General features: G+C 63.3%; 109 protein-coding genes and 1 tRNA gene (1 of these 110 running past the window's edge). 43 read left to right on the plus strand and 67 right to left on the minus strand.

Features of this window, described 5'->3' with window-relative positions; all coding sequences use genetic code 11:
* Positions 1–207: 207 nt before the first annotated feature.
* Positions 208–867 carry a GntR family transcriptional regulator gene (locus ANI01nite_RS07420; RefSeq protein ID WP_141357099.1) on the plus strand — a complete coding sequence of 220 codons (660 nt, stop codon included), beginning with the start codon at positions 208–210 and terminating at the stop codon, positions 865–867.
* On the opposite strand, the gene ANI01nite_RS07425 is transcribed toward ANI01nite_RS07420, so the two are convergent.
* The 3 genes from ANI01nite_RS07425 to ANI01nite_RS07430 all read right to left on the minus strand — a co-directional run bounded on the left by ANI01nite_RS07425 (position 864) and on the right by ANI01nite_RS07430 (position 2,269).
* Positions 864–1,091 (minus strand): helix-turn-helix domain-containing protein, encoded by a 228-nt coding sequence (locus ANI01nite_RS07425; protein WP_141357101.1) that lies wholly within the window; start codon positions 1,089–1,091, stop codon positions 864–866. The two genes, ANI01nite_RS07420 and ANI01nite_RS07425, sit on opposite strands and share 4 nt — an antisense overlap.
* 21 nt (positions 1,092–1,112) lie before the next feature.
* Entirely contained in the window at positions 1,113–1,256 is a 144-nt protein-coding gene (locus ANI01nite_RS16670; RefSeq protein WP_158024710.1) for a hypothetical protein, read from the minus strand.
* Between the two features lie 596 nt (positions 1,257–1,852).
* A complete protein-coding gene (locus ANI01nite_RS07430; RefSeq protein WP_170214600.1) occupies positions 1,853–2,269 on the minus strand; it encodes a PucR family transcriptional regulator ligand-binding domain-containing protein in 417 nt (138 codons plus the stop codon).
* Between the two features lie 48 nt (positions 2,270–2,317).
* Here ANI01nite_RS07430 and ANI01nite_RS07435 point away from each other — a divergent pair, with 48 nt between their 5' ends.
* From ANI01nite_RS07435 to ANI01nite_RS07475, 9 genes are all read left to right on the plus strand, one after another.
* On the plus strand, positions 2,318–2,764 hold the full coding sequence (locus tag ANI01nite_RS07435; RefSeq protein ID WP_141357105.1) for a hypothetical protein: 447 nt from the start codon (positions 2,318–2,320) through the stop codon (positions 2,762–2,764).
* Positions 2,765–2,847: 83 nt separating this feature from the next.
* Positions 2,848–3,312 carry a nucleoside deaminase gene (locus ANI01nite_RS07440; RefSeq protein WP_141357107.1) on the plus strand — a complete coding sequence of 155 codons (465 nt, stop codon included), beginning with the start codon at positions 2,848–2,850 and terminating at the stop codon, positions 3,310–3,312.
* Positions 3,313–3,553: 241 nt separating this feature from the next.
* Complete coding sequence (locus ANI01nite_RS07445; RefSeq protein ID WP_066141492.1) at positions 3,554–4,348, plus strand: creatininase; 795 nt, start codon at positions 3,554–3,556, stop codon at positions 4,346–4,348.
* A 1-nt stretch (position 4,349) separates the two neighbouring features.
* Complete coding sequence (locus ANI01nite_RS07450; protein WP_141357109.1) at positions 4,350–6,077, plus strand: BCCT family transporter; 1,728 nt, start codon at positions 4,350–4,352, stop codon at positions 6,075–6,077.
* Positions 6,078–6,372: 295 nt separating this feature from the next.
* Positions 6,373–7,626: an aminopeptidase P family protein gene (locus tag ANI01nite_RS07455; protein ID WP_141357111.1), complete on the plus strand. Its 1,254-nt coding sequence runs from the start codon at positions 6,373–6,375 to the stop codon at positions 7,624–7,626.
* Between the two features lie 194 nt (positions 7,627–7,820).
* Entirely contained in the window at positions 7,821–9,173 is a 1,353-nt protein-coding gene (locus ANI01nite_RS07460; protein ID WP_141357113.1) for an MFS transporter, read from the plus strand.
* Between the two features lie 31 nt (positions 9,174–9,204).
* A complete protein-coding gene (locus tag ANI01nite_RS07465) occupies positions 9,205–9,978 on the plus strand; it encodes an IclR family transcriptional regulator (RefSeq protein ID WP_141357115.1) in 774 nt (257 codons plus the stop codon).
* Positions 9,979–9,980: 2 nt separating this feature from the next.
* The gene (locus tag ANI01nite_RS07470; protein ID WP_141357118.1) at positions 9,981–10,397 is read left to right on the plus strand and encodes a cupin domain-containing protein; all 417 of its coding nucleotides are present in this window, start codon (positions 9,981–9,983) and stop codon (positions 10,395–10,397) included.
* 57 nt (positions 10,398–10,454) lie between these two features.
* Positions 10,455–11,042: an NADPH-dependent FMN reductase gene (locus ANI01nite_RS07475; RefSeq protein WP_073707858.1), complete on the plus strand. Its 588-nt coding sequence runs from the start codon at positions 10,455–10,457 to the stop codon at positions 11,040–11,042.
* 16 nt (positions 11,043–11,058) lie between these two features.
* Here ANI01nite_RS07475 and ANI01nite_RS07480 read toward each other — a convergent pair whose 3' ends face one another.
* Positions 11,059–11,631 carry a dihydrofolate reductase family protein gene (locus ANI01nite_RS07480; protein ID WP_141357120.1) on the minus strand — a complete coding sequence of 191 codons (573 nt, stop codon included), beginning with the start codon at positions 11,629–11,631 and terminating at the stop codon, positions 11,059–11,061.
* A 129-nt stretch (positions 11,632–11,760) separates the two neighbouring features.
* Positions 11,761–11,836 (minus strand) — tRNA-Ala (locus tag ANI01nite_RS07485).
* A 188-nt stretch (positions 11,837–12,024) separates the two neighbouring features.
* On the opposite strand from ANI01nite_RS07485, the gene ANI01nite_RS07490 reads away from it, so the two are divergent.
* On the plus strand, positions 12,025–12,450 hold the full coding sequence (locus ANI01nite_RS07490) for a VOC family protein (RefSeq protein ID WP_141357122.1): 426 nt from the start codon (positions 12,025–12,027) through the stop codon (positions 12,448–12,450).
* A gap of 9 nt (positions 12,451–12,459) precedes the next feature.
* Here the strand turns inward: ANI01nite_RS07490 and ANI01nite_RS07495 are convergent, their stop codons facing one another.
* Positions 12,460–13,686, minus strand: coding sequence for an MFS transporter (locus tag ANI01nite_RS07495; protein WP_141357125.1), 1,227 nt, complete (start codon positions 13,684–13,686; stop codon positions 12,460–12,462).
* 145 nt (positions 13,687–13,831) lie between these two features.
* On the opposite strand from ANI01nite_RS07495, the gene ANI01nite_RS07500 reads away from it, so the two are divergent.
* Positions 13,832–14,773: an endonuclease/exonuclease/phosphatase family protein gene (locus ANI01nite_RS07500; RefSeq protein WP_038993717.1), complete on the plus strand. Its 942-nt coding sequence runs from the start codon at positions 13,832–13,834 to the stop codon at positions 14,771–14,773.
* Here ANI01nite_RS07500 and ANI01nite_RS07505 read toward each other — a convergent pair.
* A complete protein-coding gene (locus tag ANI01nite_RS07505; RefSeq protein WP_141357370.1) occupies positions 14,770–15,444 on the minus strand; it encodes an alpha-ketoglutarate-dependent dioxygenase AlkB family protein in 675 nt (224 codons plus the stop codon). The genes ANI01nite_RS07500 and ANI01nite_RS07505 overlap by 4 nt on opposite strands.
* 290 nt (positions 15,445–15,734) lie before the next feature.
* On the opposite strand from ANI01nite_RS07505, the gene cobA reads away from it, so the two are divergent.
* From cobA to ANI01nite_RS07525, 4 genes are all read left to right on the plus strand, one after another.
* Entirely contained in the window at positions 15,735–16,721 is a 987-nt protein-coding gene (cobA, locus tag ANI01nite_RS07510; protein WP_141357127.1) for a uroporphyrinogen-III C-methyltransferase, read from the plus strand.
* Complete coding sequence (locus ANI01nite_RS07515) at positions 16,721–17,821, plus strand: uroporphyrinogen-III synthase (protein WP_141357129.1); 1,101 nt, start codon at positions 16,721–16,723, stop codon at positions 17,819–17,821. Before cobA ends, ANI01nite_RS07515 begins: the two co-directional genes overlap by 1 nt.
* Before the next feature lie 46 nt (positions 17,822–17,867).
* On the plus strand, positions 17,868–18,776 hold the full coding sequence (locus ANI01nite_RS07520) for a carbohydrate kinase family protein (protein WP_170214601.1): 909 nt from the start codon (positions 17,868–17,870) through the stop codon (positions 18,774–18,776).
* A gap of 204 nt (positions 18,777–18,980) precedes the next feature.
* A complete protein-coding gene (locus ANI01nite_RS07525) occupies positions 18,981–19,754 on the plus strand; it encodes an IclR family transcriptional regulator (protein WP_073707852.1) in 774 nt (257 codons plus the stop codon).
* 7 nt (positions 19,755–19,761) lie between these two features.
* Here ANI01nite_RS07525 and ANI01nite_RS07530 read toward each other — a convergent pair whose 3' ends face one another.
* The 7 genes from ANI01nite_RS07530 to ANI01nite_RS07560 form a co-directional block, all read right to left on the minus strand.
* On the minus strand, positions 19,762–20,772 hold the full coding sequence (locus tag ANI01nite_RS07530) for a sugar phosphate isomerase/epimerase family protein (RefSeq protein WP_121867308.1): 1,011 nt from the start codon (positions 20,770–20,772) through the stop codon (positions 19,762–19,764).
* Positions 20,773–20,785: 13 nt separating this feature from the next.
* The gene (locus ANI01nite_RS07535; protein ID WP_141357133.1) at positions 20,786–21,892 is read right to left on the minus strand and encodes a Gfo/Idh/MocA family protein; all 1,107 of its coding nucleotides are present in this window, start codon (positions 21,890–21,892) and stop codon (positions 20,786–20,788) included.
* Positions 21,893–21,910: 18 nt separating this feature from the next.
* Positions 21,911–22,750: a carbohydrate ABC transporter permease gene (locus tag ANI01nite_RS07540; RefSeq protein WP_073707849.1), complete on the minus strand. Its 840-nt coding sequence runs from the start codon at positions 22,748–22,750 to the stop codon at positions 21,911–21,913.
* On the minus strand, positions 22,743–23,735 hold the full coding sequence (locus ANI01nite_RS07545) for a carbohydrate ABC transporter permease (RefSeq protein ID WP_121867309.1): 993 nt from the start codon (positions 23,733–23,735) through the stop codon (positions 22,743–22,745). The genes ANI01nite_RS07540 and ANI01nite_RS07545 overlap by 8 nt, the downstream gene beginning before the upstream one ends.
* Positions 23,736–23,831: 96 nt before the next feature.
* Entirely contained in the window at positions 23,832–25,184 is a 1,353-nt protein-coding gene (locus ANI01nite_RS07550) for an extracellular solute-binding protein (RefSeq protein ID WP_141357135.1), read from the minus strand.
* 44 nt (positions 25,185–25,228) lie between these two features.
* Positions 25,229–26,341 (minus strand): Gfo/Idh/MocA family protein, encoded by a 1,113-nt coding sequence (locus ANI01nite_RS07555; protein WP_073707873.1) that lies wholly within the window; start codon positions 26,339–26,341, stop codon positions 25,229–25,231.
* A gap of 5 nt (positions 26,342–26,346) precedes the next feature.
* Complete coding sequence (locus ANI01nite_RS07560) at positions 26,347–27,087, minus strand: sugar phosphate isomerase/epimerase family protein (protein WP_141357372.1); 741 nt, start codon at positions 27,085–27,087, stop codon at positions 26,347–26,349.
* A gap of 158 nt (positions 27,088–27,245) precedes the next feature.
* On the opposite strand from ANI01nite_RS07560, the gene ANI01nite_RS07565 reads away from it, so the two are divergent.
* Both ANI01nite_RS07565 and hutU read left to right on the plus strand, forming a co-directional pair.
* Positions 27,246–28,451: an ROK family transcriptional regulator gene (locus tag ANI01nite_RS07565; RefSeq protein ID WP_073707846.1), complete on the plus strand. Its 1,206-nt coding sequence runs from the start codon at positions 27,246–27,248 to the stop codon at positions 28,449–28,451.
* A 139-nt stretch (positions 28,452–28,590) separates the two neighbouring features.
* Positions 28,591–30,267: a urocanate hydratase gene (hutU, locus tag ANI01nite_RS07570; RefSeq protein WP_038990917.1), complete on the plus strand. Its 1,677-nt coding sequence runs from the start codon at positions 28,591–28,593 to the stop codon at positions 30,265–30,267.
* Positions 30,268–30,349: 82 nt separating this feature from the next.
* On the opposite strand, the gene ANI01nite_RS07575 is transcribed toward hutU, so the two are convergent.
* Positions 30,350–30,859 carry a Dps family protein gene (locus ANI01nite_RS07575; protein WP_038990915.1) on the minus strand — a complete coding sequence of 170 codons (510 nt, stop codon included), beginning with the start codon at positions 30,857–30,859 and terminating at the stop codon, positions 30,350–30,352.
* A gap of 1,040 nt (positions 30,860–31,899) precedes the next feature.
* On the opposite strand from ANI01nite_RS07575, the gene ANI01nite_RS07580 reads away from it, so the two are divergent.
* From ANI01nite_RS07580 to panD, 3 genes are all read left to right on the plus strand, one after another.
* Positions 31,900–32,451 (plus strand): DUF3060 domain-containing protein, encoded by a 552-nt coding sequence (locus ANI01nite_RS07580; RefSeq protein WP_141357137.1) that lies wholly within the window; start codon positions 31,900–31,902, stop codon positions 32,449–32,451.
* A gap of 179 nt (positions 32,452–32,630) precedes the next feature.
* Positions 32,631–34,172 (plus strand): histidine ammonia-lyase, encoded by a 1,542-nt coding sequence (gene hutH, locus ANI01nite_RS07585; protein ID WP_141357139.1) that lies wholly within the window; start codon positions 32,631–32,633, stop codon positions 34,170–34,172.
* Positions 34,173–34,282: 110 nt separating this feature from the next.
* On the plus strand, positions 34,283–34,705 hold the full coding sequence (gene panD / locus ANI01nite_RS07590) for an aspartate 1-decarboxylase (protein ID WP_141357141.1): 423 nt from the start codon (positions 34,283–34,285) through the stop codon (positions 34,703–34,705).
* A 7-nt stretch (positions 34,706–34,712) separates the two neighbouring features.
* On the opposite strand, the gene ANI01nite_RS07595 is transcribed toward panD, so the two are convergent.
* Both ANI01nite_RS07595 and ANI01nite_RS07600 read right to left on the minus strand, forming a co-directional pair.
* A complete protein-coding gene (locus ANI01nite_RS07595; protein WP_141357143.1) occupies positions 34,713–37,166 on the minus strand; it encodes an excinuclease ABC subunit UvrA in 2,454 nt (817 codons plus the stop codon).
* Between the two features lie 53 nt (positions 37,167–37,219).
* Complete coding sequence (locus ANI01nite_RS07600) at positions 37,220–37,585, minus strand: hypothetical protein (RefSeq protein ID WP_141357145.1); 366 nt, start codon at positions 37,583–37,585, stop codon at positions 37,220–37,222.
* A 168-nt stretch (positions 37,586–37,753) separates the two neighbouring features.
* On the opposite strand from ANI01nite_RS07600, the gene ANI01nite_RS07605 reads away from it, so the two are divergent.
* Entirely contained in the window at positions 37,754–38,239 is a 486-nt protein-coding gene (locus tag ANI01nite_RS07605; RefSeq protein WP_038990906.1) for a DUF6328 family protein, read from the plus strand.
* Here the strand turns inward: ANI01nite_RS07605 and ANI01nite_RS07610 are convergent.
* From ANI01nite_RS07610 to ANI01nite_RS07640, 7 genes are all read right to left on the minus strand, one after another.
* On the minus strand, positions 38,228–39,052 hold the full coding sequence (locus ANI01nite_RS07610; RefSeq protein ID WP_141357147.1) for an oxygenase MpaB family protein: 825 nt from the start codon (positions 39,050–39,052) through the stop codon (positions 38,228–38,230). The two genes, ANI01nite_RS07605 and ANI01nite_RS07610, sit on opposite strands and share 12 nt — an antisense overlap.
* A 78-nt stretch (positions 39,053–39,130) precedes the next feature.
* Positions 39,131–39,514, minus strand: coding sequence for a D-ribose pyranase (gene rbsD, locus ANI01nite_RS07615; RefSeq protein WP_141357149.1), 384 nt, complete (start codon positions 39,512–39,514; stop codon positions 39,131–39,133).
* Positions 39,515–39,550: 36 nt separating this feature from the next.
* The gene (locus ANI01nite_RS07620) at positions 39,551–40,474 is read right to left on the minus strand and encodes a ribokinase (RefSeq protein ID WP_141357151.1); all 924 of its coding nucleotides are present in this window, start codon (positions 40,472–40,474) and stop codon (positions 39,551–39,553) included.
* 75 nt (positions 40,475–40,549) lie between these two features.
* Positions 40,550–41,485: a substrate-binding domain-containing protein gene (locus ANI01nite_RS07625; RefSeq protein ID WP_141357153.1), complete on the minus strand. Its 936-nt coding sequence runs from the start codon at positions 41,483–41,485 to the stop codon at positions 40,550–40,552.
* A 51-nt stretch (positions 41,486–41,536) separates the two neighbouring features.
* Entirely contained in the window at positions 41,537–42,505 is a 969-nt protein-coding gene (locus tag ANI01nite_RS07630) for an ABC transporter permease (protein WP_038990903.1), read from the minus strand.
* Complete coding sequence (locus tag ANI01nite_RS07635) at positions 42,505–44,019, minus strand: sugar ABC transporter ATP-binding protein (protein ID WP_141357155.1); 1,515 nt, start codon at positions 44,017–44,019, stop codon at positions 42,505–42,507. Before ANI01nite_RS07635 ends, ANI01nite_RS07630 begins: the two co-directional genes overlap by 1 nt.
* A gap of 21 nt (positions 44,020–44,040) precedes the next feature.
* Positions 44,041–45,075 carry a LacI family DNA-binding transcriptional regulator gene (locus ANI01nite_RS07640; RefSeq protein WP_141357157.1) on the minus strand — a complete coding sequence of 345 codons (1,035 nt, stop codon included), beginning with the start codon at positions 45,073–45,075 and terminating at the stop codon, positions 44,041–44,043.
* Between the two features lie 238 nt (positions 45,076–45,313).
* On the opposite strand from ANI01nite_RS07640, the gene ANI01nite_RS07645 reads away from it, so the two are divergent.
* Both ANI01nite_RS07645 and ANI01nite_RS07650 read left to right on the plus strand, forming a co-directional pair.
* A complete protein-coding gene (locus ANI01nite_RS07645; RefSeq protein WP_038990933.1) occupies positions 45,314–45,994 on the plus strand; it encodes a metal-dependent transcriptional regulator in 681 nt (226 codons plus the stop codon).
* Between the two features lie 193 nt (positions 45,995–46,187).
* Positions 46,188–47,150, plus strand: coding sequence for an HNH endonuclease family protein (locus tag ANI01nite_RS07650; protein WP_141357159.1), 963 nt, complete (start codon positions 46,188–46,190; stop codon positions 47,148–47,150).
* A gap of 141 nt (positions 47,151–47,291) precedes the next feature.
* Here ANI01nite_RS07650 and ANI01nite_RS07655 read toward each other — a convergent pair whose 3' ends face one another.
* The 9 genes from ANI01nite_RS07655 to ANI01nite_RS07695 form a co-directional block, all read right to left on the minus strand.
* Entirely contained in the window at positions 47,292–48,140 is an 849-nt protein-coding gene (locus ANI01nite_RS07655) for an SGNH/GDSL hydrolase family protein (RefSeq protein ID WP_084083700.1), read from the minus strand.
* A gap of 248 nt (positions 48,141–48,388) precedes the next feature.
* Positions 48,389–49,264, minus strand: coding sequence for a metal ABC transporter permease (locus ANI01nite_RS07660; RefSeq protein ID WP_038990899.1), 876 nt, complete (start codon positions 49,262–49,264; stop codon positions 48,389–48,391).
* A complete protein-coding gene (locus tag ANI01nite_RS07665) occupies positions 49,261–50,016 on the minus strand; it encodes a metal ABC transporter ATP-binding protein (RefSeq protein ID WP_066141569.1) in 756 nt (251 codons plus the stop codon). The genes ANI01nite_RS07660 and ANI01nite_RS07665 overlap by 4 nt, the downstream gene beginning before the upstream one ends.
* Positions 50,013–50,969 (minus strand): metal ABC transporter substrate-binding protein, encoded by a 957-nt coding sequence (locus ANI01nite_RS07670; protein ID WP_052253693.1) that lies wholly within the window; start codon positions 50,967–50,969, stop codon positions 50,013–50,015. Before ANI01nite_RS07670 ends, ANI01nite_RS07665 begins: the two co-directional genes overlap by 4 nt.
* 112 nt (positions 50,970–51,081) lie before the next feature.
* Complete coding sequence (gene hutG, locus ANI01nite_RS07675) at positions 51,082–52,047, minus strand: formimidoylglutamase (protein WP_141357161.1); 966 nt, start codon at positions 52,045–52,047, stop codon at positions 51,082–51,084.
* Positions 52,048–52,126: 79 nt separating this feature from the next.
* On the minus strand, positions 52,127–54,082 hold the full coding sequence (locus tag ANI01nite_RS07680; protein ID WP_141357163.1) for an SH3 domain-containing protein: 1,956 nt from the start codon (positions 54,080–54,082) through the stop codon (positions 52,127–52,129).
* A 145-nt stretch (positions 54,083–54,227) separates the two neighbouring features.
* A complete protein-coding gene (locus tag ANI01nite_RS07685) occupies positions 54,228–54,881 on the minus strand; it encodes a peptidyl-tRNA hydrolase (protein WP_073707831.1) in 654 nt (217 codons plus the stop codon).
* Positions 54,882–54,951: 70 nt separating this feature from the next.
* Positions 54,952–55,299, minus strand: coding sequence for a cupin domain-containing protein (locus ANI01nite_RS07690; protein ID WP_141357165.1), 348 nt, complete (start codon positions 55,297–55,299; stop codon positions 54,952–54,954).
* A 512-nt stretch (positions 55,300–55,811) separates the two neighbouring features.
* Complete coding sequence (locus tag ANI01nite_RS07695; RefSeq protein ID WP_141357167.1) at positions 55,812–56,621, minus strand: hypothetical protein; 810 nt, start codon at positions 56,619–56,621, stop codon at positions 55,812–55,814.
* A 503-nt stretch (positions 56,622–57,124) separates the two neighbouring features.
* Here ANI01nite_RS07695 and ANI01nite_RS07700 point away from each other — a divergent pair.
* Positions 57,125–57,916, plus strand: coding sequence for a MerR family transcriptional regulator (locus ANI01nite_RS07700; protein WP_141357170.1), 792 nt, complete (start codon positions 57,125–57,127; stop codon positions 57,914–57,916).
* A gap of 47 nt (positions 57,917–57,963) precedes the next feature.
* Here ANI01nite_RS07700 and ANI01nite_RS07705 read toward each other — a convergent pair whose 3' ends face one another.
* Positions 57,964–58,170, minus strand: a complete 207-nt coding sequence (locus ANI01nite_RS07705; RefSeq protein ID WP_038993340.1) for a helix-turn-helix domain-containing protein — start codon at positions 58,168–58,170, stop codon at positions 57,964–57,966.
* A gap of 227 nt (positions 58,171–58,397) precedes the next feature.
* On the opposite strand from ANI01nite_RS07705, the gene ANI01nite_RS07710 reads away from it, so the two are divergent.
* A complete protein-coding gene (locus tag ANI01nite_RS07710; protein WP_038993339.1) occupies positions 58,398–58,880 on the plus strand; it encodes an Lrp/AsnC family transcriptional regulator in 483 nt (160 codons plus the stop codon).
* Positions 58,881–58,954: 74 nt separating this feature from the next.
* Here the strand turns inward: ANI01nite_RS07710 and ANI01nite_RS07715 are convergent, their stop codons facing one another.
* Both ANI01nite_RS07715 and ANI01nite_RS07720 read right to left on the minus strand, forming a co-directional pair.
* A complete protein-coding gene (locus tag ANI01nite_RS07715) occupies positions 58,955–60,109 on the minus strand; it encodes an MFS transporter (RefSeq protein ID WP_170214602.1) in 1,155 nt (384 codons plus the stop codon).
* A gap of 53 nt (positions 60,110–60,162) precedes the next feature.
* Positions 60,163–60,567 carry an arsenate-mycothiol transferase ArsC gene (locus tag ANI01nite_RS07720; protein WP_141357174.1) on the minus strand — a complete coding sequence of 135 codons (405 nt, stop codon included), beginning with the start codon at positions 60,565–60,567 and terminating at the stop codon, positions 60,163–60,165.
* 168 nt (positions 60,568–60,735) lie between these two features.
* On the opposite strand from ANI01nite_RS07720, the gene ANI01nite_RS07725 reads away from it, so the two are divergent.
* Complete coding sequence (locus ANI01nite_RS07725; protein ID WP_073707825.1) at positions 60,736–60,984, plus strand: hypothetical protein; 249 nt, start codon at positions 60,736–60,738, stop codon at positions 60,982–60,984.
* A gap of 123 nt (positions 60,985–61,107) precedes the next feature.
* On the opposite strand, the gene ANI01nite_RS07730 is transcribed toward ANI01nite_RS07725, so the two are convergent.
* From ANI01nite_RS07730 to ANI01nite_RS07740, 3 genes are all read right to left on the minus strand, one after another.
* Positions 61,108–62,631 (minus strand): APC family permease, encoded by a 1,524-nt coding sequence (locus tag ANI01nite_RS07730; protein ID WP_073707824.1) that lies wholly within the window; start codon positions 62,629–62,631, stop codon positions 61,108–61,110.
* A gap of 153 nt (positions 62,632–62,784) precedes the next feature.
* The gene (locus ANI01nite_RS07735; protein ID WP_141357176.1) at positions 62,785–63,657 is read right to left on the minus strand and encodes a universal stress protein; all 873 of its coding nucleotides are present in this window, start codon (positions 63,655–63,657) and stop codon (positions 62,785–62,787) included.
* A 3-nt stretch (positions 63,658–63,660) separates the two neighbouring features.
* Positions 63,661–65,088: a flavin monoamine oxidase family protein gene (locus tag ANI01nite_RS07740; protein ID WP_141357178.1), complete on the minus strand. Its 1,428-nt coding sequence runs from the start codon at positions 65,086–65,088 to the stop codon at positions 63,661–63,663.
* Positions 65,089–65,193: 105 nt separating this feature from the next.
* Between ANI01nite_RS07740 and ANI01nite_RS07745 the strand changes: the two genes are divergently transcribed.
* Positions 65,194–65,841, plus strand: a complete 648-nt coding sequence (locus tag ANI01nite_RS07745; protein ID WP_141357180.1) for a TetR/AcrR family transcriptional regulator — start codon at positions 65,194–65,196, stop codon at positions 65,839–65,841.
* A 2-nt stretch (positions 65,842–65,843) separates the two neighbouring features.
* The gene (locus ANI01nite_RS07750; RefSeq protein ID WP_141357182.1) at positions 65,844–66,053 is read left to right on the plus strand and encodes a LapA family protein; all 210 of its coding nucleotides are present in this window, start codon (positions 65,844–65,846) and stop codon (positions 66,051–66,053) included.
* A gap of 92 nt (positions 66,054–66,145) precedes the next feature.
* Here the strand turns inward: ANI01nite_RS07750 and manA are convergent, their stop codons facing one another.
* The 6 genes from manA to ANI01nite_RS07780 are packed head-to-tail and all read right to left on the minus strand — an operon-like array spanning position 66,146 to position 74,073.
* Positions 66,146–67,351, minus strand: coding sequence for a mannose-6-phosphate isomerase, class I (manA, locus tag ANI01nite_RS07755; protein ID WP_255314457.1), 1,206 nt, complete (start codon positions 67,349–67,351; stop codon positions 66,146–66,148).
* Positions 67,351–68,349, minus strand: a complete 999-nt coding sequence (locus ANI01nite_RS07760) for an N-acetylglucosamine kinase (protein ID WP_255314458.1) — start codon at positions 68,347–68,349, stop codon at positions 67,351–67,353. Before ANI01nite_RS07760 ends, manA begins: the two co-directional genes overlap by 1 nt.
* 14 nt (positions 68,350–68,363) lie before the next feature.
* Positions 68,364–70,847 (minus strand): glycoside hydrolase family 2 protein, encoded by a 2,484-nt coding sequence (locus tag ANI01nite_RS07765; RefSeq protein WP_141357186.1) that lies wholly within the window; start codon positions 70,845–70,847, stop codon positions 68,364–68,366.
* 57 nt (positions 70,848–70,904) lie between these two features.
* Complete coding sequence (locus ANI01nite_RS07770) at positions 70,905–71,723, minus strand: carbohydrate ABC transporter permease (protein WP_141357188.1); 819 nt, start codon at positions 71,721–71,723, stop codon at positions 70,905–70,907.
* Positions 71,720–72,691 carry a carbohydrate ABC transporter permease gene (locus ANI01nite_RS07775; protein WP_141357190.1) on the minus strand — a complete coding sequence of 324 codons (972 nt, stop codon included), beginning with the start codon at positions 72,689–72,691 and terminating at the stop codon, positions 71,720–71,722. Before ANI01nite_RS07775 ends, ANI01nite_RS07770 begins: the two co-directional genes overlap by 4 nt.
* A 59-nt stretch (positions 72,692–72,750) precedes the next feature.
* Complete coding sequence (locus ANI01nite_RS07780; RefSeq protein ID WP_141357192.1) at positions 72,751–74,073, minus strand: ABC transporter substrate-binding protein; 1,323 nt, start codon at positions 74,071–74,073, stop codon at positions 72,751–72,753.
* A gap of 300 nt (positions 74,074–74,373) precedes the next feature.
* Between ANI01nite_RS07780 and ANI01nite_RS07785 the strand changes: the two genes are divergently transcribed.
* The 4 genes from ANI01nite_RS07785 (at position 74,374) to ANI01nite_RS16675 (ending at position 78,371) form a co-directional block, all read left to right on the plus strand.
* On the plus strand, positions 74,374–75,378 hold the full coding sequence (locus tag ANI01nite_RS07785; RefSeq protein WP_141357194.1) for a LacI family DNA-binding transcriptional regulator: 1,005 nt from the start codon (positions 74,374–74,376) through the stop codon (positions 75,376–75,378).
* Between the two features lie 266 nt (positions 75,379–75,644).
* The gene (locus tag ANI01nite_RS07790; RefSeq protein WP_255314459.1) at positions 75,645–76,892 is read left to right on the plus strand and encodes a cellulase family glycosylhydrolase; all 1,248 of its coding nucleotides are present in this window, start codon (positions 75,645–75,647) and stop codon (positions 76,890–76,892) included.
* Positions 76,893–77,088: 196 nt separating this feature from the next.
* Positions 77,089–78,096: a LacI family DNA-binding transcriptional regulator gene (locus ANI01nite_RS07795; protein WP_141357196.1), complete on the plus strand. Its 1,008-nt coding sequence runs from the start codon at positions 77,089–77,091 to the stop codon at positions 78,094–78,096.
* A 131-nt stretch (positions 78,097–78,227) separates the two neighbouring features.
* Complete coding sequence (locus ANI01nite_RS16675) at positions 78,228–78,371, plus strand: hypothetical protein (protein ID WP_170214603.1); 144 nt, start codon at positions 78,228–78,230, stop codon at positions 78,369–78,371.
* Here ANI01nite_RS16675 and ANI01nite_RS07800 read toward each other — a convergent pair.
* From ANI01nite_RS07800 to ANI01nite_RS07835, 8 genes are all read right to left on the minus strand, one after another.
* On the minus strand, positions 78,368–78,556 hold the full coding sequence (locus tag ANI01nite_RS07800) for a hypothetical protein (protein ID WP_038993331.1): 189 nt from the start codon (positions 78,554–78,556) through the stop codon (positions 78,368–78,370). The genes ANI01nite_RS16675 and ANI01nite_RS07800 overlap by 4 nt on opposite strands.
* Before the next feature lie 164 nt (positions 78,557–78,720).
* Positions 78,721–79,092, minus strand: a complete 372-nt coding sequence (locus ANI01nite_RS07805) for a hypothetical protein (protein WP_141357198.1) — start codon at positions 79,090–79,092, stop codon at positions 78,721–78,723.
* A 359-nt stretch (positions 79,093–79,451) separates the two neighbouring features.
* The gene (locus ANI01nite_RS07810; RefSeq protein ID WP_073707819.1) at positions 79,452–79,697 is read right to left on the minus strand and encodes a hypothetical protein; all 246 of its coding nucleotides are present in this window, start codon (positions 79,695–79,697) and stop codon (positions 79,452–79,454) included.
* Between the two features lie 199 nt (positions 79,698–79,896).
* On the minus strand, positions 79,897–80,385 hold the full coding sequence (locus tag ANI01nite_RS07815) for an Lrp/AsnC family transcriptional regulator (RefSeq protein WP_141357199.1): 489 nt from the start codon (positions 80,383–80,385) through the stop codon (positions 79,897–79,899).
* Between the two features lie 152 nt (positions 80,386–80,537).
* Positions 80,538–81,794: an MFS transporter gene (locus tag ANI01nite_RS07820; RefSeq protein WP_121867330.1), complete on the minus strand. Its 1,257-nt coding sequence runs from the start codon at positions 81,792–81,794 to the stop codon at positions 80,538–80,540.
* Between the two features lie 7 nt (positions 81,795–81,801).
* Entirely contained in the window at positions 81,802–82,926 is a 1,125-nt protein-coding gene (locus tag ANI01nite_RS07825; protein ID WP_170214604.1) for an NAD(P)/FAD-dependent oxidoreductase, read from the minus strand.
* 9 nt (positions 82,927–82,935) lie between these two features.
* Positions 82,936–83,253: a bifunctional 3-phenylpropionate/cinnamic acid dioxygenase ferredoxin subunit gene (locus ANI01nite_RS07830; RefSeq protein WP_038993327.1), complete on the minus strand. Its 318-nt coding sequence runs from the start codon at positions 83,251–83,253 to the stop codon at positions 82,936–82,938.
* Between the two features lie 96 nt (positions 83,254–83,349).
* Positions 83,350–84,279, minus strand: a complete 930-nt coding sequence (locus tag ANI01nite_RS07835; protein WP_141357203.1) for an N-acetylglucosamine kinase — start codon at positions 84,277–84,279, stop codon at positions 83,350–83,352.
* A gap of 171 nt (positions 84,280–84,450) precedes the next feature.
* On the opposite strand from ANI01nite_RS07835, the gene ANI01nite_RS07840 reads away from it, so the two are divergent.
* A complete protein-coding gene (locus ANI01nite_RS07840) occupies positions 84,451–85,584 on the plus strand; it encodes an L-talarate/galactarate dehydratase (RefSeq protein ID WP_038993325.1) in 1,134 nt (377 codons plus the stop codon).
* Between the two features lie 60 nt (positions 85,585–85,644).
* Entirely contained in the window at positions 85,645–86,361 is a 717-nt protein-coding gene (locus ANI01nite_RS07845) for a FadR/GntR family transcriptional regulator (protein WP_121867333.1), read from the plus strand.
* A 74-nt stretch (positions 86,362–86,435) separates the two neighbouring features.
* Here the strand turns inward: ANI01nite_RS07845 and ANI01nite_RS07850 are convergent, their stop codons facing one another.
* From ANI01nite_RS07850 to ANI01nite_RS07870, 5 genes are all read right to left on the minus strand, one after another.
* Positions 86,436–87,794, minus strand: coding sequence for a GntT/GntP/DsdX family permease (locus ANI01nite_RS07850; RefSeq protein WP_141357205.1), 1,359 nt, complete (start codon positions 87,792–87,794; stop codon positions 86,436–86,438).
* 422 nt (positions 87,795–88,216) lie between these two features.
* On the minus strand, positions 88,217–88,609 hold the full coding sequence (locus tag ANI01nite_RS07855; RefSeq protein ID WP_141357207.1) for a universal stress protein: 393 nt from the start codon (positions 88,607–88,609) through the stop codon (positions 88,217–88,219).
* Positions 88,606–90,135, minus strand: coding sequence for a tripartite tricarboxylate transporter permease (locus ANI01nite_RS07860; protein ID WP_141357209.1), 1,530 nt, complete (start codon positions 90,133–90,135; stop codon positions 88,606–88,608). Before ANI01nite_RS07860 ends, ANI01nite_RS07855 begins: the two co-directional genes overlap by 4 nt.
* Before the next feature lie 24 nt (positions 90,136–90,159).
* The gene (locus tag ANI01nite_RS07865) at positions 90,160–90,744 is read right to left on the minus strand and encodes a tripartite tricarboxylate transporter TctB family protein (protein ID WP_141357211.1); all 585 of its coding nucleotides are present in this window, start codon (positions 90,742–90,744) and stop codon (positions 90,160–90,162) included.
* A gap of 50 nt (positions 90,745–90,794) precedes the next feature.
* Positions 90,795–91,793: a Bug family tripartite tricarboxylate transporter substrate binding protein gene (locus ANI01nite_RS07870; protein ID WP_141357213.1), complete on the minus strand. Its 999-nt coding sequence runs from the start codon at positions 91,791–91,793 to the stop codon at positions 90,795–90,797.
* 152 nt (positions 91,794–91,945) lie between these two features.
* Here ANI01nite_RS07870 and ANI01nite_RS07875 point away from each other — a divergent pair, with 152 nt between their 5' ends.
* The 5 genes from ANI01nite_RS07875 (at position 91,946) to ANI01nite_RS07895 (ending at position 97,961) form a co-directional block, all read left to right on the plus strand.
* Positions 91,946–92,836, plus strand: a complete 891-nt coding sequence (locus ANI01nite_RS07875; protein WP_141357215.1) for a LysR family transcriptional regulator — start codon at positions 91,946–91,948, stop codon at positions 92,834–92,836.
* A 139-nt stretch (positions 92,837–92,975) separates the two neighbouring features.
* On the plus strand, positions 92,976–93,914 hold the full coding sequence (gene kdgD / locus ANI01nite_RS07880; protein WP_073707812.1) for a 5-dehydro-4-deoxyglucarate dehydratase: 939 nt from the start codon (positions 92,976–92,978) through the stop codon (positions 93,912–93,914).
* Positions 93,915–93,963: 49 nt separating this feature from the next.
* Positions 93,964–95,565 (plus strand): aldehyde dehydrogenase (NADP(+)), encoded by a 1,602-nt coding sequence (locus tag ANI01nite_RS07885; protein ID WP_141357217.1) that lies wholly within the window; start codon positions 93,964–93,966, stop codon positions 95,563–95,565.
* Between the two features lie 3 nt (positions 95,566–95,568).
* Positions 95,569–96,897 (plus strand): enolase C-terminal domain-like protein, encoded by a 1,329-nt coding sequence (locus ANI01nite_RS07890; RefSeq protein ID WP_141357219.1) that lies wholly within the window; start codon positions 95,569–95,571, stop codon positions 96,895–96,897.
* Between the two features lie 122 nt (positions 96,898–97,019).
* Positions 97,020–97,961 (plus strand): AEC family transporter, encoded by a 942-nt coding sequence (locus tag ANI01nite_RS07895; RefSeq protein WP_141357221.1) that lies wholly within the window; start codon positions 97,020–97,022, stop codon positions 97,959–97,961.
* Here the strand turns inward: ANI01nite_RS07895 and ANI01nite_RS16680 are convergent.
* Complete coding sequence (locus ANI01nite_RS16680; protein ID WP_170214605.1) at positions 97,958–98,104, minus strand: hypothetical protein; 147 nt, start codon at positions 98,102–98,104, stop codon at positions 97,958–97,960. The genes ANI01nite_RS07895 and ANI01nite_RS16680 overlap by 4 nt on opposite strands.
* Positions 98,105–98,410: 306 nt before the next feature.
* On the opposite strand from ANI01nite_RS16680, the gene ANI01nite_RS07900 reads away from it, so the two are divergent.
* Positions 98,411–100,354: a S8 family peptidase gene (locus tag ANI01nite_RS07900; protein ID WP_141357223.1), complete on the plus strand. Its 1,944-nt coding sequence runs from the start codon at positions 98,411–98,413 to the stop codon at positions 100,352–100,354.
* A gap of 95 nt (positions 100,355–100,449) precedes the next feature.
* Here ANI01nite_RS07900 and ANI01nite_RS07905 read toward each other — a convergent pair whose 3' ends face one another.
* The 7 genes from ANI01nite_RS07905 to ANI01nite_RS07935 all read right to left on the minus strand — a co-directional run bounded on the left by ANI01nite_RS07905 (position 100,450) and on the right by ANI01nite_RS07935 (position 109,272).
* A complete protein-coding gene (locus ANI01nite_RS07905) occupies positions 100,450–102,237 on the minus strand; it encodes an L-lactate permease (RefSeq protein WP_141357225.1) in 1,788 nt (595 codons plus the stop codon).
* Positions 102,238–102,606: 369 nt separating this feature from the next.
* On the minus strand, positions 102,607–103,404 hold the full coding sequence (locus tag ANI01nite_RS07910) for a dioxygenase family protein (RefSeq protein ID WP_141357227.1): 798 nt from the start codon (positions 103,402–103,404) through the stop codon (positions 102,607–102,609).
* Positions 103,405–103,533: 129 nt separating this feature from the next.
* Complete coding sequence (locus ANI01nite_RS07915) at positions 103,534–104,607, minus strand: ABC transporter ATP-binding protein (protein ID WP_141357229.1); 1,074 nt, start codon at positions 104,605–104,607, stop codon at positions 103,534–103,536.
* Positions 104,604–105,638 carry an ABC transporter ATP-binding protein gene (locus ANI01nite_RS07920; RefSeq protein ID WP_141357231.1) on the minus strand — a complete coding sequence of 345 codons (1,035 nt, stop codon included), beginning with the start codon at positions 105,636–105,638 and terminating at the stop codon, positions 104,604–104,606. Before ANI01nite_RS07920 ends, ANI01nite_RS07915 begins: the two co-directional genes overlap by 4 nt.
* Positions 105,635–106,624: an ABC transporter permease gene (locus tag ANI01nite_RS07925; RefSeq protein ID WP_218024313.1), complete on the minus strand. Its 990-nt coding sequence runs from the start codon at positions 106,622–106,624 to the stop codon at positions 105,635–105,637. The genes ANI01nite_RS07920 and ANI01nite_RS07925 overlap by 4 nt, the downstream gene beginning before the upstream one ends.
* A complete protein-coding gene (locus ANI01nite_RS07930) occupies positions 106,621–107,664 on the minus strand; it encodes an ABC transporter permease (protein WP_141357233.1) in 1,044 nt (347 codons plus the stop codon). Before ANI01nite_RS07930 ends, ANI01nite_RS07925 begins: the two co-directional genes overlap by 4 nt.
* A gap of 30 nt (positions 107,665–107,694) precedes the next feature.
* Complete coding sequence (locus ANI01nite_RS07935) at positions 107,695–109,272, minus strand: ABC transporter substrate-binding protein (protein WP_218024314.1); 1,578 nt, start codon at positions 109,270–109,272, stop codon at positions 107,695–107,697.
* Between the two features lie 280 nt (positions 109,273–109,552).
* Here ANI01nite_RS07935 and ANI01nite_RS07940 point away from each other — a divergent pair, with 280 nt between their 5' ends.
* Positions 109,553–110,545 (plus strand): 2-hydroxyacid dehydrogenase, encoded by a 993-nt coding sequence (locus ANI01nite_RS07940; RefSeq protein ID WP_073707801.1) that lies wholly within the window; start codon positions 109,553–109,555, stop codon positions 110,543–110,545.
* Positions 110,546–110,820: 275 nt separating this feature from the next.
* Here ANI01nite_RS07940 and ANI01nite_RS07945 read toward each other — a convergent pair whose 3' ends face one another.
* Positions 110,821–111,771: a LysR family transcriptional regulator gene (locus tag ANI01nite_RS07945; protein WP_141357234.1), complete on the minus strand. Its 951-nt coding sequence runs from the start codon at positions 111,769–111,771 to the stop codon at positions 110,821–110,823.
* Positions 111,772–111,874: 103 nt separating this feature from the next.
* On the opposite strand from ANI01nite_RS07945, the gene ANI01nite_RS07950 reads away from it, so the two are divergent.
* A protein-coding gene (locus ANI01nite_RS07950) for a glucarate dehydratase family protein (RefSeq protein WP_141357235.1) crosses the window boundary here: on the plus strand, positions 111,875–112,349 show its 5' portion. The gene runs 806 nt beyond the window's last position; 475 of the gene's 1,281 nt are visible here — the first part of the coding sequence; the start codon lies at positions 111,875–111,877; its stop codon lies off the right edge, out of view.

Here is a 112,349-nt window from a genome sequence, read left to right on the forward strand (position 1 = left end):
GAGATGCGCGAGGTCTGCGGTCAGGGAATCTGCCGCGAGTGTTGAAGCTTGTGCCATTGCCCATTCCTAAATGTATGAATTGCCGACAACTGATATATCAATCTGCAATTCACTGTATGATGGAACTCACACCCCGGTCAATGGGTAACCGAAAATATTTCAGTACGCAGTAATCATGCCGAACAGAGCAGAGAAATCGGAGTCAGGATGACAATCACCACGCAGCTCCCCCTGGGCGCCGAATCGATGGCTGAGCGCGCCTACCAGGTCTTGCGCGACCGGCTCATCATGATGGACATCGCCCCCGGCGACCCGATCAACGAAGCCCAGCTGGTCGCCGAGCTCGGCATCGGACGCACTCCCCTGCGCGAAGCGCTCAAGCGCCTGGAGGTCGACCACCTGGTGCAGTCCTACCCGCGCCGCGGCACCTTCGCTAGCCGCGTGGATATCACCGAACTGGCTGATATCACCGAAGTCCGGCAGGCCCTCGAGCCTTTGGCCGCGGCCAAAGCCGCCGTGCTCCAGGGAGGCAGCGCACGAGCTGGCATCCAGACTACCTTGGCGGCGGTCCAGCAGCTCTCGGGCGAGAACCTGAGACGCACGCTCATGGAGAACGACCTCGAAGTGCACCGGTTGATTTACCAGGCAGCCGGCAACCACCATCTGGAGCAGACGCTGATCCGCCTGGATAATCTGGCCACTCGCATCTGGTGCATGGCACTGGATCGCCTGCCCAGCATCGATGAGCACATCGACGAGCACGTAGCATTGCTCCAGGCGATTCTCGATGGCAACGCGCAACGCGCGCAGGAGCTGGCGCTGGAGCATATCGTCCATTTCGAGAAGTCGGTTCGGTCCGTTCTCTAGGTCCCTACACGCGGCGTGCGCACGTGTTGCGGCCTGCCCATGGCCAGCCAGCGGGCCAAATACACCCGCAGCAGCCGGCCGCCTTCATGCAGGTCGCCGCAGAGCAGCGCGAAGATCCTCGCCAGGCGCTTATGCAGCGTCTGGCGCTCCAGATAGAGCTGATGGGCTGCATTCGTCGTATTGCATCCGGCATCCAGCCACACCAGCAGCGTGGCCAGCCGCACGTTGCCGCGCTGGTCCTCGTACTACAGCAAGTTCCCCAGCTGCTCTGTAATGAAATGATCCAGATCCTCCCGGTGCCCGAACTTCGCCGCCAGCCTCTCCAGCGCATGGTCCGACGCATCGCGCACCCTGCCCTGGTCCAGGGTGGACTCGGGAAATGATTCCAAGACCAGTGCCTCGGCCAGGGACCACTGCGCGCGCCAGATCCCCTCGGCCGAAGGGCCGGCGCAGCATTCAACCGACAGTCCCGCCAGGCCGCGGTGCAGGCTGGCGATCGCTTCCCGCCGGGCCCCGCGCGGATCACCCGAGGCGAGCGCGAGCAGCGCCTGGAACCGCCCGCTCTCCAGCTAGGTGCGGATTGAGGGCAGCGCCAGGTGCAGCTGGCGCGGATCCTGGCCATGTCGTAGCTTTGGAATACCAGCATCATCACCGGCCCGTCGCTGCCGATCTGCGCCTGCCGCGCCAAGTCAGCCGCGAAGAGCCCGTCGGCGCCGATGGCAATGGCCTGCAGCAGCGACGTATTGGCCGCCTGCACCGCACTCGGCCGGTAATGCTGGGCATAGGCCAGGCCGACGATGCTGCCCAACCGTTTGGCCACCAGCTCCAGCCGCTCAGCGGACACCGACTCGGAGCCGAGGAGCACCAGCCGGGCTGCAGTATCGCTGCCGATGAACAGGTCCGTGGCCACTTCCAACGCTTCGGCCTGCGCCACGCCAGCCTCGGCCGCCAGACTGGATTCGGCAATCATCCGGCCGCCCAATTCCTACAGCACCGCGCACGATCCCAGTGCCTGCTCGATCATTTCCAGCAGCTGCCGCAAGTTGGGTCCAGCCGAGGCCATGTGCCTGGCCAGCAGCTGGGCAATCTCGTCGTCCTGCTGCAGGGCCGAGGCGTACTCGGAGACGATGCGGCGGTTGGTTCCCTCGGCCAGTTCCACAAAGGGCACGGTGGCCTCCAGCCGGTAGAGCGGCAGCCCGAGCTGCTGGGCATGCTCGATGAACCGCTGCGGGATCCTGGTTTCCGGAACCAGCGGCTCGAGCACCAGCGCCGCCACGCCGCGCTCGGACAGCGAATCCAGATAGGCCAGCTGCGCCTCGGGCTTCAGGTGGAAAACGGCTTCCCCGGTCGTGAGCAGCAGCTCGTTGCCGTGCAGCAGGCCGGCAATGCCGAACTTCTGCACAACTCCAATGCCTCCATTTCGGCCCGGGTCGCCACCCGGGGCGGCATCATGGCAGTGCCCTACTTCATTTTCGAGCGCAAGCACAAGGACTTCTCCTACCCGTTCCTCGATCCGAAGTCCTCACGCCTGAAGTCGGTCAACTGGTCGGCGTTCGTCGCCTTCGCCGCCGGCATCGTGATGACCTGGATGTGCATGTACGGCTCGGTTCCCGCGCTGCAGGGTTCGATCGCCAGCGCCGTGGGCGGCATCGATTTCTCATGGCCGGGCGGAACGCTCACCGGCGCCGCGGTCTACTTCGCCCTGGGCTACCCCCGCTTCCGGGCCCGGATCAACGCCGGGGTTCCGCTGGGACTGAAGATGGACCTGTCCGAGGGTGCATTCATCAAGGAGTTCAGCAGCGCCGAGGACCCGCGCAAGGAGCAGCATGTGGCCAGCAGGCCGGCTGCTCTTCCCGAACCAGATGCCGCTCCAGAGAAGGCCCCGGCTGGCAGCTAACCTGCTGGAATAGAATATTCGGCTGGCGCCGACTCCGGAACCCCGGACACGGCGCCAAGCACGTACAAAGAAAGGACGACCCGATGACCCAGGAAACGATGGACGAGACAGGCTACGAGGCGGCACTGCAGGCTGCGCGCGCCGGCGCTGCCGAAGGCGGCGTGCCGATCGGCTCCAGCCTGGCCGGAGCGGAAGGAGTCATCGCGGCCGGGCACAACCGGCGGGTGCAGCAGGGCGACCCGACCGCGCATGCCGAGATCGACGCTCTGCGCGCGGCCGGGCGGCGCAGCAGCTACCGCGACCTGACGCTGTACACCACGCTGGCTCCCTGCGCCCTATGCTCCGGGGCCATTGTCCTGTTCAAGATCCCGCGGGTGATCGTCGGCGAGGACCGCACCTTCAGCGGGGAGATCGCCTGGCTGCGCGAGCGCGGCGTGCTGGTCGAGGTCCTTCAGGACCAGCGCGCCGAAGCGCTGATGGAGCGCTTCATCGCCGAGCACCCCGAAATCTGGAACGAAGATATTGCCGAGGAACCAGCTGGCAGTTGACTGCTTCATCACGCCCCGCAACACCGGGCAATGTCTGGCCGCCCGCGGCGGAGCTATCTACTGCGGGGTCGCGGGTCGCGGAAGTAGCTCAGCAGGTATCGGAAATTAAAGCTCTTGACTGTGACATGCACCACTGGAATGATTTAGCGCAACAGTGTTGCACTCATCGCAACTAAAATTTTCCAGGATCTCGCAAGGCGATCACCCTTTCCCAACTCCTGACATTGCCTAGGAGGCAACGATGCCCTCTGTGTTCATCGAAGAACTCGACGCCGAATCTTACGCCACAATGGTGGCCCGCGAAGGCTCGACCATCATCATCCCGACCGGTGCCACCGAGCAGCACGGCCCGCACATGCCACTAGGCGTGGACGCCATGCTGTCCAGGGCCATCGCCGGCATCGTGGCCGAGAAGATCGGAGCCTTGGTAGCACCGGTCTTCTCCTACGGATACAAGTCGCAGCCGCGTTCCGGCGGCGGCAACCACCGGGTCGGCACCACGAGCCTGGGCGCCGCGGCCCTGACTGGCATGGTCGACGACGTGGTCACGTCCTTAATCGCCCAGGGCTTCACGAACGTAGTCGTGCTCAACGGCCATTTCGAGAACTACCAGTTCATCTACGAGGGCCTTGACAACGCCGTCGCCCGCGCCCGCGCCACGGGGTCCGAATCCCGTGCCGTACTGCTGTCCTATTGGGACTTCGTCGACGAGGCAACGTTGGAAAAGGTATTCCCTGACGGCTTCCTGGGATGGGATATCGAGCACGGAGGGGTGCTTGAGACCTCGCTGATGCTCCTGTTGCATCCGCAGAAAGTGGACATGACCCGCGTGGTGGACCACCCGCCGGCCAAATTGACCCCGTACGACATCTTCCCCGAGGATCCCGCGCGCACCCCGCCTACCGGCTGCCTCTCCAGCGCCGCCGGCGCCAGCGCCGAAAAGGGCCAACTGCTGCTGGATGCGGTCACGGCTGCCGTAGCCGATTCGCTCCAGGGCGAGCTGCTCTTGGGATCCATCCAGGTGGAGGTCGAGTAGCATGTCCCTCAACGAAACCGAACGGAAGAACGCCCGGAAGGGCGAGGGCTCAAGCCAGGCGCCCGTCGAAGTGCCCCGTTTCATGGGACGCGTGATCCCGCCCTTGGATCGCCTGCTCATCCGGATTATCCCGCCCGCATTGATCGTCGCGGTGCTGCTCTGGGTACTGCTTTCCCCCGAGCAGGCATCGGCGGCCATCTCCGAGATGCGCACCTTTGTCACCGGGAAATTCACTTGGCTGTTCATCCTGTACTCGGTCTTCACCGTGGTGATGTGCCTCTGGCTGTCGATGAGCAAGGTCGGCAGAATCCGCCTGGGCGGGCCCAAGGCCAAGCCCGAGCACAGCAAGTTCGCCTGGTACTCCATGCTCTTCGCATGCGGCCAGGGCATCGGCCTGATCTTCTGGTCCGTCGCAGAACCGATCATGCTGCGCGACGAGAACCCTGTCATCCCGTCCACCACGCCTGCCGGCGCAGCCGAAGGCGGGATCGTGTGGACCTACTTCCACTGGGGACTGACCGCCTGGGCCATGTACTGCGTGGTGGCGGTCTGCCTGGCCTACTCGCACCACAACCTGGGCAAGACACTGACCTTCCGCGAAGCCACCGTGGACATCCTGCCCCGCTGGTCGCGACGCGGCGCGGGCGTCATCATCGAGCTGCTGGCCATCATCGCCACCGTGCTAGGCCTGGCGACCTCGTTCGGATTCGCCACCTTGCAATTCACTTCCGGGCTCTCCTCGTTCACCGGCCTGTCTTCCAGTCCTGCCCTGTGGCTGGTCGTCATCGCGATCTTCGCGGGCATCACTTGCATCTCCGCTATCGTGGGCATCAGCAAGGGCATGGCGCGCATTTCCAGCCTGAACTCCATTCTGAGCATTGTGCTGGTCGGTGCGGTGCTGGTCTTCGGCCCTACGCTGTATATCGTCTCGATGCTCTCGCAGACCTTTGGCAGCTTCATGGCCAATTTCGTGAATATGAGCCTCTGGACCGATGCCAGCATCACCTCCAGCCCCCTGGCCAGCTGGCAGGACAGCTGGAATGGCTGGTGGACGGTATTCATCTGGTGCTGGGTCATCGCCTTTTCGCCGTTCGTGGCAGGGTTCATCGCGCGGATTTCGCGCGGCCGCACCATCCGCGAATTCGTCATCGGCGTGACCATCATCCCCACGCTCATCGTGATGATCTGGGTCGGAGTCATCGGGGCGAGCGCGATCTACTATGACGATGCGAGCAACCGGAACATCAGCGATGCCGTGTCCGCGGACACCTCGGCCGGCCTGTTCGCGATGCTCGAGCACCTTCCGCTGGTCGGCACGATCCTGCTGGTGGTCTCCACCATCCTGGTCGCGACCTACTATGTCACCTCGCTGGATTCCGGGATCTATGCGCTCAGCGAGTTCGTCTCGGCGCCAAACAAGTCCGGACCGGTCTTCCGCGTGGTGCTGGTGCTGAGCATCGCCACCGTCGCCACGGTGCTGCTCACCCTGGGCGGCACGGCGGTGGTCGATACGGTCCAGACGGGCACCATCATCGGAGCCTTCCCGTTCTCCTTCGTGATCATCTTGATGATCATCAACCTGATTCGGCGATTGATCAAGCGCGACAAGGCAATCAAGCAGCTGGAGAAGGACATCAACAATCCCGACCCGAACCTTGTTTTCGTCGCTGACCCCGACGGCGATGGTGCGATCCTCAAGGAGGTCCCAGGACAGGAACGGCACACCTAGGCAGTGGATCCGGCATCGGAACGAAGGCCGCGGAACTCGTCATATTGAGTTCCGCGGCCTTCGCATTTTCCGGTCACTTCCGGGATTCATACAGATCATTCCAGATTTACCGCTCTGCAGAAAAAGTTTTCACAATCGCCCTTGACAGTGACGCGGGGCACACATAATCTAAATGCAACGGCGTTGCAGTGAGCGCAACACGTACTTCTTCTCCGGCGATTCCCATGAATCCTCGCAATCCATCTGATTGGGCCGGCCTCCCTTGACAGTTGATTTCCCACAAGGAGCCAAAACCATGACTACCGCCAATATCGCCACCAATGTTTCCGAACTGGCCCGACTGAAGACCCTGCACAACGGCGCCAAGGAGCAGCTGACCTTCTCGGATGCCGAGTTCGAGCGCCGCCTGGCCGGCCTGCGCCAGATCATGGCCGCGAAGTCGCTGGACGCGGTCATCCTGACCAGCTACCACGGCATCAAGTACTACTCGGACTTCCTGTACACCACCTTCGGCCGCAACTACGCGCTGGTGGTCACCGCCAGCAACTCCACCACCGTCACCGCGAACATCGATGCCGGCATGCCATGGCGCACCAGCTACGGCGACAACATCGTGTACACCGACTGGAAGCGCGACAACTTCTTCTACGGCCTGCAGGAAGCACTTAAGCGCGACGGCGTGAAGGCAACCCGGATCGGCGTGGAAGACGACTTCCTGCCGGGCCGCACCCGCCAGCAGATCGCCGACACCTTCGACGGCGCAACCCTGGTGGATGTCTCGCAGGACGCCATGAGCCAGCGCATGATCAAGTCCGCCGAGGAAATCGAGGTCATCAAGCACGGTGCACGCATCGGCGACCTGGGCGGCGAAGCCATCAAGGCAGCGATCCGCGAAGGCATCAGCGAATACGAGGTCGCACTGATCGGCACCGAGGCCATGGTGCACGAGATCGCCAAGACCTTCCCGCACCGCGAAGTGCGCGACACCTGGGTCTGGTTCCAGTCCGGCATCAACACCGACGGCGCCCACAACTGGGCCACCACCCGCAAGCTTCAGCGCGGCGACATCCTGTCGCTGAACTGCTTCCCGATGACTTCCGGCTACTACACCGCACTGGAGCGCACCCTGTTCCTGGGCGAGCCGGATGCCCGCAGCCTGGAACTGTGGAACATCAACGTCGAGGTGCACAAGCGCGGCCTGGAGCTGATCAAGCCAGGTGCCGTCTGCAAGGACATCGCCGCCGAGCTGAACGAGATCTACATCGCCCACGGCCTGCTGCCGAACCGCACCTTCGGCTACGGCCACTCCTTCGGCGTGCTCTCGCACTACTACGGACGCGAAGCAGGCCTGGAGCTGCGCGAGGACATTGAGACTGTCCTGGAGCCAGGCATGGTCGTCTCGATGGAACCGATGATCACCGTCATGGACGGCGAGCCAGGTGCCGGCGGCTACCGCGAGCACGACATCCTGGTGATCAACGATGACAACACCGTTGAGAACATCACCAAGTTCGGCTTCGGTCCGGAGAACAACATCATCGACGCCTAAAGGCGAGCGATAACCGTGGGGCGGGGCCCGAACCCCGCCCCACGGTTGCCTTAACCAACTGATGCGCGGCATGCACGGGGGCTGCGCCAAGAACCGAGGACCACCTACCTGGTCCATAGGAACACTTCATCATTCCAGCGGCAAAGAAGCCAGGACTGGCCCAAGCCGCTACCCTCCAGAGGCGGTTTCACACCATGAACGATTCCAGCAACTCCCCACTGCAAACCACTGACGCAACCGCGGCCGCGCCGGCCACCGGCACAGCTACGTCCCGTACCGTTGATTCGAAGACCCGCCGCAAGGTGATCACTGCCAGCTTCATTGGCAACTTCGTGGAGTGGTTCGATTACGCGGCCTACGGCTATCTGGCCGTTACCATCGCCGCGGTGTTCTTCCCCAGCGACGATCCGCAGGCGGGTCTGCTGATGACCTTCGGGGTCTTCGCCCTCTCCTTCCTGGTCCGCCCCATTGGAGGCTTCATTTGGGGGCATCTGGGCGACAAGATCGGCCGGCGCGAGGCCCTGTCTTGGTCGATTCTGCTGATGACCGGCGCCACCTTCTGTATCGCGCTGCTGCCTGGCTACGCGTCCATCGGTTTCGGAGCGCCGCTGCTGCTCTTGGCCTTGCGGCTGGTCCAAGGCTTCTCCGCCGCCGGCGAGTATGCCGGAGCCTCGGCCTTCCTGGTCGAGTACGCCCCAGCCAACCGGCGCGGCCTGTACGCAGCAGTCGTTCCGGCAAGCACTGCCACCGGCCTGCTTTTCGGTTCGTTGATGGCCGCCGGGCTGACCGGGTTGCTCTCAACTGAGGATCTGGAGACCTGGGGCTGGCGCATTCCGTTCCTGCTGGCGGCTCCCTTGGGGCTAATCGGCCGCTACATCCGCACCAAGCTGGAAGACTCTCCAGCCTTCGTTGAAGCATCCGAGTCCGGTGCACCTGAAAGCTCCCCGGTCGGGTCATTGCTGAAGAACCACTGGCGCAAGCTGCTCCAGGCCGCAGGGGCGGTCCTGCTGAACGCCGTCGGCTTCTACGTCATCTTGTCCTACATGCCGACCTACCTGTCCGAGGAACTCGGACTGGACGCCACTCGTTCCTACCTGGCCACCACCGTTGCACTGCTGACCTATGTTGGTTTCATCTTCCTCACCGGCATGCTTTCGGATCGCTTCGGCCGCAGGCGGGTATTGATCAGCGCATCAGTCCTGTTCGTCCTCTTCACCGTGCCAGCCTTCATGGCTCTGGAATCGGGAAACTTCCTAGTGATCGTCCTGGTCCAGATTCTGCTCGGCGCAATGCTCACGCTCAACGACGGCACGCTACCAAGCTACCTCGCCGAAATGTTCCCGACCAAGGTCCGCTACTCGGGCTTCGCCGTTTCGTTCAATCTCTCGAATGCGCTCTTTGGCGGAACCGCGCCATTCGTCGCAACCTTGCTGATTGCCACCAGCGGCAATGTCCTGGCTCCAGGTTGGTACTTGATGGCTGCAGCCGTTGTTTCGCTCGTGGCGGTAGCCTGCTCAGTTGAAACCAGCCGCAAACCGTTGGCATGAGCCGTAGGATAGTAGCAACTCAGGAGGGAAAATGACTGAAACCCGTAGCGAGACACGAGGTGCCTCAGTAATCGTCAACGTGCTCGATGTGCTTCGATGCTTCACCGTTGAGCATCCGGTCGTCGGCGTCACCGAAATCGCTGAGCAGGTCGGCCTCCACAAATCCAGCGTCTCGCGCATCCTGGCCACCCTCGAGCAGGAACGCGTCGTGGACCGGGACGAGGAAACCCGCAAGTACCGTTTGGGAGTCGGACTGATTGCCATCGCCGGCCCATTGCTGGCCAACCTGGACGTGCGGCAGGTGGCCTACCCCCTGCTGGAAGACCTGCGCGAAACGACCGGCGAGACCGCGGTGCTGAACATCTGGGACGGCAGCGAGTCGATTTCCGTGGAACAGCTGTCATCCACCCATCCGGTGAAGCACACCTCGGTCATGGGATCCCGGTACCGTTCGGGGCTGAGCGCCACCGTTCAGGTATTCCTCGCCAACGAGGAACCAACGCGCCGCGCGGAGCTGATCTCCAGCGGCGAGATCGATCTAGCCGGCATCCCCCCCGTTGAATACGAGGCACGCCTGGATCTGGTGCGCGAACGCGGCTATGCGGTCAACTACGGAGAGACCTCCGCAGAAGAAGTCGGGGTGGCCGCCGGAATTCTCGATCACCGCGGAGAGCTTGTCGCCTGCGCCATGACCGCCGCCCCGTACTACCGCATCGGCGCCGACGAACTGGAGCAGCTGTGCTCCAGCACCCGGATCGCGGCACGGCGCATCAGCACGAGGCTCGGATACCACACGGAAGGATAGCCATGGACCCGTTCGAAGCACGTGATGCCTACGTCTTCGACTACCGGATGCACGAAGGCTCGGCCATGAAAGTCAGCCACCATTTCGCCGGGCACACCGGGATGCCGGTGGCCATCCAGACCTGGGTGATTGAACCAGGCGGCTTCGAGGGCTTCCACCGCCACGAGGGACAGGCGGCGTTGCAGGAGTTCTACCAGGTGCTCGAGGGCCAGGCGACGATGCGGGTGGGCGAGCGCGAATACGAGTTGGGCCCAGGCGACAGCATCTTGGCCGATGCAGGGGTGGACCACGACCTGCGCAATACCGGCACGGATGCCCTGCGAGTCCTAGTCGTTTGGGGGCCTCCGGGCGATGCCGACTTCTCGGCCTTCGGTTCGCACCAGCTAGCGCAACGGGCCCGGGCCGGCGGCGTGGCTTAGCTGGGAGTATGCCCAAGGCTCTTTTGCCGTGTGCATGCCCGGTGCTGAAGTGGTTCCATGAGTTACAACATCGGCTATTTCGTTGGTTCGCTCGCCTCGAACTCCATCAACCGCGTCGTGTCCAAGGCGTTGATTGCCTTGGCACCCGAAAACCTCAGCTTCACGGAAATCCAGATCGGCAACCTGCCCTTGTACAGTGCTGACTACGATGCCGACTACCCGGAAGCAGGGACCGCTCTGAAAAAGGCCATTGAAGCCTCGGACGGGCTGCTGTTCATCAGCCCGGAGTTCAACCGGTCGATTCCCGGTGCGCTGAAGAATGCCATCGACTGGGGTTCCCGGCCCTGGGGCACCAATTCCTTCGCCCGCAAACCCACCGGCCTGCTCGGCGCCTCGCCCGGAGCCATCGGCACAGCGGTCATGCAGTCCAGCATGCGCAGCGTGCTCAGTTTCCTGGATGCCCCGCAGTTGAATTCCCCCGAGGTCTATCTGCAATACCGCCCCGAGGATTTCGGCGAGGACGGGAGCATCAGCAACCCTGACACGGAAAAGTTCCTTGCGCACTACATAGGCGAGTATGCGGCGTTCGTAGAGCGCGTGCTCGACTCAACCGCAGCGGGCCACATCGGCGACGAAGGTATGTAGTCGCCGCTAACGGCCGCTAGGCCCGCGAATACTCGGCAAGGGAAACACCAGAGGCAAAGGACTGCATGCTTTCCAGCTTCCAGCTCTCCGGGGCATAACCGGAGTCCCCGAAGAGCCTGACTCCCGAACCGAACATCACCGGCTGGATTTTCAACGCCAGCCGGTCGATGTCTGTGCGCAGCCTGGCCGCCAGTTGCCCGCCGCCGCACAGCCAGATGCGCTCCCCTGGCTGGGCCTTGAGATCGCGGATGACCTCCCTCGGATCCGCGTTGGTGAACTGCACCGCTTCGCTCCCCTCGGGTGACGAGTGCTCTCTCGTGAAGACTATCTGCTTCAGATGCGCATAGGGGTTGGGCAGTGCCGGCAAGCCGACGGCGTAGGTATTCCAACCCATCAGCACCGTGTCGAAGGGGCACCCGTCGATGGGCAGTCCGGCTGCCTCCGCCAGTTGGGTCGGCGCCGTGCCGCGATAGCGCTCCCAGATGGGCGCTGCGTGCTCGCCCTCCACTGCGAAAGCATCGAATTCGCCGTTCGGACCGGCAATATATCCGTCCAGGCTCATTGCAACGAAGTAGGTCAGTTCCCGCATTCTTCTCCCTTGGCTCATGGCCGGAGGCCAGGTGAATTCTGGGCTAACCCTACAGCACTGGCGAGCGCGAGCTGGGGAGAATGCAAAAAACCGGAAAGCATCTTTTGGATGCTTCCCGGTTTTTTCATTTGGTGGAGGTAAGGGGATTCGAACCCCTGACCTTCTGCATGCCATGCAGACGCGCTACCAACTGCGCCATACCCCCAAATGAGGCGGTTTCAGCAGTTTGAACAACTCCTGAACCGAGATAAAACTCTACCGGAGCATTATCGAAAACACCAAATCGGGAACTCGAGACGCTGATCACATTCGGCTATTCACACGATGGCCTCGCAATGGAAGAATGTGGGCGGGACCTATCGGCCCGCCCGTTCCTTCGAAAGGCGCAATTCCATGAGCATCGGACTGACCCCATACCTGCGTTTCGCCGGAGACGCCAAAGAAGCGATGGAGTTCTACCACCAGGTACTAGGTGGCGAGCTTTCCATGATGACCTTCCAGGAAGGCATGAATGACAGCAATCCGGCCGTTGCCGACCTGATCATGCACTCTTCGCTATTCGTCGAGCGCGGCCTGCACCTCATGGCCTCGGACACGCCGCCAGAAATGGACGTCCGTGGCAATGGCGTGATGGCGCTGAGCAGCGACGGAGTCGCGGAGGCCGACGCAGAGACCCTGACCAAGTGGTGGGAAGGGTTGGCCGAAGGAGGCCAGATCAATATGCCATTGGAGCAGGCTCCGTGGGGCGACTCCTTCGGCGAGCTGCGCGACAAGTTCGGCGTGATCTGGATGTTCAACATCACCGCGGTAGCGAGCTAGCCCAAGCAGCTAGTGGGTGCGTGCCTGCTCGCGGGCTTCCAAGGCTTCGCGGCCCACGAGCAGGCCCACCTTCTTGGCGCGGATCTGGGTGATCCACGCAATCAGCAAGCCCAATGCAGCGAGGCCGGCGCCGACCACCGACGGGGCGCGGAAGCCATAGCCGGCAGCGATCACCGCGGCACCCAGCGCGGCGCCCAGCGCGTTGGCGACGTTCAGCGCCGAGTGGTTCAGCGAGGCGGCCAGCGACTGCGCATGCGGGGCCGAATCCATCAGCAGGGTCTGCAAGGCAGGGATCAGCAGGGAACCCACCGCGCCCATCACGAAGACCATGATCATCGTCGGCACCACCCAGCTGGTCACGGCAGCGAAAATCAGCATGGTCGCGATCATGAAGACCGATGACAGCTTGATCGCGCCGAAGATCGACCAGTCGGCCAGCCTGCCACCGGCCAGCGAGCCGACAACCATGCCCACGCCATAGAGCGCCAAGGCCAGCGGTACCAGCTCGATCGGCAGGCCGGCCTCTTCGGTCAGCGTCGGCGAAATGTACGAGTACACCGCGAAGAAGCCACCGAACCCGACGATTCCGGTGAGCATCGCCAACCAGACCTGGGCGCTGCGCAAGGCGGTCAGCTCGCGGCGGATACTTGCCCCGGCATCGGTCTTGCGCCATGGCACGAACACGCTGATCAGCACTGCGGTCAACACGCCAATCACGGTGACGACCAGGAACATCGAACGCCAGCCGTATTCCTGGCCCAGGCGGGTCACCAGCGGGACACCGGCAACATTGGCCACCGAGAGCCCGAGCATCACCCAGGCGATGGCGCGTCCGCGCATTGTGGCAGGAACCAGGCTGCCGGCGAGCACACCAGCCAACCCGAAGTAGGCCCCGTGCGGCAGGCCCGCGAGGAAACGGGTCGCCAGCATGGTGTTGTAGTCAGGAGCGAAGAACGAGGAGAGATTGGCGAGCGTGAAGAAGAGCATCAGCAGCTGCACCGCACGCTTGCGCGGAATCTTGGCGGCCAGCGCGGTGAGCACCGGGGCGCCCACCACCACGCCAATTGCGTAGGCGCTGATCATCAGGCCCATCTGCGCATAGCTCACCTCAAGATCGGCAGCGCCTTCTTGGAGCAGGCCCATCATGGCGAACTCCGTAACGCCGATGCCGACGCCGCCCATGGCCAAGGCGAGGATTGCCAGCAGCAGTTTTCCGCCAGATAAGTAGGCAGTCATTCAAGTTCTCAATTCGTGGCAGGGTCTTGGGACGCGGCTCCCTCGGCGCTCTTACCCATCGTAGTGACTGCATCGGGCGAGACCGGCAATCCCCAAGCCGAAAATTACGATTCCCACAGTATTTTGTGCCACTCTATTAAGTCCTATGGCTCATTCATCGCATCAACGCCTGTCTGCCTCGCGAATTATCGCGAGGTTCTTCTTTGCCCTGCTCTGCCTCGCGCTGGCCGGGCTGATGGTGTTCCACCAGCAGATCCCCGATGTCATGGGCCTTGGATTGATCGTCGACAATCTGGCCCCGTGGATGGGACTGGGTATTCCAGTGCTCCTGCTGATGGCCTTGGTTGTGCGCGGGCGCATCAGCTTCATCGCGCTGCTCGTGCCCATGGTCGTCTGGGCGGTCCTCTTCGGACCGGCGTTCCTGCCCTCGGATCAGCGCGTCCCGGAAGCTTCGCTGCAGGTCGGCACGCAAAACGTCCACGAGTCCGCCGGTGTGCAAGCCGCCCGCGAGCTGGCCGCGCACGGAGCGCAGGTCATCACCCTGCAGGAAATCGGCGAGGGCCAAGAACCTGAGATCACCGCCGAGCTGGCCGAAACCCACCCCTACCGCTACATGGTCAGCACCGTCGGGGTGTGGAGCGCCTATCCGCTGAAAAACCCGGAACCCCTGGACCTGGGCCTGGGCTGGGACCGCGCGTTGCGGGTTGACGTGGCCAGCGGCAGCGGGGATGTGCGGTTATATGCGGTGCATGCGGCGTCGGCCAGGCCCACAGGGCACCACGAGCGGGACATGATGCTCAGTTCGCTGGCCGGCTACTTGGCCGAAGACGATTCTTCGAAGATCGTAGCGGCCGGCGATTTCAACGCCACCAGTTCCGACCGCCACTTCGCACCGGTCGCCAACCAGCTGGAGGAAGCCCACTACAGCGACTGGGGACTGGCCCTGACCTGGCCGCGGACGCTGTTCCCGATGCTCGGCATAGACCATGTGATGCTGCGCGGAGTCGAATCAGCCAGCTTGGAGCGGCTGGAGATCGCCGATTCCGACCACTACGCGCTAGCGGCCACCATCGATCTGGGAAACTAGACCGCTTCCAGCCCGGTCTGGCGCAGCGTGATGTTGATCCGCCCGCCGCCAAGGCCGAGGCCTGCCGGCGCGGTCCCGGCGTGGATCTTCGTCACCCCGTGATAGGCGAAGCGTGACGGTCCGTCGAAGACAAACAGGTCTCCCGAGGCCAGCCGGATCTCTTGCCACGGCCGGTTGCGGTTCTCGGTATTGCCCAGGCGGAACGTGGCCGAATCGCCAATGGACAATGAAACCACCGGTGCGTTGATCCGCTCTTCGGCGTCCTGGTGCATGCCCATCACCGCGTGCGCATCGTAGTAGTTCACGATGGCGGCATCAGGCTGGTATTTCTGCGCGCGCTGCGGATCCCCGGTAGCCTCGGCTACCGCCTGCTTGCCCAGGCGGACCAGCCACTCTTCCATGGGCGCCACGGTTTGGCCACCCAGGTCGCCAGCGGTCCTTGAATAGCTGCCCGGGCTCCAATGCCAGCCCAGGCACAGGCTTTGCACGCTCATCGGATGCCCGTTGATGCGTGTACGGTGCGGCGGAACCGGCCCGCTGCCCCACTCGAAGAAACGCCGCACGATCCACTGCTGCGCAGCCGCGTCCAGCCATCCCGGCAAGTGCCAGGCGCCTGGGCGCACCGCTCCCCCGGTGCGGGGCAATGCACTGTCATCGAAAAGCGACTCCATGCTTCCAGCGTGCCCGTTGCGGGCAGGGCTCGGCAAGTCTCCTGCGTATTCGCTCACTGAACTTTGCAGGATAAGCCGGCACGGTGCCTTGCAACAATATTGACGATAGTGACTTTGTGTTTCGTCTTGCCCCCGCAAAGATTTCGAAAAGGTTAACCTTTATTCGATTTATTGCGCTTGAAACAATTGCGATACCTCTGGGAAAACCTGGGCACCTAAGCTGAGTGCATCCACTAGTTCAAGGAGAACCCCATGTCACCCCGAGAAACTCAAGCAGAATCAAGGACACCATGATTGGCATCGACCTCGAACTGCACGAATGCACGATACTGCTCGCCGGAAGTAGATCCGGGAGCAAGAATACTGCGAAACGCTTCGAAGCAGAGGGCGCCACGGTGCTCGCCGCCGAGGAGCCCTTCGAGGCAATACAGCTGCTGGAACAGGCAAGCCTGCTGGTGATCTGCGATGCCGACCCGATGCGCTTCACCTCCCTGGTGCAAGCAGCGTGCATCCCAGTGATCCGCCTGCGCCCCACACCCAAATCCGGATCCATCACGCTGCTCGGCGGCGGGCCCGGCGCACTGGATCTGCTCACCCTGCGCGGAGTCCGGGCGCTCGCCGAAGCCGAGATCGTCTTCGCCGACCGGCTCGGCCCCGCAGCGCACCTGCCGGAGCTCGCGCCCCAAGCTGACATCGTCGACGTCGGCAAGCGCCCCGGGCACCACAAGCTCACCCAGCGGGACATCGAAGCCCAGATGATCGACGCCGCCCGCGGCGGAGCACGAGTAGTGAGGCTCAAGGGCGGAGATCCCTTCGTCTTCGGCCGCGGCTTCGAGGAAGTCGCCGCCGCGACCGCAGCCGGCATCCCGGTCAGCGTCATCCCCGGGCTGAGCTCCTGCATCACCGTTCCGGCAGCGGCCGGCATCCCGGTGACCGCCCGCGGCGTGAACACCATGTTCACGGTCGTCTCGGCCCACGACCCGCTCAGCGATGCGCAGCTGGAGCACCTGTCCAAGCTGGGCGGCAGCATCGTGATCCTCATGGGCATGGGCACCGTCGAGCAGACCGCCGCTGGCTTGCGCCGGGTCGGCATGGACCCGCGCATGCCCTGCGCCATCATCGAATCCGGCACCACCGACATCCAGCGCACCAGCTGCACCCGGCTGGCCGAACTGGCCGACACCGCCCGCGGCCATGCAAACCCTGCGGTCATCGTCATCGGCGAGGTCGCCGGGCTGCCGGCCAGCCTGCTGGCACAGCAATTGGAGGTGGCCTGATGGGCACCCCCAGGCCCCTGGCCGGCTTCCGGCTGGCAGTGACCAGCGACCGGCGTTCGGCCGAACTCATCGAGGCCTTCGAGCGCCGCGGCGCAGAAGTCACCCATACCCCGCTGCTGCAGCTGGCACCGCTGGACGATGAGCAGCAGCTGATCGCGCAAACCCGCAAGCTGATCGAGCTGCGTCCGCAGGCAGTGGTCATCACCACCGCCTACGGCTTGCGCCGCTGGGTCGAAACCTCCGAAGCCGCCGGCGTCGGCGACGAGTTGCTGGCCGTGCTCGGCCAGGCGCAGCTCTACGTCCGCGGTGCCAAGGCCCACGGCGCCGTCAAGGCACTGGGCCTGGAACCGTCGGCCGTCGCCGCGGACGGGCGCAGCGCCTCCATGCTCCAGCTGCTTGAAGGCAAGCTCGAGGGGGCCACCGTCGCCTTGCAGCTGCATGCCGATTCCGATCACGGCCTGCCGCAAAGCCTGCGCGAGCTCGGCGCTCGCCGGGTGCTGGCGGTGGAGCCCTACCGCTGGCAGGACACCAGCAGCGACAGCGGGATCTCCGCCCTGGTCGAAGGGCTGTGCACTGCCCGCTTCGACGCGGTGACCTTCACCAGCGCGCCGAGCGTGCACGCGCTGTTCGCTGCCGCCAAGGCCCGCAACCGCCTGCCCGCGCTGCTGCGCTCCCTGGCCGATCGCGTCGTAGTGGCCACCGTTGGACCGGTGACCGCAGCCCCGCTGATCGATGCTGGCATCAGCCCGCTCGTGCCCGAGCGCTATCGCATGGGTGCCATGATCGGGCAGCTCGTGGAGCACCTGGATTCGCTGGGCACCTTGCAGGCGCAGACAATCCACGGCCAGGTGCAGCTGCGCGGTCGCACCCTGACGGTCCAGGACGAGGACTGCGAGCTGACTCCCGGGCAAGCCGAGCTGGTGCGGGCGCTGATCGAGGCTGGCGGCAGCGTGCTCTCCCGCGAGGAGCTGGGGGCGGCCCTGCCCGAAGCCAGTTCCAAGCATGCCCTGGACATGACCCTGAGCCGCCTGCGCAAGGCGCTGCCGCAGCCGGAAATCATCGCCACGGTCATCAAACGCGGGTACCGGCTGAATGTTTGATCGCCCGAATGGGCTTTTTCCGGTCGGGTTACGTAGGATCGGAGTCATGGTTACTATTCAGGTTGCCGGTGAAGCTCTGGTCGACATTGTCGATGGCGTGGCGCATCCCGGCGGTTCTCCGATGAATGTTGCTGTTGGACTGGGCCGGCTGGGCCACGACGTCCTGCTCCAAACGGACATCGGCGATGACGAGCATGGCCGGCTGATCGCCGAGCATGTGGCGGCCTCTGGCGTTCAGCTCGCAGCCGGATCGCACACCGATGCGCAGACATCCAGCGCCACCGTGGTGCTCGACGAGTCCGGAGACGCCAACTACGAGTTCCAGCTCAACTGCACCTTGCAGAGCATGGCATCAACCCAGGCCGCATTGTTCCACTCAGGCTCCGTGGCAGCGTTCCAGGGCCCCAGCGCCGCCCGGATCCATGAGGCGTTCGAGGCGTCGCCTGCGGGCCAGATCCTGAGCTTCGATCCGAATCTGCGAGCGGAACTGGTTGAGGACCGGGCGGAATCGGTCAAGCAGATCGAGAAGCTGGCCGGACTGGCCGATATCGTCAAGCTCAGCGACGAGGACGCCCTCTGGCTCTACCCGGGCTGGGATGCCGACCGCATCCTGGCACACTTCCTGGATCGCGGGGCATCCCTGGCGGTCATCACCTTCGGTGCCCGCGGCGCGGAGGCCCGGACCAAGCACACCGAAGTCATGGTCCCCTCGATCTCGGTGCGCACCGAAGATACGGTTGGCGCGGGCGATGCGTTCATGGCCGGGCTGCTGCACGCCATCTTGGACAGCTCGCTGGCCCAGTCGCTGCGCGATGGCACGGAATTGGACAGCGTGGAGCTGGAGAAGGTCATGCAGATCGCTTCGGTGTGCGCGGGAATCACCGTTTCGCGTGCCGGCGCCAACCCGCCAACGCTAGACGAGCTCAACCAGTTCCTCAGCACCACGACGCGCTAGCACCTTCCGGTTCTGGCAAATCACCGCTGGGATCTGCACCTGGAAAAGGCGCTGATCCCAGCGGCTTTTTATTTCATTCGTTGTGGATGAAGGTGTTTCGCTGGCGCATTCTCCCAGAGCGACTTGAATGCAGGGCGAAAACTGCAGATCAGGTTGCTAGAGTTCCCTAGCAGAGCATTGTGCCCAATTCACCGAGGAGGCCCCATGGGGAGCAAGGTTCCAGCCGCCGACAATACCTTGCGGATCCTCAGGCTGCTGGCCAGCCGGAAGACCCCTACCCCGGCGGCGATGATCGCCACACTGCTGGAGCTTCCCCGCTCCAGCGTCTACCAGCTGCTGAACGTAATGCTGGAACACGGATTCATCAGCCACTATCCAGAGGACAAGTCCTACGGTTTGGGGGTCTCCGCGTTCGAGCTGTCCAGCGCCTACACCCGCCAGGAGCCGCTGGCCCGGCTGGGTGCTCCGCTGATTGCCCAGCTGGTCGACAAGGTCGGCGAAAGCGCGCACCTGGCAGTGCTGCACGGTTCGGATGTGCTCTACATCGTCGAGGAACGCGCCAAGGGCCGCCCATCGCTGGTCACCGATGTGGGTGTCCGCCTGCCGTCGCATCTGACCGCCTCAGGCAGGGCCATTCTCGCAGCGCTGCCCAAATCGCAGGTGCGTGCGCTCTACCCCAGCGCCGCCACCTTCTCTGAGCGCGTGGCCGAATCATCAATCTCCAGCTACTCGCAATTGCGCCGCGAACTGGAGCAGAGCACGCAGCGCGGCTACGCAGTGGAGCGCGGGGATGTCACCCCGGATTTCCACTCGCTGGCGGTGGCAATCCGGGACTCCAATGATTGGCCGGTGGCTGCTGTGGCCGTCACCTTCCTGGCTGACCGGGTCCCCGAAGAGCAGCGGGAGGCCCTGCTCGTGCAGATCCGCGCCACCGCGGCGGCGATCACCTCGCGGGTGCAGGGCAAGCGTCCTGCCTAGTCCTGTGCTACTGGTTTGAGAATGCCGCGTCGAAGGACGATTCGGGGCGCTGGTACAGCAGGTTGCGGATGTAGACCACGGCCTGGCCCGCTCCATGCAAGCGGTCCATGCCCGCATCTTCCCACTCGATGGAGATTGGGCCGGTGTACCCATGGAAATCCAGGGCGCGGAACGCATCGTCCCAGTTGATGTCTCCATGGCCGGTGGAGACGAAATCCCAACGCCGGCGGGGATCGCCCCACGGCAGATGGGAGCCCAGGATGCCGTTGCGCCCGTTGGGCCGATGCATCCGGGTGTCCTTGCAATCCACATGGTAGATGCGATCGGCGAAGTCGGTGATGAATGCGACCGGATCGATGCCCTGCCAGAACATGTGGCTCGGGTCCCAGTTCAGCCCGAACGCCTCGCGTCGGCCGATGGCTTCCAACGTGCGCACGGTGGTCCAGTGGTCGTAGGCGATCTCGGACGGGTGCACCTCCAGCGCGAATTTCACGCCCTGCTCATCGAATTCGTCCATGATCGGATGCCAGCGCTTGGCGAAGTCCTCGTAGCCTGCGTCGATGACTTCGCCCGGAACCGGCGGGAACATCGCGACGTACTGCCAGATTTTCGAGCCGGTGAAGCCAACCACCACGTCGGCACCGAGTTTGCGTGCGACGCGTGCCGAGCGCTTCATGTCCTCGGCTGCCCGTTGGCGCACGCCTTCCCCCTCGCCGTCGCCCCAGACATAGTCGCGCAGGATTCCCTGGTGGCGGAAGTCTATGGGGTCATCGCAGACGGCCTGGCCGGCCAGGTGATTGGAGATCGCCCAGGCTTTCAGCCCGTACCTGTCCAGGATCTCCAGCCGTGATTGGAGGTAGGCCGGGTCCTCGTCGGCCCGCTTGAGATCCAGGTGGTCGCCGCTGGCCGCGATTTCCAAACCGTCATAGCCCCATTCGGCGGCGAGCCGGGCAACATCCTCGAAGGGCATATCGGCCCACTGCCCGGTGAAGAGCGTAACTGGATGCGCAGTGTTCATGGTTGGTTCTCCTCTAGTCATTGGTGGCGATCCATTCGCCGGTTGCCGCTGATTCGAGCACGGCTTCAGTCAGCCGGCAGGCTCGGGCGCCATCGGCAAAGGTCGGCAGCCCTTCGGGCGCTTCGCCGCGGATCGCTGCATAGGTGTCGGCCACGAACGCGGCGAAAGCGTCGAGGTAGCCCATCGGATGCCCGGCTGGCACCACCGACAAGCGTGCCGCATCGGGGCTCAGGCCGTCCGCCTGGCGCGAGAGCGTCGAGGACATGCCGGTGCCGCCGATCCACAGTTCGTCCGGCTTCTCCTGCTGGAATTCCACCGCCGACCGGTCTCCGGACAGCTCGATGGCCAGGGCGTTCTTCCGGCCGGCGTTGACCTGCGAAACCAGCAGCGTGCCGATGGCACCCGATGCCATCTGCACGACCAGGGCGGCGGCATCTTCGGTAGCGACTTCCACAGTGCCTCGCCGCTGGTGGGCCACCGAGGTGGCAGCGTTCAGCCGGACGATCCGCTCCCCGGCAATGAATTCCAGCAAATCCACCAGATGCGAACCGATATCCGCAAAGGCCCGGGAAGGACCGCCGGAGGCTGGGTCGACCCGCCAGCTCTTGTGGCTGGCAGCATGCATCCAATCCTGCAGGTACTGGCCCCGCACGGTCAGCAGCCTTCCCAGCTTGCCTTCGCGCACATGGGCGCGGGCCTGGCGCACCATCGGGTGGTAGCGGTAGACGAACGGCACCGACGCCACGGCGTCGGAACGGGAAGCCAGCAAGGCCAGCTGGCCGGCGTCCCGGGCGCTGGTGGCCAGCGGCTTCTCGCAGACCACCGACAGTCCAGCTGCCAGTGCGGCGGCTGCCTGTCCGGCGTGCAGGGCATTGGGCGAGGTGACATGGACGGCGTCGCACTGCTCGAGCAGCTCTTCCACGCTGCCGAACCCGGGAACGCCCAGGACCGCCGCTGCCCGTGCGGTGGACTGCTCGCCGTTGGACCGCACCCCGATGAGCTGGGCTCCTGCCCTGCGGATCGCGTCGGCGTGGGTCCGGGCCATGAACCCGCCGCCGATGACGCCGACTTTCAGTTCCTGCATGGCCGGTGCGGCCTGTTGGCTGATCAATTGAGGCATGTATTTCCTTGTCTGTTCTTACTTGACCGCGCCGGAAGACAGGCCCGCGACCAGGTGCCGTTGCGCAAAGAGGAATCCGGCAAGCACCGGGATCGAAACAACCACCGAAGCGGCCATCATCTGGTTCCAGTACACATCGGTCTGCGATGCGTAGGCTTGCAAACCGATGGACAGCGTCCTGGTGTCCTTGTTGGTGAGCACGCTTGCAAAGAGCACTTCGCTCCAGGAAGTGATGAAGCAGTACACCGACACCGCGATGATGCCGGGGCGCGCCACGGGGAGAACCACCTTGACCAGTGCACCGAGCCGGCCCAGTCCGTCAACCATGGCGGCTTCTTCCAATTCCTTGGGCATGGAAGCAAAGAACCCGGTGAGCATCCAGATGGAGAATGGCAGGGAGAACGTCATATAGGTGACGATCAGCCCCAGGTAGCTTCCGTTGAGCTGCAATCCCACGGCACGCTCAAGTTGGGTGAAGATCAGGAACAGCGGCAGAAGGAATAGGATTCCGGGGAACATCTGGGTGGAGAGCACGATCAGCCGGAAGGACCGCGCGCCACGGAAGTCGAAGCGCGAGAGCGCATAGGCGGCCAGGATAGCGATGGACACCGAGAGGATGGTCGCACTGATGGTGACGATCATCGAGTTGGCGAAGTACTTGCCCAGCGGGACCGTGGTCCAGATATCCAGGTACGGGGCCAGGGTGAATTCCGACGGGATCCATTCGAAAGCGCCGCGGACATCCTTGAGCGGCTTGATGGAGGTCGTGATCACCACGTAGAGCGGCAAGACGATAATCAGGGTGATGAAGGCCAATCCGAATACTCGCAGGATGCGGAAGCCGCGGGTCTCAATCATCGATGCTCTTTTCCTTCGGCATGACAAGTCGGATGTAGAACGCTGAGACGATCAGCAGCGCGATCAGCAGAACGACGCTCAAGGCGCCGCCCACCCCGAAGTTCCAGTTGTTGAAGGACTGCTGGTAGATCAACGGGGAAATCAGGGTTGCTTCTTCCGGCGACACCGGACCGAAAAGCAGGTAAGGGATATCGAACTGGTTGAAGACCCACAGTCCGAGCATCAGCAACAGCACCACGTTGGCGTGCTTGATCATCGGCAAGGTGATGCTGGTGAACTGCTTCCACAGGCTGGCCCCATCCAGGGATGCCGCCTCATAGACTTCGTTCGGGATGGATTGCACGGCGGCAAGCAGCATCAGGAAGGCGAAAGGCCAGAATTGCCAGACGGCGACAACCACCATCACGAAAAAGGAATTCCCGCCCAGCAGCCAGAACGGACCTTCGTCCAGGATCCCGAGGTCTTCGACGAGGAAGCGGTTGACCATGCCATCACGCTGGTTGAACATGAACGCCCAAGCGATAGTGGTGACATAGCTTGGCAGTGCGTAAGGCACGAGGAAGAGGGTGCGGAAGAATCCGTTGCCGCGGAATTTGGAGGCCAGCAGCACCGCTGCGAAAATGCCCAGGCTCCAGGCGATCGCCACGACCAGGACGGTGAAGAGGAAGGTCCGGCCCAGCGCATCGAAGAATTGCGAACCGATGGGACCGTTGGGGTCCAGCGCGGTGATGAAGTTCTGCAAGCCCACAAATGGGGCCTTGACCCAGTTGGCGATGGAGAACTGGGTTAGCGAGAGGAAAGCAATCCATACGCCGAGCAGCATCGGAACGATATGGATCAGCAGTTCCAGGAATGCCGCAGGAGCTGAGAGCGCATAGGGGAAGAACCGGTCGCGCTTGATTGAACTGCGCTTGATTGCCTTTGACGCGTCGCGGGGCTTGAGCGGTTCGCTGGTTTCAGGCGGTGCCTGGGTGATCGTCGGCATTTGGCCTCCTTTCATGTAAACGAATGCGAGTGTTGCAGCTGGCCGCGAGGGGCACGAAAAAGTCCGATCCCGCAGCCAGCGCAACGTGTCGGCCCGCTAGCTGGCTGGCATCTGCTGCTGCGCGTCTTCCAACGCCTTGCGGACATCCGCCTCGGTGATTTCCTCGCCCTGGGCGATGCGGGCGAACTGCTTGGCGATGGCCTCGCCGACAAGCGATTCCATCTGGCCTTCGGTGGGGAACAGCGGCATCGGGGCCGCGTTATTGGCCAGGATTTCCTTCTTGGCCTGCTGCTCATCAGTGCCGAAGGCCGGGTCGTCAAAGGCTTCCGTGACCGATGGCAGGGAGGTGTACTTGGCATTCAGCGTCTTCTGCTCATCGACGCTGAGCAAGTGGTTCACGAATTCGAGGGCGGCGTCCTTGTTATCCGAGTTCTCAAAGACGCTGACATTAATGCCTGCAACCAGCGACTGGGTGGCTTCCTGCCCGGTTGCCCCGGAATCCTTCAGCGGGATGGGCGCCATGGCATAGTCCTCGAAGCCAGCGGCCTTGAACGACTTCCCGGGGGCCTGGTCGAAGAACATGGCGGCGTTGCCGTCCATGATTTCCCCTGGGAGCACCGAACCGTCATTGATCTCGGCGTTGGACTTGGAGACCACGCCGGTCTCGCCCATCAGCTGGATCCAGTCGTTGACGCCACTGACGATGCCATCATTGGTGAAGTCCGGCTTGCCGTCTTTCGTATACAGCTCGCCCCCGTTCTGCATGCCCAGGATGAATGCAGCGTGGGCATTGTTGGCGGTACGTTGTCCGGCCAAGGCGAAGCCGTACTGGTCGATCTTGCCGTCGTCGTCGGTATCCTTGGTCAGCTTCTTGGCGGTGGCCAGGAATTCATCCCAGGTCTTCGGCGCCTGCTTAATGCCGGCCTCCTCGAACATCTTGGTGTTGTAGTACAAGCCGTAGGCCATGGAGTACAACGGCAACGAGGTGGGGGCCTGCCCCTCGGCGCCACCGGTAGCCAGGGCCGCGGGCACGAACTTTTCTGCGCCTCCCACGGCTTCAAGCGCCTCGCCTTCAAAGGGGACGAAGGCACCGCTGGCCTGCAAGGTGGTAGCCCAGGTGTTCCCGATGTTCAGCACATCAGGGCCTTCGCCGCTGGAGACGGCGGTGAGGATGCGGTTGTACAGGTCTGCCCAGGGGACGACCTCCAGCTCGACCTCGATGCCGGTTTCCTCGGTGAACCGCTTGATGGATTCACCCAGGATCTCTTCATCCTGGGTGACGGAGCTTCCCTGGTTCGAAGCCCAGTAGGTGATGGTTCCGCCGGCTTCCGCCGACCCGGAGCCGGAAGCCGCGCCGGAGCAGCCGGCCAGGCCGCTGAGCGAGAGCGCAGCGATGGAGGTGATCGCGACGATGCGCCCTAGATTATTCGTGAAATGGGGTGAAGGCATGGTGGTTCCTTTTCAGATGCGGGTGGTGTTGCGAAGGGCAGGATTCAGGCAAGGATGCTGGGGGCCGAAGGGTCCCAGGCCGGGTCCAGCAACTCGATGGGCTCGACGGTCGAGGCCACCTCGACGAATGCTCCCGACTCGATGGCTTCTGCGACACTGACCATGATGTCCAGGACATGGAACGCCAATTCGCCTGGCACGCGTTCCTTGCGGCCCTCGCGGATGGCTTGGGCCAGTTCGGCAACGCCCGTGCCGCGCCCGTATCGGGATCCTTGGGCTACGACAACACTCGGTTCCTGGTCCGCCAAATGGAGGATGGTGTCCCCGGTGAATTCGTTGGGATCCGGAAGCTGCGCGGTGCCTTCTGTTCCCGAGATCTCCACGAATCCTGCACGCTTCAGCTTTGAGTCGAAGCTGAAGATGCACTGAGCACTGGCCCCGGATTCAAAGGAGAGCAACGCTGAGACGTGGGTTGGAACTTGGACCGGGAAACTGGTTCCAGCCTTCGGACCGGCACCGATGACGCGTTGCGCCCTGGCCTGGGAACCCAAGGCGGCGACCTTGGCGACCGGGCCGAAAACCCGCACCAGGGTGGTCAGGTAGTAGGGGCCGAGATCGAAGAGCGGTCCAGCGCCGTGGGCGAAGAGGAATTCGGGGCTGTGGTGCCAGGATTCTGGTCCCGGGCCTTGGAAGATAGCCAGTCCCGTGAGCGGGGTGCCGATGGCGCCGCTTTCGATCTGCCGCAGGCCGCTCTGGACGCCCGCACCCAAGATGGTGTCTGGAGCCACGGCAACCCGGACGCCTGCCGCCTTGGCTGCTGAAGCCAGCTGCCGCCCGGATTCGCGGTCCAGCGCGTAGGGCTTCTCGCCCCATACGTGCTTGCCGGCGGCTACCGCCTGCAACGCCACCTCGACATGGACCGCCGGGATGGTCAGGTTCACGACGATCTGGATGTCGTCGCGGGCCAGCAATTCCGCATAGGTTCCCGAGGCTTCAACAGACCATTTGCGCGCTTGGCTTGCTGCGCGTTGGGTATCGAGGTCGGCGATGAATCGTACCGCGAGATCCGGGAATGCGGTGAGATTCTCCAGATACTGGTCGCTGATCGTGCCGGCGCCGACAATGCCCACGCCCATAGGCTGGTTCTGGGATTCCATCTGCACTAGTTCCTTTCGGTTACCAGGTAGTCTCGGCTTTGGGTCACGGCCTGGAAGATATCACCGGCGAAGTCATCGAGTTCCACCACATGCAGCAGGCCGCTGGTGGCACCGATGATCTGGTCGATCGGCATGGAGCCACTCCCGACTGCGACCTGTTCCTTGTGATTCTTCGACTTCGGCCCGTCCTTGATATGCAGGGCCACGACGCGGGGAGCGAGTGATTCAAGCAGCTGGAGCACATCGGCGCCGCCCACGGCAGCCCAGTAGGTGTCCACTTCCAGCGCGACGTCCGGGTCCAGCAGGCTGGCGAGGTATTCCAGTGCTGTTGCGCCATTGATCTTGCTGGAGATTTCCCAGTCGTGGTTGTGGTACCCGACCTTGATGCCGTATTCGCCACCCAGCCTGGCGGCTGCGTTGAGCTTGTCCGCGATGGCGCGAATGGATTTGGCATCCTGCCACTGCTCGGCCGGGATGAACGGATCGATAACGGTGGTGATGCCGAGTTTTCCTGCGGCCACGAAGACCTCGTCGTAGTCCGAAGAGAGCAATGGCGCGTGGGCAGTGGGTGCGCTGAGCTGATTCTCGGTCAGCGCCTGGGCATACTCGTCGGAGCGAGCCACGAAGTTGTAGGGCTCAACCTGCGTGTAGCCGATGCCGGCTACCCGTTGAAGGGTCGCTTTAAGGTCATCTGCGATGTGCTCGCGCAGCGTGTACAGCTGGATTGATAGGTCGTGGGCAGGCAAAGGCGTCTCCTGGATGAAGTGGTGGGTGCGATCCGGATGATCATGACGTGCGTCACACACTGAGACTAGTTTTACTTATGTCGATAGTCAATAGAAGTATGTCGACATTCTTTTAAAGTGTTTCTCTGTCTCGTCCACTGCTGTGTTTTACTGGGTTCATGGCCAATCCTTCGAGCCCCCAAAGCCTGCAGTTCGCCCGTGGCGCCAGTGGTGCCGGCGAGGTCCTGCAACTGTTCATGGACGGCGCCCCGCACAGCCGCACCGACCTTGCCGCACTGACCGGCATGGCTCGTTCCACCCTTCAAGAACGTCTGGATGTGCTCATCCACCTCGGCCTGATCGGCGCGATCGCCGATGGCGCCTCCACCGGCGGTCGCCCTCCCCAACGGCTCTCATTACTCCCCGACGCCCGATTGGTGCTGGCCATCGATTTGGGAGCCAGCCACCTGCGCGTTGCGCTTTCCGACCTTGCCTGCACTCCCCTGGTGCAATCCCAGACACCCATTTCCTTCGCCGATGGACCTGAAGAGATCTTGCAAACTGCCATGGATCTGGCCAAGGAATTACTGGTTTCCTTGGACCGCGACCGCGAAGACGTCATTGCCGTCGGCATGGGCGTGCCGGGACCGGTGAATTTCGAGACCGGCCGGCCGGCCAATCCGCCGATCATGCCCGGATGGGACGATTTCGACATCCCTGCCTGGTTCCAGCAGTATCTGGATGCCCTGGTTGTCGTGGATAATGACGTGAACCTGATGGCCATTGGCGAGAAAGATCAGCTGGAGTCCGGCAGCGAGGACTTCATCTTCGTCAAGCTGGCCACCGGCATCGGCTCCGGCATCATCTCCGGAGGACTGCTGCAGCGCGGGGCGCAAGGCACCGCCGGCGATATCGGGCACGTGCGCATTCGCCGCGGCGACGGCATCTTCTGCCACTGCGGCAATGAAGGCTGCCTGGAAGCCCTGGCCTCCGGGCCCATGATTGCCGCCGCGCTGCGCTCAGAAGGCATCGAGGCCAACAGCAACATGGATGTGGTTGGCCTGGTGAATTCGGGGAACATCCAGGCGATCCGCGCGGTACGCCAGGCCGGGCGCGATTTGGGCGAAGTTTTGGCTGCTAGCGTGAGCCTGCTGAACCCATCGCTGATCGTGGTGGGCGGACGGATCTCTGCCGCCGGAGAGCACCTGCTGGCAGGCATCCGCGAAGTGGTTTACCAGCGCGGAGCCCCGCTATCGACCCAGCATCTGCAGATCCGCACATCGCGCAGCTGGGAGGCTGGTGCCCTGCGTGGAGCCAGCATGATCGCCGTCAGCCAGGCGCTGAGTCCGCAGGAAATCGAGCGTAGCGCGCTGGCGCTGATCTGAGCCAGCTAGCAGCTGGACGCACCCGTAAATTCCTATGAATCTGAAATACCGGACAGCTCTGCCGATTCTCCGGTGTCCAACCCATGGCTCATGGCCAATGATGGAATCAGTTAGCTACGTTACATCTTAAGGAATTGCCATGAGCCACGAACCACGTGTCGTCCGCGCCCCGCGCGGCACCGAACTGACCGCCAAATCCTGGGCCACCGAGGCCCCACTGCGCATGCTGATGAACAACTTGGATCCGGAAGTCGCCGAACGACCCGAGGATCTCGTGGTCTACGGCGGAACCGGCAAGGCGGCCCGTTCCTGGGAAGCATTCGACGCCATTGTCGAGACGCTCAAGGACCTGGAAGAGAACGAAACGCTGCTGGTGCAGTCCGGCAAGCCCGTGGGCGTCTTCAAGACCAACAAGTGGGCGCCGCGGGTGCTGATTGCCAACTCCAACCTCGTGGGCGACTGGGCCGACTGGGAGCACTTCCGCAAGCTCGAAGCAGAAGGCCTGATGATGTATGGCCAGATGACCGCCGGCTCCTGGATCTACATTGGCACCCAGGGCATCTTGCAGGGCACCTACGAGACCTTCGCCGCGATCGCCAAGAAGCGCTTCAACGGCACGCTGGCCGGTACCTTGACCCTGACCGGCGGTTGCGGCGGAATGGGCGGCGCCCAGCCGCTTGCGGTAACCCTCAATGGCGGTGCCGTGCTGATTGTCGACGTCGATGAAACCCGCCTGCGCCGCCGTGCATCCAAGCGCTACCTCGACGAAGTCGAGCTGGATCTGGACAAGGCGCTGGAGAAGGTGCTGGCGGCCAAGTCCGAAGGACGTCCGCTGTCCGTTGGCTACGTCGGCAACGCCGCGGAGGTTTTCCCGGCACTGCTCAAGCGCCACGAAGCCGGTGAATTCGCCTTCGACATCGTCACCGACCAGACCAGCGCCCACGATCCGCTGAGCTACCTGCCGGTGGAATTCACTATGGAGCAGTGGCACGCCGAGGCCGAAGCGGATCCGGTGGGCTTCACCAAGAAGTCGCAGGCCGCGATGGCCGCGCATGTCGAGGCCATGGTCGGGTTCCAGGAGGCAGGCGCCGAGGTCTTCGACTACGGCAACTCGATCCGCGACGAGGCTCGCAAGGGCGGCTTCACCCGCGCCTTCGAATTCCCGGGCTTCGTCCCGGCCTACATCCGCCCGCTGTTCTGCGAGGGGCTGGGCCCATTCCGCTGGGTGGCGCTGTCCGGAGATCCGGAAGACATCAAGGTCACCGACCAGGCGCTGAAGGAATTGTTCCCGGAGAACGAGCACCTGCACCGCTGGCTCGATGCCGCCGAGAAGCATGTGGAATTCGAAGGCCTGCCGGCACGAATCTGCTGGCTGGGCTACGGCGAGCGCCACAAGGCGGGCTTGCTGTTCAATCAGCTGGTGGCCGAAGGCAAGGTGTCCGCTCCGATCGTCATCGGCCGCGACCACCTGGATTCGGGTTCGGTAGCATCGCCATACCGCGAAACCGAGGCCATGAAGGACGGCAGCGATGCCGTGGCCGACTGGCCGCTGCTGAACGCGCTGACCGCCACCAGCTCGGGTGCCTCGTGGGTATCGATCCATCATGGCGGCGGCGTCGGCATGGGCCGTTCCATCCACGCCGGCCAGGTTTCCTTGGCTGATGGCAGCGAACTGGCTGCCGCGAAGCTCGAAGCACTGCTCACCAATGATCCGGGCATGGGCGTCATCCGCCACGTGGATGCCGGATACGAACGTGCCGCCGAGGTCGCCGCCGAGCGCGGAGTGCGCATTCCGATGGCAGCGCAGGAGAAGTAGCACCCTTTTAAATCAGCTTGAGGCGCCACCGAGGTGGCGCCTCAAGCTATTGTCATCTAATTGCTGGTCATCACTTCCGGCACTATGGCTTGCGTGTTTCGGCACTGATGAACCATGCCTGCTGTTCCAGATCCGCAATGTACTGGTGCAGGATGTCGGCCGTAGTTGGATCCGCCTCGTCTACCGGATCATGGACCTCGCGCATGACGCCCACGGTTGTCTGCAACGCCTTGACAACCATGTCCACTGCATTAGTCGTCAGGATTTCGGTGTTCACCGGTTGTTCCAACTTGGTGTACTTTGTGACCGTTGCCGCCAGTCCATCGGGAGTGGCATGCAATGCGCGCATCCGCTCGGCGATTTCGTCGGAACCGCGACGTGCGATATCAACGATTTCGTCAAGGTTCTGATGCAGGTCGCGGAAGTTGGGACCGACAACATTCCAGTGGATCTGCTTGCCTACCAACTGCAGATCCAGCAGCTGGACCAGCACGGTCTGCAAGGAATCGCGCAGCACCTCCGGTGCCACGAAGCCATTCTCTGCGTTCTCGCGATCGGTTTTCTTCGCTGGAGTATTCTTCGAATTAGCCAATGCTTCTCCTTACGTTGTCATGGACGCTTGGGGCAAGACCTTTCTCGGTGTCCCGCTTTTGACACTATCGACTTGGCACCCCGATTCCGAACGAGTGGATCTTTCTTTCGGGCAACGTCCAGCTTTCTCTTCTCTCGTGCCGAGATTCTCCTGCAATCCCAGCGCGAGCCATGCTGCCTGCCATGCGGATTCACGGAATTGGCTGGAGCCAGCTCCTGTCGCAGCACAACTTGGTGGATGTTGACCTGTCTCTGCAAGTTGCATGGGGATTGCATTAACTGCAGGTTGCCAGCTGCTCAGAGCTTCCCGGAAAGCTTGAGCAGGCACCTTCAGGCACCTAGCCCTAGGCACGTCAGGAATCACCGATCCACGGAGGACGACATGTCTGAGCAGGATGCAAACGAGCAGTTCGGGAACTTCGACAACAACGGATCTGAAGGCTACGAGAGCTAGTCCAATTCAGATTTCGATTCAGGAAGCAATGACGGATTTGAAAGACAGCCGTCAGAACAGCAGTCCTTTGGAGGCGGAAACGAATCCGGCCAGGAATCATACGGCGGCGAAAGCCAAGGAGAATCCTACGGTCACGATGAAGAGTTCGACCAAGAATCACTCGGAAAGGACGAGGGCCAGCCTTACGGCAGCGACCCGGGGCAGGAATCTCTAGGCGATAGCCAGTCTGGCCAGGCGTACGGCAACAATGAAAGCCAGTTTGGTTCCCAAGAACAGGAAGAGGGGTTCTAGGGAGCTTGCAGCTTGGCAGACACTCCTGCCACGCGGAATTGTGGCCCATTCTCCAGTTGGGCACTTGTAATCGCTTCATTGCTTGCACCGGGCAAGTGGTGAAGCGATCATTCTTTTTGCGACGCAGAATCGCCAGCAGATCTTCTCGGGTTTGGTCTCGGACCTGCCAATAACCATTAGAGAATATTCGTTCGTTCCTCTGCCACTCCCGTTGGTTATTAATTGCTGTTCGACGCAGAATGGATATAGGCACCGTGTATCCGAATGTGCTGGCCGGTTCGACTGACAGGATGTAAATGTTCTCGAAAATTGCCAATCGCTTCGCTGGCCCGCTGGCGGTTGGATTCCTTGCCGTAGCACTGTCAGGTTGCGTGAGCATTGAATCCTCCAGCGAAGAGACCAAGGCTCCGGAGAATGCTGGTCCCATCGAAGGTACCGTCACCCCGAGCGCCAAGGCCTCGGAAGGCGCGGCGACCGGCACGCCTAATGTTCCGAAATCACCTGCGGACAGCACGTTCCAGTCCGTCTATGATTTCCTCGATGCGCAAGCGACCGAAGTCAGATGCACGGACAGCATGGATATCGCCGACATGGGCCAAATGCTCAAGCTCGTCGGTGATTGCGAAAACGTGACCGTCTCTGGAGACGGAAACATGATCGTCGCTCCGCACATCACGAACCTCGAGCTAAGCGGCAACGGAAATATCGCAGCGGTCAAAAACATCAAGCAGGTAGCTTTTAGCGGCATCGGCAATTCGGCCGCATCCCTCAACGAGAACGCCAGGTTCACTGACAACGGTTCGTCGAACAAGTTCGGCGAGGACGCCTTCGAAGGCATCACCTTCTAGAACCCGGAATTTTCAACGGACCGCGATTGGCATGCCAATTGCGGTCCGTTCCCTTCTGCCTCCGTGGCGCTGTCTGGCATTTCGGACAGATGACCCGATTATCGATGCCGTGCCATCCCGTTCTGCCGAACAATGGGAATTAGAGACCTCATTGCAGCGCAGAGAACGGATTGAACATCATGACTGCTTCCCCACTCGTCACCCTGGACCTTACTGGAGCAACCGCCGATGACGTGATTGCGGTAGCCCGGCACAACGCGCAGATCCGCATCGCGCCACAGGTCTTCGAAGAACTGGCCACGGTTCGCGCCCACATCGATGCCCTCGCCTCGGCCGACACCCCGGTCTATGGCATTTCCACCGGTTTCGGCGCCTTGGCTACCCGCCATATCGCGCCCGAGGACCGCGCGAAGCTGCAGCGTTCGCTGATCCGCTCGCACGCAGCCGGCATGGGAGAACCGGTGGAGCGAGAAGTGGTGCGTGCGCTGATGTTCCTGCGCGCCAAGACCCTGGCCTCCGGCCGCACCGGCGTACGCCCGGTCGTGCTGGAGACCATGGTTGGACTGCTCAACGCCGGCATCACCCCGGTAGTGCGTGAATACGGTTCGCTGGGCTGCTCGGGCGACCTTGCCCCGCTCTCCCACTGTGCCCTGGTGCTGATGGGCGAAGGCGAAGCCACCGACCGCGAGGGCGTGCAGCGCCCCGTGCCGGAACTCCTCGCAGAGGCAGGACTGGAACCTGTGGAACTGGCGGAGAAGGAAGGCCTGGCGCTGGTCAACGGCACGGACGGCATGCTCGGCCAGCTGCTGATGGCGTTGGCGGATCTCGAAGAGCTCGCAGACATTGCCGATGCCACCGCCGCCATGAGCGTCGAAGCCCAGATGGGCACCGACCAGGTCTTCCGCGCCGAACTGCACGAGCCGCTGCGCCCGCACCCGGGACAGGGCCGCAGCGCGGCGAACATGTACAACTTCCTTTCCGGTTCCCCCATTGTCGCCTCGCACTGCGAAGGCGATGGCCGGGTGCAGGATGCCTACTCGCTGCGCTGCTCCCCGCAGGTGACCGGCGCCGTGCGCGACACCATCGCCCACGCACGCCTGGTTGCCACCCGCGAACTGGCGGCGGCCATCGACAACCCAGTCGTGCTGCCTTCGGGCGAGGTCACCTCCAACGGCAACTTCCATGGCGCTCCGGTCGCCTATGTCCTGGACTTCCTGGCCATCGCGGTTGCCGATCTGGGCTCCATCGCCGAACGCCGCACCGACCGCATGCTCGACCCTGCCCGGTCCCGCGACCTGCCGGCTTTCCTGGCTGATGACCCGGGCGTGGACTCGGGCATGATGATCGCCCAGTACACCCAGGCGGGATTGGTTGCCGAGAATAAGCGCTTGGCCGTACCGGCGAGCGTGGATTCCATCCCGTCATCGGCAATGCAGGAGGACCATGTTTCCCTGGGCTGGCATGCGGCCCGCAAATTGCGCACCGCGGTGGGCAACCTGCGCCGCATCCTCGCCATTGAAATGCTGATTGCCGGCCGTGCGCTGGACCTGCGCAAGCCATTGCAGCCGGGGCCGGCCACCGGTGCCGTGCTGGAGCTGCTGCGCACCAAGGTCGCAGGTCCAGGCGAAGATCGTTTCCTCTCTGCCGAGCTGGAAGCGGCCTGCGAATTGCTGGCTACCGGCGAAGTGCATCGCGTGCTGGAACCCCATCTGGCGAAGTAGCTGTTCGGGGGCCACTATGTGGGGTGCCGGACATTGCTGGGGCATCTGCGGGCAAGGGGCGTAAACTTGGATACCGGGAAACCACTTACCTCGCGTGAAAGAATCATCTAATGCAACGCACCATGTTCAAGTCCAAGATCCACCGGGCGACTGTCACCCAGGCTGACCTGCACTACGTAGGCTCGGTCACCGTTGACTCCGAGCTGCTCGAAGCCTCGGATATCCTGCCCGGTGAACTGGTCAGCATCGTCGACATCACCAACGGCGCACGTCTGGAAACCTACACCATTGCCGGCGAGCCTGGCAGCGGGGTTATCGGCATCAACGGCGCGGCCGCGCACCTGGTGCACCCGGGGGATCTGGTCATCCTGATCAGCTACGCGCAGATGGAAGATGCCGAGGCGCGCAGCTACATGCCCAGCGTGGTGCATGTGGATGCCGATAACCGGATCATCCACCTGGGTGATGACCCTGCCGAGGCAGTGGCCGACGGGGTGCAGACCCCGCCGCACGCACTGCTGAACAGCAAGTAATCCAGCTTCACAAGGCCAGCCGGCGCGCAAGATATTGCGCAGTCCGGCTGGCCTTGTTGTGCGCCACCTGCGTCGGGGTCCCCTCGGCAACAATGCGCCCGCCGCCATCTCCGCCGGCAGGTCCCATGTCAATCACCCAGTCGCTGGCGGCCACCACATCCATCTGGTGCTCCACCACGATAACGGTGTTGCCTTGGTCGACGAGCTGCTGCAGCTGCGATACCAGCAGCTGCACGTCGGCAGGGTGCAAACCGGTGGTCGGTTCATCGAGCAGGTAGAGCGTGTGCCCACGGCGCTGCCGCTGCAGCTCAGTGGCCAGCTTGATGCGCTGGGCCTCGCCCCCTGACATTTCGGTAGCTGGCTGGCCTAGCTGCAGGTAGCCGAGGCCGACTTCGCGCAGGGTAGCCAGCGCCCGAGCCGCCGCAGGAATCCCGGAGAGGAATTCCTCGGCTTCGCTCACATCCAGCTCAAGGATCTGGGCAATGTTCTTGCCCCGGTACTCGACCTCAAGGGTCTGCTCGTTGTATCGGGCTCCGTGGCATTCTGGGCATGGCCCATAGGTCCCGGGCAGGAAGAGCAATTCGATTTCCAGATAGCCTTCGCCTTGGCAGGTTTCGCAGCGTCCGCCGGCGACATTGAAGGAGAACCGGCCAGCACTGTAGCCGCGTTCCCTGGACAGCGGCAGTTCGGAAAACGCCTTGCGGACCGCATCGAACAGGCCCGTGTAGGTGGCGACATTGGATCTCGGGGTGCGTCCGATGGGTTTCTGGTCCATCAGCACCACCCGGCTGAGCTGCTGTGCCCCGGTCACCTCGGCGATCACCGCGCGTTCAGTTGCCACCTCAAGCTCTTCCGCTTCGGCCACTGGGCCGCCCGCAGCCTGGGCCAGGGCCCCGCAGACCAGGCTGGACTTTCCGGAGCCGGACACACCGGTGACCGAACAGAAGACTCCCAGCGGGAACGCCGCATCCACTCCCGCAAGGTTGTGCAGTTCCACTCCGCGAAGGCGCACCCATCCACCGGGTTCACGCTGCTCGCGCCGCGGCGCCGGCCCCGGATCTAGGAAACGCCGGGTCACGGATGCTTCGATTTCGGATAGGCCGGCGACTTCTCCGCTGTAGAGCACCTGCCCGCCGTTGCTGCCCGCACCCGGCCCGACGTCGACAATCCACTGCGCACGGCAGACCACATCCATGTTGTGCTCCACCACGAACACCGAGTTGCCTTCGGCCTTGAGCGCATCGAGCACCTCGATCAGCGGCTGCACATCGGCCGGGTGCAGCCCTGCAGATGGCTCATCGAGCACGTAGATGACACCGAACAAGCCTGCGCGCAGCTGGGTGGCAATACGCAAGCGCTGCATCTCCCCCGGCGACAGCGTCGGCGTGCCACGGTCCAGGCTCAGGTAGCCCAGCCCGAGCTCCACCAGCACTTCGACCCTGCCCAGCAGGTCGGCGCTGATGGTGCTCACTACTTCGGCCTGCGCTTCAGTCCCGGCCTCGGCTGCGAAGGGGCGCAAGAGCCCGGCCAGCGAACTGAGCGGCTTGCGGTTGAATTGCGCAATATCCAGGCCGCCAAAGGTGACCTGCAGGGCGTCGGGGCGGAAGCCCGTCCCCGAGCATTCCGGGCAATCCTGCGAATGCATGAACGCCAGCGCTTTGGTGCGCAAGTTTTCGCTTTTAGAGGTTGCGACCGTGTGCCGGACATAGCGTTCGGCGCTCCAGAACCGTCCCTTGTAGGGTTTGGCCACGCGGTCGCGTTCCGGGGTCACTTCCACTACGGGCTGTTCCTCGGTGAACAGCAGCCACTGTCGTGCCTCAGCGGGCAGCTGCTGGAACGGGACGTCGATGTCGTAGCCAAGGTGCGTGGTGATGTCCCGCAAGTTCTTGCCCTGCCAGGCCCCCGGCCAGGCGGCAATGGCCCCGTCCCTGATGCTCAGTGAGGGATCTGGTACCAGCGAGGCCTCGCTGACCGAATGCACCGTCCCCGCACCGTGGCAGTGCGTGCAGGCACCCGCTGCGGTGTTGGTGGAAAAGGCGTCCGAATCCAGGCGTGCTGCCCCGTCGGGGTAGTCGCCGGCGCGCGAGAACAGCATGCGCACCGAGTTGGACAGCGTGGTCAGGGTTCCGACCGTGGACCGCGAACTGGCGGAGCCACGCCGTTGCTGCAGGGCCACGGCCGGTGGAAGTCCGGAGATGAATTCCACCTTGGGCGTGTGCCCCTGGGCGATGAGCCTTCGGGCGTAGGGCGCCACGGACTCCAGGAACCGGCGCTGGGATTCGGCGAAGATCGTGCCGAAGGCCAGGGAGGATTTCCCGGAACCTGAAACCCCGGTGAAGGCGACAATGGCATCGCGCGGGATACGCACCTCGACATTGTCCAGGTTGTTCTCATTGGCGCCCCGCACATGGATGAATCCGTCGTGCTCGGCAGGGGCCCGGGAGGATGCAAAGCTGTTCATCTTCCCCACACTATGCGCACGTGCACGCTCGGCTCAATTCGCCGGCCGCTGGCTCACCCTTCGGCCTGGCAGGCCGCATCCGGGCAGCCTTGCCAGGTTTTCGAGAATAACCCAACGATGTCGATGCTGTGGTCCAGCGGGTAGTACGCATCGACTTTGCCATGGATGCGCGTTGCCGCCTGTTCGACTGCCAAGTGGAAGAACCGGCAGACTTCCGAGTAGTGCCACACCTGGGCAATCAGGTCGACCAGCTGCTCGTGCGTCAGCGGCCTGCTTGGTTCGTATCCGGCTTCACCGAAGGCCCGGTACACGATGCTTTCCGTGAGTTCATGGCCTTTGCCGCAATCGCACCAGGCCAAGCCGCGGCTGGGCATCGACCACACGTCGAAACTGCTTCCAGCGGAGCTCTCGATTTCCATCTTGTCCTCCAATGTTCAAGTCTGGCTGGGCTCCCCAATGTACTGGCCGCGGCCTACAGTTTGGCTCGGTGGATTAATAGCCTCTTGCCCGCAACGGCTTTGCTTGGCATAGTCATTTTGGGTCGGCAAGTTCAGCCAGCCGACGGATTGAGGCCAAGGAGAACAGTTATGACCGGGCGTTCCCACCCCGATACCAGCGATGGCGCACCGCACCGGCAATGGAATGAGCTGCTGCAGGAGATGCGCGTAATGCAAACCGGTGTGCAGATCCTTGCAGCTTTCCTCGTGGTGCTGCCGTTCCAGGCACGATTCGAGATGCTCAGCCGCACCGACGAAATCGTCTACATCATCCTGCTGGTCGCTGCCACCTTGCTGATTCTGCTGCTGATCACGCCCGTGGCAGTGCACCGCTATTTCTTCGGCCAGCGGCTGAAGCAGCAGACGGTCAATCTGGGACATGTCATCGTCAAGATCGTGGGCATTGGCGTGGGACTGCTGGTCTCGGGCTGCGTCTGGTTTGTGCTGCAAGTTCTTTTCGGCTGGCAGATCGGGGCGTGGGTCGGCGGGCCGCTGATCCTGGTGGCCTTGTTCCTGCTCTTGGCGCTGCCACGGATCCTGATCCCGGACCATGCACAGGACAAGTCAGGGACGTGAGTTTCCGCCGGCACGGGCCATTTTCTCGACCCGTCGCAAGACCAGGCGCATCGGGGCATGCCGGATGAACCGCGGCAGAATCCGCGTGGCCACCCTGGCAACAGCGATCACCCGGGCGTTGCGCTTCGCGGCCGTACCGGTGAGGCGATAGCCGAAGTCCTCGCGCACCGAGGCCGGCAGCTGCGCGATGGTCACATCCCGCATCAGCGGCATGCCCATCCGGATCCACCACGGAGCGTTGCGGGCTTCGAAAAGCTCGCGGGCCAGCGCCCGGGTCTGCTCGGTGACGTGCAGCGTGGCGAGGTTCTGCGCAAAGTATTCATCGAATCGGCTCAGGTTCCTGGGCCAGTAATCTCCCGGCATCTGCAAGGCATCGCCGAGCCGCGCGTACTGCGAGTAGAGCTCTTCCTGCTCGTTCTTGCTTTCTTCCAGGATCTGGCCGGCAATGGTCCGTGCCGAATCATAGAGGGTGGCCGCTACCCACAATTGCAGCTTCGGATCCAGCGCTGAATAGGCGGGCATGCCCTTCGAGCGCGTTCCGCGCACGGGCCGATGCGCCGCGTTGACGTAATCGATGATGGTTCGCTGCTGTGGTGCCGTGCCGTTGCTCAGCGCATAGATGTACCCGAGGGTATGGACCAGGCGGCTCAGCGGGTTGGCCGCGAAGCCCGAGTGCTCGGCAATAGCCCGTCCGATCTGCGGGTGGGCCAACTGGAGCAGGATGGCGCGGCCGGCTCCGAGCAGCAGCCCGGCTTCCGGCGCGATCCGGGAAAACAGCTCGCCATTTTCTCCGGACTGGTTCCTGTGCTCCATAATCCCATTCTAGGCAGCCGCTGGGACGCGAAAGCCGGCGCCCGCACTTGCGGCGGGCACCGGCTCACGGCTGGCTGGTCAGAAAGCTACACCGCAGTGCAGGATCACGTTGGCGTACGGGGTCGCCTCGCCGGTGCGCACGATGACCTTGGCCTGGGGCAGCTGTGCCTTGAGCTCTTCATGGGAGATGAACTGGGGATCCAGGCCCTTGGTGCGGCACAGTTCCTGCACGGGGCCATTCTCTGCTTCAGATGCCAAGGTGCTGTTCTCGATCACCAGGTTTCGGGCCAGGACATCGAGCACCTGCTCGAAGCTGAGCACCCCCTGGACCAGGGCCAGGTCGATGACCTGCGGGCCGTGCGGAAGCGGCAGTCCGCAGTCAGCGATCACCACGGTGTCAGTGTGCCCGCAGGTGGCCAAGGCGGCCAGCAACGGAGCGTTGAGAATTTCGGATTTCAGCACAGAGGCTTCCTTAAGGTCTTGCTCGAATAAGGGGGCTTAGAGGTTCTGCAGGGAACGCGGGTAGGAAGCCTGGGCTCCGTGGGCCTGCACCGTCAGGGCCGCGAACTTGCCGGCGAATTCCGCTGCCTGCGCCAAGTCGTCCCCATTGGCCAGGCGGGCGGCCAGCGCACCGGTGAACGCGTCGCCGGCACCGGTGGTGTCCACGGCCTTGACCTTTACCGCGGGCAGCGCGCGAACCTGCGCTCCGCCGTTTTCCAAGGGGGCGCGGTCGGCGACCAGGCAGCCGTTGGCGCCGAGGGTGATCACCACGCTGTCGATGCCTTCGTCCACCAGCAACCCGGCGAGGCGCTCATACTTGCCCGCGAATTCCAGGTTCAGCTGCGGGTTCAGCTGCTGCAGCACTGCCTCTGCCTCATGCTCGTTGACCACCAGCGGGTTGGCCTTGAGCAGGTACTCGCGGTCCAATTCGATCACCGGCGCCAGGTTGAGCACGATGCGGTCGGTGGCGGCATCCATGGCTGCCTTGATGCCCGAGGCAGGGATTTCCCCCTGCAGCACCAGGATGCCCTCGATGCTCCCGGCGGCCTGCACTGCCTCACCGGTGACCGTCGAGTTGGCTCCGGAGACCACGGCGATGGAGTTCTCCGCAGCGGAGTCCACCTGGATGATGGCGACGCCGGTCGGCTCGCTGGCGCGGGTGACGCGATCCAGCTTGACGCCGGCTTCCTCAAGCTGTCCCAAAGCGATGCCGGCGTGCGAGTCGTTGCCGACCGCGCCGATGAATTCGGTGATGGCGCCGGCCAGGGCCGCGGCCAGTGCCTGGTTGGCACCCTTGCCGCCGGGCGAGAGCTGGTAGGAATCTGCCAGCACGGTTTCGCCCGGGCCGGGCAGGCGGGCCATCAACGCGGTGATGTCCACGTTGCTTGAGCCCACAATGGTGACCTGGATGTGCTGCTGCATGGTTATTCCCCTGGTTCTCGTTGCCCGGCGGCCGATGGGTGCCGGTGTCCTGCTTGATGCCTGCTATTGAGCAGATTACTCGCCTGCGTACTCGGCGATGTTCTTCTCGTCGACGGTATCAACGGCAACCTGCACGTTGGCTTCGACTTCCTCGCCCTTGATGGCCTTGGCCAGGATCTGCACCGACTGCTTGCCCAGCTCGGCAGGGTTCTGCGCGATGGTGGCAACCAGGGTGCCGTCCTCGACGGCCTTGAAGCCATCTTCGGTGCCGTCGAAGCCGACCACCTTGACGTCCTTGCCGGCCTTGTCGCCCAGCGCCTGGATGGCGCCCAAAGCCATTTCGTCGTTCATCGCCAGGATGCCGGTGGCATCCGGGTTGGCCTGCATCAGGTTAGTGACCACGTCCAATGCCTCGGCACGGTCGAAGTTGGCGGTCTGCGAGGAGACGACCTCGATGTCCTTGTACTCGGCCAGGCCCTTGTCGAACCCTTCGCCGCGCTCGTTGGTTGCCGAAGCGCCGGGAACGCCTTCGAGCACGATGATCTTGCCCTTGCCGTCCAGCGACTCGGCCAGCGCCTTGGCTGCCTGCTCGCCGCCGGCCACGTTGTCCGACGCCACGAAGGAAGCGATCTTGGTGTCGCCTACGGCGCGGTCCACGGCAACGATTGGCAGGCCGGCCTCGACAACCGGGGCCAGGCCGGCTTCGGCGGTTTCGGTGTCCACGGCGTTGATGATCAGGCCGGCGGAACCGTTGGTTGCGGCGGTGGCCAGCTGGTTGGCCTGGGTTGCGGAGTCGTTCTGCGCGTCGACCACCGACAGGTCGATGCCCTGGGCTTCGGCCTCGGCTTCGGCGCCATCGCGCAGGTCGACGAAGAACGGGTTGTTCAGGGTGGACACTGCCAAGGTGGCCGAGCCGGCTTCGGCTTCGGTGCCGCGGTTGCAGGCGGCGGTGCCCAGCACCAGGGCCAGGCCGACGGTGACGGCTGCGGTCTTGCGCACGATGTTCTTCATGGGGGTTCTCCTTTGAACTGCTGTTGGATTATTGGGTTCGGGGTGGAAAATCTAGTGCTTGACGTTCTTGCGGCGCAGCACGTCGAAGCCGACGGCGATCGCGATCACGGCGCCAATGACTACCTGCTGCCAGAACGCGGAGACCGAGAGCAGGTTCAGGCCGTTGCGGATCACTGCCAGCACCAGCGCACCGATCAGCGTGCCGGAGATGCGGCCGACGCCGCCGGAGAGCGAGGCGCCGCCAATCACCACTGCGGCGATGGCATCCAGCTCGTAGCCGGAGGCCAAGGTCGGCTGGGCCGAGTCCAGGCGTCCGGCCAGGATCATGCCCGACAGCGCGGCGAACACGCCGGAAATCACGAATACGGTGACCAGCACGCGCTTGACCGGGATGCCGGAGAGCCGCGCGGCTTCGGTGTTGCCGCCGACTGCGAAGGCGTTCTTGCCGATGACGGTGCGGTTGAGCACGAAGGCTGCCAGCAGGCCGGAGACCACGAGGATCACGATCGGCATCGGGATCGGCCCGAGGTCATCGCCCAACCAGGATACCGAGGAGCTGGTGGAGATCGGACGGCCGTCGGAGATCACCAGGGTCAGCCCGCGCACCACGGTGAGCATCGCCAGCGAGGCGATGAAGGTGGGCAGCTTGCCGTAGGCGCTCATCGCGCCGGTGACCCAGCCGCACAGCGCGCCCACGGCCAGGCCGATCGGGATGGACAGCCCGTCGGGCAGCCCGGCGGTGGTGATCGCGTAGGAGGAGCCCATCGCCGAGAGCGCGGCCACAGAGCCGACGGACAGGTCGATGCCGGCAGCGACGATCACGAAGGTCATGCCGAAGGCCATCACCGCGATGGTGGAGACCTGGATGCCGATGTTCAGCAGGTTCGGCCCGGTCAAGAAGCGCGGGGTGGCGATGAACAGGGCCAGGCACAGGATGACCAGGCCCACCAAGGCTCCGTTATTGGCAAGGAATGCCTTGAAGTCGAACCCCTTCTTCGGGGCTGTAGCTACGCTGCTCATTACTTGGTTCCCATTTCTTCTTCGCGGTGCACATTGCTGACGGCCAGGGACATGATGGCGTCCTGGGTGGCTTCTTCGGTAGCCAGTTCCCCGGCGATGCGTCCCTGGCTCATCACCAGGACGCGGTCGGACATGCCCAGCACTTCGGGCAGTTCGCTGGAGGCCATCAAGACGCAGCCTCCGGAGGCGGTGATCTCATTGATCAGTTCATAGATTTCGACCTTCGCGCCCACGTCCACGCCGCGGGTCGGCTCGTCGAGCAGCAGCACCTTGGCTCCTGCGGTGAACCAGCGGCCGAAGACCGCCTTCTGCTGGTTGCCGCCCGAGAGCGAGCGGATGGGCGCATCGATGCTGCCCATGCGGATGCGCAGGCGTTCGGCGACCTGCTGCGCGCGGGCTTTCTGGCCCTTGCGGTCGACCAGGCCGCTCTTAGCGGTGGAAGCCATCGTGGCGTAGCCGATGTTCTCGGCCACCGAGGCATCCAGCACCAGGCCCTGGGTCTTGCGGTCCTCGGGCACATGGCCGATGCCGGCGCGGGTGGCTGCCGCGACGTCGAAGCTGGCCAGCTTCTTGCCGTTCACCGCCACGCTGCCGCTGGAGTACTTGTCCGCTCCGGCGATCGCGCGGATCAGCTCGGTGCGCCCGGCACCCATCAGGCCGGCCAGGGCCACTACTTCGCCGGGGCGGACCTCCAGCGAGATGTCCTTGAGCATGCCGTCGGACAGGTTCTTCACGCTCAGCAGCGGCTGCTCTCCCGGCTCGGTGGCCACGCGCGGGAACTGGGCGTCGATGTCGCGGCCGACCATGAGCCTGACCAGTTCGTTCTCCTCGGTGTCGGCCGGGACGGTGGCGATGAACTTGCCATCGCGCAAAACGTTCACGAAGTCGCCGATTTCGGCGATCTCATCGAGGTGGTGGCTGATGAACACCATGCCGACTCCCTGCGCCTTCAACGTGTTGACCACCGAGAACAGGTGCGCAATTTCAGATTTGGTCAAGGCCGCGGTGGGCTCGTCGAGGATCAGCACGCGGGCGTCCAGGCTCAGGGCCTTGGCGATTTCCACCAGCTGCTGCTGGGCCAGGCCCAGCTCGCCCACCGGCGTATCCACATCCAGCTTCAGCCCGAGCTTGTCCATCGCGTCGCGGGCGATCTGGCGCATGGCGCGGCGGTTGATGATGCCGAACTTGCGCGGCACGCGGCCCAGGGTGATGTTCTCGGCAATGGTCATCGACGGCACCAGGTTCAGTTCCTGGTGGATGGTAGCGATGCCCAGGGCTTCGGAGGCCTTGGTGTTGGGGATCTTCACGGCCTTGCCGTCCATCAGGATCCGGCCGGCATCCGGCTCGTGCACGCCGGCGATCATCTTGATCAGCGTGGACTTGCCTGCGCCGTTCTCGCCGAGCAGCACGGAGACCTTGCCCGCGTGCACCTCGACGGTGACCTCGTCGATCACCTGTACCGGGCCGAAGGACTTGCAGACCTTGTCCAGGACCAGCAGAGCGTCATTACCCATTCTCGTTCCTTCCATCATCACCTATGCGCCGGTGGCTGCTTGCGTTGGGGCCAGCGACTCACGCGCGGTGAATCGGCTGATGAATTCTTGCGGCTCCGGGCTCTTGCCGGCCATCACTTCCTGCAGCGCAGTGACCGCGGCGCGGCCCATGCTGGTCAGGTCGTGGCTGATCGTGGAAATCGGCGGATCGTGCATGAGCATCGCATCCACCTCGTCGAAGGAGATCACCGAGAGCTGCTTTCCGATCCGGATGCCGGCTTCGCGCCACACGGTCAGCGCGCCAATGGCCATCGGCGCATCAGCGATGACCACCGCGGTGGGCTGCAGTTCATGCTCCAGCAGCCAGCGGGCGCCGCCCGCACCGGAGGCGGCACGGAAGTCGCCGGCAAAATGCAGGGCGGGATTGATGCTCAGGCCGTTGGCCGCCATCGCCGAATCGAAGGCACTGTGGCGTTCGCGGGCGGTGGAGGCGTGGTCCGGGCCGCCGAGGAAGGCGATGCTGGTGTGGCCCAGGAGCTTGAGCTGCGCGATGGCTTCTTCCAGGGCACCGGTGCTGGAGGCGGTGATCGAGGGGATGCGCTGCTCTGGAAGGGTCCGGTCCACGAAGACCAGCGGGGTTCCCGAGGCGATGATGCGCTGCATCATCGGGCTGGGCCGGTCGGCATCTTCGTCGAGGCCCTGGGGCACAACAATCAGCCCGTCGACGCGGCGCGAGAGCATCGCTGCGAGAAATTGGTCCTGCTGCTCGGTGTCTTCGTTGGCGTTGCCGATGAAGGTCATCATTCCCGCGGCGTGCGCCTGCTGCTCGACAGCGTGGGCAAGATCGGAGAAGTAGGGGTTGCGCACATCGGAGATCAGCAGCGCGATGGTGTCGGTTTTGGTGGAGCGCAGGGAGCGGGCCTGGGCGTTGGGAACGAATCCCAGTTCCTTGGCGACGGCTGCCACCTTTTCCCGGGAAGCGGCCGAAGTGGCGGGGTGGCCTGAGAGAACGCGCGAGGCAGTAGCGGAGGAAACTCCGGCTGCAAGCGCCACATCTTTGATGGTGACAGCGTTCATGGCATAAGCCCCTTTGCTTATTGTGTAATCGATTCCATGGAATCGATTACACAGTTTTCCGCACAAAGAAAATTAAGTCAATACACTGCGCTTGCCTATCAATAATCCCTACCCAGCGACTATATTTTTTCGGGCTGGTGACTAGTTGCTTTAAGTTGCCTCGGGAGTTCAAGGCCAAACGTCCCATAACCAAAGTCACGTCGAGCCAGCAGGCGCAGCGGTCGCTAAGATGGTTCTTGTGTCGGTCAACCAGCTTTCAGATAGCGCGCAGAATTACCTCAAGATCATTTTCGGCCTCACCGAGTGGTCCAGTGATCCGGTCACCGCGAGCATCATTGCCAGCAAATCGGGAATGAAGCTCTCCACGGTGTCCGGCGCCTTGAGCAAATTGCGCCAGCAGGGCCTGCTCGACCATGCGCCCTATGGAGCCGTGACGCTCACCAAGCTGGGACGCGAGTATGCGCTGACCATGGTCCGCCGCCACCGCCTGATCGAAACATTCCTGGTGCAAATGCTTGGCTACCGCTGGGACCAGGTGCACGACGAGGCCGAGAGCCTGGAACATGCCGTATCCGACTTCATGATCGAACGCATCGACAGCCTGCTGGAGCATCCCACCCGCGATCCGCATGGCGACCCCATCCCGACCGCCGAAGGCCGCATTTCCATTCCCCAGGCTTTCAACTTGGGCGAAGCCGTCGATGACGCCCGGGTGGAGGTCGAGCGCATTGCCGATGATGATTCGCAGCTGCTGCAGCATTTCTCCGATCACCGGATCGTTGTCGGCGCGCAGCTGCAGGTAACGCCCGGCGAGCAGTTCTCCGAGACGGTGAATGTCCAGGTCTGCGCGACTGGGGAAACCTTGCGCTTGGGATCGCGTGCGGCTGCCGCGGTGTGGGTCTCGCGTTCCTCCGAATAGCCTTTCCGCTCCATGCCCTCGGCTCATTGAACTGGCGGCGTCGTCACCTTTCAACGCCAACAGATAATTTGTCCGTTTCATGGATTACAGTGTTGACTAGCCCGGGATACTGCAATGTACAAGTTTTACATGGGGGTGCATTGCGGCATCCTTGGCCATCCATTACTTCGCGTTTCATTTGAAAGACTCCGCCTTGCCTAAAAAACTTTTCGCTGCGCTCTGCGCTGCAATATTGGTGCTTGCTGGATGCAGCGCACCGGCAGATCCTTCTGCACTTCAGATCAATCAGCTCGCACAGGTCGACAACCTGTTGGCAACAGACCAGCCGTTGCAGGTGGAACGGGTTGCCACCAGCAGCAAGAAGGTCAAGCCCGGGGCGAAGCTCAATGGTCCCAAAGCCACCGCAATGCTGGCGACCTTGCCGGTGAAGGGCAAGGCAGCAGCCACCGGATACAACCGGAACAAAAAATTCGGCAATGGCTGGAAGGACTTCGACAAGGACAAGTGCGACGAGCGCCAGGACACCTTGTCCCGGGACATGTCCAAGGTGAAGTTCAAGGACCGCAAGAAGTGCACCGTAGCTTCGGGCACGTTGCATGACAGCTACACCGGCAAGAAGATCAATTGGAAGGTCAAGTCAGGCAGCGTCGACATCGACCATGTGGTTTCCCTGAAGAACGCGTGGATTTCCGGCGGCCAGAAACTGTCGCAGGCCCAGCGCCAGGCCCTGGCCAATGACCCGCTGAACTTGATGGCGTCCAGCGCCTCGGCCAATCGCCAGAAGGGCGACAAGAACACCGCCGAGTGGCTCCCGAAGAACAAGTCCTTCCGGTGCCAGTACGTGGCAACCCAGATCAGCGTCAAGAAGAAGTACGCGCTGTCGGTGACCAAGGCGGAAAAGAATGCGATGGCCAAGGTGCTGAAGACGTGCCGCAACCAGAAGGCCGCAAAGGTCACCCCGATCAAGCCCGCCGGGTCCAAGCCCAAGGCCTCGCCGAAGAAGGACGTGAAGAAGGCTCCTTCCGTGGTCAAAGGCACCGTGCATCCTGGCGCCTACTGCAAGAAGGCGGATCAGGGAAAGCGCGGCAAGTCCAAGGCCGGCAAGTACTACACCTGCAAAACTGACGCCAAGGGCAAACTGCGCTGGAGGGTTTAGCTACCGCCTGCCGGTTCTCTCCCAGCCTGCTGACTCAGCAGCACGCGTGCAGGCCCCACGAGTGGATTCACGTCCACGCGTGGGGCCTGCTGCAGGTCTACTACTCCCGGGCCGCCAGCACCTGGCGCCGCTGCGCTCCGCTCAGCCGGCCAGTTCCCCGAGGTCGATGCGGTGCGCCAGTGCCGGGAAATATCCCTGGCTGTATCCGGTGCCGGTCGGGTGGAGGTTGAAGGGGTCGACCGGGTTGGCCGGATTGAAGTAGATCCACGACTCGCTCGCCCCGAACCCATGGTTATTGAATGGCCCGAGCACCGGAACGAATTTGGCACTGGTGCCGCGGGTGGCCGCGCGAATCTCCCGGTTCAGCTCATCGCCCAGGCGGTTCAGCGTCCGCGCATGCGTGGCACTGATCAACGGCTGGTCGCCGGTGGACGAGGTGAACAGGCGTGGATATCCGGCTACCAGGATGGTTGCCGGGCTCAGCAAGTCGATTCGTTCCAGGGTCCGGTGGACCCGTGGCCCGACGGACCCGATAGCCGCCGCCAAGGCGGCTGTCGCCTGGTCGCAGCCGGAGTCACTGCCTTGTGTGCTGCACGCGGCTACTGCTTGCCCCCAAGGCAGGTCGTTGCCGCCCAGGGTCAGCGTCACCAGGTCGGCGGTGGACAGCGGTGCGGCCAGCGCAGCGGCCGCCATCCCCACCTGTTCTGCGGTGAACCCGGCGCAGGCCGCATTGATACTCAGATCCACCCCGGGCAGCGCTGCAATCTGGCTGACGTGGGAGGGGCCGGTGGTTTGCAGGCAGCCGGGCAGCGGCCCGGGCACGATGGCCCCCGATCCGAAGCCTGCCGAATAGGAATCACCAAGGTTCACATAGCTGATGCTCCCTGCCGGGTCCGCCTGAGCGGCGGCCGGTGCCAGGCCGCCCAGGGCGAGGGCCGCGCAGGCGGCGGTGATCACAGCGAAAATGCGAGTTCTTGCCTTGCCAGTCATTGGAAAGTCCCTTGTCACGAACTGTGCGCGAGGGATTGCCCTCGCTTGGCACCCGGTTCCCCGGATGGACGGTCCGGCGGGCGCAAGGCCACCGCACCGTGACTGCCGTTCCCCATGTCGCGGCACCCGGGCTGCCTGTCACACGGACCTGAGCAGCACTGCACGGACGCGCGCCTGGATCCTTCGCGCGTGGCTCTCATCCTACGCCCGTGCCTCCGGGTCGGGAAGGGGTGCTGGCCAGCCGCCGCTCAGCGGCTGGCGGCCAGCGCTTTGCGCCGCCCCTTGCGGGCCAGGCGGGTGGCGATGAGTCCCTGCTTCGGGCTGAAAAGATAGGCGATTGCGAAGATCATTGCCTGGGCCAGCACCACCATTCCACCGGTTGATGCATCGAGGTAATAGCTCACGTAGACGCCCAGGATTCCGGCGCAGGTTGCCAGGACCGGTGCGATCACCAGCATCTTCCCGAAGCGGTCGGTCAGCAGGTAGGCTGTGGCGCCGGGAATGATCAGCATGGCGACGACCAGGATGACGCCGACAGCCTGCAGCGCCACCACTGAGGTCATGGCCAACAGCCCCAAGAGCACGGCACCGATCAGCCGCGGGCTCATTCCCAAGGCATGCGCGTGCGTCTGGTCGAAGGCATAGAGCGTGAAGTCCTTGCGCTTGAGCACCAGGATGGCGAAGGTGATCGCGCCAAGCAGCACTACCTGCCACAGGTCGCTGGCCGAGACACCCAGCAAATTGCCGAAGATGATGTGATTCAGATCCACATGGCTCGGGGTGACCGAGATCAGCACCAGCCCGATGGAGAAGAGCGTGGTGAAGACGATGCCGATGGCCGCATCTTCCTTCAGCTTCGTCGTGTCGCGCACTCCCCCGATCAATGCCACCGCGAGGAATCCGAAGACCAGGGCGCCCAGGGCAAAGGGAGCGCCGGCGATGTAGGCCAGCACTACCCCGGGCAAGACGGCATGCGAGACCGCGTCGCCCATCAGCGACCAGCCGATGAGCACCAGCCAGCAGGACAGCACCGCGCACAGGGCAGCGGCGATGATGGTCACCAGCAGGGCGCGCACCATGAAGGTGTAGCCCAAGGGCTCGGCCAGCAATTCAATGAGGTTCATTTCCCGCCTCGTTTCATGGGATCCAGGCCAAAGGCCAGGGCCAGGTTCTCCGCTTGCAGCACCACGTCCGGATCTCCGTGCATCAGGACCTTGCGCATCAGCAGCACCGCTTCATCGGCCAGTTCCGGCAGCGCATGCAGGTCATGGGTGGAGATCAGCACGCTGCCGCCGTCATCGGCTACCTCTCGCAAGAGCTTGGTGATGGTCGCTTCGCTGCGCTTGTCCACGCCGGCAAAAGGCTCATCGAGCAGCATGATGCTGGCGCCCTGGGCGATGCATCGGGCCACGAATGCGCGTTTCTTCTGGCCTCCGGAGAGCTGGCCGATCTGCCGATCGGCGAAGTTGGCCAGCTCCACCCGTTCGAGGGCCTCGTCCACGGCGGCGTGGTCCTTCTTCTTGGCTCGCCGGGTCCATCCCATCTGCCCGTAGCGTCCGGTCATAACGACCTCGCGCACCGAGATCGGGAAGCTCCAATCCACGGCCTCGCTCTGCGGCACATAGGCCAACTGGCCGCTTTTCCGTGCCTGCAGCGGGTCGGTGCCGTTGATGCGCACGCTGCCGGTGTCTGGCTTGATCTGCCCCATGATGGTCTTGAACAGTGTCGACTTGCCCGAGCCGTTCATCCCGACCAGTCCGCAGACCCGTCCGCGGCCTAGCTGCAATGAGGCGTGGTCCAGGGCCAGCACGGGGCCGTAGTGGACGGTCGCGCCCGTTACGTCGATGGCCAGGGCGGTGCTTTGCTTCGCATTCATGGTGTTTCGCCTTTCAAAGCACGGGCAATGGTTCTGGTGTCATGCGTGATCAGGTCCAGGTAGCTGGGCACCGGACCGCCAGGTTCGGAGAGCGAGTCAACATAGAGAGTTCCGCCGTAGACGGCATCGGTGGATTCCACGACTCGTTGCATGGCCGCATCGGAGACCGTGGATTCGCAGAAGACCGCGGGAACATCGTTGTCCCTGACATAGTCGATGGCCGCGGCGACCTTGCGCGGCGTGGCCTGTGATTCCGCGTTGACCGCCCACAGGTACTTTTCGGCCATGTTGGCATCGCGCGCCAGGTAGCTGAAGGCTCCCTCGCAGGTCACCAGCACACGCTGGCGTTGGGGGATTTCCTCCAGCGCCGCCTCGAGCTCGTCATGCACATCTTGAAGCTTGGCCTGGTAGGCCCTGGCGTTCTCCCGATAGCTGGACGCATTGGCCGGATCCAGTTCGCTGAAGGCCTCAGCGATGCGCTCTACATAGATCTTGACGTTCAGCGGGCTCATCCAGGCATGCGGGTTGGGCTTTCCGGCCCCTTCTTCCTGGACGATATCGATCGGCTCAATCCCCCGGCTGGCGGTTACGTGCGGGGCGTCATTGTCTTCGACGAATTGCTGGAACCAGGCTTCGAGGTTCAAGCCGTTATCGAGGATGAGGTCTGCATGGGAGGCGCGGCGCAAGTCATCCGGTGTCGGCTCGTATCCGTGGATCTCTGCGCCAAGTCGGGTAATTGATTCAACGCGCAAATGCTCGCCCGCGACGTTCTGGGCGATGTCCTGCAAGACCGTGAAGGTTGTCAGCACCACCGGCCGGTCGTCCGGGCTGGCTGCGGGCTCAGTGCTGGGCTTGGACGCGCAACCAGCGAGGGCGAGCAGGCAGGCCAGGACGGCGGCCAGCAGCCCCACACGTTGCCCCGCGCCTGATCGACGTTTCGCCGTTTGCACCATTGCACACCATTCCGATTCTCGCACTGGCGATTAGTTCGCCCCCCTCAATCATAATGTTTGATGGGTCGAACATTGCAAATTCGCGTCGGCAGATTTCGCTGTGGGTGCTGTCTCAGACCCCCAGCAGGGTATTGACAAGACGGGCGGCAGTGCGTGCGGTACGCCCGTCAATATCCAATCCCGGGTTCAGCTCCACCACGTCAATCAATGCCAATTTGCCGCTGCCCGCCAGCATTGCGCAAAGTCCGTGGATCACTTCCAGGGGCACCCCGAAACCGGCAGGGGCACTGACCCCCGGAGCCACCGACGCAGGCAGCACATCGAGATCGATGGTCAGATACAGCTTGTCGATGCCCGCCAGGAAGTCCTCGACGAATCCCAGGACGGCAGGTAATTGACCTGCCGTGCACTGCTCGTCAAGCAGGTAGCGCACGCCCAAGCTGCGAGCCCGTTCGAAGAGCACCGGTGTGTTGCTCGGCTTGCTGATTCCCACTACCGCGTAGTTGAAATCGCGCCCTTCGGCCTGCAGATCCCGGGCGATGTCCAAGAACGGCGTGCCGCTGGTCCGGCGCGGTGCGCTGCGCAAATCGAAATGCCCGTCCAGGTTCAAGATGCCCAACCGGGTTTCCGGCTCGTCCCTGAAGTGCTTGAACAGACCGGTGAATGAACCATAGGCCGTTTCGTGGCCGCCGCCGAGCACCACTGGCAGCATTTCTCCAGCGAGCAATGCGCTCACCGACTGCGCCAGTCGCTCCTGCCCCGATTCGAGCTCGTCACCAAGCACCTCGATATCGCCAGCATCCACCAGCGGGCGCGGCTCGTGAATGGCCAGCGAGCCCAGGGCGGCGCGCAGCGCCTGCGGCCCCCGGGCGGCACCAACCCGGCCCTCGTTGCGCAGCACGCCCGCATCAGATGCGAAACCGAGCAACGCAGCAGGCCGCCGCCCATTGGGGGTGCCAGCAGGCTGGCTGTTCACGTGCTGGTGCCATCTCAAATGCTGCTCGCCGGTGCCGTCATTGCGTCCAATCCAGATAGCAGGTGCCCGGTCAACCGCCAGCTGCGGCTCGAAATTCTCCATGCTTCCAGCTGACCAGATGCACCCCCGAGCGCGCCATGCCTTCTGCGGTTCTCCGTCTGAAACACCGGACAGAAGACGTTTATCGGGCACTCAGCGCGCGGTAGTCCAGCGGCCCTTTCGTGGCCGCATTGCCGTAGACCTCAACATGGATGTGATCCATGTGCCGGGTGGTGTCATTCCAGTTGCCGGTGAACTGGCTTCCGTACTTCCCGGAATCGGAATACGGGGTCCAGCCAGTGGTGGGAAGCCAGATCCGGTCCTGCCAGATCAGGTAATAGATCCCCAGCTGGATGCGGTTATCCAGCAGGAACTGGGCCAATTTATCGCCTTGGGCGACGCGCGCCCGGTTCTTGTAATCGCGGATCATCAGGTCCACGGCCTTTCCGGAGCTGTGCCCGGACGAACCGCTTCGAATGGTGTGGATGGCGCTGACGGTATCGCCGGTTCTCCCCTTCAGCGCGGCAATGACCCGTTGCGCATCAGGCTGCAAGACGCCCGGCTGGCTCTTGGAGAGGTAGGTTTCCCTGACCCAACCGCGTCCTTGAGGCGCGGAAACTTCGGCCCAGCCGGCATCGCTGCGCATGAAGGTGACCTTCTGCCCGGCTGGCAGCACGGCTTTGCTCCGGTGGCTTACACCCGCGCCGGCCCGCAGATTGACGTTGGCCGTGGTCCAGCGGTATTCGGTGGTCGGGGCCGGTGCCGGTCGCGGCGCCTGGGGTTTGCTGGTAGCCAGATAGCCATTGCCGATCCATCCGGTGCCCTTCGTTGTGGATACGCGTGCCCAACCGTTGGCCGTACCCAGGATGCTGACCTGCTGCCCCTTGGAGATAACCGCCAGCGATTTATAGCCGGTGGAGTACCCGGAGCGAAGGTGCACATTGGCAGTTGTCCAGCGCTTGGCAGCCTTCAGCGGCGTGTAGGCCTTGGCCACCAATGCGCTGGATGGAACCCACCCAGTCGTCTTGGAGGTTTTCACCCTAGCCCAGCCGTTCGATGTTCCGTGCAGGGTGAGCGTGGATCCGGCGGCTACCGTTCCCAAGGACCTGGACGTTCCCGAAGCGCTGGCGCGCACGGCGGTGCTGGACAGAATCCAGCGTGGTGCTGGGTGGGCAGGCTTATAGGCGGTGCTGGACAGGATGGCGGTTGGCACCCAGCCGATGCCACGGGTGGACTTGATCTGGGACCAGGAACCTCTGGTTGTGTACAAGCCGACTTTCTCGCCCGGCGCGAGGCGTCCGAGGGAAGCCGAGGAGCTGTGATTCGATCGGCGCAGGACGCTGCTGCTGAGCAGCCAACGGCTCCCTATCGTCTTTTGGGTTGCTACAGGCTGGGTAGACAGTTGCTTGGCAGGGAGCCATCCGCGTTTCCCGGCGGTAGCTACATAGCTCCACGAGCCTGAGGTGCGCAGCCACTCGACTTTGGCTCCCGCCGGAACACTTGCCACGCGTGCCGCTTTGGCCGAGGTGGACTTCCGCAGGACCTGGGCGCTTTTCGAATACCGGTGCACGGGTGCCGGCAGTGAGCTGGACAGCTGGCTTGTTGGCACGAAACCGGTGACCTTGCCGATCTTGATCCGGCTCCAGGAGCCAGTTGCGCCCAGACGCTGCACCTTGGCTTTGCGCATGGCTCCGGCCAGGGCCGGAGAGACGGACGTTGCCTTCTTGCGGACCGGCTGGAAGGAAAGCAGATAGCGGGTGGCTGAGCTCTTGGGCTTGGCCGGCGCTGCGGGCGAGGTCAGGTACTTGGCCGAGACCCAGCCGGACTTCTTCTTGTAGGTTGCTTGCACCCAGCCGGAAGAACCCCCGGAGACGAGAACCTTGGCGCCCTTGGGAATGACCAGCAGCGACGCGGAGTGGACCGAAGGCGATTTGCGCAGATTCAAGTTGGCGGTGGTCTGCTTGGCGACTGCCGCAGGAGCCGCAGCAAGCTGGGCGACACCGGCTGGAGCCTGCATTGATGCGCTGGCGCCAGCTGCGGTGCCAAAGGCCAGGAGCAGGGCCAGCAACAGGCCCAGGACGCGATTCGTATATTTCAATGTGGGTGCTTTCGAGCAAGGGCAAACTGCCGATTCCTGCGGTCAGCAGAAGTCCAAGGCATTCCGCTGTGGGCGGCGATATTGCGATCGCCAAGAAAATAATGACACAGCAATGGCAATTTCGCCCTGCCGTGATCTGAAGAAGCTAGCTCGCCTTGGACATGACGAAAGCAGTCACGGAACCCGGCTCGATTTCGGTTCGTCCGGCGTCCTGGATGACAGGCCCGGCAGCCTGCCGAGACAATTGCTCGAAGTCCTTGCGTGGCAGGTGTCTGATGCCTACCGGTGCATGGGATTGCAGCCACGCTTCGACAGATTCGGCGGGGGCCTCGGTCAGCCATGCGAACAGCGCGTGTGCTGCCTGCGCGGCAGCCTTTCCGGTGGACATCTCCAAGGACTTGTTCAGCACGATGTTGATCTTCGCGTCCAGGACTTCATCGGCCTTTGGCAACTGCGTGCCGGAGACCTGGAGCTTGGCGATCAGCTTCGGCAAGTCGGCGGCCGGCAATGGGGGCAGGCCGACAGCTTGCGCCTTGCCCACTTCGCTGACCATTTGCTCGGGGAACATCTCCAGCACCTTGGCGAACATCTTGGGATTGGCCCGGCGCACCGACTTGGCGAATGCCTGTGAAGCCCACTGCTGCCAATCCGGGTTCTGCGGATCTTGCAGGTAGGCAATCACGGCTGCGCGGGCCACCGCCGAGAGGCCCTCATCCTCGCTCGACGGATCCTCCTTGTCGATTCGCAGGATGATGGGCTGTACCAATTCCCCGGGGTCGCGATCGCGCAGTTCAGTCATGGTTTTATTCTATGGCGAATGAGAGAACCGAATTTTCGGACTCCAAAGCTTCAGCTTGCAACTCTAACTACTATGCGCTGAGGAAGGTCACCGTAATGCGCGCCGGGATCTGCGCGTACACCGCGTGAAGGACGTTGGCTTCAACGAAGATGCTACCCCCAACAGCCAACGGGTAATTGCATCCCTCCACCGTGAACTCGATTTCCCCTTCAATTACAGAAACGATGATCGGGGTGCGCGCTACGTGCTCTTTCAGCTCAACATTTGAGTCGAAAGCTATTTCCGTAATCTGTGCTTTCTCGCCGGCAAAAATTCTCTTGGCCGAATACTTTCCTGGCTTGATTGGATTGCGTTCGGCATTGCCCGCAGCTGACAACGAAATCAGCTCGAATTCTCCGCCCATAATATTTTCAGTCAAGGCAATTCCCGTCTTCCGGTGTGATTGAATCCACGTCGAATTAACTACCAGCATGCTCCTTTTTCGATCCGGGAGCCAACTGCCGCTTGATTCCTATCGCCCTTTGCGTTGCTGCCCGTCGTGTCGACAGCCGCCAATAGAAGCAACGTATTCATCTCGACGCAGTGACCCTCATTCAAGGCCCACGGCGTGCCGGGTTCCTACCAAGATCCGCGCTCGAATCAAGACACTGCTTCACCTTCTCGCATTGCAGAGTCGCTCACTTTGGTTCGCAGTCTAGAGATTCTCGTCTTGGCCTTGGAAGCTGCCGTCGGGCTCTCTCCTGCCAAGGTAAAGGCAGTGTCAGGCGCGCATCATGCCTCGGCGTTGTTCCTGGCATGCGTAGCAAATTTCGAGACTTCGCTAGCGTCAGTATTTCAGTATTCCCGTCATAGAACACACATGCTTGCCACTTCCGAGGGATCGCAACACCCAATTACTCAGCGACCGCACCGTCGTTTGCCGGGAGCCTCCTAGCGTCGCCGAACTTTGCGCACGATCAGCAGCACGACGCTGGTCAGCATGGCAGTGGCCAAACTGACCAGAAGAGGAGTCTGCCACGGAACATCCAGAACGCTCCCGGTGAATTCTTTCCAAAAGGAGCCAATAGAATCCCAGCCTGTTGCCTTCGATTCGATAACTCGAGCGGTGCTTTCCACAACGGCCGGCATGACCCATTGGATCGCCAGCGCGAAGACCCACATCAGTAGGTTCATGATTCTCAAGAATCCGACGAAGCCCAAAATGAGGCCGAGGAGCAGCGGCCCGGCATACCAGAGGTAGACATAGTAGGACTGGGCGCCGGCAACGAGCGAAGCAATGATCTGCAGCCAATAGCTCACACCCACCGTTAGCGTCGCATAAAACAGCACCGCTATGGGCAGCCGCAATTTAGTAGCCAGGAAGTACCAGGCTTGGCTGATCAGCAGCAGGCCCCCGAATACCCAAAGATGCCGGATGGATGCTGAGGACAGTTCCCCGCCCAAGAGCCCGGGCTCAAATGCGAGAAGGCCTTGGAATCCGAGACCCAAAAGCCCCAGGATCATGCCCACGGCTGTCACGACAGTGAACGCTGTACGCCCATACCCAATGCGCCGGGCAAACCAGCTGCCCCAGAGGGTTATGACGGAGAAAACTACCAACAGCCCTTGGGCGTCGTCGCTGGCATGCGGGAGAATCGACCGGTCTTCTTCCCCAATCCACAACCACGGCAACACCACGATCGCAGTGATCAGCAATCCAGCGACCAATTGCATCCACCAGTTGTGCCAGATCCGACTCATTGAACCCACTCTTACTCCTCAGTGTTCCTACGCGCTCATTGTTCCAGAGCCAGCGCGGAGCATCGCGAATGCCGGATGGCGTTTCCCCCAAGTTGCTCCAGACAGCAGACTCCCGCACCGGGAACTGTGCCGGGAACGCCAGATGGCCCGTGCGCATTCCACCCAACTGGAATGCCCACGAGCCATCTGGACTACTGCTTTCACCGTGCCTTGGCGTGGGTGGCCACTGCTCCTGGATTGCGTAAATGCAGGTGGTTTACGTCATCAGGCGGTCTTCGTTGAATTCGGCGGTAACCCGTTCAACTTTCTCTACTTTCAGTGAACAACACATAGATCACCGTGTGCAATAGGCAAGAATGCAATTAGTCAATATGATCAACTGGACAAGAAATATATCGCGATTATTCGCCAATTTGCCGTGAGAGCTGAATCACAAGAATCAGTTTGAACCTGCCAGCAAAGCACTTGACCTTGACGCAACGTCAACCAGTAGCGTGGTAGCCATGAACGATTCAACTGGCCGTCGGAAACAAGTCCGCCACTCGATCGCACAGGTCTCGAAATCCGCTGGAGTCAGCAGCCGCACTTTGCGGCACTACGACCAGATCGGCTTGCTGGAGCCTGATCACGTGGCCGCCAACGGGTATCGCTTCTATACCGACAGGCAGCTGGTCCGGCTCCAGCGGATTCTCTTGCTGAAGCAGTTGGGCATGAAGCTGGAAACCATCGCTGAAATCCTGGACGAGCAACGCACTGAATTAGCCGCGCTGCGCACCCACAAGGAACAGCTCCACAGGCAACGTGAGGCGCTGGACCGGCAAATCGCGGCCCTGGATCACAGCATTTCAACACTAATTACAGGAGGAACAATGGAACCGGAAAAGAGCTTTGACGGCTTCAACGAGCAGTACAAGCACGAGGTATCCGCACGCTGGGGCGCCGACGCCTACGAAACATCTAATCGCTGGTGGCGCTCCAAATCAGGAGACGAGCAAAGCGCATTCATGGAAGAGGTCAAAATCATAAACCAGGCCTGGATCGAGGCGGGCAAGAATTCCGTCCCAGCAGACAGCGTCGAAGCCCAGGAACTAGCCGCTCGCCATGTGCGCTGGCTTCAGAGCGCCAAGGGCACCCCGCTGGATTCCGGTGATCCGGCCCAGCGCAAGGCATATATCTGCAGTCTCGGCGAGATGTATGTGGCTGATCCGCGGTTTGCAAAGAACTACGGCGGATATGCCGAACTCGTTCGCGATGCGTTGCAGATTTTTGCCGAACGCACTATCCAGCTCGACTAGCCCGTGGCTGTTCCCGATGCGCTCGGGAACAGCCGCGGCCAGCGCTGTCAGCTATGGGTTTCGTTCGCAATATCCTCGCGGGCCTGCGCGTACCGCTCCTGGATATAGTTCTCCAAGGCGACGCGTTCCACGCGCCACATGCCGCGCCCGCCTATTTGGATGGCCGGCAGCTCGCCGCTTTTCACGAGAGCCCGAACCTGCGGCAGCTTCACATTCAGTTCCTCTGCCACGTCTTCCAACCGCAAAAACCTCATATCAACAGGTTACTGTGATTAGCGTCCATTTGATCCCAGCCTGCTGAATTTGTGGATAAAGGATGGCATTCCGCCCGGCCATTCGCCCTAGTGGCCGCAGTAGCCGAGTCGCGCGCAACAATATCAGCCAATCCGCGCAACACATTTGGGATCCACTGGTCATTTTGACTAAAATCTAGGTTGGCACCTATGCACGCGCAACACAACCTGTCTCAGGAGACCACCACATGAATTCGGATACGTATCAGCTCGATGAAACCGACCGGCGTATCCTTCTGGCACTCGATGCGGATCCGCGTGTGCCCATCATGATGCTGGCCCAGCAGCTGGGCCTTGCCCGCGGCACTGTGCAGACGCGTTTGGAACGCCTGGCCCATTCAGGTGCCTTGCGCCCGAACACCTCGCGAATCCTTCCAGCGGCCATGGGCCGAGGCGTCAGCGCTTTCGTGAGCGCCGAGTTGAACCAGGCCAGCTTGAATGAGGCCATCGCCGCGCTGCGCCAGATCCCTGAAGTTCTCGAGTGCGTCGCTCCTGCCGGCGATACCGACCTCTTGATTCGCGTGGCCGCGACCGACCCGGATGACCTCTACCGTGTTAGCGAAGAGATCCGCTTGTGCCCGGGCATAACCCGCACTTCGACCTCGATGATCCTGCGCGATGTCATCCCGTTCCGCACCACCGAGCTGCTCAAGAAGCTGAGCAAGGACTGAATCCAAGCGAGTAACGGGCAGAATCGCCAATCCCGTTGCCGGCACCGAAATGTCGCCGGCAACGGCGTTTGTTTTTATGAGCTGGATGGCACTTCCTGGAGCTTGGCAGCGGGCAGGTATTTCGCCGAGCGGAGCACCTGCAGCATTGACAGCACGCAGAGCACAGCAAGCATCGAGATGAATAACGCCGGGTGCGCGACCGTCCGCCAGAGTGCAAAGAATGTCGGGAAAGTGAAACCGATGAAACAGCACATGTAGAACCTGCCGGTGAGCTTGCCAACGTCCGCGCTGCCGGCAAGATCCAGGACCTGGCTCAGCCCGGCAACCAGCAAGATGCCATTGGCAGAACCGGCCACGGCGAAGGCAATGATTCCCAGGATTTCTGAACCGCTGAGCGACACGGCGATCATCAACAGCAGCGCCGCCAGCGAGGTAGCCAGCCCAGCCATGATCAGCCTGATCTTGCCCAGGTCGTTGAATCTCTTGACGAATGGCTGGATCACTGTGCCCATGCCCATGGTGACCACGACAGCCAAGGTGGTGTAGAACAGGCTGGACTCGCCCGCACCACTGCTCAGCGCGGGGACTACCGCAAAGCCTGTCGCTGCCATGCCGAAGACCCATGGGGCTGCGGGCAGGACAACACGGTAGAACCGCTGGAGGTTTGCCGGGGTTGTCGCTTCACCCCGCGAACTGCGCCCTGCTGGTTCAAGCGCAGGAGCTTCACGGGTTGTGAACATCAGCAGCAGCCAGGCAAAAGCGGTGGCGGCATGAACGATATACGCCAGTTCCGGGCTGCCGCTGGCTCCGACGATGGCCCCTGAAATGACCGGGCCAAGGGCGAATCCCAGCGATGTGCACAGCGCGGCGCGCGTTGCACCGGCGGCGCCGGGACTGAGCAATTTCACCCAGCTGGTGATGGCGACCATGGCCAAGCCCATGCCGAAGCCGGTGAAGATGCGGCCCGCATAGAGGCCGGACTCGTGAAGCGATCCGACCATGAGCCCGAAGGATCCCAGAATCGAGCAGGCCAGGGCGAGCAGCGAGAAAGGCTTGCGTCCGTATCTGTCGGCCCAGGGGCCGCCGAATGCCAAGGCAGGGATCATGCCTGCCAGGTAGCTGCCCATGACCAGCATCGCCTCGAACTCGCTGAGTTCGCGGAATTGCTGATACCAGCTGATCAGCGAAACGTACTGGTTGGCGCACCATCCGGTAAGCACCAGGCACACGCCGGGAAGCCACCACGGAGTCGTCTTACGGGCAGCATCGAGAACAGTAATTTCTACCGCTCCATCTCGTGGAACAGTTCACGCACGCGGTCAGCGATCTCATCGCGGATCATGTTCATCCGTTCCGCACCGGTGATGCCGTCTTCGCTGGGTTCATAGGTGACCCAGCGTTCGGTCTTAATCGACGGATCGAACTGCGGATTCGCGTCGGTTCCAAGGATCACCACGCGGTCGACTTGCTCGACAACGCGCGGATCAATGGCCTTGGGCGTGCCCTGGGACATGTCGGCGCCGGCCTGCGAGAGCGATTCAACCGCTTCCTGGTTGATGCCCGAACCTGGGTTGGTTCCAGCCGAGTAGCTGGTCACCTTCCCCTCAGAAATGTAGTCCATCAATGCGGCGGCCATTTGCGATTTGCCGGCATTGCGGGAGCAGATGAAAAGTACCGAGTTAGCCATGAACCTATTGAACCATTGACCCGCAGGTTGGTGGCCTTTCAACGGGAAGGTTGCGAAATGTGCCGTGCCGCGCCCCATTACGCAAGATCGTTGTCCTGCCGCTATGGCTAAAAGCTGTGGATGTGGCTACGGTTATGACTACTCAGCCCACGGCAACAGGAGGAAAAGATGCTCGCAGCGCATAAGAAGATCATTGTCACCGGCGTAGTCGTGATGCTGATTGGTGTTCTCCTCAGCAGCTTCATTCCGGCCTTGATGTCGTGGGGCCTGAATTCCGGCTATGGCGGAACCCTATTGGCCAGCGTCCCGCTGAGTTTCATTAACGCATTGATCAGTAACGCGCTCACCCCGTTTGGCGCCGTGCTGGCAGCCATCGGAGTAGCCCTGCACATGGCCGGGGCCAAATCCAACGTCTAGTCCCGTTGCTGGCCTGAGCTCGCGGAACCTAGAACTGCGGTAGTTTGCTGCCCTCAAGCAGCAACCCCAATGACCGGCCCATGATCTGCTCATGGGCGGGCCATTGGGTTTGCGGCTCTTGTGCTACTTCAGCAGCTTGCGGGTCCTGATGGTTTCACCCCTGAAGAATGCAGGGTTGCGCAGGCGCATCCACAGCATGATGGCCACGCCGAGCAGCAGCACGCCAACCCCGAGGATGAACACCATGCCTACTCCCCCGATTTCGGAGCCCGAGCCGTACTCCGGATTCATGGATTCGATGGCAGTGGCAAAGAACATCACCAGCAGCACGATGCCGCCGATCAACGGCGCCAAGAACTTGCAGAAGAAATTCCGGGCATTATCGAACAGCTCACCGCGGAAGTACCAGACGCAGGCCAACGCGGTCAGCCCGTAGTAGAAGCAGATCATCAGGCCCAGTGCGGTGATGGTATCCCATAGCGCGTTCTCCGAAAGCAGCCGGGTGATCACATAGAAGCCGGCAGCTGCCGCGGCGGCAGCGAAGGTCGCCACCGACGGGGACATGAAGCGCGCGGAGATCTTCGCGAAACTGGAGGGCAGCGCCTTGTAGTAGCCCATGGCCAGCAAGGTGCGCGCCGGCGAGACCATAGTGGACTGCAGCGAGGCAGCCGAGGAAGACAAGATGGCCAGGGACATCAGCATGGCCAGCGGGCCCATGATCGGACCGGAAAGCACAGCGAAAATCGATTCCTGGTTCTCCGGGTTGCCTGCGCCCAAACCGGTGGTGCCCACGCCGGCCCAGTAGATCACCCCGAGCGACACGGCCAGGTATAGCGCGATGATCACCAGCACTGTCCAGGTGGCACCGCGTCCGGGAACCTTCTTCGGATCGGTGGTTTCCTCGTTCATGGTCAGCGTGACATCCCAGCCCCAGAAGACGAAGATGGACAGCGAGATGCCCGCGGCGAACGCCGAGAAGGTATCGATGCCGGCGGGGTTGAACATCTGCCAGGTAATCGGCGTCGGATCATTGGGCTGGCTGGAGGTCAGCGCCATGATGGCAAAGAGCAGCAGCACCGCAACCTGGAACCCGACCAGCACGTACTGGAAGACCTTGGTGGCGTTCATGCCCCGATAGGAAATCCAGGCGGCCACCGCAATGAACACCAGCGTGGTGGGAATGTTGATCCACAAGTTCGTGGTCAGCTCGGCAATCCAATCCTGCCCGGTGAGCTGGGCAAGGAGGATGTAGAAGAAGTCCACGGCCACGGCCGCCAGATTGGAGAGCACAATCACCGTCGCGGCGATCAGGCCCCAGCCGCCCATCCAGCCGATCATCGGCCCGAAGGCACGTGTCGCCCAGGTGAAGGAGGTGCCCGAATCCGGCATGGCGCTGTTCAGCTCGCGGTAGCCCAGGGCCACCAGCAGCATCGGCAGGAAGCCGGCCAGCAGGATCGCCGGCAGGCTGGTGCCGACTTCGGCCACGGTGGCGCCGAGCCCCGCGGTGAGGGTGTAGGCCGGGGCGATGCAGGAGATGCCGATAACGACAAGTCCCAGAACGCCCACGGTGCCCTTGGGCAGTCCTTTTTCGTGCAGTCCGCTCTCGGAGCGTGCAGGCGGCGATGCCTGCCTCAGGTCTTGCGACATGGTGGTTACCTTCAAACTTTCAGCGGGGTGTGCGTGCGTCGGCTACAAGTACCGAGCCACCTTCCGTCAGGGGTCAGTGAGGCGCCGTCCGCGCAGTTTCGCGGCAGGCGTCCGGGGAATATAAGGGGTGGTGCAGGATTTTTGCGGTGTTTCCTAGCGGGCCACATCAAGGGTCGGGATGACGCCGATGGGCACGTTGAGCTGGCCGAGTATCCGCTGGGCCTTGGGCCCGATGAATAGACGGCGCGGAGCGGCCAGCCGGGCGGAACCGAGCAGCGCCAGGTCCCCGTCCTGCCAGGACAGCTGGGCCGTGGCTTCATCCAGTCCCTGCCCGGAGACCACCTCGATGGCCGCATCCAGGCCCAGGGACTCGGTCAGTTCCTCCAGATAGCTGCGGGTCTTGGCCAGGTGGTCGCCCAGCTCTTGCTCGGAGTTGGCCAGCTCCGCCTGGGAGATGAGCGTGGCCACGCGCAGCGGCAAAGCGCAGGCGGCGGCGATCCGCGCCGAGAGGCCGATGACCTCGCGTGCGCCGGGCCGGTCCCCGACGAAGGCGGTCAGCCGGGTGATCTTCCCGTTGGCCGCGCGCAGCGTGGCCAACGACGCCGGCGAGGACATGAATACTGCCATCGGCGATGAATGCAGCAGCGCGTTGGCAATCGCCCCGGGGCTGAAGAAGCCGGCGCGGTGGCGCTTGCGCCCGCCCAGCACAATCCCGTGCGCCCCGAATTCCTCGCCCAGGGCGATGAGCCCCTCGGCCACCGAGGGCACCGAGCGGGCTACCGCCGAGGCGGCGATGCCCTCCGGCACCAGGGCCAGGGCTTCGGCCGCCCAGCGGTCCACCTGGGCGGAGAGGATGGTGGAGAATCCATGATCCCCGCCGGGGTAGACCGCATTGAACGGGGTGGAGGCTGGCAGCACGATGGCGATCTTCAAGGATGCATCGCGGGTGCCAGCCACCAGGGCGCTGGCCAGTTCGATGGCTTCGGCACCGCGCTGGTCAGCGGTGTAGCCTACAAGCAATTTCATGGCTTAGGCGTTCGCCTCTTCCTTGGCACCGGTCAGCGTGGCCACCCCGTCATAGCTCTGGTCGTAATCGGTGCCGTCCAGTGCGGCAATGATGCGTGCGGCCGAGCGCCGGCCCATGCGCACCGCGCCGTCCACGTGCTGGAACCCTTCGCCGGCCAGGTCGGAGGAGGAGAAGTAGATCGGTCCGACATTCTCGTTCTGCGCCGGGCCGAAGCGGTGCAGGCCGCCCAAATCGTAGCTGGTGGCGTAGGCTCCGCGGGTCCATTCCTCGGCGGCGAAGTCCGAGAGGTAGAAGACCTTGGGATCCAGGGCCTTCTCCCCCAGGTAGCCGGCCATGGACTTGAGGATCGCCGTGCGGCGCTGCTGCTCGTCCAGTTCCCACATGGCATCGGCCTTCAGATCCGAGATGAAGCCGACCAGGGTGCCGGTTTCCTCGCCGATGTAGGTGTTGTCATAGATTTCCTGGACCAGATTGGCCGGGCCGAAACAGGTGCCGGAGAGCCCTTCTTCGCGCCAGAACGGGGTGCCGTAGACGGCATGCACCTTGATCACCAGGCCCATGGACTGGTGCTGGTGGGTGACCTGCTGCTTGCGCGGCAGCGCCGGAACGTAGGAGATGCGCGAGTACAGGTTCGGCGGCACCGCCAGCACGGCCTTCTTGGCCGAGACGGTTACGCTGCTGCCGTGGGCCACCACGCCGCCGTCGAACCATTCGAGCTTGAGCACCGGGTTGCCCAGGAAGACGATGTCCTCGCCCAGCTTTTCGGCCAGTGTCTTGGAGACGCCCTGCATGGTGCCCACGATGCGCCGGTCCAGGATGAAGTCCTCGTCGACCAGGTTGTCGAAGGAGCCGGCCGAGGACGCCATGAGCACCGCCTGCAGCGCGGAGAAGGTGTGCGCCGGCTTGGTGAGCATGCCCCCGGCGATGAACAGTCCCACGTTGTTGCAGGCCAGTTCGTCGGCGGAGTGCTGGCGCAGGAAGTGGTGGAAGGAGATCTTGTCCAGTTCTTCGGCCTGCGGGTGCTCCCATGGCCTGTCCGGATCCATGCCAGCGGCCAGTTCGTTCATCAGCGCTACCAGCTTGTCCATTTCGGCTACGGTGCTGGCGGCTACCGGGAAGTCCTCCCCTTCGTAGGCGATCCGTTCGCCGTCCTCGGTGAGGTAGACGCTCTTGCCGGCCTTGTAGCGTTCGAAGGTCTCGATGCCCAGCTCGTTGATCAGCGAGTAGAGTCCGGTCTGGTCGGGGCTGATCCACTGGCCGCCGATTTCGATGGTCGCCCCGTCCATCTGCTCGGTCCAGGTGCGGCCGCCCACGCGGTCGCGGGCTTCGAGCACGGCGACGGACTTGCCTGCCTTGCTCAGCTCATAGGCCGCTGTCAGCCCCGAGGGTCCCGCACCGATGACGACGACGTCGCGTTCGAGATGTTCCATGATCGCTCCCTTGCACAATTAAATGAATATGGTTCATTTACCTGTCATATAGCATAGGGTACGAACATCCAGTTGTGAAGCACCCCACGTCAGGAAGAGGTCCGCATGAGCGAAACGGAAGCGAGACGAGCCGGCCGCCCACGCAAGGCGGTGCTGAACCGGGAGCGCATCACCGAGCATGCGCTGGAACTGGTTTCCGGGGACGGCTACGAGTCATTGACCATGCAGCGGCTGGCAAAGTCCCTCGGCGTCTCGCCCTCGGCGCTCTACAACCACGTCGATTCGAAGCACGACCTGCTGCAGTGGATCCAGGAATGGGTCATGGCCGATATCGACACGTCGGTCTTCGATGAGGCGGGCATCAAGGAAGCGCTGCTGAAGTGGGCTACGAGCTACCGCAACGTCTTCGCCCGGCACATTCCGCTGATCCCGGTCATTGCGGTCCTGCCGGTCACCGATTCCCCGCGCACCCTGGGCATGTACGAGCGCGTGGCCGAAGCACTGGCGGACTTCGGCATGGCGGAGAACGAGATTGTGCCGACGATTGTCGCACTGGAGTCGTTCATTTTCGGCTCGGCCATGGACACCGCCGCGCCCCATGACATTTTCGATACCAGCAACCACCAGGATCTGACTCCGCATTTCACCCGGGCCGTGGCGGCGCAACGCCGCTCGAAGCTCGATACCAGCGATGATTCGTTCCAGCGCGGGCTCACGGCTCTGGTATCCGGCCTGCTGGCCAACGGAAGCTGACCATGGATAATGAGCCGAAGCCGCGGATCACCGGCAAGCAGTGGGCTTCCATTGCACTGGTGGCTATTGCACTGGTCTTCATCCTGCAGAACCTGACCTATGTGCGCGTGGAATTCTTCCTCTTCCACACCGCCGCGCCGTTGTGGCTGATCCTGCTGATCACCTTGGCGGCAGGCTACGCCATCGGGTGGTTTTCCCGGCGGCGGAACTAGCACGGCGGAGAACCCCGAACACCGCGGTGTTCGGGGTTCTCCAGCAGCAAGCAGGCCTCGTCGGCCAGGAATCCGCTACCTGGCCGCAGCGCTCAGCGGGCGCTGGTCGTCGCCACCCACAATTCGCCGCGGCCTTCGGTGCGCACATACTGCTCATCCGGGGTCAAGTAGATCGCTTCGCCGCGCCGCGGGCTCGAGCTGCCCAACGCTCCGGAAACCATCAGCTCCCCTGACTCCGCGATTGCCACGGCAGGACCTGCCAGCGGCAGCTGCGAATCATCCTGCAAACGGTGCAGTGCGAAGCCGGTGCCAGCCGGCCGGTAGCTGGTGATGTTCACGCCGGTCGGCTCGGCGGCCAGGAAGGGCGGGGCCATGGGTGCGAAGTCCAGCACCCGGAGCAATTCATCCAGGTCAACATGCTTGGAGGTCAGCCCGCCGCGCATCACGTTGTCGCTGGGACCCATCAGCTCGATGCCCAGACCCGAAAGGTAGGCGTGGATGTTCCCGGCGTCCAGGAACAGTGCCTCGCCACGGGCCAGGGTGACCTTGTTGAGCAGCAGCGTGAGCACGATCCCCGGATCGCCGGGGTAGGCGCCAGCCACATCCCTGAGGGTGGCGAAGCTCGAAGCGAAGCGTCCGCTGCGGGCCACCATGCTGCCTGCCAGCCGCACGACCAGGCCGGTCAGCTCCTCGATGGCCTGCTGGTACTGTCCGCCGAGCACCAGGCCGAGCGCGGTCTCCATGGGGTTGCGCGTTGACAGGAGCGTTTCGAACAGCTCCAGCGGTCTGAGGGATTCCACCCCCAGTTCCGCCGCGGCCATCCGCAGCGTGGAGAGGACCCCCTGCACCTCATCCAGCGGACGAAATCCGGACAGCGCCTGGAACCCGTCTTTGAGCGCGACAATGATTTCCGGCTTGGCGAAGCTGTCCTTGTAATTCCGGTGGGGTGCGCCCAGCGGTATTCCTGCGCGTTCCTCGGCGGCGAAGCCCAAGGCCGCTTGGGCCGCGGTGGGATGGGCCTGCAGCGACAGCGGGGTTTCGGCGGCCAGGATCTTGAGCAGGAATGGCAGCGATTGGCCCTGCCCGCCAGTGCCCAGTGCGCGCTGCGGTTCGGCACTGATCCATGCCGCGAGATCGGGAAAGTCCGGTTGCGCGGCGTTGATCTTCGAGGGGTTGGCCGGGTGCGCCCCCAGCCAGAGTTCGGCTTGCGGTTCTCCGCTGGCCGGCGCCCCGAGGAAGCCGGGAATGGCGGTGCGCGAACCCCAGGCGTAGGGGCGCGGCGTATTGGTGATGCTCACTAGCACTGGATCTGGACGCTTTCATCGGTGGCGGTTACGGTCTGGGAAACCATGGACTGCAGGGGATGCTGCGCCGCGAGGCTGGCCAGATGGGCGGCCCCGTCCAGTCCGGAGCCGGCGGCCGGCCGCAGCACCGCCGACGGTGCCAGTTGCGCCAGACGCACCGAGAATTCGGACATGATCGGCTCGCTGCCAAAGACCCCGCCCAGGCAGGCCACCGGTTGCACAGTGCCGGTGTCCTTGCCCCGGACCCGGTCCAGGGCTGTGGCTACCGAGTGCGCCAGTTCGCCGGCCGCGCGCTGGCAAATGCCGGCGGCCACCTGGTCGGTTGCCGCCAGTTCGGAGGCCGATCGGGCGAAGGACGCCACCAGCGCAACCCGCGCAGCAGAGGACTGCAGGCTGATATAGGCCTCTTCCAGGTCAGGCCACTGTTCGCGGACCGGTTCGGCCAGAGCCGTGGCGGGACCGCGGCCGTCGTGGGCGCGCATGACGCAGTTCAGCACCTGCTGCCCGATCCAATAGGCGCTGCCGGCATCGCCCATGATGTTGCCCCAGCCGTCCACCCGGGCCACGGACTTCTCGCCCACGGCCAGGGTGACCACTCCGGTGCCCGCGGCCACCACGGCGCCGGGGCCGTCGGCGAAGGCACCCAGGTAACTGGTGACCGAGTCGTGGGCCAGCAGCACCCGCTGCCCGCGCGGGGCTTCGAGCATCGCCGACAGCTTGGCGGCATCGTATTCTTCCCGGGTCAGCCCGGTGGATCCGATGGCAATGGTTGCAAACGGGGTGCCAGCCTCCCGTTGGGCGTGGCTGATTGCCGCGGCCAGCTGGGGCAGGATCTCCTTGTGGGTCTGCACCCCCGGCAGCAGGATTTCCCTGGAGCCGGTGCCGGGTTCAGCACCGGTGTGCGGGCGCAGCTTGATGCCGGTCTGCCCTGCATCGACGGCCAGCAGGCCGTTGCCCAGCTCGGGCTGGGTTTCACGTAGGTGGTGGTTCACGGTGTTTTGGATTCCTAAGCTAGGTTCAGCAGCTGGTTGGCCGAGCGCAGCACGCGTGGGCCGGAGAGGGCTTCGGGGTCCAGGCCGCGTTCTGTGCTGATGGTGAAGCGGGTGCTTTCCCCTGGCAACAAGGTGACCAGGCCCTGGTCCACGCGGGCCTGGGGATCCAGCTTGTCGGCGAGCACCACCAGGTCCCGGACCAGGTTGGCCGCGGTGACCGTGAGCACCAGTCCCCCGGGGGTGGTGTCCACCGTCGTGGACAGTTCAGGCGCGGCCAGCTCGGTGTCCCGGGCTTCGGCGTAGAACCACAGTCCGCGGGTCTCGCCCAGCGAGGCGCAGAGCAGCTCGGCGGCGGCCTTGCCGGCGGTGCCCAGCTGGGCAGGGATTGGCAGGCGCAGGGTGCCGCGCGGCGGCACGCTCACGGATTCCACGGCGTGCTCCAGCACCTCGCCGGTGTAGCCGCGGCGCGACAAGTCCAGCTCCCCGGCCCAGGTTTCGCCGGTGTCGTTGCCCAGCACGACTTCCAGCCCTTGATTCTGCGGCACCACGGTGATGGTGCGCGGGGCGAAGGCGTTGCGGATCGCGTGGAAGAGCGGTTTTTCCACCCCGTCGCCGTCAATGGCGGCCCAGGAGGTCACCGGCCAGCAGTCGTTCAGCTGCCACACGATAGCCCCGGAGTTGTGCGGGGCCAGCGAGCGGAAGTGCTCCAGCGCGCAGGAGATCGCATTGGCCTGGTTCAGTTGCATCGCCCAGTGCCAGTCCTCCATCGTCTCGGGCATCGGATAGTGGGCCATCAGCCCGACGGTCAGCTTCGCGTTGCCTTCCATCGCCTTCTGGTGCACGACCATGCCCGGGGATTCAGGGGTCAGCGGGCTGTCGGAGATGGAGCGGGTCAGCGTGGACCAGGCGGCCGGACCCTGCCAGCCGAATTCAGCGACGAAGCGCGGGGTGTAGCTGCGGTATTCGGGCCAGTCGCGCTGGTTCCACAAATCCCAGATGTGCATGGTGCCGTGCTCTTCGGCGTTCGGGTGCTCGCCGTGCGGGCTGAAGGGGCTGCCCGGAGAGTAGTGAACCGTGGCGGCCAGTTCGGCCACGATCTGCGGCAGCAGCTCGTGGTAGTAGGCCCCGCCCCAGGACTTGCCGTCCAGGAAGCGCTTCCAGTCCCAGTCCTCGTAGCCCCAGAGGTTCTCGTTGTTTCCGCAGAACATGGCCAGCGACGCATGGTGCGCCAGCCGTGCCACGTTGTCCCGGGCCTCGGCGATGACCTCGCCGCGCAGCGGCTCCTCCTCCGCATAGGCGGCGCAGGCGAACAGGAAGTCCTGCCAGCTGAGCAATCCCAGTTCATCGCAGGCGGCGAAGAAGTCATCGGACTCGTAGATGCCGCCGCCCCAGACGCGGATCAGGTTCAGTCCTGCGGCCTTGGCCTGCTCCAGCCGGGCGCGGTAGCGGTCGGCTCCGATGCGCACAGGGAAGGCGTCATCGGGGATCCAGTTGGCGCCCTTGACGTACACCGGCTGCTCGTTGACCAGCAGCTGGAAGGGGGTGCCCGCCTCATCCGGGGTGCTGTCCCAGCGCACGGTGCGGAACCCGACCCGGCGTTCGGCGCAGTCCAGCAACGCTTCGCCGGCGCGCAGGAACACCTGCACGTCGTACAGCGGCTGCTCGCCGTAGCCGGCAGGCCACCAGGTGTCGACCTTGTCCAGTTCCAGGACCAGGTCGGGGAAGCTTCCGTTGGCCGCAACCGGCACGGACGCCTGGGCGCCGTCGGCGGCAACTACCAGCTCCAGCCCCTCCACCGGTGCCGGCACATCCAGGGTTCCGCACACGCTGATCCGTCCGCCGTCCCCGGCCGGCTCGGCCTGGACCAGCACCTGCTCCAGCCGGGCGGTGGACCAGGAGACCAGGTTGACCGGCTTCCAGATTCCGCTGGTCGCGGTCTTGATGCCCCAGTCCCAGCCGAAGCTGCAGGCCGATTTGCGGATCGCGTCGTAGGGCAGCGGGTAGGGGCGCGGGCGCATCCCGAGGATCTGGGATTGCTCGTTCGCGTATTTCACCGGGCTGCTGAAGTCGACCACCAGCTCGTTTTCTCCGCGGTGCAGCAGTCCGGTGACGTCGACGCGGTAGCTGCGGTGCTGGTTGGCTGCCGAGAGGATCGGTGCGCCGTTCAGGCTCACCTGCGCCACGGTGTCCAGGCCGTCGAATTCAAGTTCGTGGTACTCGGCCGCTTCCAGTTCTTCGGCGCTGAGCGCGAAGCTGGTGCGGTAGCTGAAGTCGCTCAGGCCAATCCAGGACTGCAAGGCTTCGTTGTCATCCAGGTAGGGGTCCTCGATCAGTCCGGCGCGCAGCAGGTCCAGGTGGATGACCCCTGGCACCTGGGCGGGGATGCTCGCGGCGGCGATCTGCTCCGGGACCGGCCCGGCGGTGGCCTTAGCGGTCCATCCGGTGTGCAGCGCGGTGCGGGTCAGCGCGGTGGCGATGGCGTCTTGGGTTTCAGGCATGGGAATTATGCTCCGTTTCTAGAATTCTGTCGGGTCGCGAGGGATCGTGCTGGCGGCCTACTTGACCGCGCCGGCCACCAGGCCGCGGTAGATCCAGCGCTGCAGGAAGATGAAGGCGATCAGGGTCGGCAGGATGACCAGGATGGTGCCGGCGGAGATGACCTCCCACTGGGCGCCGAAGGGCCCCTTGAAGTTGAACAGCGAGGTGGAGATCATGCCCTCCGACGGCAGGTAAAGGAAGGGCAGGTAGAACTCGTTGTAGATCGCGATGCCCTTGATGATGATCACGGTGGCGATGGCCGGCTTGAGCAGGGGCAGGATGATCTTCCAGTAGATCGTCCAGTAGTTGGCCCCATCCAGCCGGGCCGCCTCGTCCAGCGAGGTGGGGATGCTGGCCATGAACTGCAGGAAGATGAAGATCGCGATGATATCCGTGCCGAGGAACAGCAGCACCAGCGCCGAGCGCGTGTTGAACAGGCCCATGCTGGAGATCAGCTGGAACGTGGCCACCTGGCTGGTGACCGAGGGGATCAGGCTGGCTACCAGGAACAGGCCCATGACCAGCTTCTTTCCGCGGAAGTTGAAGCGGTCGATCGCGTAGGCGGTCATCGTGCCGATCAGGATCGTGCCGGCCAGGGAGATCGCCAGGATGACGGTCGTGTTGATGAATCCTTCGACCATGCCGCCCTGCTCGAATGCGGTGGCGAAGTTATCGAAGTTCAGCCAGTTCTGCGGCGAGGTCAGCGGTCCGGTGCTGGCGTATTCGCTGCTGGACTTGAAGCTGGCCAGCAGCACTACCGACAGCGGCAGCAGCACCGCCACGGCGGCGGCGACCAGGGAAAGGTACTTCAGGGTGGTGGGGGCCAGTTTTTTCACGACAGGTCAACCTTTTCGTCGGGGAATACCTTGCGCTGCACCCAGGTCACGAGCAGGACGATGATCAGCAGGATCACGGCCATCGCCGAGGCCAGGCCGACGGATCGATAGGTGAAGGCGGTTTGCAAGGTTTGGATCACGAACGTCGCGGTGCCGTTGGCCCCGCCGGTCATGATGAACGGTATTTCGAAGACGGACAGCGCTCCGGAGATCGCGAGGATGAACGACAGCCCGATGATGCGGCGGATGCCCGGGAAGATGATGTACCTGAATTGGTGCCAGGGCCCCGCGCCGTCGATCTTCGCGGCTTCGTAGAGCTCAGCCGGGATGGACTGAATGGCGCCGAGGAACAGGATGAAGTTCAGGCCCGTGTACCGCCAGACCGAGGTCGTGGCCAGCGAATAGTTGGCAATCGACGCGTCGCCCAGCCATTGGGGCGGCTCGGTCACGCCGAACCAGGACAGCACGGTGTCCAGCGTGCCATCGGGCTGGAAGAGGTAGAGGAAGACGAAGCCGATGGCCACGCCGTTGATGAGGTAGGGGAAGAAGATGACGCCGCGGAAGAAGTTGGAGAACCGGGTGTTGAAGCTGAGGATTACCGCGAAGTACAGGGCCAGGGCCATCTGGACGAAGGACGCGGCGAAGTAGTAGATGCTCACGCCGAAGACGCCGAAGATGCGCGGGTTGGTGAACACCTCCTGGTAGTTCTCGAAGCCGACCCAATCCCCGACAGGACCCAGGCCGTTCCAATCCGTGAAGGAATACCAGATCATGTTGACGGCCGGGACATAGGTCAGCAACAGCAGCAGTCCCACGCCCAGCGCCAGGAAAAGGTACGGGGTGAGCGAGAAGCCGGGCTTCTTGCGGTTGGGCCCTGGCTTGGAAGCCTTCGCTCGCGGGCCGGCGAGCGAGGCCGGCGTGGCGGCCTCGGGCTGGGCCTGATGCGAGTCTGTCGGTGAGACGGTCATGGTTCTTCTCCTGGGTGGGGCGGGCCGGCTATGGAACCGGCCCGCCTGCGACGGTGATGCTACTTGCTGGACAGGTCGTTGACTGCTTGTCCCCAAGCCTCGTTCAACCCGGCGAAGACCGAGTCCTTGTCGCCCTCAGCCTGGCCGCGGGCCACGTCGATCAGCTTCTGCCGATAGATGTTGCCCCAGACATCGACCTGCGCCTTGTCCGCGGTGTCGCTGAACAGCGATTCCTCGCCTTCAGGGGCAGGGCTCAGTTCCAGCAGTTCAACGCCGTTGGATTCCAGGTCGTCCAGGTTGGCAGGAAGCTCGTCGGCGGTGACCGCGGAGATCATGCCCTCGTCCTGGGTGAATCCGGAATCTTCGAGCAGGAAGTCAATCCACGCGCGGGAGGCGGCCTGGTTCTCGGAGTTCTTGTTGATGCCCAGGTAGTAGTCGCCGGCAATCGTCGCGGCCTGCTTGCCATCCACGCTGGCCGGGTAGGCCATGAAGCCCACGTTCTCAACGTCCGCTCCGGCGTCCTTGGCCGATGCCTCAAGCTGGCCCAGCGCCCAGGAACCGAGCACCATGGTGGCGATCTTGCCCTGGGCGAAGTCGGTCTTGGAGCGTTCCCAGTTGGTGGTCAGCGGATCAGGTTCGGTCAGGCCCTCGGCAACCACGTTGTAGAGCATCGAATCGAGCGAGTAGATGTCGGTGCCCTCGGTCCACGGGGCTGCGCTGTGGGACATCTCGGTCTGCGCATCCGGGTTCATGGTCACTGCGCCAACGATGTTGGTCCACTGGCCGCCCAGAGGCCAGCCGTCCTTGTAGTTGGTGTACAGCGGAATGGCGTCGGTCTTGTCCTTGACCAGTTTCAGGTCGGCAATGAATTCGTCTTCGGTTTTCGGCAGGTCAGTGATGCCGGCTTCCTTGAATACTTCCTTGTTGTAGACGACGCCGTTGGCATTGCCGCCCAGAGCCAATCCGTATTGCTGGCCGCCCACCGACTTGGCCGACAGGAAGCGGTAGGTGTCTTCCATCTCAGCCGTGGTGCCCAGGGAAGTGAAGAAATCCGCGTACTGCGACTGCGGAACGCCATTGGGAATCAGCAGGACATCGCCGTACCCGTTGGGGGTGCTCATGCGGGTCTTGACGTCGTCCTCGTAGTTGGTGATGGCTTCGATTTCCACATTGACGTCCGGGTATTCCTTCTGGAATTCGGCGACGTACTTGTCCCACGTGCCGGACTGCTCCAAGTCGGTGCGGTTGGTCAGGAAGGTGATGTCGCCGGCGGCTTCGCCGTCGGTCGAGGGTGCCTCGGCTCCATTGGAACCGCAGGATGTCAGTGCGAGACCGGCGATTGCCAGGGCGGCAATTCCTGCCAGTGCATTGCGACGGGCCATTTCAACTCTCCTTTGAACTAAAGCGACCACCAGTGCGAGTGTCGGTGGTTCTGCAGAATGGGGGGTCTTGCGTTCAGCGTTGCGTGCCTTGCTTGGGCTGGGATACAGCCTACGTCACATTTTCCGCTTCAGGCAACAGTCCATGACAACGCTGTCTAAATCTGTCCAGCAGGACATTTGAGCCCATAAATTGATACTGACTAGCAATTATCTGTAAATTTGCATCAGCGCGAGGGTAGACAATGTCTATTTAAATGTCCTACGTTGTCATTGCTACTCCCCGAGCCTGAGAGGACGAGAATGTCGATCCGCCAACGTGCCACCCTCGATGATGTGGCCAGGCTGGCCCATGTCAGCCCAAAGACCGTCTCCCGGGTTTTCTCCCAGCGCCATCTGGTTTCCCCGGCAACCGCCGAAGCGGTGCTGGCCGCCGCCAAGCGGTTGAAATTCCGCCCGAACACCGTGGCGCGCAACCTGAGAGGCGGTGCCTCGAACACCGTCGGATTCGTGATCGGCGAGCTGCTCAATCCGTTCTATTCCACTGTGGCCACCGGGCTTGAACGCGTGCTGGCGGATAACGGGAAGACGCTGATCGTGGCCAGCACCGACGACACCGCCGAAGGCGAGGAACGCGTCGCCGACACCCTGCTGGCCCAACGCGTCGCCGCCCTGCTCATGGTCCCGGTGGGCGAAGACCAGTCCTATCTGGAAGGCGAACGCCAGCTTGGCTGCCCGGTGATTTCCATCGACCGCCCGGCCCGCAATCTCGTGGCCGACTCGGTAGTCCTGGAGAATCGGACCGGCGCATTTTCCGCCACCCGCTCGCTCATGGCCCGCGGACACCGCAAGATCGCCTATATCTGCAACCCGGCAGCCGTCTATACCCAAGCCGAACGCATCCAGGGCTACCGGGAGGCGATTGCTTCCGGGGGCCGCGCGGAACCCACGCCATGGGAACGGCTGCTGGATGACCCCGCCGCCAATCCCGCCGCAGTAGTCGCAGACCTGCTGGCCATGGACGATGCACCCACGGCGATCATTGCCGGAAACAACCGCATGTGCATCGGCGCCCTGCAGGTGCTCGACTCGCTGGAGCACCCGCCAGCCTTGATCGGCTTCGACGACTTCGACACGGCAGACATCCTGGGGGTCAGCGTGGTGAGCCACGATGCGGTGGACATGGGCCGGCAGGCCGCCGAGCTGGCCTTGGAACGGATCATGGATCCCACCGGCTTCACCCGGCAAATCATCATCCCCACCAAACTCATCCACCGTGGCAGCGGGGAACACCCGCCCTACGCCTAGACTCTTCCTTCCCGCAGCGGGCGCGGGATCAACTGCGAACTGCGATGTCCTGAAATGTCCATTTTTGTCCCTAAACCTGTCCAAGCAGAAGGCCGGAAATGTCTTGTGGACCATCAGAACCGGCCATAGACTCGGTTCTCATCCGAGGCGCTGGGACCTCGGATCTTCACCGTGCATCCACTCGCCTGCGGAGCTGATATTCCGCGGATCCACTTTTTCCGAATTCATGTTGCCGCGCCTTGATGCGCGATGCAGGAAGGACAATCATGATCGCACGCACTCTGGCCGCCACAGCCATGGCAGCCTTGGCCCTGGGGTCCCTGGCGACCGTCGCGCAGGCCGATACAGGTACCGGATTCCACGTTGATTCCGGCAAGATCTACGATGCCAACGGGCAGCAATTCATTCCGCAGGGCGTCAACATCCCCTACGCCTGGTACCAGGATGAAACCCAATCCTTCGCCGATGCCCGGGCCGCTGGCGCCAACGCGGTGCGCGTAGTGCTCAGCGGCGGACGCTGGGGCGCCACCAGCACCTCCGAGGTCACCGAGGTCATCAACCTGTGCAAGGAGAACCAGCTGGTCTGCATCCTGGAAGACCACGACACCACCGGCTACGGCGAAGATTCCGCGGCCACCCCGCTGTCTTCCTCGGTGAACTTCTGGAAAGGCGTCTCGTCGGCAATCAAGGGCCAAGAAGACTACGTCATGGTCAATATCGGCAATGAACCCTACGGCAACTCGGGATACTCGTCCTGGGCTTCCGATACAGTCGATGCCATCGGACAGCTGCGGTCAGCCGGAATCGAGAACACCCTGGTCGTGGATGGACCCAACTGGGGCCAGGACTGGTCCTACACGATGCGGGATAACGCATCAACAGTCGCTGCCGCGGATGACAACCTCGTCTTCGACGTCCACATGTATGGTGTGTTCGATTCAGCCTCCGCGGTGACCTCGTACCTCGATTCATTCACCAGCCAGAACTTGGCCATCATGGTCGGCGAGTTCGCCAACCACCACACCTCGGGCACCCCGGACGCGGATACCATCCTCTCCTACACCCGCAACCAGGGCATCGGCATGCTCGGCTGGTCGTGGTCCGGCAACGGTGGCGCGGATGCACCGCTGGACATGGTCGAAGACTTCGACGCGTCAAGGCTCACCAGCTGGGGACAGCGTTTCATCAACGGCAACGACGGGCTCAAGGCACGTTCACCCCAGATCGCCAGCGTCTACACCTCCGGCGGCGGCAGCGACCGGGGAACCGCCCCCAACGGATACCCTTACTGCAGCTCCAGCGCCTCCGATCCTGACGGCGACGGCTGGGGCTGGGAGAACTCCGCTTCCTGCGTCGTCGCGGACGGCAATGCGGACGGCAATGCGGACGGCACCGGGGACGGGAACGAGGACGCGACAGCGCCCAACGGATACCCTTACTGCAGCTCCAGCGCCTCCGATCCTGACGGCGACGGCTGGGGCTGGGAGAACTCGGCCTCCTGCGTGGTGCGTTGAGCTGAGGCAGCTCGCCGTTTCGGCAGAAACTGACTAGCAGGATTTGCGGCTGGCCGGTGCATTTGTGAATTTTCCGATGCACCGGCCAGCCGTTGTTCCGTGCCCGGTACCAGCAGTGCGGAATATAAGATGGCCGTAGTGGTGTTCACTGCACGCCACCTTCCAGATGCCGATGCCGGAACCGGGACAACTCAGTATGAACATTCAACAGCGGGCTACCTTGGATGACGTGGCTCGGCTTGCCAACGTCAGCCCCAAGACGGTCTCCCGAGTCTTCACCCAGCGCGATCTGGTGTCGGCCGCAACCGTTGAACGCGTCCTGGCGGCGGCCAAACGGCTGAAGTTCCGTCCCAACAGCGTGGCCAGGAACCTGCGTGGCGGAGCCTCGTCCACCGTGGGTCTGATCATCGGCGAAATGCTCAACCCCTTCTACTCTAGGGTTGCCACCGGACTGGAAAAGGTCCTGTCCGAGCACGGAAAGACGCTGATCGTGGCGACCACCGACGACACCGCCGAGGGCGAGGAACGAGTCGCCGACACACTGCTGTCCCAGCGCGTGTCCGCCCTGCTGATGATCCCGGTGGGCGAGGACCAGTCATATCTGGAGGGCGAGCGCCAGCTGGGTTCCCCGGTCATTGCCATCGACCGCCCGGCCCGCAATCTCGTCGCGGATTCAGTGGTCATGGAAAACCGCAACGGCGCGTTCGAGGCCACACGCTCGCTCATGGAGCACGGCCACCGCAAAATTGCCTACATCTGCAATCCCGCCAACGTGTACACCCAGGTCGAACGCCTGCGCGGCTACCGCGAAGCACTGGCCGGGACAGGCAAGGCCGCTGCCACGCCCTGGGAGCGACTGATCGATGACCCGGCCATCGACCCGGTTCATGTGGTGTCCGAGCTGTTGGACATCGCCGATCCTCCGACCGCCATCATCGCGGGCAACAACCGCATGTGCGTCGGGGTATTGCGCGCGCTGCATGGGAAGGACAACCCGCCGGCCTTGATAGGTTTCGACGACTTCGACACTGCCGATATTCTCGGGGTATCAGTGGTCAGCCACGACGCCATGGAAATGGGCAGGCGCGCCGGGGAACTCGCCATGGAACGCATCGCTGATCCCACCGGATTCACCCAGCAGCTGGTCCTGCCCACGCGCCTGATCCTGCGCGGCAGTGGTGAACGCCCGCCGCTGGCGTCATAGCGAACCGCTGCTCGCCAGCGGCTGGTCGTCCAGATCGCGGGCTGGCCGGCGCCCGGGATGAATCGAAGATTAGCGGCGAAGGCTCCGGGAAAATTTCCCTGGATACCTTCTGGAGCATCCGCTCACGAATCATGGCCCTGCCCAACCGGCAGGCTGCCTCCGTAGAGCTCGTGGGGATAGCCCTCTTCCACACCGCCGCGCCGTTGTGGCTGATCCTGCTGATCACCTTGGCGGCAGGCTACGCCATCGGGCGGTTCTCCAAGCGACGGAACTAGTCGTCGAGGATGGCCCACTCCCCTACTTGCTCGTTGTCGGAGTCGTAGACGTCCTCCTGGGCGCCGGCAACGATCGGATACATCGTGATGTTCGTCGACCAGTCCCGCAGAATCTTCTGCAGCTCTTCCAACGGTTTGAGCTGCATGTTCTCGGTATCGAAGTTGACTTCCAAAACAAAACGCATGGCCTGCTCCCATCCTTGTCGGTTGCCGCCATCCTATGCCCGCAAGGCCAGAAACACGAGACTTGCCGCAAGTCCCAAGGCAGAACCGGTGCCAATCGGGGACGCACGAAAAACGGGACCCCGAGTTGCCCCGGGATCCCGTCGTCTGAAAATGCTTGGGAAAGCTACTGTACAGCGCTCATGTAGCTCAGCGACTGGAGCGCTTCGTTGCCGCCGACCTTGTATAACGCCAGGACCAGTCCGCCGAACACGACGCCCATCAGGGCAGAAAAGCCCAGGGAGATCTTGACCAGCGAACGGACCTCGCAGCGGCTGATCTCGGCTTCATCGTTCAGGTAGCGAGCTGCGCCTTCGGTGAAGCTGGCTGCCGGGGTCAATGCGGGAACCGGAGCGGTGAGCAGATTCGAGGCAGTGTCGATTGCCCCGCTGCGCAAATAGGCAACAGTCATGCGGTTCTTGCGATCCTGGCGAAGCTTGACGATGTTGGCGCCGTGGCGTGCCAAGAGGATGTCTTCACCGAGTGGGATCGAGGCCATTGCTGCTGCTCCTAAAGAATTATCATTTTGCGCATTTCCAGTCATATCCATCATTTCCGACCATTTATCTATTGAGAAGTGGTTTGTTCAGAAGCCCACACGACCTTGTGATGCAATCCGCATGATTCTGGGGCTAAATCGACTTTTCTGGTGACGGGGAGCATAGTTTCCAATAATTGTTCCGGGTTAGTTATTGGCTGGTATTTCGTAGGTCACAGGGAATTGCGACTGATGCCATTTCATGGATTATTCGTCGTCGATAAATGCGCAGACCAGCGCGTGAAATGGTTGGCGGCACGGCAGAGCCCCAGTCCAAAAGTGGACTGGGGCTCAGCACGATCAGCGCAAAGGGCCAAACCCTATGCGGTCTTCAGATCCTTGCCGTCCTGCTTGCGCTGGCGCTTCGCTGCGCGGATCTGCAATGCCAGGTCGTGGTTCGACAGGTCTTCCGGCGAGGCAACGCCGCGCTTGCGGGCCTTGGCAATCAGCGCCTGGCGGATTTCCGCCTGATGAGTGCGCTTGTACCGGATGACCAGCACAGCAGTTGCAACGGCCAGAACAATCAACGTCACCACTGCGGTGATCAGAGTTGCGTCAAAATTCATGGACTTCTCAACCTCCCCATTCATTCAGTCGCAGCTGCGGCAGGTTCCACTGCCGTGCTGGAGAACCGGTCCCCAGCGGCCAACGGGCCGCAGCCATGCTAAGAGAAGAACATCAAGTTTAGCATGTTTCTTCGAGCAATGCCGTGAGGCAGACCGCTCCTGCGAACACCGAACGGTCGAGAAACGGCAAGAATGCGGGTCAGAACTCTCCGCTGCCGTGTCCGTGTTCGAACACCAGCGAGGTTTGCGTCGTCGCGACTGCGGGATTCGCAGAAAGGTTGTCGAGCACGAACTGGCGCACGTCCGAGGAGTTGCGCACCGCGACGTGCAGGACGAAGTCGTCGGCACCACCGAGGAAGAACAGTTGCCGCACCCCGGGCTTGCTTCGCATGTCATTGGCGAAGTTCGACATCAGGTGACGGGCTCCGGGCCGGATCTTCACGAAGATCAGCGCTTCCAATTCGCGGCCCAGCACCGCCGGGTCCACTTCAATGGTGAAGCGCGAGATGACTCCCGAATCACGCAAGGCCTTCAAGCGCGCCAGGCAGGTCGACGGCGCGATGCCCAGCTCTTCGGCCAGGGAGTTGTTGGTCCGCCGCGAGTTCTTCGCCAGCAGCGCCAGCAACTTGCGGTCAATGCCGTCAAGCTGCGTCGCACGGCTTTCCCGTCCTGGTTCATTCAGTGGCATTCGGCCGCACCTGCTCCTCGTTTTTGCGGATCGCTGGATTCATCATACGACCTCGGATGGCGCCCCTTGGCGCTTTTCCCCACCAGTTCCCGGCGACGCGCAGCTTCCTTGCCGGTGGGCTGCACGATGCCGCAAGCTGGTTGGCCCAGGATTTACGGAACGCTCTTGATCTGGCGTACCAGCACGGCGCCGAGGAGGCTGATCACCACCGAGCACAGGAACAGGGTCGGGTAGCCGCCAAACCAGGTCACCGTCAGCCAGGCGATCAGCGGCGCGACCACCTGAGGCAGGGAGTTGGCAATGTTGATCATGCCCAGGTCCTTGCCGCGAGAATCGGCATTCGGCAAAACCTGTGTCAGCAGCGCGAAGTCCACCGCCAGATACGCGCCGAAGCCGATGCCCAGGAGCACTGCGGCGATGATGGCGGTGGTGAACGAGGTAGCGAAGGTGAGCACGCCTGCCGCGGCGGCCACGATCACCGAGGAGAGGATGACGTATTTCTTGCGCTTGCCATCCTTGTCCGACAGCTTGCCGGAAATCACCGAGGAGAAGATGACGCAGAAGGCGTAGATCGCCGTCAGCACCAGCACTCCCTGGGCCGGCTCCGGATGCTTGATGGCGTCCTGCAGGAAGAACAGCAGGTAGACCAGGCAGAGCTGGCAGCCCAGATACAGCAGGAAGCGGGTCAGCCAGGCCCAGCCGAAATCGCTGTGCTTGACCGGGTTGATCCAGAAGCTGCGCAGGAATTCCAGCGGCTTCAGCGGCTCCAGCGCGCCCTTGGGCAGCGCGACGTCTTGGCGCATCAGCACGAAAGGGATGGAGCAAATCGCCACGGCGGTTGCGACAATCGCGTAGCCGAAGACCAGATTGCTGGCAGCGACCATGCCGATCACTGCACCGATCAGCGAACCGCAGGTTTGACCTAGGGCCACCAGCCCGCCAACCATGCCGCGCTGCTCCACCGGCACCTTGTCCGGGATGGCCGCGAAGATCGCTGCCAATGCTGCATTGCCGGCCGCTTGCATCAGCGCCCAGCCGATGACCAGCGTGCTGACGGTGTGCGCTGTCGACATCAGCAGCAGGGCCAGTGCAGCGCAGATCGTTCCGAAGAACACCCACGGAATGCGCCGCCCGAATTTCGAGGTGCTGCGGTCGCTCAGGGCGCCGAACAGCGGGTTGGCTACCAGCGAGACGGCCGCGCCGACACCGGTGACCAGCGAAAGAATCGCATTCTTCTGGCTGGCGTCCAGCTGTTCGGCGTGCAAGCCGAGCAGCACCTGGATCGGTGCGAAGAAGCCGACATTGATGCCGATGTGGACAATGACCACCGCGGCGATCCAGCCGGGGCCAACTCGTTTGATGGGCGTCCGCAGGGCCGCGGGAACGTCCATCGGTTCGGCTGCACTCATAAGTTTCCTACCGGCCTAACTCGCGCGGACCCACGGTTGGGTCCTTCAATTGTTCAATGCTTGGGGTGGCTGACTTGGCGATCAGCCGTTTCACTGCCTTGGCCATCAGGCCTCCATCGATCATCGAGGCTGACACCAATGAGCCATTGGCATCGAGACCGAAGACCATCTGGATCTTGCCTCGCCGGTTCAGGCGGGTCACGGTGCTGGCGGCCTGGCTGAAGTCGCCGACCGTTTCCACGTGCATTTCGTGGCGGTCGCTCCAGAACCACGGTACCGATCGCTGCACAGCGGCAGTGCCCATGATCGTCGCCGCCGCCTGGGCTGCATCTTCCATCGCGGCTTCCCAATGCACGGTGCGCGGCTGGTTTTCTTCCCGGGCGGTGTCGCCGATGGCCAGCACCTGCGGGCAGCTGAGCGACCGCTGCTGCGCATCCACCAGGATCCCGTCATCCACCTCCAGGCCCAGCTGCTCGGCGAGCGCGGTTTCAGGTTCGACTCCGATGGCCGCCACGATCAGCTCTGCCTCATGGCGCTGGCCGTTGACCAGGGCATGGTTCGGACCGAGCTCCGTGACCGCACCGGTCACGGTGGTGATGCCGTGGTTGGCATGGTCTGCGTGCAGCTGTTCGGCAAGCTCCTGGCCCAGCACATGGGCCAGCGGCGCGTTGGAGTTGGAAACCAGGGTGACCTGCGCGCCGAGCATCTTGGCGGTGGAAGCGAATTCGGCCCCGACCAGTCCCGCTCCGATGACCAGCACTCTCTGGCCGAACATCCCGGATTCCAGGACCTCGGAGATCCAAGCCGCGTCGGCCGCGCTGTGCAGGCTGCGCGCGTGGTGCCCGCCGGGGATCTCCAATGCCTTGGGCCGGGTGCCGGTCGCCAGCACCACCCAGTCATCGGCCGCCTGAGGCAGCTGCAGGCGCTCCACCTCTTCCTGGATCAGCCCGACATTATTGTCCTGGTACCAGGACAGCGGTGCAAACGGTTCAAACTGCAGGGATTTGCTCAGCGGAGGGCGGTCATAGGGCAGGCCTTGGGCATCGCTGATCTTGATGGATCCGGGGTAGTTCTGCTGCACCAGATGCCGGGCCAGGGTGTATCCGGCGACCCCGCCTCCGATAATGTGCACGGAAGGCATCTAGACTTCAAGCTCCAAGAAGCCATCCACAACGTTCACCGTGTAGGTCCGGGCATCTACGGTAGCTGGCATGCACAGCACCTTGCCGGTCTTCAAGTCGAAGCTCGATGAGTGCAATGGGCACTCCACCGTGCAGTCTTCGATCCAGCCATCGGAGAGCGACGCGACTTCGTGCGTGCATTCATCCTGCAGGGCATAGAAGTTGCCGTCTTCGGCGTGGAAGATCGCGATGTCTTCGCTTGCGCCGCTGTCTTTGGCTTCAACCAGCAGCGATTCGCCTTCTGGGACAAGATCTACGGGACCAACTCGGAAACTCACGATGACTCCTTAATAATCACTAGGTTCTGAGCTAATCTTGTCACTTATTGTTTGCCAGCACCTATTTGATGGCCCGTGTTCACCGCTGTCCACGACTTACGGCTGCACACGAAAGCGCGATACGAGCTGATGCAATGGATGCTCATCCGGCAAGAGCGCCAGACCTTGGGCCCCATCCAGCCCATTGCCCGTCGAGTCCTGGACATGCGCAGCGGGGATGAGCAGCTGCAGCTGCTGCACGAAGCTGTTCCTGACGTATTCCCCGGCGAGCACTCCCCCGATGGCCGCGATTGGAAGCCGTCCTGCGCCCCGTTCCAATCCCGCGCGGCGCACTGCCGCCGCGGCGGAACAGGCCAATTCCTCTCCAGCCCGCGCGCAGATTTCGGCGGCTACGTCATCGGTGGCCGCCAGCTGGGCGACGTTCTGGGCGAAGGCGGCTACTGTTGCCACCCTGTTTGGCATGGCCTGCAGCTCGATGTACGCCTCGGTCAGGTCGGGCCAGAGCTGAGCGAGCTCTTCGGTCAGCGCGGTGGCTGGCCCTCTGCCGTCGAAGCCCCGCATGGCAGCGCTCATTGCCTGCTGGCCAATCCAATAGCCGCTGCCGGCATCTCCCATGATGTAGCCCCAGCCATCGACTCGCGCAACCGAGCCAGGGCCCACCGCCAGGGTGACAACACCGGTTCCGGCGGCAACAACCACGCCTTGGCGGTCGCCCAGTGCTCCGAGATAGCTGGTCACCGAATCATGCGCCAGCGCAATATCAGTGATCTCTGGGGATCCAATGAGTTCAAAGAGCTGCCGTGCGTCGTGTTCGGCTTTCACCAGACCGGTAGTGCCGACACCAATCATCGTGATTACTCCGGGGGTCTCGGCCAGCGCGTGGCGGATAGCTCGTGCCAGTTGCGGCAGGACCGGCTCGTTGGTTTGCACGCCGGGAAAGCGCAGCTCGTTGATCTCGCCGCGGTGTTCGAAGCGGATCTTGATCCCGGTCTGACCGCCATCTACTGCCAACACTTCTTGAACCACTGATGTTCTCCCTTTGCGCTTGCCTTCAGCCTACTTCGGCGCTGGAACGTACAGGATCCTGAACATGGAAAACCGGCAAACGATGGTAATTCAATATCTTGTATTACAAGTTTTAAACTTGTAACATAACTTATGCCACGTTTCGCCCAGACCACTCGCAGGAGTCAAACCATGAGCTACACCCCGGACGCCATCCGCCACGTCAAGCTGTCCACAGCACGGCTTCCACTGGCCACCCCCATTTCAGATGCGAAGGTCTTCACAGGCCGCCAGAAGCCCATGACAGAAGTGGTCTTCCTCTTTGCCGAGATCTTGACCGAACAAGGGCATGAAGGCTTCGGATTCTCCTACTCCAAGCGGGCGGGCGGACCAGCACAGTATGCCCACGCCAAGGAAGTCGCCCAGACGATGATCGGCGAGGATCCCAACGACATCGCCAAGCTCTACACCAAGCTGCTGTGGGCCGGCGCTTCGGTGGGCCGCTCCGGCGTGGCCACCCAGGCACTGGCGGCGCTGGATATCGCGCTCTACGACTTGAAGTCCAAGCGCGCCGGACTGCCGCTGGCCAAGTTCCTCGGATCGCACCGCGACTCGGTTCGCACCTACAACACCTCCGGCGGTTTCCTGAACGCCAGCATAGAAGAGGTCAAGGATCGGGCGACCCAGTCCATCGAGGAAGGCATCGGCGGCATCAAGATCAAGGTCGGCCTGCCGGACAACGCCGAGGACTTGCGCCGCGTCGCCGCGGTCCGCGAGCACATCGGCCCGGATGTCCCGCTCATGGTCGACGCCAACCAGCAATGGGACCGGGCAACCGCACTGCGCATGGGGCGCCGGCTCGAAGAATTCAACCTCGTCTGGATCGAGGAACCGCTGGATGCCTACGATGCCGAGGGACACGCAGCATTGGCCGCCGCGTTGGATACGCCGATTGCCACCGGTGAAATGCTGGCTTCCGTATCCGAGCACGAACGCCTGATTTCAGCACGCGCCTGCGACATCATCCAGCCCGACGCTCCGCGCGTTGGCGGCATCACCCAGTTCCAGCGGCTGGCAACCCTCGCCGACCAGGCTGGCCTGGACCTGGCACCGCACTTCGCCATGGAAATCCACCTGCACCTGGCGGCGACCTACCCCCGCGAACCGTGGGTGGAGCACTTCGACTGGCTCGACCCGCTGTTCAATGAGCACTTGGAAACCAAGGACGGCCGGATGCTGCTGCCGCAGCGTCCAGGGCTGGGCTTCACGCTCAGCGACCAGGCCCGCGCCTGGACCACCGAAACCGCTGAATTCGGCACCGCCTGAGTGCCTGGACTCCCGCGCCGGAACCGCCTGCCAGACGGTTCCGGCGCTTATCCTTTAACCATGCACAGCGACAAACCCAATCTGGCATCGGCCCTCGTCAGGCACCTGCGCGAGCAGATCAGCGGCGGTGCCATCCCTCCGGGACAGAAGCTGCCCAGCGAGAATGAGCTGATTGCCGAGCACGGGGTATCGCGCACCGTGGTCCGCGAGGCCATCACCCGGCTGCAGGCCGAAGGCCTGGTCTACACGCGGCGCGGTGCCGGCAGCTTCGCCTTGACCCCGCCACCTCCTACCGAGCCCGCCGCTCAAACGCTGGTTCCGCGGACCGTCGCCGAACGCCGGCAGCTGATCGAGTACCGGGTAGGGTTCGAGACCGAGGCCGCCGCCGCAGCGGCCAGCACCCGCACCGAGGCTGACCTGTCAGCAATGGACCAGGCGCTGCGGGGCTTCGAGGCCGCGGCGGGCAACGCCGCAGTGAGCATGAGCTGCGATTTCGAATTCCACCTGGCCGTGGCCAGGGCTACCGGCAACCCGTATTTCGGACAGGCAGTCCAGAATTTCGGCCCCTCCATGATCGCGATGCCGCGCGGCCGGTTGGATTTTGCTGACGCGATCACCGCCGACCGGCTGGGCTCGGTAGCCGCCGAGCACCGCGCGGTGCGTGACGCCATTGCCTCCGGCGATCCGCAGATGGCCGCCGCGGCCATGCGCCTGCACCTGGGAAATTCAATCCTGCGACTGCAGGCCGAAGCCGGGGCACGCAGCCGCAGCATGTAGAAGACCCTCGGCTGCCTGGAATTGAGCACAATGCCGGGCCTCCGAGGGTCTTTCCTCATCTTTGAGTGCGGGATCTAGGAAATCACCAGGTCCAGCGCGAAGACGCCAACCAGCCCGAGCACCGCCAGCGTCGTGGTGTAGGTCGTGCGCACCGCGAGCGCCTGCCCGACATTGAGGTTGAAATATTCCTTGAACATCCAGAAGCCCGGATCGTTCACATGGCTGAAGGCGATCGAGCCGCAGGCGGTGGCCAGCACCATCAGTTCCGGGGACGCTCCGGTGGCAACGACCAGCGGGGCGGCGATGCCGGCCGCGGTCGATACCGCCACCGTTGCCGAGCCCAGCGCAATGCGCAGGATCACCGCGATGATCCAGGCGAGGAACAGCGGGCTGAGGTTCCAGCCGGCGGTGGTGTCCGCGATGTAGTCGGCGATGCCTGCCGAGACCAGCACCTGCTTGAAGGCGCCGCCGGCGCCGATGACCAGCAGGATCATGGCCATGGCCCGGGCTGCCTCGCTCATCGACTTGGCGACCTGCGCCATGGAGCGGTTATGCAGCGGACCGAAGGCCACAATTGCCACGAGCAGGGCGATGAGCAGTGCCACTTCCGCGGATCCCAGCAGCGCCAGCACGTCCTCGGCGCCCTGGCTGAGTGCCATGGTCATGCGCATGATTTCGGAACCTGCAATCAGCGCGATGGGCAGCAGCGCCACCAGGAACGACAGGGCGGCCGAGGGCAGTTCCTCATCGGCGAAGTCCTTTTCTGCCAGCAGCCCCGAAGGCATCTGCGGGTTCATTTTCCGCACGAAGGCCAGCCGCGGCCAGACCATCGCAATGGCCACCCCGACCGGGATGGCAATGAGCAGTCCGTAGGCCAGCGTCAGCCCGACCGAGGCGTTGTACAGTCCCGCCACGGCGGTCGGCCCCGGGTGCGGCGGCAGGAAGGAATGCATGGTGGACAGCGAAATGGACATCGGCAGCCCGACCCATAGCAGGTTGACCTTGGTGGCGCGCACCAGGGTGAAGGCCACCGGCGCCAGGATCACGAACGCTACCTCGTAGAACATGGTCACGCCGATCAGCATCGCGGATATGACCATGGCCCACTGCACTCCGCGTTCGCCGAAGACCGAGAGGATCTTGCGGGCGATCCGCTGCGCCGCCCCGGCATCGCCCATGACGCGGCCGATCATGGCGCCCAGGCCGATGACGATGGCGGTGCTTCCCAGCTGCCCGCCCAGGCCATCGGTGATGATCTCCGGGATGTCCGCGATGCCTGCGGGCTCGCCGTCCACGGTCAGCGATCCGGTGGCGACGGCCCAGAAGGCCACGAGGGTGGCTACGAGGATCAAGGCGATGAATCCGTTGAGCTTGAACCTCATCATGAGGATCAGCAGCACGATGACCGCCAGCGCTACGACAAGCAGGGGCATAGAGGGGCTCCGATCTGGGGAGTACTTCGGAAAAGGGGGGTTGAATCTCGGCAGTGCGGGCGGTGGCGGGGCCTCGAATCACGTGAGGTGCCGCATAGCGCCGTGTGCCTGCAATCACGTTAGTAAGCCCGCATTGTCCCCGTCCAAGACTCGATCCGCATGTTTTGATACCCAGCCAGCATCACTTGGATCACCCGTACGGCGGCAAATCCCGCGATCCCCCGAAATTCCGGCGATCCACGCGCCGCGGGGTATTCCGCGCAGCATTGCGCCGCTCACCGAGAATAGGGCATTTGGTGACGAGGCTCACAATGGTTGGCATGTTGCAACTATCCAGGAGTTGCCGGTCCGCAGACGCGCCAAGGCCGCGGAAAGCTTCGCTTGAAGCCTTCCGCGGCCTTGGGCTGCGGTGCGGTAGCGGGTCAGCCGGCCTTGACGGCCAGCACCGGATGCTGCGCCTGCAGCAGGATGCGCTGGGCATGGGAGCCCATGATGAACTTGCCCACCTGGCTGCGCTGGCGCAGCCCGATGACGATCAGCGACACCTCGTGCTTCTCGGCCAGCCCCAGGAACTCCTCGGTCAGATCATCACGGTAGCTCGACTCCACGATCCGGGCCTCGATCCCCGCCGCGGTGGCAGCAGCCAGCACCCGGGCGAGGTCCTCGGGCGACGCGGTGTGCTTGTCCACCAGCGACCCCTCGCGCGAGGAGTTCACGATGAGCAGCGGCTCCTCGCGCAGCTTCGCCTCGCGAATGGCCGCGTCAACCGCTGCCTGCCCTACCGGGGTAGGGACGTATCCCACGATGATGCTCATGCGTTTTCCTTTTCATTAACGGCCTGCACGGCCATCGAGCGGTTCTTGTGCTGGTCGATGGCCGACTTGATCATCGGCCACACGGCGACGAAGACGAACACCACCAGCAGCGTTGCGGAGATCGGGCGGGTCAGGAAGCCCGAAGGGTCGCCTTCCAGCACCAGCAGCGAACGGCGCAGGTTGGATTCCAGCAGGCTGCCCAGCACGAACGCCAGCACCAGCGGGCCGGGCTCGAAACCGAATTTCTTCATCAGGTAGCCCACCGCGCCGAACATGACCACCAGCATCACGTCGAACATGGAGTTGCGGATGGTGTACGCGCCCAGCAAGGTGATCAACGCGGTGATCGGTGCCAGGATCGCGGCGCGGATGCGCAGGATCCGCACAAACACGCCGATCAGCGGGATGGACATGATCAGCAGCAGGATGTTCCCGATGTACATCGAGTTCACCACGCCCCAGAACAGCTCCGGGTCATTGGAGATCAGCTGCGGTCCCGGGGTGACGCCCTGGATCAGCAGCGCACCGAAGATGATCGCCATCGTCGCATTGGCCGGGATGCCCAGGGTCAGCAGCGGGATGAACGAGCTGGTGGCAGCCGCGTTGTTCGCGGTTTCAGGTCCGGCGACGCCCTCGATCGCGCCCTTGCCGAAGCGCGAAGGATCCTTCGCGGTCTTCTTCTCCAGCGCGTAGGAGGCCAGCGAGGAGATCGTCGCTCCGCCGCCGGGCAGGATGCCCAGGAAGAAGCCGAGCACCGAGCCGCGGCCGATCGCCCCGGAGGCCTGCTTGATGTCCTTGCCCGCCGGCCACACATTGGCCACCTTCAGCGGGGCGGACACCGCCCGGTGCCGCTCCTCCAGGTTGTAGAGGATCTCGCCCACGCCGAACAGGCCCATGGCGATCGGCACGAAGTCGATGCCGTCGGCCAGCGACAGGTTGCCGAAGGTGAAGCGCTCGGCCCCGGTGAAGCCATCGCGTCCCACGGTGGCCAGGAACAGGCCCACCGCGGCGGCGATGATCGCCTTGATCTTGGAGCCGCCGGAGATGGTGGCCACCAGCAGGATGCCCAGCAGCGCCAGCGCCGTGTACTCCGGCGGGCCGAAGTCAAGGGCGAAACTTGCCACCAGCGGCGCCAGGAAGGTCAGCCCGACAATGGCGATCGTGCCGCCAATGAACGAGCCGATGGCGGCAATGCCCAGTGCGGTGCCGGCCCGGCCCTGCTTGGCCATGACATAGCCGTCGAAGACCGTCACCACGGAGCTGGCTTCGCCGGGGAGGCGCAGCAGCACCGAGGTGATCGTGCCGCCGTACTGGGCGCCGTAGAAGATGCCGGCCAGCATGATGATCGCGGTGACCGGCTCGACGCCATAGGTCAACGGCAGCAGGATCGCGATGGTGGCTGCCGGGCCGAGGCCTGGCAGCACGCCGATCAGCATGCCGATGACGACGCCGAGCAGGCAGTAGAGGAGGTTTGTGGGGTCCAGGACGGTGCCGAAGCCGTCCAGAACTGGTCCGAAGAAGTCCATAATGGGTCAACCTTTGGTTGCGGCTTAGAAAAGCCGGGGAATCGTGGTGCCGAGCGCGGCGATGAAGATGGCGTAGAAGGCCACGACGACCAGCACCGAGTACAGCACCGCCGAGCGCCAGCGCTCGCCGCCCAGCCAGCGCATCCAGACGAAGCACAGCAGCAGCGCCGGGATCTCGAAGCCGATCAGCGGCATCAGCACCACCATCAGGATCAGGGTGGCGAAGCCGATGACGGTGTACCAGCTCATGGCACTGAACTTCTCCCCGTCTTTCCCGCCGCGCCGGCCCACGATGAGCTGCACCACGGCCATGGCCGCTGCAATCAGCGAGACGATGAAGGGCCACATCCCGGCGCTGGGCGCCGCGGGGGTGCCCAGTCCCAGGCCAACGGACAGCGCCATGCCGGCGCCGCCCAGTCCCAGCACCACCAGGCTGGAGGCAAGGTTCGCCACGCCCCCAGCCCGTTCCGGGGCTTCGGCTTCCCATTGGGCGGCGAGTTCTTCCGGGGTCAGCGCCTCGGGCGACTCGTCATTCTCGGACTGCACCGGTCCGGGATCCGCGGGGGACGCGGCGGTCACCGGCGGATGTTCAGCGTGCTTGGCTTGCATGATGTTCGTCCTGTGCTTGAAGTGTTCCTGGTCAGCTGGCTGCCGCCGGGCTACTTGCCGGCCAGCGAGATGCTGTACTCGTCGGTCAGTTCCTTGTACTTCGCGGCCAGCTCATTCCACTCGGTAGTGACCTCTTCGCCGGAAATCTCGTTCGGGGTCAGCATGTTCTTCTCGTTGAACGACTTGTAGGCGTCCGTGGCTACCGCGTCCTTGATGGAGGCCACCAGCTTCTGCTTGGCGTCATCGCTCAGGCCCTTCGGAGCGGCGATGGCGCGGTACTGCGAGACCGGGACTTCATAGCCTGCCTCGATGGCGGTGGGAACGTCCGGCAGGAACTCATTGCGCTCGGCAGAGAAGACCACAATCGGGGTGACGGTGCCGGCATCGATCTGCGGCTTGGCTTCGCCCAGCTGCACAGTTGAGACCTGCACCTGGTCGCCCATCACGGCGGTCAGTGCCGGGGATCCCGAATCGAAGGGAACCGTGGTGCCCTCGACATCCGCCTGGGCCAGGATCAGTTCCTGGGCCAGCTGCGAGCCGGTGCCCACGCCGGTGGTGCCGAAGGACAGCTTCTTGTCGCTGTTCTTGATATCGTCGAAGTTCTTCAGGCCCGACTTGGTGCTGGCCACCATGACGTAGTCGTCCTGGCTCAGCCCCATGAGCACATCGAGGTCATCGAGCGAGACCGCTTCCTCCTCGGAAACCGCCAGTGGAGTAATGGTGATCAGCGAGGCGTTGAGCAGCACCAGGTTCTGCCCGTCCGGGGCCATGGCCGCTACCTCTTCGGTGGCCAGCGCGCCGTTGGCGCCCGGCTTGTTCACCACTGGCAGGGCAACGCCCAGGGAGTCCGCCATGCCATCGGCCGCGGCGCGCGCGATCAGGTCGGTGGAGCCGCCGGGTGCCTGGCCCACAGTCAGGGTGATGGGGCCGCTGGGGAATTCGGCGGAGGCCGAGCCCCCGCCGACGTTGCCGCCGCAGGCGGAAAGGGCCAGCACCGCACCGGCGGCCGAGAGGGCGAGCAGCGAACGACGAGTCAAGCGGTTTTTCATGGGAAGTTCTCCTGATAATCGAGTGTGTGTGACCTGGGGCAAGCTATTCCGTGAGACAGCTCACCTTGTAGGCCTTGGGGTCAAGCGTAGAAACTTGAAGTGATGCATGTCCAAGGTTGAATGTGCATAGAATGATTCCGGAAAGGTATCAAATGTTTACTCTGGACCAGGCGCGTAGTTTCGTTGCGGTTGCCGAGGAGCTGCACTTCGGCCGGGCGGCAGAGCGGCTGAACATGACCCAGCCGCCGCTGAGCCGGCAGATCCAGAAACTAGAGCGCACCGTCGGGGTGGAACTGCTCGAGCGCGACAACCGCCGAGTGGCCCTCACCGCGGCAGGCCACGCCTTCCTGCAGGATGCCCGGCGGCTGGTCGTGGCCGCCGAACGCGCCCCCGATAATGCCCGCCGCATCGCCGCGGGCCAGCTGGGCGAACTGCGCATCGGCTTCACCGCGGCCTCGGGCTTCAGCCTGCTCGGCTCGCTGCTGGGGGAAATCTCCTCGCAAATGCCGCAGGTCCATCTGGAGCTGGCGGAAATGGTCACCGGCGAACAGGTCGACGCCCTGCTGGATGGCGACATCGACCTGGGCCTGGCGCGTCCGCCCTTCGACGAGAACCTCTTCGAGTCCGCACTGCTGTTGACCGAGGGTCTTTATGTTGCGGTGCCGTCCGGCCACCGGCTGACCCGATTGCAGCGAGATGTCTTATTCGAGGACCTGCGCAACGAGCCCCTGATCATGCACTCCCCCACCAAGGCCCGCTACTTCTATGACCTGGTGGTGCGCCGCGTCGAGATCGAGCACAAGAACGTGCGCCATACCGTCAGCCAGGTGCTGACCATGATCGCGCTGGTCTCTGCCGGGCGAGGCATCGCCTTCGTCCCGGAGAGCGCCAAGCTGCTCGGCGTGGGCGGGGTCAGCTACCTGCGGCTGGGCGAGGTCGCCGACGATCCGGTGCAGCTGCACGCCATCTGGAGCAAGTCCTCGCGCAATCCCGCGCTGGGGCGGGTGGTATCGATCGTGCGCCACGCACTGCACGCCGAATGATGCGCGCTGGGTATCAAACAATACAAATATGGGCTTGGACAGGCATCACTACCGGTTCCTAGGCTGAGGGTAATACCAATGCACTACCCCCAGCTTTCCCGCCTCGCATGATGCGGGAACCCAGTCAAAGGAACGAATCATGGCCCAGTACACCCCCGCCGAACTTGCCGCCAAGCTCAAGGACGGCCTGCTGTCCTTCCCGGTGACCGCGTTTGACGCGAATCTGGAAATCGACGAGGCCGCGTACCGCAATCACCTGGCCTGGCAGTCCAGCTTCGACGTCGCTGGCCTGTTTGCCGCCGGCGGCACCGGCGAAGGCTTCACGCTGACCCCGGAAGAAGCAGCACGGGTAGTCCGCCTGGCGGTCGAGGAAGCGGGAACCAGCGTTCCCGTCCTTGCCTCGGCCGGCGGCTCCACCAAGCAGGCCATCCAGAATGCGCAGGATGCCGAGGCCGCGGGCGCCGAAGGCCTGCTGCTGCTGCCGCCATACCTGACCGAATGCGACCAGGAAGGCCTCTACCAGCACGTATCGGCCATCTGCTCCGCAACCAAGACCGGCGTGATCGTGTACAACCGTGCCAACGCCATCTACTCGGCTGATACCGTCGCCCGGCTGGCAGACAACCACGAGAACTTCATCGGCTTCAAGGACGCGCTGGGCGATATCGAGCACCTGACCAAGGTGTACGCCAAGAACGGGGACCGCCTGTTCTACCTGGGCGGGCTGCCTACCGCCGAGACCTTCGCGCTGCCGCTGCTGCAGCTGGGCATGAGCACCTACTCCTCGGCCATGTACAACTTCGTTCCGGAATTCGCGCTGGACTTCTACAAGGACGTCCGCGCCCAGGACCTGCAGGCGGTCAACGAGAAACTGAACCGCTTCGTACTTCCGTACCTGGAAATCCGCGACCGAGTCAAGGGCTATGGCGTGTCCATCGTCAAGGGCGGATTGAAGGCCATCGGCCGCGACTCCGGCTCGGTGCGCCCGCCGCTGCAGGATCTGACCGAGCAGGACCTGGCAGACCTGTCCGCGCTGATCCAGAAGGCAGGCATCGTTCCTGCCGGTGCAAGCCTCTAACGGGCATTCGCACTTCAGGCACACCAAGAATTCGACTCAGGAGTAATTCATGAGCACCACAACGCAGAACCTGGCCGGCCAGTCCATCCTTGCCGGAACCAGCACCGAAGGCAGCGGCCGGACGGTCAACGGCTACAACCCGGCGACCAACCAGCCGCTGGAACCTGCCTACAGCCTCATCGATGAGCAGCAGCTGAAGCTTGCCACCTCTGCCGCGGCCGAGGCCTTCGAATCCTTCCGCTGCCTGGAACCGGTGAAGCACGCTGACTTCCTGGACGCCATCGCGGAGAACATCGAGGCAGTGGGCACCGAACTGGTAGCCCGCGCCATGGCCGAGACCGGCCTGCCCGAGGCGCGCCTGACCGGCGAGCGCGGGCGTACCACCGGGCAGCTGCGGCTGTTCGCCCAGGTCATCCGCAAGGGCGACCAGCACGGCGTGCGCGTGGACCCGGCCCTGCCCGAGCGCACCCCGGCCCCGCGCGTGGACATCCGACAGCGCAAGATCCCGGTAGGCCCGGTGGCGGTCTTCGGCGCATCGAACTTCCCGCTGGCCTTCTCCACCGCCGGCGGCGACACCGCTTCGGCGCTGGCTGCCGGCTGCCCGGTGGTCTTCAAGGCGCACAATGCCCATCCGGGCACCAGCGAAATCGTGGGACAGGCGATCACCAAGGCGGTCAAGGATGCCGGCCTGCATCCGGGAGTCTTCTCCCTGGTCTACGGCCCGGGTGCTTCCATCGGCCAGGCGCTGGTGAAGGATCCAGCCATCAAGGCCGTGGGCTTCACCGGTTCCCGCGCCGGCGGTACCGCACTGATGGCCGCCGCCGCTGCCCGCCCGGAACCCATCCCGGTGTACGCCGAGATGAGCTCCATCAACCCGGTCATCTTCTTCGACGGCGCACTGGCCGAGGACCCGGCAGCGCATGCCGCCGCCTACCTCGGATCGGTCACCGGTTCCTCGGGACAGCTGTGCACCGCACCGGGCCTGGTCTTCGTCCCCGAGGGCGAGGCTGGCGACGAATTTGTGCGCGCCATCAGCGGCCAGGCACCGGAGACTTCCGGGCAGACCATGCTCACCGAAGGAATCTACCGCTCGTGGGTCAAGGGCACCGAGACCCTGTCCGCCCAGGAAGGCGTGAAGCTTGTAGGCCGTGGCACGGACGGGGCCACCGAGAACGCCCCGGCCCCGGTCGTCTACTCCGCCGGCATCAGCCAGCTGCTGGAGAACCCGGTGCTGCAGGACGAGATCTTCGGCGCCGCCTCGCTGGTCATCCGCTACGGCAGCGGCGAGGAACTGGCCACCGCGCTCTCCCGCCTGGAAGGACAGCTGACCGCAACGTTGCAGCTGACCGAGGCGGACCACGCCACCGCGGCCCAGGTCATTCCGACCCTGGAGACCAAGGTGGGCCGCATCCTGGTCAATGGCTGGCCGACCGGTGTCGAGGTGGGCCATGCGATGGTCCACGGCGGCCCGTTCCCCGCCACTTCCGACCCGCGCACCACCTCGGTGGGCACCCTGGCCATCGAGCGCTTCCTGCGCCCGGTTGCCTACCAGAACTTCCCGGAGGCGCTCTTGCCCAACCCGATTGCGGCAGGCAACCCGTGGAACTTGACCCGCCGCATCGACGGCGTCCTGCAGGCGAAAGGCGAATAATCCATGGCTGCACAACCCACCATTGCCTCGGTGAAGGTCATCCCGGTTGCCGGGCATGACTCCATGCTGCTGAACCTCTCCGGTGCGCACGGGCCGTTCTTCACCCGCAATATCGCCATCGTCACCGACTCCGAGGGTCGCACCGGCCTGGGCGAGGTGCCTGGCGGCGAGGCCATCCGCTCGACCATCGAGGAAGCCGGCGCACTGCTGGCCGGTGCCCCGGTCGCCACCTACCGTTCGCTGCTGCGCCAGGTCTCTGCCCGCTTCGCGGACCGCGACGCGGGCGGCCGCGGCGCGCAGACCTTCGATCTGCGCACCACCGTGCACGCGGTCACCGCACTGGAATCGGCGCTGCTGGATCTGCACGGCCAGTTCCTCGGCGTGCCGGTGGCCGAGCTGCTCGGCGACGGGCAGCAGCGCGACGCGGTGCCGATGCTCGGCTACCTGTTCTACGTGGGCAACCCGGACACGACGGACCTGCCGTACCTGCGCGAACCGCAGGGCAAGGACGCCTGGGAGCGCCTGCGCCGCGAGGAAGCCATGACCCCTCAGGCCGTGGTGCGCCTGGCCGAGGCGGCGCAGGCCCGCTACGGATTCAAGGACTTCAAGCTCAAGGGCGGCGTCCAGGCAGGCGACGCGGAAGTCGACGCGGTAATCGCATTGAAAGAACGTTTCCCTGACGCACGCATTACCCTGGATCCCAACGGCGGCTGGCTGCTCGAAGACGCCATCCGGCTTGGCAAGCGCATGCGCGCAGTGGTGGCCTACGCCGAGGATCCTTGCGGTCCCGAGGGCCGCTTCTCCGGGCGCGAGGTCATGAGCGAATTCCGCCGCGCGACGGGGCTGCCTACCGCGACGAACATGATTGCCACCGACTGGCGCGAAATGGCGCACGCGGTGCGCACCAATGCAGTGGACATCCCCCTGGCGGACCCGCACTTCTGGACCATGTCGGGTTCGGTGCGCGTTGCCCAGCTGTGCAACGAGTTCGGACTGACTTGGGGGTCGCACTCGAATAACCACTTCGATATCTCGCTGGCCATGTTCACCCAGGTCGGCGCCGCCGCTCCGGGCGAGATCACTGCGCTGGATACCCACTGGATCTGGCAGGATGGCCAGGGCCTGACCGAGGAGCCGTTGGTGATCCGGGACGGGGAGATCAAGGTTCCGCAGCGCTCCGGTCTGGGTGTCACCCTGGACATGGATCGCGTCGCCGAGGCCCATGAGCTGTATCTTGAGCATGGGCTGGGTTCGCGCGACGATTCGGTGTCCATGCAATACCTGATTCCCGGCTGGACCTTCGACTCGAAGAGTCCCGCGCTGGTTCGCTAATGGGTCGCGACGTAATCTGAATACTGCGCCGTGGACGGTTGAGTGGGCTTTTGCCGCTTAACCGTCCACGGCTTCGATAAGCCCCGGTTATGGATTCACCAGTTCCGGGCGGGAAAGGCAATATGCAAGGAGTTCTACAGGGGTTCTCCGTTGTCTTGATCCTCATCGGCATCGGCCTGCTGACATCAATCGCCCTGCCCCGGAAACGCGCGGCGATTGCCCAGGGGCTGACCCCGCTGATCTTCTACATCACCAACCCCGCCCTGATGTTCACGCTGCTTGCCAGCACCGATCTGCGTGCGGTAGTCGGAGTCTTCACCCCGATAGCCTTGCTGGTTGCCGTGGTGACCGGCGCTGCCTATGTCTTGGTCGCGCGGCTGGTCTTCAAAACGCCAGGTCATCGGTTGCCGGCTGCTGCCATGTCAACGAGCTATGTGAATGCCGGAAACATCGGTGTGCCACTGGCACTGTACGCGGTGGGGAGCACCAGTCCCGTCGTGTCGGTGCTCATCGCGCAGTTGCTGATTATCGCTCCGGTCTACCTGTGCATGTTCGCGGTGCTCTCCCGCGCCAAATCCGGTGCCGCGGATAGCTCGCACGGCGCGAAAATGATCGTCAAATCCATTGCCAACCCGGTCACCATTGCGACCTTCCTCGGTGCGGTGTTCTCCTTCTTCGGTCTGGAACTGCCTGAAGTCATTCATGCGCCGGTGCAAATGATCGGCGACGCGTCCATTCCCCTGCTGCTGATGTCCTTCGGCATGGCGCTCTACGGCCAACGCCCGTTTTCAGACAAGGACTTGAGAGGCGAAATCTACCTGGCGACCGCGTTCAAGGTGTTCTTCATGCCGTTGATCGCCTGGCTTGCAGCCCGCTTCGTTTTTGGCCTCTCCGGAATCGAATTGCTCGGAGTGGTGATCATGGCGGCGCTTCCCACCGCGCAGAACGTCTTGCTGTTCGCCCAGCAATTCAAGCTGCCTGTCGCTGTGCCACGTGAAGTGGTCCTGGCAAGCACCTTGCTGACATTCCCCAGCGTACTGGTCATCGCCTTCCTGCTGAGCTAGGCACGCGCGGCTCCGGGCAGCCGCGGAATGCCGAACCCGGAGCGGAACTTTTTATTCAAAGAATTAGCCTTGCTTCTCTGAAGTTCCTCGCGCAGGATCCAACGCTCGCAAAGCCGTGACCAGAAATCATCGACTACTGCCAAGTAGCTACTCTAGGCTGATGACATCATGCGAATAATTACGCGTTTGACTTAGTCAGCTCGGATCTGAAAATTTTGCGCTTGCTGAAGTCGCAGATAACCATCATTCATTTTCCGAATCCACGAGTCAGCAGGGATCAACGCACAGAAATATGTGAAACACCTTTTTAGTACATGTACAAATATAAAAGATTTATTTGAGAAGTACTTCCTTTAGGAGTTGGAGAGCAGTTACGCTCCTACCGGCACACACCGCATCGATTGATCACCGACTTTTGTGCGCCCAAAAACCCTACAAGGAGAACATCAATGGCACGTTTTTCCACCCCTCTTCGGAGGACCTTGGCCGTCTCGGCGGCCGTAGTGATCGGCATGAGCGGCTTCGGCATTGGCGCCTTGCCAGCCACTGCCTCCCCCGTTCCGATTCCCGCTGAAAAGTCCCTCCCCAAAGCCAGCGCAGACAACAAGGTCAAGATCGGTTCGGTTGAATCAGGCGAAGCCTACGACCAGTTCATCGTCACCTACAAGGCATCAGCCAAGGAAGCGGGCAAGTCCTCCCGCGCCAAGGCCTGGGGCAAAGCAGCCAAGGCAGCAGGCGTTTCCGTCAAGGAGATGCGCGCCATGGCCACCGGCAGCTTCGTGGTGAAGGCCGACAAGAAACTCAAGGGCGATGGCGCCAAGGAGTTCATGGCCGATATCGCGCAGTCCGGCCTCGTGGAAACGGTGGAACCAGATGCCATCATGAAGATCTCCATGACTCCCAACGACACCCGCTACGGCGAGCAGTGGCACTACAGCGGCACCAACGGCATGCGCTTGCCGTCGGCGTGGGACGTCGCCACCGGCGAAGGCAGCATCGTCGCTGTCCTGGATACCGGCATCACCTCGCATTCCGACCTGAATGCCAACGTCATTTCCGGCTACGACTTCGTCTCCAGCTCCACCTCGGCCCGCGACGGCAACGGCCGGGACGCCAACCCGCAGGATGAGGGCGACTGGTACGCCGCCGGTGAATGCGGCGGCAGCTACTCGGGCAGCTCCTCCTGGCACGGCACCCACGTGGCCGGCACCGTAGCCGCGGTCACCAACAACTCCAGCGGCGTGGCTGGTGTTGCTCCGGATGCCAAGATCCAGCCTGTGCGCGTCCTGGCCAAGTGCGGCGGCAGCCTCTCCGACATCGCCGATGCCATCATCTGGGCCTCTGGCGGTTCGGTCCCAGGCGTTCCGAATAACCCGACTCCGGCTGACACCATCAACATGTCGCTTGGCGGTGGCGGCGCGTGCGGCTCCACCTACCAGGCAGCCATCAACTCGGCGGTGTCCCGTGGCACGTCGGTGGTTGTTGCCGCCGGCAACGAAAGCCAGAACGCTTCGAATTCCCGCCCGGCCAACTGCGAGAACGTCATTACCGTAGCGGCAAGCAACCCATCGGGCGCTCCGTCGTACTACACGAACTACGGCTCGGCCATTGATGTCACCGCGCCAGGCGGCGACACCCGCTACGCTGGCCAGGGCGTGCTGTCCACGATCAACACCGGCACCACCACCCCGTCCAGCCAGGGCTACACCTTCTACCAGGGCACGTCCATGGCCACCCCGCACGTAGCGGGCATGGTCGCGCTGATGAAGTCGGTCGACCCGTCGATGTCCCCGGCCGCAGTGGAAACCGCATTGAAGCAAGGCACCCGCGCGATGCCAGGCGGTTGCAGCATCGGTTGCGGTGCCGGTCTGGTGGATGCTGCCAAGATCATGAGCGCCATGGAAGGCACCGACCCAACTCCGGATCCGGAGCCTAGCGGCAACCTGCTGAAGAACGCCGGCTTCGAGAATGGATCGGAATACTGGACCGCCAACCGCGCGGACACCTTCGAGTCCGGCTCGGCAGCCCGCTCCGGCAACGGATTGGCCGGCCTGAATGGCTGGGGCAATTCCAACACCTACACCTTGGACCAGAAGATCACCATCCCAGCAGATGCTTCCGCTGCGCAGCTGGAGTTCTACCTGCATGTGCTGACCAACGAAACCACTGCGTACAGCCAGTATGACAAGCTGACCGTCCAGGTCCTGGACGGATACGGAACCTACAACATGGGAACCTGGTCCAACCTGGATGCCAGCTCAAATTACGAACTGCAGACCGTTGACCTGAGCAACTTCCTGGGTGAAACCGTCACCCTGCGCTTCAAGGGCGTGGAAGACAGCTCGCAGGCCACGCTGTTCCGCATCGATGATGCTTCGGTAGCCATCAGCTAGCCCTGAATCTCCATCTGGTTACCAATTAAGTGCAGTGGGGCGTCGGAATCATCCGGCGCCCCACTGTTCTTCGCTTTCTAGCTCATTTGCGGTGCCTAGCGCAGATCGACTGCTCGACTTGCAACCGAATCACGCTTGAGCATCCATGCCCCGATGCCGGCCAACGCCAGCAGGAGGAGCACCAGCATGACTGTTCCGGGATTCAGGCCAATGCCGTAGACGAACAGGTACGCGATGACGCCGCCGGCCAGGCAGTAGTAGCTGGTTACCAAAATGGTCTTGCGCAGCAGGTCGCCTTCGCGGCCCAGCAATCCCACAGTTGCCGATGCAGCCACGATGTTGTGAATCGAGATGGGGTTGCCACCGGCCCCGCCAACCGCCTGGGCTGCCACAATCGATTCTGGAGCAACACCGATTTGCGCACCAGTGGAGAACTGGAACTGCGAGAAGGTCAGGTTGGAGATGGTGTTGGACCCGGCGACGAATGCACCCAAGGCGCCAATCCACGGCGCGATCAGCGGCCACACGCCACCAGAAACCGCCGCGGCGCCCTCGGCCAGCGTCACCGGGATACTGGCCAGACCAGAGTTATTCAGCTCGGGGCCGGACTGGATCAGGATACGCACCAGGGGCACTGCGAAGAGCAGCGCTACCGCGGTGCCCCACAACTGCGCTGCCGAAACCTTGAAGGCACGGGCGATCTGCGCGCCGCTCATCTTGTGCAAGGCGAAGGCCAGGCAGGAGGCCAAGATCAGCATGAATCCAGGCAGGTAGAACGGCTGGATCGAAGTGGTGATTCCCGTGCCGTGGATGTCGGCAACCGGAATCTGGAGTCCTGTCAGGAAGGTCTTCACTTCCGGAATCACACGGGTCAGCACTAACAGCACGCCCATCAGGATGTACGGTGCCCAGGCGCTCTTCTTGCTGATGGTAACGGTGTTGTCTACGGCGTTTTCCGGATCGAGCTTGCCGTTCCAACGCTCATTCCAGCTGGCACGCGGTCCGAAGTCGAAAATCTCCTTCGGCATCAGGAAGCCGCGACTGGACGTGAACATCACCAGTGCCAGGCCAACCAGCGCGCCGAACAGCGACGGGAACTCCGGGCCGAGGAAGCGTGCGGTCAGAACCGAAGGCACGGTGAAGGCCAGTGACGCGTAGATGGCGAATGGCCAGATTTTCAAGCCGTCGCTGAAGCGGCGTTCCGGCCCGAAGAATCCAGTGAGCATGCAGACCATGATCAACGGGATCAGCAGGCCTATAATGCCGTGCATGAATGCAACTTGGAAACCGATGCTGCTGATGAATTCGGGCATGGTCAATCCGAGGACATTGATGCGTTCGGCCACAGCAGGATCGCCGCCAAGCCCCTGATTCACACCGATCAGAATCGGGGTGCCCACAGCACCGAAGCTGACCGGGGTGCTCTGGATGATCAGGCCAACCATGACCGCAGCCATCGCTGGGAAACCCAAAGCGAGCAGCAGCGGTGCAATCACCGCAGCTGGAGTGCCGAATCCGGATGCGCCTTCGATGAAGCTGCCAAAGAGCCAGCCGATGATGATGGCCTGCACCCGTCGGTCAGCTGAAATGTTATTGAAGCCCGCCCGGATGGTGTTCATCGCGCCACCGACCGTCAGGGTCGCGAGCAAGAGCAATGCGCCGAAGACGATATACAGCATGGTTGATGCGATAACCAGGCCTTCAATGGACGCTGCGAGCACCCCGTTGAAGTCCATTTTCCACACCCAAAGCGCGACTACTACCGCAACGACGTATCCAACGGGCATGGCGTATTTTGCGGGCCAACGGAGCCCGGCGAGAAGAATACCCACCACAAGAATCGGTGCCAGTGCCAACAGTGCGAGCACACCTAAGTTGTCCATATCCATGGTCCTTTCTGACCATACTCGCGCAGAAATCCACCCACGCGTGGACTCGATCGTTGCAGCAAGATGACCTATATATGGTCAGACCACTATGGTCTGACCATAAGAGCATAACGTGAAACACGTCACCATGGTGAGCCTCGTCACGAAAACCGCGGATGCAGAACATATTCACGGGCTATTTATCCAGACAGCGACTTGGGTTGACCTTGTTCTTCTGGTCCAGGTCCCCCCGCGAGCCGGCGCCGCAAAATTTCTAAGATTTCCACCAGCCCCCATGCCTTTCACCTCGATGGAGCTGTTTAAATGCAGAAGTGCGGCACCTTGTGGTGCCGCACTTCCTGCCGGTCAAGCTTCATGCAGCGATTAGCTCAAGGTCCAGGAGCGCTTGGACAGCCCATACCAGAAACCGTCAATAGCGGTCTTGGCATCGATGCCGCCCGAGGCGTAGGCAGCTCCCAGCGCAACGTACAACGGAGCCCAGTGTTCCGAGCGCGGATGTGCTTCGCGCGCTGCCGGAGCCTTGTGCAGGAAGTCCAGGATGGAGTCCACGTCGCCGCGGGCCATGGCCTCTTCGGCCCAGTGGTCGAACTCACTGGAGGCCGTTGGCGGGGCTACGTCCGGTCCGCCGGCCGGGTTGAACCAGCGCAGGTTATGGGTGGTGAATCCGGAGCCGACGATCAGGGTTCCCCTATCCCGCAAGGGGGCCAAGGACTTGCCCAAATCGAAAAGCCCCGAGGGATCCAGGGTCGGCATGGACATCTGAACCACCGGCACGTCGGCATCCGGGAACATTTCCTTCAGCGGCACGTAGGCGCCGTGGTCCAGACCTCGGGACTCATCGCGCTCCACGTGGTGCCCGTAGGCGGAGGTCAGTCGCTCGACTTCATTGGCCAGTTCCGGTGCCATGGGCGCGTCGTAGCGGACGTCGTAGTACTTCTGGTCAAAGCCCCAGAAGTCGTAGACCAATTCGTTCTTCTGCCGGGTCGCGCTCAGCGTCACCGGGGCATTTTCCCAGTGCGCGGAGATCATCAGAATATCTTTGGGCTTCTCGAAGGTGCCGGACCAATCGGCCAGTTCACTGGTCCAGCGCTGGTCATCGGCCAGCGGCGGAGCACCGTGGCTGAGGAAGAGGACGGGAGGGGTATCGGATCGCTGAGTCATAATTCAAAGCTACCAATCATTAGTTGAAGCGTCAACCTTTTGGAATCGTTTGCCGTTCCTGCCTCCAACCTACTGCGCACTGGGGCCATCGTCCATAACTCATGGACGAAGGCCCCAGCACCCGGGGCACTAGGCTCCCCGGCCCCTCTGCCCGGACTCAACCACTTCCACCGGGAAGTGGCATTCGGTGCTGTGCAATCCTTGCACCGGACCATCGCCAGGCATCCCCAAACGAATAGTTCCTCCCTGCTCACGCACCCGCACTTGGGGCCGTTCGGCACTGCACACCGGCTGCGCCTTCCAGCACCGGGTACGGAAACGGCACCCCGAAGGCGGATCCAACGGCGAGGGCAGCTCACCGCGCAGCACAATCCGCCCGGCCGGCCGCTGCGCCGGATCCAGCTTCGGCGATGCGGACAGCAACGAAGCAGTATACGGATGCAACGGCGAATCAAACACCTGCTCGGTCGTTCCGGTCTCGATGATCCTGCCCAGATACATCACCGCCACCCGGTCAGTCACATGCCGCACCACCGACAAATCATGCGAAATGAACAGGTAGCTGACACCCAGCTCTTGCTGCAACTCGTTGAGCAGGTTCAGAACCTGGGCCTGCACCGAGAGGTCCAGCGCGGACACCGGCTCGTCCAGGATGATCAGCTCCGGGTTCAATGCCAATGCCCGTGCAATGCCCAATCGCTGGCGCTGCCCTCCGGAGAACTCCTGCGGGGACTTGTCCGCATCGGTTCGGCGCAACCCCACCAAATCGAGCAGCTCATGTAGCCGCCGCTGCTTGGCAGCCCCGCGATACAGATCGCGGTGCGTAGCAAAGGGCTCGGTGATGATCTGCCCGGCGCTCATCCGCGGGTTCAGCGAGGCGAACGGGTCCTGGAAGACCATCTGCACCCGGCGCCGCCACGTCAGCAAGTCCTTGCCGTGCAGGGCGAAAGGATCCTTGTCGTCAAAGAGCACCTGTCCCGCGTCCGGGGTTTCAAGCATCATCAAGGTGCGCGCCAGCGTGGACTTGCCGCACCCGGATTCGCCCACCAGGCCCAGGGTCTCGCCGCGCTTGATGCTCAGGTTGATGCCGTCCAGGGCGCGCAGTTCGCGGGAGCCCGACGCGCCGGCTGAAACGTGGAAGAACTTGCTCAGATCCTTGACCTGCAGCACGGTATCCGAGCGCTGGATAGTTGCGGTGCTCATGCGGGAATCTCCTTCTCGGTGGAGCCGGTTTGGCTGACGGTGGCGTGCGGCACCTGCTCGGCGAAGTGGCAGGCTGCCCGTTGGCCCGGACCGGTTTCCCGCAACGCCGGGCGTTCTGCCCGGCACAGCTCTGAGGCAAGCGGGCAGCGGTCCTGGTAGACGCACCCGGCGGGGATGCGGCTGAGCTCCGGCGGGCTGCCCGGGATCGAGGACAGCGCCTGCCCGCGCTGGCCTTGGCCGGGCACCGATTCCAGCAAGCCCTTGGTGTAAGGGTGGGTGGGGTTGGCGAAAACCGTCTGCACGCTGCCCTGTTCCACTACATTGCCGGCATACATGATGCACACGTCATCGGCTTCTTCGGCCACTACCGCCAGGTCGTGGGTGATCAGCACCAGCGCCATGTCGGTTTCGGTACGCAGGCGCTTGAGCAACGCCATGATCTGCGCCTGCACTGTCACATCCAAGGCGGTGGTCGGCTCATCGGCAATCAGCAGGCGCGGGTTCAACGCCACCGCCATCGCGATCAGGATGCGCTGGCGCATTCCGCCGGAGAACTGGTGCGGATAGGAGTTCACCCGGGTTTCCGGCTCCGGGATTCCCACCCGGCGCATCAAATCCACGGCTTCGGCCTTGGCCTGCTTCTTGCCCATGCCGCGGTGGATCCTGAAGGCTTCGCCCAGTTGGGCGCCCACCGTATAGACCGGATTCAGCGCCGCCAGCGCATCCTGGAAGACGATACCCAGCCCGGGACTTGCCACCTGGCGGCGCCGTGAACTGCTCATCTGGTTCAAGTCCTCGCCCAGCAGCTCAGCGCTGCCGCCGGATACCTGGGCGACCGGGTCCAGCAGCCCGGCGATCGCCTTGGCAGTCATGGATTTGCCGCACCCGGACTCCCCCAGCAGGGCCAACGTGGTGCCGCTGCGGGCGGTGAACCCCACGTTGTTGACCACCCGCAAGGTGCCCTGCGGGGTACGGATATCAACATCCAGGTTCTGGACCTGCAGCACGGCCTGATCGGTGATGGTGCTCATTTTGCATCCTTTACTATGGTCTTCAGCGCCTTGGCCGAACGCTTATCCAAGGTCAAACGCCACCGCTGGGCCGGGTCGGTGGCGATCCGCAGCCACGCGGCCAGCGCGTTGGCCGCCACCGCGGTGATCACGATGGCCAGGCCCGGCAGGATCGAGAGCCACCACGCGGTCTGCAGATACTGGCGGCCCTGGGCCACCAGCAGACCCCAAGAAACTTCCGGCGGCTGGATCCCGATGCCCAGGAAGGACAGCGAGGATTCGGCCAGCATCACGAAACAGAATTCCAATGTCGCCAAGGTCAGCAGGGTTGGGGTGACCACCGGGATCACATGCCGGGCAATGATCGCATTGGGCTTGGTGCCGAAGGTGCGGGCGGCATCCACGAAAGTCCGCGACTGCAGCTCAGCGGCCTCGGCCCGGGCGGTACGCAGGTAGATCGGGATGCGGGTGATCGCCAGGATCAGCACGATATTCGCTGCCGAAGGGCTGAAGACGAACAGCACCACCACGGCGAGCAGCAGCGAGGGGAAGGACATGATCACATCGGCGATGCGCATCGAGACGGTCTCGCGCCGGCCCCGGTGATAACCGGCCCACACACCCCACAGCGAGCCAATCAGCAAGGCGATCGCCACCGCCGGGACCGCAACCATCATCGTGGTGCGGGTGGCCACCACAATGCGGGCGAGCACCGAACGGCCCAGCGAATCCGAGCCCAGGATGTAGGCCCACCCGTTGGCCGGGTCGAAGGGGGGCTTGTTCATGAACATCAAATCCTGCTTGGTGGCCAGCTCGCCCATCAACGGCGGACCGAAGATCGCGGTCAGCGCCACCACTGCCAGGACTACGGCCGCTACGGTGGCGACCTTGTCGCGCAGCAGCAGGTTCAGCATGCTCGGCTTGCTGCCGCGCGCCAGCTTGGTCCGCGGTTGCTTGGCGTGCGGTTCCTCGGCTTGCGGGCCTTGGGGGTTCATCGTCTGCGTCATGGCAGGCTCCTTGTCAGCTCGTGCTCCGTGGCGTCGGCGCGCTCAGCGGCAACGGCCGGTGCCGGCTGCGACGGGCGATGCCGGGACGCATCGCGCCGGGCGCTGCGCCGCGCCCGCTTGCCGGCGCTGGGCCGCACCCTCGGGTCGAGCAGCGCGTAGCCGAGGTCGATCAGGATGTTCAATGCGAAGATCGCCACCGCGGTGAGCAGCACGCAGGCCTGCAGCACCGCGAAATCGCGTTGCAGGATCGAATCGATCATCAGCTTGCCGATGCCCGGCCAGCCGAAGATGGTTTCCACCACCACGGCGCCATTGACCAGTCCCACGGTCAGGTCCCCGGCCACGGTCAATGCGGGAGCCGCGGCGTTGCGCAGCGCATGGCTGGCGATCACCCGGCGCTGGGTCGCGCCCTTGGAACGCGCCAGCTTGATATACGGTTCGGACAGGGCCGAGACCATGGCCCCGCGGATCACCTGCACCAGCGTGCCAAAGGGCCGCATCAGCAGCGTGGCCACCGGCAGGAACCAGGCGGCCGCCCCGACCACCCCGGAGGTCGGCACCCAGCCCAAGCTGATCGCAAAGACCCAGATGCCCACGATAGCCAGCCAGAAGTCCGGGATGGATGCGGCGATCATCGAGGTGAAGCTCGCAAAGCGGTCCAGCAGCCCGTTGGGCTTCAGCGCGGCAATCGAGCCGACCACCACTGCCAGCACGATGGCCAGCAGCATCGTCATCGCCGCCAGCTGCAGTGTTGCCGGGAAGGCGCGCAACGCCATGGCTGCGGCGTCTTCCCCGGTGCGCATCGATGCGCCGAAGTCCAGGCGCAGCAGTCCGCCGAAATATTGGGCCATCTGCGCCCAGATCGGCTGGTCCAGGCCGTTGCGTGCAGCAAAGTCCTCGCGCATCGCCTCGGTCGCGTTCAGCGGCAGGTACAGTGCCGCCGGGTTGCCGGTCATGCGGGCCAGCGCGAAGACGCCGATGACTACGACGACCAGGGGCAGCGCGGAGGAGATAATCCTCTTTCGCAAATAGGTCAGCATCTCACATCCTCGTTTCACTCATGGCGGCGCCTACTTGCTGGAGACTTCGGCCAGGCGCAGCTCGTCGCCTGTCGAGGAATTCGGGGTGTAGTCGATATTCGCCGCGACCCCGAGCATGCCGGTCTGGTGGGCGATGTGCGCGAACTGCACCACCTCGTCGTTCTGGTACTTGAAGACCTTCTCGAAGGCCGCCTGGCGGTCTTCGCCGGTGGCGGCATCCGCGGTGGCAATCAGCTCGTCGAGCTCCTTGGTGCCAAAGGCCGACTGGGCGCCCTTGGTAGTCATGTACTGGTCCACGGTGAAGGCGGCGTCGCCGGCCTGGTTGCCGTGCTGGGTCATCAGCATGATCGCCCCGTCCTCATCGGTGGGGAACGGGCGGACCTGGTAGGTCAGGTGCTGGCTGGTCTCCAGCATCTTCAGGTTCACTGTCAGCCCGACCTGGGAGAGCTGTTCCTGGATCACCTGGGCCAGCTCCTGGATCTTGGGGAACTGGGCGGTGCGCACGATCATGTTGATCGGGGCTGAGACGTCCTCGCCGGCGGCCTTGGCTTCTTCGACCAGCGCTTTGGCCTTCTCCGGGTTGTATTCCCAGACTGGCAGGTCTTCGCTGTGTCCCACCACGCCGGCGGGGACCAGCTGGGCGGCGGCCTTGTCGCGTCCGCCGTACAGCGAAGCGACAATGGATTCCTTGTCGATGGCGTAGTTGATGGCCCGGCGCACGCGCTCGTCGTTGAGCGGGGCTTTGTCATTGTGCATGCGCAGCGCCACGGTTTCGTTGTTCGGGTAGGTGACGCCCAGCTCGCCGATATTGTCTTCCGGGCTCAGGCCGGTGGCGATATCCGCCTCGCCGGAGGTGATCATGGCCGCGCGGACGCTGCCTTCGGAGCGCCACTGGTAGTTGGCCTTGGCAAAGGACGGGGCTTCGCCCCAGTAATCGGCATAGGCGGAGACATCGATGGACTGCCCGGCTTTCCAGTCATCAATCTGGTAGGGGCCGGTGCCAATCGGTTCGCGCACCTTCTCGGTGGCCGAGGTTTCCTCCGGGACGACTTCCAGGAAGGACAGGCGCAATGGCAGGATCGGGTCCTTCTTCACCGCGGTGACTTCCAGGGTGTAGTCGTCCACGACCTTCAGCTTCAGGTCGTCGTCGCCGAAGACATAGCCTTCAACGTTGCAGCCCAGCTCGGAGTTGACCGCACGGTCAATGGTGGCGGCGGCATCGGCGGCGGTGAAGTCGGAGCCGTCATGGAATTTCACGCCCTCGCGCAGCTTCAGCGTCCAGGTCTGGTCATCGTCGCTGGACCACTCGGTGGCCAGTTTCGGCTCCAGCTCGCCGCTGGAAGGGTTGCGTTCGATCAGCGGCTCGGTGATGGTCGAGCGAACCACCACGCCGGTGCTGGTCAGGTTCGATTCGCAGGCTTCCAAGGTGGGCGGTTCCTGCTGCAGCACCACGCGCAGGGTGTCGCTGGCGGTGCCGGAGGCAGGTGCGCCGGCAGCCTGTTCCGAGTTGGCTACCGAGCAGCCTGACAGGGCGGTGGTGCCCAGCAGGGCGGAGGCGGCGACGGCCAGAGAGAGCCTGCGGGTGCGGTGGTGGTTGGTCAACATCATTGTGATCCTTCGCGAAGAGTGATGGGTTCAGTGAGTGGAGCATCCGGCGTGGCAGGACTGCCGGCGTTGATTCAAAAGCTTTGACCGATGAACCCGCATGGTCAAGGGAAAACAGGTCCCTTCGGTGGCGCCCGGCGAGCGCCGCAGTGGCGATCCGCGCCTTTGGCAAATGTGACTTGCGCGACATTTCGGGGTTATTTGACGATCAATGCCTCAACAGCATTGATCCATCCAATCTGCGTGTTGGACGTGAATTGATTGGTCTTCCTAGGATGCTGGTATGCCCACAAATACCAGCGCCATGACGCACTCAAAGAACTCCCCCATCACCGGCGACGCCATTCTGCGCGTGGGACCGGTGAATCCAGAGGTGGCCCAGGCCCTGCAGGCCGACCTCGGCGCGCAGGTGCTGCCCGAGCCAGGCCCAGAACGCGAAGCACTGCTCGAGGAGCACGGAACGCAGATCCGCGTGGCCGTCTGTTCCGGACGCATCGGGGTGGACTCGGAGCTGATGCAGCGCCTGCCAAATCTCGAGGCGATCATCAATTTCGGAGTGGGCTACGACGCCACCGATGTTGCCCAAGCCCAGGCCCGCGGCATCGTAGTCAGCAATACCCCGGACGTGCTGACCGAGTGCGTGGCCGATACTGCGCTGGGACTCTACCTGTCGACGCTGCGCTCGCTCGGCGCTGCCGAACGCTTCCTGCGTGCGGGCGCCTGGGCTGCCGGAGAGAATTTCCCGCTGGCCACCCGGGCCAGCGGCACGAAGGTAGGCATCCTTGGCCTGGGCCGCATCGGCCAAGCAATCGCAAACCGCCTGGAAGCCTTTGGGTGTGAAATCCACTATCACAACCGCTCGGAAAAGCCCGATAGCCGTTATGCCTACCATCCCTCGGCCCTCGCCTTGGCTGAGGCCACCGATGTGCTGATGATCGCCGCGGCCGGTGGATCCCAGTCCGCTGGGCTGGTGGACCGCGAGGTCATCGAAGCCGTCGGTCCGCGCGGATTCATCATCAACATTGCCCGCGGTTCGGTCATCGACGAACCAGCGCTGGTCCAGGCCCTGGCCAATAAGGACATTGCAGGGGCAGGGCTGGATGTTTTCACCAAGGAACCGAGCGTCCCCGCCGAACTGTTGAACCTGGACAATGTCGTGCTGCTGCCCCACGTGGGCAGCGGAACCCACGAAACCCGCGCCGACATGGCAGCCTTGGCCCTGGGCAATTTGCGCTCCTACCTAGAGGATCGCACGCTGCTCACTCCGATCTCCTGATCGGATCCCCAGCTCGATGCCGGCCCACCGGCATCACCACTTCTGCCTAAGCGGCGACGAGCGGCCGATTTTGCCATGCAAGGCCGGCCGCTCGCCGCGGATTTTGGTAGGAGAATCAACAACCTCCCAGCGCAGCGAACTTCGTTGGCATCCAGAGCAGAGATTGCTGAACCCGGCACAGCTCTCAAAAGCAGTGCGCTGGCACTGCTGCCGGCTGTTGCCGGGCGGGCCGCCTTCGTTCGCCGCCCCGGCTGGCAACTGGCGAAACCCGTTGCCTATTTCCCTGCGCTGCTGCCGTCACCCGCTTTCCGAGGGGTCGCATCATTCCCCTGCAATTCGGCCAGGTAGAGTTCGCGCAATCGCTGCGCCGCGGGATTCCCGGCCTCGGACTCCCACGCCAGGAAGATGTCCGAGTGGTTCAGCTCCTCCATCCCTCCCGGACCCACCAGCTCCTCGAAGACCACCCCCGGCGGGGCGAAGTCGCGGGCACTGGCTGGCACCAGGGAGACACCCAAGCCCACCGAGACCAGCGCCATCAGCGCTGGGATCTGGCTGGCCACCTGGGTGACCGTGGGGCTGACACCCACCGAATCAAACAGCCGCAGCACCAGATCGTAGAAGTAGCGCGCCTCGTGGGTGGAGTACATCATCAGCGGCAGGCCGACCAGTTCCTTGATCAGCACCCCCTTGCCGGTTTCCAGGTGGTGCCCGGCCGGCAGCGCGACGACCAGCCGGTCCTTCTTGACCAGGTGGGTTTGCACGCCCGGCCGGTGCACCGCCGGGCGCAGCAGCCCCAGGTCGATCTGTCCCTTGCTCAGCGCATCGAGCTGGTCGATGGATACACCCTCGCGCAGCACCAGCGTGATCTCCGGCAGTTCGCGGGCCGCCAGCGCGAGCAGCCGCGGCAGCACCGACTGGCCGGCTACCGAGGTGTAGCCGAGGATCACGGTGCCCGATTCCCCGGTGGCGACCTTGGAGACTTCCAAACTGGTTTTCTGGCACAGATCCAGGATGCGCCGCGCGTTGGGGAGCAGCACCTGTCCTGCCGCGGTCAGCGCCACCTGCCGCGAGGTGCGGGTGAACAGCTTGGCATCCAATTCGCGTTCCAGCAGCTGGATTTGCCGGCTGAGCGGGGGCTGGGTCATATTCAGCCGCTCCGCCGCGGCGCCGAAGTGCAGCTCCTCGGCCACGGCCACAAAAGATTCCAGCTGGATCAGCGAGAACATCAATTCACTCCTTGAATTGTTGGTTGCCAATTTTAGCTTGGACAGGTATCGATTCACTTTCTAGGGTGATTCTAAACGTCCCTTACCGACTGGAGCTACCCCCATGACGCAATCCCAATCCCACCGAATCGCCGATATCCAGATCACTCCTGTCGCCTTCGCCGATCCACCGCTGCTCAATTCCGTGGGAGTGCACGAACCGTATGCATTGCGCGCCATCGTGGTGCTGCACACCGAATCCGGCCACTACGGGCTGGGCGAGACCTATGGAGACAGCGCGCACCTGGCCCGGCTGGAACGCGCCGCCGGGTTCCTGCGCGGCACCGACGTGTTCAAGCTCAACCAGATCGCCGAGCTCGTGGAGGACTCGCTGCGCGGGGACCAGGGCCAGGGCGGGCACGGCACCGGCGGCATGGTCACCACCACCTCGCTGGCCGACCGGGTGCTTTCCGCCTTCAATGTCGCCGCACTGGATGCGCAGGGCAAGATCCTGGGACTGCCGGTGAGCACGCTGCTGGGCGGGGCGGTGCGCGAGCGCGTGGACTTCAGCGGCTACCTGTTCTACAAGTGGGACCGCC

It is taken from the genome of Glutamicibacter nicotianae (assembly GCF_006539525.1).
Classification (GTDB): domain Bacteria; phylum Actinomycetota; class Actinomycetes; order Actinomycetales; family Micrococcaceae; genus Glutamicibacter; species Glutamicibacter nicotianae.

Coding starts and splice junctions, on each gene's coding strand:
- ANI01nite_RS07420 (WP_141357099.1), top strand. CDS start 208: ATGACAATCACCACGCAGCTCCCCCTGGGCGCCGAATCGATGGCTGAG.
- ANI01nite_RS07435 (WP_141357105.1), top strand. CDS start 2,318: ATGGCAGTGCCCTACTTCATTTTCGAGCGCAAGCACAAGGACTTCTCC.
- ANI01nite_RS07440 (WP_141357107.1), top strand. CDS start 2,848: ATGACCCAGGAAACGATGGACGAGACAGGCTACGAGGCGGCACTGCAG.
- ANI01nite_RS07445 (WP_066141492.1), top strand. CDS start 3,554: ATGCCCTCTGTGTTCATCGAAGAACTCGACGCCGAATCTTACGCCACA.
- ANI01nite_RS07450 (WP_141357109.1), top strand. CDS start 4,350: ATGTCCCTCAACGAAACCGAACGGAAGAACGCCCGGAAGGGCGAGGGC.
- ANI01nite_RS07455 (WP_141357111.1), top strand. CDS start 6,373: ATGACTACCGCCAATATCGCCACCAATGTTTCCGAACTGGCCCGACTG.
- ANI01nite_RS07460 (WP_141357113.1), top strand. CDS start 7,821: ATGAACGATTCCAGCAACTCCCCACTGCAAACCACTGACGCAACCGCG.
- ANI01nite_RS07465 (WP_141357115.1), top strand. CDS start 9,205: ATGACTGAAACCCGTAGCGAGACACGAGGTGCCTCAGTAATCGTCAAC.
- ANI01nite_RS07470 (WP_141357118.1), top strand. CDS start 9,981: ATGGACCCGTTCGAAGCACGTGATGCCTACGTCTTCGACTACCGGATG.
- ANI01nite_RS07475 (WP_073707858.1), top strand. CDS start 10,455: ATGAGTTACAACATCGGCTATTTCGTTGGTTCGCTCGCCTCGAACTCC.
- ANI01nite_RS07480 (WP_141357120.1), bottom strand. CDS start 11,631: ATGCGGGAACTGACCTACTTCGTTGCAATGAGCCTGGACGGATATATT.
- ANI01nite_RS07490 (WP_141357122.1), top strand. CDS start 12,025: ATGAGCATCGGACTGACCCCATACCTGCGTTTCGCCGGAGACGCCAAA.
- ANI01nite_RS07495 (WP_141357125.1), bottom strand. CDS start 13,686: ATGACTGCCTACTTATCTGGCGGAAAACTGCTGCTGGCAATCCTCGCC.
- ANI01nite_RS07500 (WP_038993717.1), top strand. CDS start 13,832: ATGGCTCATTCATCGCATCAACGCCTGTCTGCCTCGCGAATTATCGCG.
- ANI01nite_RS07505 (WP_141357370.1), bottom strand. CDS start 15,444: ATGGAGTCGCTTTTCGATGACAGTGCATTGCCCCGCACCGGGGGAGCG.
- cobA (WP_141357127.1), top strand. CDS start 15,735: ATGATTGGCATCGACCTCGAACTGCACGAATGCACGATACTGCTCGCC.
- ANI01nite_RS07515 (WP_141357129.1), top strand. CDS start 16,721: ATGGGCACCCCCAGGCCCCTGGCCGGCTTCCGGCTGGCAGTGACCAGC.
- ANI01nite_RS07520 (WP_170214601.1), top strand. CDS start 17,868: ATGGTTACTATTCAGGTTGCCGGTGAAGCTCTGGTCGACATTGTCGAT.
- ANI01nite_RS07525 (WP_073707852.1), top strand. CDS start 18,981: ATGGGGAGCAAGGTTCCAGCCGCCGACAATACCTTGCGGATCCTCAGG.
- ANI01nite_RS07530 (WP_121867308.1), bottom strand. CDS start 20,772: ATGAACACTGCGCATCCAGTTACGCTCTTCACCGGGCAGTGGGCCGAT.
- ANI01nite_RS07535 (WP_141357133.1), bottom strand. CDS start 21,892: ATGCCTCAATTGATCAGCCAACAGGCCGCACCGGCCATGCAGGAACTG.
- ANI01nite_RS07540 (WP_073707849.1), bottom strand. CDS start 22,750: ATGATTGAGACCCGCGGCTTCCGCATCCTGCGAGTATTCGGATTGGCC.
- ANI01nite_RS07545 (WP_121867309.1), bottom strand. CDS start 23,735: ATGCCGACGATCACCCAGGCACCGCCTGAAACCAGCGAACCGCTCAAG.
- ANI01nite_RS07550 (WP_141357135.1), bottom strand. CDS start 25,184: ATGCCTTCACCCCATTTCACGAATAATCTAGGGCGCATCGTCGCGATC.
- ANI01nite_RS07555 (WP_073707873.1), bottom strand. CDS start 26,341: ATGGAATCCCAGAACCAGCCTATGGGCGTGGGCATTGTCGGCGCCGGC.
- ANI01nite_RS07565 (WP_073707846.1), top strand. CDS start 27,246: ATGGCCAATCCTTCGAGCCCCCAAAGCCTGCAGTTCGCCCGTGGCGCC.
- hutU (WP_038990917.1), top strand. CDS start 28,591: ATGAGCCACGAACCACGTGTCGTCCGCGCCCCGCGCGGCACCGAACTG.
- ANI01nite_RS07580 (WP_141357137.1), top strand. CDS start 31,900: ATGTTCTCGAAAATTGCCAATCGCTTCGCTGGCCCGCTGGCGGTTGGA.
- hutH (WP_141357139.1), top strand. CDS start 32,631: ATGACTGCTTCCCCACTCGTCACCCTGGACCTTACTGGAGCAACCGCC.
- panD (WP_141357141.1), top strand. CDS start 34,283: ATGCAACGCACCATGTTCAAGTCCAAGATCCACCGGGCGACTGTCACC.
- ANI01nite_RS07595 (WP_141357143.1), bottom strand. CDS start 37,166: ATGAACAGCTTTGCATCCTCCCGGGCCCCTGCCGAGCACGACGGATTC.
- ANI01nite_RS07600 (WP_141357145.1), bottom strand. CDS start 37,585: ATGGAAATCGAGAGCTCCGCTGGAAGCAGTTTCGACGTGTGGTCGATG.
- ANI01nite_RS07605 (WP_038990906.1), top strand. CDS start 37,754: ATGACCGGGCGTTCCCACCCCGATACCAGCGATGGCGCACCGCACCGG.
- ANI01nite_RS07610 (WP_141357147.1), bottom strand. CDS start 39,052: ATGGAGCACAGGAACCAGTCCGGAGAAAATGGCGAGCTGTTTTCCCGG.
- ANI01nite_RS07620 (WP_141357151.1), bottom strand. CDS start 40,474: ATGCAGCAGCACATCCAGGTCACCATTGTGGGCTCAAGCAACGTGGAC.
- ANI01nite_RS07625 (WP_141357153.1), bottom strand. CDS start 41,485: ATGAAGAACATCGTGCGCAAGACCGCAGCCGTCACCGTCGGCCTGGCC.
- ANI01nite_RS07630 (WP_038990903.1), bottom strand. CDS start 42,505: ATGAGCAGCGTAGCTACAGCCCCGAAGAAGGGGTTCGACTTCAAGGCA.
- ANI01nite_RS07635 (WP_141357155.1), bottom strand. CDS start 44,019: ATGGGTAATGACGCTCTGCTGGTCCTGGACAAGGTCTGCAAGTCCTTC.
- ANI01nite_RS07640 (WP_141357157.1), bottom strand. CDS start 45,075: ATGAACGCTGTCACCATCAAAGATGTGGCGCTTGCAGCCGGAGTTTCC.
- ANI01nite_RS07655 (WP_084083700.1), bottom strand. CDS start 48,140: ATGACTGGCAAGGCAAGAACTCGCATTTTCGCTGTGATCACCGCCGCC.
- ANI01nite_RS07660 (WP_038990899.1), bottom strand. CDS start 49,264: ATGAACCTCATTGAATTGCTGGCCGAGCCCTTGGGCTACACCTTCATG.
- ANI01nite_RS07665 (WP_066141569.1), bottom strand. CDS start 50,016: ATGAATGCGAAGCAAAGCACCGCCCTGGCCATCGACGTAACGGGCGCG.
- ANI01nite_RS07670 (WP_052253693.1), bottom strand. CDS start 50,969: ATGGTGCAAACGGCGAAACGTCGATCAGGCGCGGGGCAACGTGTGGGG.
- hutG (WP_141357161.1), bottom strand. CDS start 52,047: ATGGAGAATTTCGAGCCGCAGCTGGCGGTTGACCGGGCACCTGCTATC.
- ANI01nite_RS07685 (WP_073707831.1), bottom strand. CDS start 54,881: ATGACTGAACTGCGCGATCGCGACCCCGGGGAATTGGTACAGCCCATC.
- ANI01nite_RS07695 (WP_141357167.1), bottom strand. CDS start 56,621: ATGAGTCGGATCTGGCACAACTGGTGGATGCAATTGGTCGCTGGATTG.
- ANI01nite_RS07700 (WP_141357170.1), top strand. CDS start 57,125: ATGAACGATTCAACTGGCCGTCGGAAACAAGTCCGCCACTCGATCGCA.
- ANI01nite_RS07705 (WP_038993340.1), bottom strand. CDS start 58,170: ATGAGGTTTTTGCGGTTGGAAGACGTGGCAGAGGAACTGAATGTGAAG.
- ANI01nite_RS07710 (WP_038993339.1), top strand. CDS start 58,398: ATGAATTCGGATACGTATCAGCTCGATGAAACCGACCGGCGTATCCTT.
- ANI01nite_RS07720 (WP_141357174.1), bottom strand. CDS start 60,567: ATGGCTAACTCGGTACTTTTCATCTGCTCCCGCAATGCCGGCAAATCG.
- ANI01nite_RS07725 (WP_073707825.1), top strand. CDS start 60,736: ATGCTCGCAGCGCATAAGAAGATCATTGTCACCGGCGTAGTCGTGATG.
- ANI01nite_RS07730 (WP_073707824.1), bottom strand. CDS start 62,631: ATGTCGCAAGACCTGAGGCAGGCATCGCCGCCTGCACGCTCCGAGAGC.
- ANI01nite_RS07735 (WP_141357176.1), bottom strand. CDS start 63,657: ATGAAATTGCTTGTAGGCTACACCGCTGACCAGCGCGGTGCCGAAGCC.
- ANI01nite_RS07740 (WP_141357178.1), bottom strand. CDS start 65,088: ATGGAACATCTCGAACGCGACGTCGTCGTCATCGGTGCGGGACCCTCG.
- ANI01nite_RS07745 (WP_141357180.1), top strand. CDS start 65,194: ATGAGCGAAACGGAAGCGAGACGAGCCGGCCGCCCACGCAAGGCGGTG.
- ANI01nite_RS07750 (WP_141357182.1), top strand. CDS start 65,844: ATGGATAATGAGCCGAAGCCGCGGATCACCGGCAAGCAGTGGGCTTCC.
- ANI01nite_RS07765 (WP_141357186.1), bottom strand. CDS start 70,847: ATGCCTGAAACCCAAGACGCCATCGCCACCGCGCTGACCCGCACCGCG.
- ANI01nite_RS07775 (WP_141357190.1), bottom strand. CDS start 72,691: ATGACCGTCTCACCGACAGACTCGCATCAGGCCCAGCCCGAGGCCGCC.
- ANI01nite_RS07780 (WP_141357192.1), bottom strand. CDS start 74,073: ATGGCCCGTCGCAATGCACTGGCAGGAATTGCCGCCCTGGCAATCGCC.
- ANI01nite_RS07785 (WP_141357194.1), top strand. CDS start 74,374: ATGTCGATCCGCCAACGTGCCACCCTCGATGATGTGGCCAGGCTGGCC.
- ANI01nite_RS07790 (WP_255314459.1), top strand. CDS start 75,645: ATGATCGCACGCACTCTGGCCGCCACAGCCATGGCAGCCTTGGCCCTG.
- ANI01nite_RS07795 (WP_141357196.1), top strand. CDS start 77,089: ATGAACATTCAACAGCGGGCTACCTTGGATGACGTGGCTCGGCTTGCC.
- ANI01nite_RS16675 (WP_170214603.1), top strand. CDS start 78,228: ATGGCCCTGCCCAACCGGCAGGCTGCCTCCGTAGAGCTCGTGGGGATA.
- ANI01nite_RS07800 (WP_038993331.1), bottom strand. CDS start 78,556: ATGCGTTTTGTTTTGGAAGTCAACTTCGATACCGAGAACATGCAGCTC.
- ANI01nite_RS07805 (WP_141357198.1), bottom strand. CDS start 79,092: ATGGCCTCGATCCCACTCGGTGAAGACATCCTCTTGGCACGCCACGGC.
- ANI01nite_RS07810 (WP_073707819.1), bottom strand. CDS start 79,697: ATGAATTTTGACGCAACTCTGATCACCGCAGTGGTGACGTTGATTGTT.
- ANI01nite_RS07815 (WP_141357199.1), bottom strand. CDS start 80,385: ATGCCACTGAATGAACCAGGACGGGAAAGCCGTGCGACGCAGCTTGAC.
- ANI01nite_RS07820 (WP_121867330.1), bottom strand. CDS start 81,794: ATGAGTGCAGCCGAACCGATGGACGTTCCCGCGGCCCTGCGGACGCCC.
- ANI01nite_RS07840 (WP_038993325.1), top strand. CDS start 84,451: ATGAGCTACACCCCGGACGCCATCCGCCACGTCAAGCTGTCCACAGCA.
- ANI01nite_RS07845 (WP_121867333.1), top strand. CDS start 85,645: ATGCACAGCGACAAACCCAATCTGGCATCGGCCCTCGTCAGGCACCTG.
- ANI01nite_RS07850 (WP_141357205.1), bottom strand. CDS start 87,794: ATGCCCCTGCTTGTCGTAGCGCTGGCGGTCATCGTGCTGCTGATCCTC.
- ANI01nite_RS07855 (WP_141357207.1), bottom strand. CDS start 88,609: ATGAGCATCATCGTGGGATACGTCCCTACCCCGGTAGGGCAGGCAGCG.
- ANI01nite_RS07860 (WP_141357209.1), bottom strand. CDS start 90,135: ATGGACTTCTTCGGACCAGTTCTGGACGGCTTCGGCACCGTCCTGGAC.
- ANI01nite_RS07865 (WP_141357211.1), bottom strand. CDS start 90,744: ATGCAAGCCAAGCACGCTGAACATCCGCCGGTGACCGCCGCGTCCCCC.
- ANI01nite_RS07870 (WP_141357213.1), bottom strand. CDS start 91,793: ATGAAAAACCGCTTGACTCGTCGTTCGCTGCTCGCCCTCTCGGCCGCC.
- ANI01nite_RS07875 (WP_141357215.1), top strand. CDS start 91,946: ATGTTTACTCTGGACCAGGCGCGTAGTTTCGTTGCGGTTGCCGAGGAG.
- kdgD (WP_073707812.1), top strand. CDS start 92,976: ATGGCCCAGTACACCCCCGCCGAACTTGCCGCCAAGCTCAAGGACGGC.
- ANI01nite_RS07885 (WP_141357217.1), top strand. CDS start 93,964: ATGAGCACCACAACGCAGAACCTGGCCGGCCAGTCCATCCTTGCCGGA.
- ANI01nite_RS07890 (WP_141357219.1), top strand. CDS start 95,569: ATGGCTGCACAACCCACCATTGCCTCGGTGAAGGTCATCCCGGTTGCC.
- ANI01nite_RS07895 (WP_141357221.1), top strand. CDS start 97,020: ATGCAAGGAGTTCTACAGGGGTTCTCCGTTGTCTTGATCCTCATCGGC.
- ANI01nite_RS07900 (WP_141357223.1), top strand. CDS start 98,411: ATGGCACGTTTTTCCACCCCTCTTCGGAGGACCTTGGCCGTCTCGGCG.
- ANI01nite_RS07905 (WP_141357225.1), bottom strand. CDS start 102,237: ATGGACAACTTAGGTGTGCTCGCACTGTTGGCACTGGCACCGATTCTT.
- ANI01nite_RS07910 (WP_141357227.1), bottom strand. CDS start 103,404: ATGACTCAGCGATCCGATACCCCTCCCGTCCTCTTCCTCAGCCACGGT.
- ANI01nite_RS07915 (WP_141357229.1), bottom strand. CDS start 104,607: ATGAGCACCGCAACTATCCAGCGCTCGGATACCGTGCTGCAGGTCAAG.
- ANI01nite_RS07920 (WP_141357231.1), bottom strand. CDS start 105,638: ATGAGCACCATCACCGATCAGGCCGTGCTGCAGGTCCAGAACCTGGAT.
- ANI01nite_RS07925 (WP_218024313.1), bottom strand. CDS start 106,624: ATGACGCAGACGATGAACCCCCAAGGCCCGCAAGCCGAGGAACCGCAC.
- ANI01nite_RS07930 (WP_141357233.1), bottom strand. CDS start 107,664: ATGCTGACCTATTTGCGAAAGAGGATTATCTCCTCCGCGCTGCCCCTG.
- ANI01nite_RS07935 (WP_218024314.1), bottom strand. CDS start 109,272: ATGATGTTGACCAACCACCACCGCACCCGCAGGCTCTCTCTGGCCGTC.
- ANI01nite_RS07940 (WP_073707801.1), top strand. CDS start 109,553: ATGCCCACAAATACCAGCGCCATGACGCACTCAAAGAACTCCCCCATC.
- ANI01nite_RS07945 (WP_141357234.1), bottom strand. CDS start 111,771: ATGTTCTCGCTGATCCAGCTGGAATCTTTTGTGGCCGTGGCCGAGGAG.